This window comes from Aliiroseovarius crassostreae, from assembly GCF_049803815.1.
Lineage (GTDB): Bacteria > Pseudomonadota > Alphaproteobacteria > Rhodobacterales > Rhodobacteraceae > Aliiroseovarius > Aliiroseovarius crassostreae_A.
Map to the genome: position 1 here is coordinate 566,798 of NZ_JBNAGI010000002.1, position 111,424 is coordinate 678,221.

The window sequence follows — 111,424 nt, forward strand, 5'->3', positions numbered from 1 at the left end:
CAACGTCGCCGGTCGGCGGCGCTGGACTTGATTGGCAGGCAGGATCTGGTGAAACTGGTGCCCTCGGGCGGGGCCATGTATCTGATGCTGGATGTGCGGGTGACGGGGCTGACCGGCGAAGGATTCGCGCAGGAGCTTTTGCGCAGGAACCGGATTGCGGTCATGCCCGGCGAAAGCTTTGGTCAGGCGGCAGCCGGACATATCCGGGTGGCGATGACGGTGGAGGATGAGCGGTTTCTGGATGCGCTTGACCAGATCCTGACGCTTGCCTGGACCCTGACCGCAGAACGGTCGTGAGCCGCATTTGAAAGGACAGTTTATGACACGTGATATCGGCGCCCAGTTTCGCGCCCTGCATCAGAAGGGCAACCCGTTCATCCTGGCCAATGCCTGGGATATTGGCAGCGCCAGGATGCTGACCGCCATGGGGGCAGAGGCGATTGCAACCTCCTCCGCCGCGCATGCGTTTACGTTGGGGCGCCCGGATATGGGCCACGTGACGCGGGACGAAGCATTGGCCCATGCGCAGGATCTGGTGGCGGCGGTCAATCTGCCCGTGTCAGGCGATTTTGAGAACGGGTTTGGCGATGATCCCGAGACATGCGCCGAAACCGTGCGGCTGGCGGCAGAGATCGGGCTGGCCGGGATTTCCATCGAAGACACGGCACTGCCCGCCGCCACGCCTTATGCGCGCGATCTGGCCATCGAGCGCATTCGTGCCGCCAGTGCCGCGGCCCGCGCCCTGCCCGGCGACTTTGTGCTGCTGGCACGCGCTGACGGGGTGATGAACGGGCAATATGATCTGGAGGAGGCTTTGGCGCGGATCAAAGGCTATGAGGTCGCCGGGGCCGATGCGCTTTACATCCCCCTGCCCGGCACATTGGAAGATCAGGCACGCATCTGCGCCGCCACCGATCTGCCGGTCAATGCCCTTGCCGCCGGGCCGTTCACCAATGTGACACGGGACGCGTTTGCCAAGGCAGGTGTTGCGCGGATTTCATTGGGATCGGCATTGGCGCGTGTGACCCACCGGGCGATCCATGACGCGGCAAACGCCATGTTCGGCGACGGGGATTTCTCGCCCCTGTCCAACGGGATTTCCGGCGATGTGATTGACGATCTGCTGACCCGATAAAGCGTTTCGGGATCAACCTGAGATACCTGTTTCTTCCGAAACGCCCAGTTCTTCCGAAGCGCCCAAGACATTGATATCTCTTACGGCGTTTCGGTTTTGCCCATTTCGGTTTTCCCCATTTCGGTTTTGCCCAGTGTCAGGATAAAACCGAAACGCTTTAAAGCTTATCGTTCCGGCTGCACCACGTCAGCCGTGACATCAGCATCATAGATCCAGCGAAACCGGTTATACACGGCCGAGGGCGCAACCTTGCCCGCAATCCGCAGGGCCGTGTGGCCGATAAAGCGCGCTGCCGGGTTGCCATAATGATAGTTGCGCGCATTTTTGTTTGCGGCCTCAACAATCTGCCTTGTGCGCGGGCCACGGCGGGCCTGATACAGCGCGCCGCCCCGCTCCATCCCAGCCACTGACAGGCAATGGGCCAGCACCCAGGCATCTTCCAATGCCATCACCGCCCCTTGCGCCATGAAGGGCAAGGTCGGGTGCGCGGCATCGCCCAAAAGCACCATATGGCCGCCCTTGCTGCCCTGATACCAAACCGGGGCGACCTCGTGCCGGTGCAACCCCCAGACCTTCACATCCTCAACCCGTTCCAAAAGGGCAACGGCATCATCACAAAAGCCCGAAAAGGCGGCGCAAAGATTGGAGGGGTCATCGGGCGTGTTCCATCCCTCATCCACCCAGGCCTCGCGTTCTTCAACGGCCACGATATTGACGAGAGAGCCGCCGCGCAGCGGGTAGGTCACCATATGGCGCCCCGGTCCCATGAACACTGTCGCCTCGGCCTGTTCGCGCCCCGAGGCCGGCACAATCGCGCGCCAGGCCACCTGTCCGGTGAAAAACGGCTTTTGTTCGCCGTTTAGCTTGCCACGCACCACGGAATGCAGCCCATCTGCCCCGACCAGGAATTGACAGCCATGGGTGCTGCCATCCGCGAACTGAACCGTGACCCCGTCGGGGCCATCTTCCACATCCGCCACTTTCTGGTTCAGCCGGATCTCAACCCCCGCGGCGCGGGCGGCGTCGGCGAGGAGGCCGATCAGGTCGGCCCGGTGAAACAGCAAAAACGTGTCATCGGGCGCCAGCGCATCGAAATTCAGGTCAAACACCTCGCGCCCGGACAGACCATCGCGCAGCCAGACACCGATAGAGCGCATGGAGTTGTCATAGGCCGCCTGTTCCAGCCCCAGCGCCTGCAACACGCGAAACCCATTGGGGCTGATCTGCAGCCCCGCGCCCACTTCGGCAATTTCGGGCGCCTGTTCCAGCACTGTCACCCTGGCCCCCTTCTGGGCCAACGCAATTGCGGCGGCCAATCCGCCGATCCCACCGCCCAGAACGGTGATTTCCTGATCTGTCATCATGCGCCAACACCTTGCCAAGCCGATCTGCGACCCGGATCACATTGTCTCGTTTCCATTATTCTCGGCAATGCCCGCCCTAGGGGCAAGTCGCTGAAAGGTCACACCCTGAAAAAAGCCCTGCCCTCAAATAACGAAAGCCCGGGATCTGCCCGGGCTGTCGCTTTGTGAATAGTGCCGCCGATCAATCGTCGCGATGCACCTTTTCGCGGCGCTCGTGGCGTTCCTGGGCTTCAAGGCTCAGGGTCGCAATCGGGCGCGCATCAAGGCGTTTCAGAGAGATCGGGTCGCCGGTCTCTTCGCAATAGCCATATTCGCCCTCTTCGATCCGACGAAGCGCCTGTTCGATCTTCGCCACCAGCTTGCGCTGGCGATCACGGGTGCGCAGTTCCAGCGCGCGATCGGTTTCTTCGGATGCCCGGTCTGCAATATCCGGAATGTTGCGCGTATTGTCTTGCAGGCCTTCAATGGTGTGACGGCTTTCATCAAGGAGCTCAGCCTTCCACGCTTCCAATTTGCGACGGAAATACTCGGTCTGACGCTCATTCATGAAAGGTTCATCTTCCGCGGGCCGATAATCATCAGGCAGGAAAACTTCCGCTTTCATCTCTTTGTCCTTTTGCTCCCGAACGTGCATGGGTGATGCTCTCCATTCCCTCGTGCTGCCCGGTTTCCTCCTGGCGTTCGTTTACACCCGCTTGCACGCCTTGTCACTAGCAGAAAGCGTCCTGGCGGCTCTCTTGTCTTCAAATGATTGCGCAATCAGAAATTCCCGCGTGAATTGAGCATGTTATGGAAACAATATGGTGAAAAACGCCAAAAACCTCCCCCTTATACCGTGCACATACACTCCGCAGTCCCAGGTGGCGACAGCGCCCGTCACGTTACGTCAACGCGCGCCAATGCGGTTGACGCCCCCGTTTCCACCCCACCCGCCTTGCAAAATGCCCCGCCCCTCTTTACCTCAGGGCGGCAAGACGCATTGATGACAGGACCCAGACACCACCATGACCACTCGTTTTGAAGGCACTGCCGATTATGTTGCGACCGAAGACCTGAAAGTGGCCGTGAACGCCGCTGTGACGCTGCAACGCCCGCTGCTGGTCAAGGGCGAACCAGGCACCGGCAAAACCGAACTGGCCCGCCAGGTGGCGACGGCGCTTGGCGCGAAGATGATCGAATGGAACATCAAATCCACCACCAAGGCGCAGCAGGGCCTATATGAATATGACGCGGTGTCGCGTCTGCGCGACAGCCAGCTGGGCGATGAGCGCGTGCATGACATTTCCAACTACATCAAGCGCGGCAAGCTGTGGGAGGCGTTCGAAGCCGGCGAACGCATCGTGCTTTTGATTGACGAAATCGACAAGGCGGATATCGAGTTTCCGAACGACCTGTTGCAAGAGCTTGATAAGATGGAGTTTCACGTCTACGAGACCGGCGAGACCATCCGCGCGAAACATCGCCCGATCATCATCATCACCTCGAACAACGAAAAAGAACTGCCCGACGCCTTCCTGCGCCGCTGTTTCTTCCATTACATCCGCTTCCCGGACATGGAAACCATGGCCAAGATCGTCGAGGTGCATCACCCGGGCATCAAGCCGCAGCTTCTGACCACCGCGCTGACGCAGTTTTACGAGATCCGCGAACAGACCGGGCTGAAGAAGAAACCGTCGACCTCGGAAGTGCTGGATTGGCTGAAACTGCTTCTGGCCGAAGATATTTCCCCCGAGGATCTGAAACGGGATGGTGCCAATGCACTGCCCACCTTGCATGGGGCTCTGTTGAAGAACGAACAGGATGTGCATCTATTTGAACGGCTCGCCTTCATGGCCCGCGGCCAGCGCTGACACCCTTAACATGACAGGGGGCGGCATCCTCCGCCCAGAACAAAAAAAACAGGCGGTCTTTGGGCCGCCTGTCCGTTTGTGGTCCCTCTCTCAACATCTGTTGCCAATTGCGCCGTCTGCTGTGGGAGCTCTCGAATCCCTGTGTCCCTGTCCTGCCCCGGCCCGCTCCTGCCCCGGCCCGCCACATTGTTGCCCGATTCGACACAATTTCGCCGCAATTGCCACAATCCCGCCAAAATGCCTTGTGGAAACGCAGTTATCCACAACAAGATATTGATTTTTAACTGGTTCAAATGTGGAAACAAACTATTTAGGCCACATTTCCGCCCGTCTTTTTCTTTCTTTGACGTGGAATATTAACTAACCTGAGCCATGCCTGGGGGGGCATGAATACGGTGTGTTTGTATTGTTATGGGAAGCAATGCCTACATCTCCGTTCGGACGCTGACGCGATCCGCCAAATTCTGTCATGCCGACCCGTGGGAAGGTCTCATGTCAGATTGGTGGGGGACTGTCGGGTATGAGGGTCTTGAAACCGCCCCACCCCGCCAGATGTCTGCGCATTCGAACGATCGCCACCCGCGGAGGCGGGCCGTCACGGGGGAATTTGCGCCCCCGGGGCTTGATCCGCGCCTGTTTTGGCGCAGGGTGGCGGATGTTTGCGACCGGATGATCGATGCTGAAACGGTTGATGCAGGGCTGCCTCCTGCCCGGCCAGATCGGTGTCTGTGTGATCATCATCGCGGATTACGACGTGTCACCGCCCCACCCGGGCGATCATGTCGGGCCGCACAACGGTCATCACCCCATACCGTCAACCATACCGCACGAAAGACCTACATCCGGGTCCGCGCGCCGTTTCCGCGCGCGTCCGGGATCGGAAGGAGCTGACGATGCGGAAAATAGTACTGGGGGCTGCGATGGCCCTGGGGGGGCTGGTTCTGACGGGCTGCATGTCCACCGGACCGGATGGGGGCACACGCGCCTCTGCCCGGATCGGGGAAGTGACAGCGCGACAGGTTGGTGATCTGCCCCATGCCCTGCCCCCGATGAAAGCCTTTGCCGGCACGGCCATCCCCCGCCCCGCGCGGGCCAATGCCGATATCGCCGGTGATTTTCTTGATTTGAGTTTTGAATTGGAAAGCGGGCGACGCTTGCCCTATCTCAGCCGGTTCGAAGGGCCGGTCACGCTGCGGGTGCTCGGGCGCGGCTCTCCGCAGATGCAAGAGGATCTGACGCGGCTGCTGCAACGGCTTCGGATCGAGGCGGGGATCAACATTCGCCAGGTGCCCGCCAATCAGCCCGCGTCAATCACGCTGGAAGTGGTGTCGAAACGGCAGCTGCAGCGCCTGGTTCCACATGCCGCCTGTTTCGTGGCGCCCAACGTCTCGGGCTGGGACGAATACAAGCAGTTCCGCGGCACAGCCGTTACCGACTGGACCAAGCTCAGAACCCGCACCCGCATGTCCGTGTTCCTGCCCGGCGACGTGGCCCCGCAGGAAATGCGCGACTGTCTGCACGAAGAGGTCGCCCAGGCGCTTGGCCCGGTCAACGACCTCTATCGCCTGACCAATTCGGTCTTCAACGATGACAATTTCCACACCGTTCTGACGGGGTTCGACATGTTGGTGCTTCGGGCGTATTACGCGCCGGAACTGCGCTCGGGCATGACCCGGTCCGAGGTGGCCCAACGTCTGCCGGCCCTGCTCGCCCGGCTCAACCCATCGGGAGGCGCCGGTCTGCCACGGCTCGCCTCACCCGCGCCGCGCGCCTGGAAAGACGCGATCGAAACGGCGCTGGGGCAAGGCTCTTCGATGGTCAAACGACGCGCCGCTGCCAATCGGGCCGTGGACATTGCCCGGGCGCAAGGGTGGCGTGATACACGCCTGGCGTTCAGCCTGTTCGCCAAGGGGCGCCTGTCCCTGACTGTGGATGGGAACGGTGCCTTTGCCGCCTTCCACGAAGCGGACCGGATCTATCGCACCACACCGGGGGCCAAACTTCAGGCCGCGCATATGGGGGTCCAGCTGGCCGCCTATGCCCTGTCGGCGGGCCGTGCGGAGGAAGCGATCAACATCATCAACGGCCACATCGTTCCGGTGAAATCCGCCGAAAACGCAGCCCTTCTGTCCACCCTCCTGATGCTCAAGGCCGAAGCGCTGGACGTTGCGGGACGTCACACCGAAGCACAGCTTGTGAGGCTCGACAGTCTGGGCTGGGCGCGCTATGGCTTTGGCTCCACCGCCCAGGTGAGCGCACGGTTGGAAGAAATCGCCGCCATCTCACCCGGGTAACCGGCACGGTCCCATCGGGATCGGGAGTATCCAACGGGTGATGGCCTCGCGCAATGACGCGGGGCCGCCCTTGTTTGAGGGAGAGAGGCATGTTCGTGATGGCAGCCCTGATATGTGGCGCAGCGCTTGGGGCGTGGCGTGCGAAATCGCGCGGCGGAACCGGGTTCGACATCGCGCAATATGCGGCGATTCATGGGCTGTTCTTTGCGGTTGCCGCCATTTTCATCACCGTGATCCTGTCCTGGTAGGCCCCTGATGTTTCTTCCTTTTTTCGAAAACCTCCGCTCTTGCCGCGTGCCAGTGTCGCTGCGCGAATACCTGACCTTTCTGGAGGGTCTGAAATCAGGCCTTGTGACCTATGACATCGAAGGGTTCTACTATCTCGCCCGCACCTCGATGGTGAAGGACGAACGCAACATCGACAAGTTCGACCGCGCCTTCGCGATGAGCTTCGAGGGGCTGGAAGCGATCAGCATGGATGACATGCTGGAAGCCGTGGATATCCCGCAGGAATGGCTGGATAAAATGGCCGAGAAATTCCTGACCCCCGAAGAAAAGGCCGAGATCGAAGCCCTTGGCGGTTTTGACAAGCTGATGGAAACCCTGAAAGAGCGCCTGAAAGAACAGGAAGGGCGCCATCAGGGGGGCAACAAGTGGATCGGCACTGCAGGCACCTCGCCCTTTGGGGCCTATGGGTACAATCCCGAAGGGGTGCGGATCGGTCAGGACCGGTCACGCCACCAACGCGCGGTCAAGGTCTGGGACAAGCGTGAATTCAAGAACCTGGACGGCGATATTGAACTGGGCACGCGCAATATCAAGGTGGCGCTGAAACGTCTGCGCAACTGGGCCCGCGACGGCGCGCATGAAGAGCTGGACCTGGATGGCACCATCCGCGCCACCGCCGAACATGGCTATCTGGATGTGAAGACCCGGCCGGAACGCCATAATGCGGTGAAGGTTCTGCTGTTTTTGGATGTGGGCGGATCGATGGACCCACATATCAAAGTGGTGGAAGAGTTGTTCTCGGCCGCGCGCGCCGAATTCAAGCATCTGGAATATTACTATTTCCACAACTGCCTTTATGAAGGCGTGTGGCGCGACAATGCGCGGCGCTGGAACGATCAGACCCCCACATGGGAGGTTCTGCGCACCTATGGATCTGATTACAAATGCATTTTCGTAGGCGACGCCTCCATGTCCCCCTACGAGGTTGCCTATCGCGGTGGCGCGAACGAGCATTGGAATGACGAGGCCGGACAGGTCTGGCTTCAGCGCGCCCGCGAACAATGGCCGGATCACCTGTGGATCAACCCGACGCCGGAACACCATTGGCGCTATACGCAGTCGATCCAGATGATCAACGAGATTTTCGAAGGCCGCATGGTGCCGATGACCCTGGAAGGGATCGAACGGGGCATGAAGGAGTTGGGGCGCTAAGCGGTCTGCGCCACCCGCGCCGCGTCTTCCGCGCGTTTGAGATAGGGATCATGTACAAACGTCCCAAAGGGCAGAAGGCTGGCGAGGATGGCCCAGTTCACCCGCGTCATCGACAGTCCGCCATAAGACGACGCCGCAAACATCGCGATCATATAGGCCACAAACAACCAGCCATGGATCATGCCGACCAGCGGCACGATCTCGGTCATGCCGGCCCAGTATTTCAGGGGCATGGCGACAAACAGCAGCAAAAGATAGCTCCACCCTTCTACGGATGCGATTTTGCGAAAGATCCAGATGAGGCGGGATTTGGTCATGGTCGCGGTCCTTGCGCTGTGCTGGGATGTGGATAGGCGCGTGGGGGGCCTGGGGGAAATCCGGCGAAATGTCGCGGAGAGCACGACGGAATTGCACAGCCACCGCGTATAAACTGCAACAGGCCAATGGCGCAAAAAGGGCCGCGACAGGAAACGGGGAAAGGGGCTGACATGTCAACCGGGTTCATCAACCGGATCGGAACACAGTTGAAAACCATGTGGCACGCGGCCCCGCTGGCCACGGGGCTGTTGGCGTTGTGCCTGTCGGCTGCCGTGTTTTTTGGCGCCCGCACAGTGGCCGAGACACTGTATTGGAACGATCCAGCGCATCGTAACCAGCCGATTGCCGGCTGGATGACACCGCGCTACGTGGCCCATTCCTGGAACATCCCGCGCCCGGAAATGATCGCTATTCTTCAAAGCGTTGCCCCCGAATTCAACGCCGGCGACAGGCCCGGGTCGATGAAAGACATCGCAGCGCAGCATGCCATGCCGCTGAAACAGTTCATTGCGCAGATCGAAGCAGAGATTTCGACCTATCGCGCAAACCAGACCGCGCCGGAGACCCGCAAATGATCGCTGCGGATACGGTCTTTTCGCTGCTCACCAGCTACGGTCCCGGGGTGGTTTTTGCCTCGGCTGTCCTGTCCTGTCTCGCGCTGCCAATCCCAACCTCATTGATGATGCTGGCCGGTGGAGCCTTTGCGGCGGTGGGGGATCTGAACCTGATTGACGTGGTGGCCGCGGCCTTTTTTGGGGCCGTGATCGGCGATCAGGCCGGATATGCCATTGGGCGTTGGGGCGGCCCCCCCATCCTGGATCGCCTGACACGACATCCCGCGCGCAAGGCCGTTCTGGCGCGCGCGCAGACCCTGATCGATCGCCATGGCGGCATCGGCGTCTTCCTGTCCACCTGGGCCGTCGCGCCACTGGGCCCTTGGGTGAATTTCGCCGCCGGGGCAACGGGGCTTCGCTGGCGTCGCTTTGCGATCTGGGATGGCCTTGGCGAAACGGTCTGGGTCACACTTTACGTGGGCCTCGGGTTTTTCTTCGCCAGTCAAATCGAGCTTCTCGCCGGCGTTTTGGGCAATCTGGCCGGGTTCCTGGCCGCGATGGTCCTGTCCGTCGGTCTTTTCACGTGGATCCGGGCGATGATTCGGGCCAAGGCCCTTGCGCGACACCGTCACAAGAGGACAAAGCCAGGCACACCAACCAACTGACCTCTTCCCCCTGCCGCCAAATCTGCCCATATAGGAGATATGTTGAAGCTCCTGCCCATCCTTTTGCCGGTCCTCTACGGGTTTATTCTGTATCGGTTTTCCGTCTGGCGCACCCATCGCGAGCTGGACGAGAACTCCACCGAACTGGCGGATCCCGCGCTGAAACGGCTGACCGATCAGATGGCAGGCGCGTTGGAGCTGCCGCGCATTCGTGTTCATGTCTATGAAATCGCCCCGGTGAACGGGCTGGCCGCCCCCGATGGTCGCATTTTCATCACCCGTGGGTTCATGGAGGAATACCGGCAAGGTCGGGTGAGCGCCGAAGAACTGGCCTCGGTCATTGCCCATGAACTGGGCCATGTGGCCCTGGGGCATGCCCGGAAGCGAATGATCGATTTTGCAGGGCAAAATGCCCTGCGCACGGTGCTGGCGATGATGCTGTCACGGTTTTTGCCGGGGGCCGGGATATATATCGCCCGGATGTTGACCCGGCTGGTGGCGGCAGGCCTGTCGCGGTCAGATGAATACGAGGCAGACGAATATGCCACCGCGCTTTTGATGAAATCCGGGATCGGGGCTGAGGCGCAGAAATCGCTGTTTGGAAAGCTGGACAGCCTGACCAAGGGGCGTGGCGGTGTTATGCCGGCCTGGTTGATGAGCCACCCGAAAACCGTGGAACGCATTGCTGCGATTGAGAAAAACGAAGCGAAATGGAAGAAGAACTAGGCCTCGACATTTCAGATCTCCGCGCAATCCGTGCTTAGAAAACTAGAAAACTAGAAAACTAGAAAACTAGAAAACTAGAAAACTAGAAAACTAGAAAACTAGAAAACTAGAAAACTAGAAAACTAGAAAACTAGAAAACTAGAAAACTAGAAAACTAGAAAACTAGAATCGAAACCTGTCGGGTGGGCAAGCCCCCGAGGTGAAATTTCGCAAAAAAGATATACCAAAAAGGCAAAGGCCGCGCCGCAAAAGCCCCTTACGGTCCGCCTCGGGTCAAAGCTGCTCCAACGCTTTTCCCAACCGGGGCAGCCGCGCTTTTTTCATCAGTTTGCGCATTGTCCAGCCGTCATCCCCCGACAGCCGGCGCGCTTCGGCCAGGACGGCCTGCCCCAGCGCGGCCATCTCATTGGGGTGCGTGTCGACAACCCCCCGCAAAAACAGATCCGGGCTTTCGCGCCGCACTCCTTCTTCGGCCAGCGTATGGCGCGGAAAATCAGCATTGTTGAGCGTCAGCAGCACGTCCGCCCCCGCGGCCACGGCGGCGGCCAAGACGTGGATGTCATTTTCATCCGGCAGGTACAGGCGGCGCAGATCCCCCTCATGCGGCACAACGCAGGCTTTGGGCCAACGGGCACCCAGGGCGGCAATTTCGCCCCGCGCCACAACCTCTTGCCCGTCGCCCAAACGCGCCGCGGCACGCGCCCATTCTTCCAGAATGCGGGGCGACCAGTAGGGCGTGAACAGACCTTTCGCCGCCGCGCCCAGCACCATTTCCCGCATCACGGTGGGGTAAAGGACACAGGCGTCGATCAGCACTTTCATGGCAGCAACCGATAAAATAGTGCCTTGAGGTACCCGCTTTCCGCGAGCTGCGGATGTTGCGGGTGATCCGCGCCCGCATATCCAGTGTGGATCAGTTGCGCCACCCGCCCGGCCCGGCCAATGCCCCGGTTTGACGCATTGCGGAACTTGTCGATGGTCGCCGCGTGGGAACAGGAGCAGAGCCCCAGATAGCCGCCCGGCGCCACCAGCGGCGCGGCAAGGCGTGCCACCCGTTCATAGGCGCGCAACCCTTGCTCCAGCGCCTTTTTCGACGGGGCAAAAGCGGGTGGATCACAGATCACCACATCAAACTGCGCGCCCTCTTCGCCAAGCGCCGCCAACACGTCAAAGGCGTCGCCCTTGCGGGTCGCGAACCGGTCCGCAGCCCCCATGGCCGTGGCGCCCTGCGCGGCCAGTTCCAAGGCGGCGGCGGATCCGTCAACCGACAGCGCAGAGGTTGCCCCCCCGGCCAAAGATGCCAGCGCAAAGCCGCCCACATGGGAGAACACATCCAGCACGCGCGCCTCTTTGGCCAGCCCTGCGGCAAAGGCGTGGTTCGGGCGTTGGTCATAGAAGAGCCCGGTTTTCTGCCCGCCCATCAGATCCGCCATATAGGTGGCGCCATTCATCGGCACCGGGATCGGCGCGGTGGGCGCCTCGCCCAAAAGCACGGCATTGTCCTCGTCCAGCCCTTCCAGCACCCGCGCCCGACCCGAGGCGTTTTTCAAGATCGTGGTCACGCCGGTCACCTCGGCCAACGCAGTGGCAAGATCCTCGATCAGCAATTCTGCCCAGGCGGCGTTGGGCTGGATCACCGCCACGTCACCAAACCGGTCGATGATCACCCCTGGCAACCCGTCCGCCTCGGCATGGATCAGGCGGTAAAACGGCGCGTCAAACAGCGTTTCGCGGTGGGCCAAGGCGGCGGACAGTTTCGCCACCAGCCAGTTGCGGTCGATCTCGGCCCCGGGGTCACGGTCCAGCACCCGGGCAATAATGCGCGAGTTGGGGTTCACCGCTACCGTCGCCAAGGCCGCGCGGTCGCCATCTTCCAGCGTCGCAATCGCCCCCGCGGCGATCTTTTTCGTGCGCCGGTCGGTCACGGCTTCGTTGTCATAGACCCAGGGCGCGCCATGACGGATGGCGCGGGCATTGGCTTTGGGTTTCAGGCGGAGGATGGGGCGTATGTCAGTCATGGCCGCCTGTTAGCGGGTTTTGCGCGACAGGCCAATGAAAAAGGGCGACCAAGGCCGCCCTGTCATTAAACTCTGTACGTGCCCGGATCACTCACCCGATCCCTCAATGGGCGCGTCGGGGGTGTCCTCAGCAAGCTCAGCCAGCTGAGGGGCCTCGAAATCACCGGGCAGGAAATCGCGTTCACGGGTCATTTCATACAGCATGACCTTGGCCAGATGATCGGTGATGCGCACCTTCTGCGTCTCGCCTCGCGCCTCGGCAGCCAACGCCTCTGCCCCGCCATAGGCGCGGAAATCGGCCAGGATGGTCCGGGTCGGTTCAATCACCGCACCGGTCGCCGCATCCAGAACTGTGAGGTCAAAATTGATCGCGTGGGTGCCGCCAAAGGTATAGCGGGTACGCTGGGTCAGCGCGTGAAACTCGTTCAGCGTCACATCCAGAACCACCTCACGTCCCTCGGTCAGCGTCTCGACCCCACGGTCAAAGGCGGCCTGTAAGATGTGCTCGACCTGGGCGTAACGATCCCCAAGCGGGTCTTCGCGCCACACGATGTCAGCCCGCGGCTTATAGGTATTGGCTTCAGACACCGAAAGCGTCTTGGGCACGTTCACCCGCACGTCGGTTACATTGAACTTGGCCACGGCCCGGCTGGTCAGCTCGCTTGCCGTCGACAATTCCAGGTTGGGCGTTGCCCCCCGGGTCACTTCGCCCGGTTTCATACAGGCCGAAAGGGCCGCTGCCGCCATCATTCCCAAAAGGATCTTACCCAGTTTCATCATTCCCTCCTACGGGCGCTTTGCGCCGCTTCCTTGGGCTGTTCTTGCCTAAGAAAGTGTTAATGAAATGGGGCAAGAATAAGGAGCGCGCGGGGAAAGCTTGTGACAATTCCCGGTTTCCCCTGGAGATCAACAGGCCTGACATCAGGGAAATATCCCAGCATTTCCCGCGGGACCAGGCCTGATGGGGCCGACAAAACCCACTCTTGTTAGCGCTATCATTTCCTGTTACACCACGGCCAAATGATCTAGACTTGATCGAAACGCGAACAGAGGTCCCCATGCTGAACCCAAAGATCGACCGCATCACCGAACGCATTCTCGACCGGTCTCACAAGGCCCGAGCCGCCTATGATGCCAAGATCAACGCGGCCGTTTCCAAAGGTCCCGCGCGGGGGCATCTCAGTTGTTCCGGTCAGGCCCATGCCTATGCGGGGGCCGGGCCTGATCAGGGGCGTCTTGCCGAAGGGCGCGCGCCGAACCTGGGTATCGTCACCGCCTATAATGACATGCTCTCGGCCCATGCGCCCTATGCGGCCTACCCTGATCTGATCAAACGGGTGGCCCGCGAAGAAGGCGCTACTGCACAGGTGGCGGGCGGCGTTCCGGCCATGTGTGACGGGGTGACCCAGGGCGAAACGGGGATGGAGCTGAGCCTCTTTTCGCGTGACGTGATCGCCATGTCCGCCGCCGTGGCCCTGTCGCACAACACCTTTGACGGCGCGCTTTACCTTGGCGTCTGTGACAAGATTGTCCCCGGGTTGGTGATTGCCGCCGCCACGTTCGGCCATATCCCTGCGGTGTTCCTGCCTGCGGGTCCAATGACATCGGGTCTGCCCAATGATGAAAAAGCCGCGGTGCGCAAGAAATTCGCCACGGGGGAAGTGGATCGCAAGGCGCTCATGGCCGCTGAAATGGCCGCCTATCACGGGCCGGGCACCTGCACGTTTTATGGCACGGCCAATTCCAACCAGATGCTGATGGAGTTCATGGGGCTGCACCTGCCGGGATCCAGTTTCGTCAATCCGCACACCCCCCTGCGCGAGGCGCTGACCGAAGAAGGCACCCGCCGCGCGCTGAGCATCGCCCATGGGGCCGAGGGCTTCACCCCCGCCGGTCAGGTGCTCGATGCGCGGGCCTTTGTGAACGGCATTGTCGGGCTGATGGCCACGGGCGGATCCACCAACCTGGTGCTGCACCTGCCCGCCATGGCGCGCGCCGCGGGCGTGATCCTGACACTGGATGATTTTGCCGATCTCTCGGCCATTGTGCCCCTGATGGCGCGGGTCTATCCCAACGGTCTGGCGGATGTGAACCATTTCCACGCCGCCGGCGGGCTGGGCTACATGATTGGCCATCTGGTCGAGGCCGGGTTGATGCACGAAGACGTGACCACCATCGCGGGCTCCATGTCGAATTACGCCGCCGAAGCCAAGCTGGATAAGGGGCGCGTCCAATGGGAACCCGCCCCGCGCGAGAGCCTGAATGACAAGATCCTGCGCCCGCCCTCGGACGCGTTTCAGCCCACCGGCGGGCTTGCAAAACTGGACGGAAATCTGGGTCAGGGCGTGATCAAAGTGTCCGCCGTCGCCCCCGAACGTCATATTATCGAGGCCCCGGCCCGCGTCTTTCACGACCAGGTCAGCGTAAAGAAAGCCTTCCAAGCCGGTGAATTTACAGAAGATACCATTGTCGTGGTCCGTTTCCAGGGGCCGCAGGCCAATGGGATGCCGGAATTGCATGGCTTGACGCCGGTGCTCTCGGTCTTGCAGGATCGGGGCCTTAACGTCGCGCTCATCACCGATGGGCGCATGTCCGGGGCCTCTGGCAAAGTGCCCGCCGCCATTCACATGTCGCCCGAAGCGGCCGCAGGCGGCCCGATTGCACAGGTACAAGACGGGGATCTGATCCGCCTTGATGCCACCACCGGACAGCTTCAAGTGCTTGCAAATGGTTTTTCCGATCGTGATCCCACCCAGGCGGATCTGTCCGCCAATGAAACCGGGATCGGGCGCGAGCTGTTTGCGGCCTTCCGCCGCCATGTGGGGCCCGCCACCCAAGGGGCCTCGCCGCTTTTGACAGGAGATGACGCATGACCCCGGCCGCCGCCGCCTCTGCCGCCGCAGAAGAAATCTGCACCCTCGCCCCCGTTGTGCCCGTTCTTGTGGTCCATGACCCGGCCCATGCCGAACCGCTGGCGCGCGCGCTGGTGGCAGGTGGATTGCCGGCGCTTGAGGTGACCCTGCGCACGCCTGCGGCCATCGAAGTGATTGCCGAGATGTCGAAGGTCGAGGGCGGCGTGGTTGGCGCGGGCACCGTCCTGACCCCAACTGATGCCGCCAACGCCAAAACCGCAGGCGCCAAATTTGCCGTCTCTCCCGGCGCAACCGACCTGCTTCTGGACAGTTGCGAAGCGGTGGAGTTGCCGCTTTTGCCCGGCGCAAGCTCCGCCACCGAGGCAATGCGCCTGTTGGAGCGCGGCTATACGGTACAGAAATTCTTCCCGGCCGAGGCGGCAGGTGGTGCGACATTCCTGAAATCCCTCGCCTCGCCCCTGCCCCAGATCCGGTTCTGCCCGACAGGGGGCGTCAGCCTGACCAATGCGCACGATTACCTGTCGCTGCCCAACACGCTCTGTGTCGGGGGCTCTTGGGTCGCGCCACAGGATCTGGTGGAAAAGGGCGATTGGGACGGGATCACCGCCCTCGCGCGCGAAGCGGCGGCGTTGAGCTAGCCGTCAGATGCTTTGAACGTGTCGGGTGGGGCGGTTTCGCAGACTCCCGTCACCACCGCCCGGTCATCGACAGCCACAACAGCCGACCGCGTCGGGTAAATTCCGACCCGCCCAACGCGCCCTCAAGGGCCAGATGCGGGGAGGATTTTGCGCGGGTCAGAACGCCCTTTGCCCGCCATGCGCTGCGCAACGCGGCGGTGCCTTTGCGGGGCAGTGTTTGGCGCGCGTTCGACAGGCGCTCCAGACCGTCCGAGGCCAGCTCGCGCACCATTTCCTCTGACGGGGCCACATGACCACGCCCGGCACGGGCTAGCTCTGGCAGGGACAACAGCCAATTGGCAATTCCCTGCGCAGTGCCCAGTTGGGTCAGCGCCGCGGCGTCGCCCTGCCCGCTGGCCGCCATCAGCGCACCGGACGTGCCCTTGGCATAGGTGGTCACTGCCGTGGCGGAGGCCCGACCGATCCCATCCACATCCCCTTCGCGCGCATCCAACATCGTTTCCAACAGCGCCGCGTCCAGACGCCCCGACGCGATCAACCCCGCAATCGGCCCGGCCACATCATGGGCGGCGACGGTTTTACCCGCGACCACGTCACGCCAGAATTGCAACCGCACCAGCGCCACCATGGGTTCAGCCGACATAAAGGGCGCGCGGGCGATTTCCAGGTTGAAGGCGTAAAGCGGGAACAGGATCTCACGCTCCTCCACCGTCCCGGTCATCGCGGCCAGAAACCGATCCGGATCGCCCTTTGCCACCATCTCGGCGCACGCGTTCAGCGCGTCGTGATCTGCCGCGCTCATACGGCTTTGGCCCCGTCGCGCAACAGCTTCCAGGTGATCGCGTCCAGAAGCGCCTCGAAGGACGCGTCGACGATGTTCGGGCTGACCCCAACGGTGGACCAGCGATGCCCGGCCCCATCTTCGCTGTCGATGATCACGCGGGTCTGCGCCTCGGTGCCGCCCTGGGTGATACGCACCTTGAAATCCACCAGCCGCATGTCATCAATGATCGACTGATACGGGCCCAAATCCTTGCCAAGCGCCTTGGCCAGCGCGTTCACCGGGCCGCGATCCGTGCCGCGATGATCCATGCTTTCCGACACTGACAGTTTCTTTTCGCCGCCGATTTTCACCACCACAATCGCCTCAGAGAGGCTCACCATCTGGTTGCGCTTGTTCTTGCGGCGCTCCACCGTGACCTTGTAGCGCTTTACCTCGAAAAACTGCGGCAATTGCCCCAGCACGTCGCGCGCCACCAGCTCAAACGACGCCTGCGCGCTGTCATAGGCGTAGCCCTTTTCTTCGCGCTCTTTCACGCGGTTGAGGATCTCGGCCAGACGTGGATCGCCCGTATCCACCGCAATCCCCGCATCGGCCAGACGCGCCCGCAGGTTCGACTGCCCGGCCTGATTGGACATCGGCACAATGCGGGTGTTGCCCACGGTTTCCGGCGGGATGTGTTCGTAGGTGGTTGGGTCTTTTAAGATCGCGCTGGCGTGCAGCCCGGCCTTATGCGCAAAGGCCGACGCGCCCACAAAAGGCGCGGATTTGTTGGGCACGCGGTTCAGGATGTCATCCAACTGCCGCGACAGGCGGGTCAGACCGGTCAGCGCGTCCCGGCTGACCCCAATGTCGTAGTGGCTCGCGTAGGGTTCTTTCAGCAAAAGCGTCGGGATCAGCGTGGTCAGGTTCGCATTGCCACAGCGTTCGCCCAACCCATTCAGCGTGCCTTGAATTTGCCGCGCGCCCGCGTCCACGGCGGCCAGCGTACAGGCCACTGCATTGCCGGTGTCGTCATGGGTGTGGATGCCCAAATGATCGCCCGGAATGCCCGCCGCGATGACGGCTTTGGTGATCGCGTACACCTCATGTGGGAGCGTACCACCATTGGTGTCACACAGCACAATCCAGCGCGCGCCCGCATCATAAGCGGCCTTCAGACAGTCAATCGCATAGGCAGGATTGGCCTTGTAGCCGTCAAAGAAATGTTCGGCATCATAAAGCGCCTCGCGCCCCTGCCGCACCATGTAGTCCATCGTCGCGCGGATGTTTTCGACGTTTTCGTCAAGCGTGATGCCAAGCGCGGTGGTGACGTGGAAATCATGGCTTTTGCCCACCAGACAGACCGCAGAGGTGCCCGCGTTCATCACACCCGCCAGCACATCATCGTTTTCGGCAGAGCGCCCGGCCCGTTTGGTCATGCCAAAGGCGGTGAAGGTTGCGCGGGTTCTGGGCGCCTTGTCGAAGAACTCGCTATCCGTCGGGTTTGCCCCCGGCCAGCCGCCTTCGATGTAATCAATGCCCAACCCGTCCAGCGCCTTGGCAATCTGGGTCTTTTCCGCAAAGGAAAACTGCACACCCTGCGTCTGCTGCCCGTCGCGCAGCGTGGTGTCATAGAGGTAGAGCTTCTCGGTCATCTGGCGCCTCTCGTGTCATCGTCATCGCCCCCGCTTTGCGCCCGGCCCGAGGGTGGGTGCGTTTTCGCGCCCGCCCTGGGGGGCGGGTCGGGCGCGACGCGGGACAAGCCCGCGGGTCAGTGCCTAAATCCCGTCCAGCTTCGTGGCGTCGAAATTGGGGCCGGGTTCCAACTCCACACCTTCTTTCGACATGCGGATCTGAACGCCTGCCCCGGTCAGCGCGGTTTTCATCGCATCTACGGCAGAGAAGTCCTTGGTTTCCATCGCGGTAAGGCGGGTGTCGTGCAGCTTGGTGGCGAGGGCGGACAGGTCGGCGACAGGCGTTTCGGCCCAATCTCCAAGCTCGTCGGTTAGAAGCCCAACCATCTGCGCCGAAGCGAGCAAGGTTGCGGCGTCCCCCGCGCTGGCCAGCTTGTGCAATTCCGCCAACGCTCCCGCCGTGTTCAGATCATCGGCCAAAGCCGCGACGACCGCGGGGGACGGGCTGGCGGCGGGGTCGATCCCCGCAGTCAGACCACGCCACTTGCGCAAGGTCGCTTCCGCCTCGCCGCGCTTCTTCTCGGTCCAATCCATCGGTTTGCGATAATGCGTGCCGAGGAAGACAAAGCGGATCACTTCGCCGGGCACGCCCTGATCCAGCAGGTCGCGCACGGTGAAGAAATTGCCCAGGCTCTTGGACATTTTCTTGCCCTCAACCTGCAGCATTTCATTATGCATCCAATAGCGTGCGAAATCGCCTTCCGGGTGGGCGCATTTCGACTGGGCGATCTCGTTTTCGTGGTGTGGGAATTGCAGGTCATTGCCGCCGCCGTGAATGTCAAATGACGCCCCCAGAAGCTCCAGCGACATGGCCGAGCATTCAATGTGCCAGCCGGGGCGGCCCCGGCCCGGAGGTTTCCCAAATGGGCTGTCCCATCCGGGCAGATCATCAGACGAGGGTTTCCACAGCACAAAATCCATCGGGTCGCGTTTGTTATCCGCAACCTCAACCCGCGCGCCCGCGATCATGTCATCCACCGACCGACCCGACAGCGCGCCGTAATCATCATAGCTTTTCACGGAAAAGAGCACATGCCCCGCCCCATCCTCATAGGCATGGCCCTTGGCGATCAGATCCTCGATCATCGCAATCATCGGCGCGATATACTCGGTCGCGCGCGGCATCTGGTCGGGTTCCTGCGCGCCCAATGCGCCCATGTCCTTCAGATACCAGTCAATGGTTTCGTTCGAGCGTTCATGCACCAGCTCTTCCAGCGTGCCGGGCGCACCCGCCTCTTTGCGGGCCAGCGCGGTTGCGTTGATCTTGTCATCCACGTCGGTGAAATTACGCACATAGGTCACGTGGTCCGCACCGTAAACATGACGCAGCAGACGATAGAGCACATCAAACACCACAACGGGCCGCGCATTGCCCAGATGGGCACGGTCATAGACGGTGGGGCCACAGACATAGAGGCGGACATTGGTGGGATCGAGCGGTTCAAACACCTGTTTGGCCCGCGCCTTGGTGTTGTAGATCTTAATCTCTGTCATTTCAGCCTCTTGTCCCGCCCACACGCGGGGTTGGTATACGTCTGGACACACCACGATTGTGGCGGGTTTAGCGACTTCATAAGAGTTTGGAAATGAAGAAACGACCCGCCTGACAATGTCAGCAGGGAATGCAGCAAATAATGATGGTGCTTGTCCGTTTCATATGGGGTTGGTAGCAAGGTTTCGATATCTAAGCAAGATTGGAGTTGCCCATGTCCCGCGAGAGTGCCAGCGATATGTGCCGTGCCCTGCCCGGTGCGGAATTGACCCATCCGTTTGGCGACACTCCCGAAGATCATGACGTGTGGAAAGTGGGCGGCAAGATCTTTGCGGCCATGTCGGTCGATGCGGACGGGGTGTCGGTGAAATGCGCCGATGTGGCGACCGCCGAAATGCTGCGCGAAGCGGGTGTGGCGCAAAAAGCGCCGTATTTTCACAAATCCTGGGTGCGGGTGCCGTTTGGGGCGGGCGAAGACGAGCTGCGCCACCGGATTGAAACCTCTTACGGAATCATTCGCGGGTCACTGACCAAGAAAGCGCAGGCCGCCCTGCCCGACTGGACACAAGGGTAACGCTCCCGCGCCTTCACGACCTGCGGTCGACAGGCTTGGGCGTGGCTCAAACCAAGGGTTTGAGCCTGAGGGGCGTTGCCCCTCGCCGCGCTGCGGTGCCGGGCTCCGCCCGTTCTTAGGGCGAATTGATCCCCCGGATCAATTGCAGATCAATTCCAGGAAGCCCTCGAACCCCAGAATATTTTTGCCCAGAAAATGAGGGCAAACGGCGCGACGAGCCTGTCACGCCTGTGCGGCGTTGGTTTTGGCGGCCAGAACGCCTTTGGCCCAGAGCTTCAGGATTTTCACCGCAATCGGCGGGACGATCAGCGTGGCCAGAACAAGAGTGACGCCCCCGAGGATGCGGAAGATACTGCCCTCGCCTGCAAGATATGCGATCTGCATCAAGGAGGAAAAGGCCGTCAGCGGGAAGGTGAAAGCGCCCCAAAGCGGGCTGAACCCATCGCGGGTGAGCCAACGGGCCGAGAGCAGCAAGACGGCAAAAATCCCAACCGACACGCAGGTGAGCGCAAAGCCCATCTGAGCGTTGCCCATCAGGTAGGCCACGGTGCCGAGCAGGCTGGTGGGTGCGAGGTGAATGGCCAGAAGTGGACGCAGGGGGGCGGGTACGGTTTTCCGGGCAAAGGCCAGCGCGCTGGCCAGGTAGATCCCTGCGGCCACCGCCAGCGTGATCCAAAAGATCGCAGAGGAATAGGCGTGAAACCCAAGGGGAAGCGCCGCGATGGGTGACACGATAAAGCCCACGAAAGTCAGGTGCCAGACCGGGGTCACGGCGCGACCTTCGGGTTGGGATGCGATCAGGATGCGGATCACGGTCAGGGCCACGGCAAGATGCCATAGACCAGACAGGCACAGAACAACCAACGCCAGCGCGGGTGAATAGATCACCAGGACCACCGCCAGAAGATAGCCGCTCAGCCCCATCGTCGCGAGCCCAGCCCGGCCGGGCAACACCCGCAGGTCTTCGACGAAGACCCCCGGACGACGCAGGAGTTTTGCCAGATAGGCCAGCACAGCAAAGAGGTAGAGCAGGCTGACCGCGCCCAGAATCATTTCGCCAAATTCAGCAGGTACGGAAAAGCTTTCGCCCGCGCGGCGCCAGGCCAGACCAAGCCCCATCAACCCGAAGATCGGGGTGAACATGGCAGGTGGCGTGCGCTGAAACAGGCCCGTTTTGGGCGGGATCGGTTTGGGCGGCGGAAAATAGGGCGCTTTTTTTGGGGAGTTCTTGTGCGGAGCATCTGCCATGGTCGGACCTCGGTACGGGATTTGGCGCAATTGGCCGCAATGGGCCAGAGTATACGTCCGGCATAGTCCCGGACGTGAGGCAAGGAAAGAGGGGTTGGGGCTGGCGTATTGCCGCATCCGGACAGGCTTGCCGCATCAGGACAGGCTTTTTGAAACCGGACAGGCAAATTGCCAAACCGCTTTGCGGTCCGCCTTGCTGACTTCGCTTGCAGGGGGGGTGCCAGGGCGCGCGCGCCGGGGGCGCGTGTTGTCCCGGAGCCGCCCGTTCCACCGCCTGTTCCTATGTATTATGGTCCCCAGCGCCCCGGCCCCGGTCTCGTTTTCCCAGATCCCGGGCCTCTTTTGCCCTGATCCTCGGCTGCATTGCAGGGCCTTCTTCTATGGCCGTATGCCCGGGCCACTGTTCCGGCGCGCCCTGATCCAGCGGTCAGAGATCCTGAACCGCTTGGGCCCGCCCTGCGGCGTGACCCAGGGCGCGCGCCAGTTCCAAGAACATCGGATCAAACCCTTCAAACAACGCCGCATTCAGCGCACGCCCATCGGGCGAAGACGAGATCTCGACCAGCTCTGCCAACCGCTCATCCGACAAGGGCGCATAGGCCAGCGAGAGGTAGCCATAAAGCCATTCGGTTGTGTCGATGCGCAGATGGGGTTCCTCGTTCATGACCTCGGCCAGAAGCAATTGTTCATCCAACAAATCCCCCGGATCCGGGGCGGTCTCAGCATAGGCGCGCAGAAACGCATAGTTGCTGTTGAGCGCGCCGGTCACGTTACGTTCAATCAGATCCCCCGCCGAGACATAACGCCGGATCAGCCCGGCATGCGCCCCATCCTTGCCGCCCCTGTTCCAGGCGTCGCGTGCGGCCTCGTCCACACCGGGGGCAAGATAGGCCCGGCGCGCAGACACCTCTAACGCGACCACGTTTTGTCCGGCGTCACTTTCATAATAGCGCAGGATCGGGGTCAGGTCCTTGTCCGCAAGCGCCCGAGACACCCCCGAGCGCACGATCTGCGCCATGGCCGTCATGTCATAGATTTCATCCACCGCGTCGTGCCATCGGTCATCCGCCGGGCGACCGGTCAGGTCCGGGGCGGCGTCCATCGCGTGCTGCAGCCCCTCTTCGCGCATAATCTCTAGGGTTTCATCCATGTGCAGCGCCGTCCACAGACGGTCGATCTGCGCAGTATCCGCCCGGGCCGTCTGCGTGCCCAGCCCCAACAGGACCAGACCAACCAGGACCAGACTGAACAGGTTCCGACCCATCACAGCCCCCCATGTCCCCCGAAAGATCCCCCCCGACACATGCCGGTGCCAGACACCATTTGCCCCCATTACCCCCATCACAGATCGGTTTGCGGCTGAAGCCCGGCCAGGCGGCTGGCAAGCGTTTCATACCGGTCCGCCATGATTTCATATTGCACGGCGTTCAGGATTTCATAGACCTGCTTCATCTCGGGATCCTGCAGGGCGGCCAGGTAATCGACCAATTCGTCATCGTTCAGATCTCGATAGGCATAGGCATTGGACACCAGACCATGCAATTCGATATTGCGGCGCATTTCGTCGGATTGCGCCATCAACATGCCGCGCAGATCATCTTCTTCCAACTCCAGATCCGACGCACCGGCCGCTGCGGCCGCCATCAGGTAACGCACCTGGATTTCGACAATCGACCGGATCGCCACATCCACACTGCCAATTGCACTGGACATGGCGCGAAACACGTCGACACGGGGGCTGTTGCTTTTCATCAGCTCCGAGACAAGCCGTTCCCCTTCGGCCTGTTTCAACGCGTCATCTTCCATGTGACTTTCGTTTTCGATCGCCACGATATGCTGTCCCAGATCGCTACCGTAAAAGCCGATCCCGTGATCCAACAGCGCTTCGGGCATCACCGCGCTGATCATGTCCACCGCGTCGTCGACCATCGCGTCTGGCTGAAACACCTCTTCGGCCAGGCGCACCCATTCACGACCAAACTGGTCGGGCGCCTCGCCGGTCAAAGCCGGGCCCGCCATCGCCCCCTGCTGGATCGAGGCAATGGCCACGTCAAAACCGGTCACTTCCAGAAAGTCGCGGATCTTCTCGGGCGCGGCCCCTTGCGCCAAAGCGCTGGTTGCCCCCATCCAGACAAGCACCAGCAGCGAAAAAATACGTCGAAAAACCATACGATTAGCTCCAATAACCCCAACGTCATACAGGGGATCGGGGTAAAGCCTAGACCGCATACCCGACCCGAACAAGCCCGCCGGGCTGGAAAAGAAATCAACTTTCCGCTCATCGGGGGCATTTTCTTGGAAAATGGGGGTTGCACATTGCGCACGGTCGATTTAATCACCCCTCACCCCCCGCGGAGAGGTGCCGGAGTGGTCGAACGGGGCGGTCTCGAAAACCGTTGTGGGTGCAAGCCCACCCAGGGTTCGAATCCCTGTCTCTCCGCCACTATACCCCTGAAATTCATAGATAATTCACTTGTTTTAGGGCGTGGTGTGCTTTTTGCCATTGGAGAGATTTTCAGCCAAAGGTGTCATACTATGACCCCTTTTGGGCTTTCCGGCTATGCCGACTATGCCCCCTTGGGCCAGTTTCTATGCCCCTTCCCACCACTGACAGCACTCTCCAACCATGAAAAAGGGACCCCGCAACCACGGGATCACTTCGTCATTTTAATTGGCGTTTCCTATCGAAATCCATTGTCACCATCTGCGGAAACTCGGACCTTCTCTTCTTCAGTAAGATACCTGAGGTAGTAGCGTTCAGTGGTGAGAACGGAGCCATGGCCAATGTATTTTTGAACCCTATAAATAGACCACCCTTCCTGCAGGCGCTCGATCGCGAACTTATGACGGAGATCGTGAAGTCGCGCCCCAAATCCAGTCTCTTGGCCATACTCCCAGAACAAATTCGAAGGGTCTTTATAGAATCCATGATCGGTGGCGTTCCAAAAAACATGCGAAGAGGCGTTCGAGCGCGGGATCCTCAACAGGATGTCGATGGCCTTCTGACGCAATTCGATTGTGCGAACCTTTTTTCCTTTCGTGTGCCGCAACACCGCTTTGACATTTCCTTCGACGGGACTCTCCATGCCTGAAATGTCGGACCATTGCAGCCTCGCGACCTCAGTCACACGTCCACCAGTAGCGTCGAGGAAATCGGGGAAATACCGTAAAGTTCCCGGCGCTCGCGCAGAGAGTTTCTGAATGCTGGCCGCTTTTGGCAAAACAATGTCTGGCAGCACCTCTTTCATACCCTGCTTCTCATAATTCTGAACTGGGTTAGTTTCGATCCAGCCATCATTTTTAATAGCCTTCATCAGATTCGAGAACGCAGTCAGATCTCTGTTGATCGTGGACACACTCACTCCATCTTCACGCCTCCGAGCTACGAACTCGGAGACCCAGACAATGAGCGATCTACAACGGTTGCCAGTGCTTCTCGCGTGCAGTCATCAACAATGCACAGCACACGGAACCGCTGCCCATCTTCGAAGGCGTCGGATACAAAATCCAACGACCACCGCTGATTGGCACGATCCGGCACCAGAATGGGCCTGCGCGTGCCTAAAGCTCGTTTTCTCGAACGTCTGCGACGCACGGCCAAACCCTCTTCACGATACAAGCGGAAGAGCTTCTTGTGGTTCACTTCAAAGCCCTCTCTGGCAAGCAGGATGCCCAAACGACGATATCCAAACCGACGCCGTTCATTCGCCAACTCGCGCAGCCGCTTTCGCAGAGCGCCATCGCCCTGTTCTTGCTTCTGATACTGAAAGACAGACCTATGAAGATCAGCCAATTCACACGCCCGACGCTCAGATAGGCCGTGCTGATCCATCACATCACGCACGGCTCGTCGCTTCACATCAGGCGTCAGTAGTTTTTTGTCGCAAGATCCTTAAGCGCGGCGTTATCCAACATCGCATCTGCAAGCATGCGTTTCAGCTTGTTGTTCTCGTCTTCAAGAGCACGAAGCTTCTTGGCATCCGACACGTTCATGCCGCCAAACTTTGCTTAGTATTTATAGAAGGTCGCATCACTGATGCCGTAGCGGCGACACAACTCCTGCGCCTTCACACCAGCCTCATATTCTTTGATCATTCCAATGATCTGTTCGTCAGAAAATCTACGTTTCATAGTCCATCCTTTGCTTGGACGGATTACTAACACCTCAATGGCCTGATTTCAGGGGGCTGGGTCAACACCCCTGCCCGCTTTCTATGCCGAGATTGCCTAATTTCCTGTAAAAATGCCCTTATTTTATTGGCTTGAACCTTTCGGATACAACCTCAAAAACGGTCTCGAAAACCGTTGTGGGTGCAAGCCCACCCAGGGTTCGAATCCCTGTCTCTCCGCCACTTACCCTCGACCACGAGCCTTCTGACAAGCGATATAAAGCGTCAGTCACCTTCGGGTGTTCTTCCCGTTGAACAACAGATGGGTCTGTTTCCAGATATCCCGAAACAGTTTTATCACTTTTGGCAAAACTGTCTGCTTGGGCCAACACGTCACGTCCTGCAGCACCCTGCGGCTCAAGCTGGAAATTGGCCCCGCGAACGATCGCTGCAGTGCATCCTTGTAGTTGTTGCCTTGACCTCGGGGCTGTAATCAATGCCCCCACCGGCTACTGTAACGATTACCGGGTGAACACACTCCACCACTCGGCTTTATTTCCGTCCAAGGATCCATACGAAGAACAGCCCGCCAATCAGGCCGGTCACGATGCCAATGGGCATGTCTTCGGGGGCCATCACAGTGCGGGCGAAAATGTCAGCCCACAGCAAGAACACTGCGCCAGCCAGCGCCGAGGCGGGCAAGACGCGGCGATAATCGCCCCCCACCAATAGGCGCACCATATGCGGCACCATCAGGCCGACAAAGCCGATGATGCCGGAAAAGGCCACCATCACCCCGGTGATCAGCGCGCCGATCACAAATACCTGCAGGCGGAACTTGCCGACCGCCAGCCCAAGGGTCGCCGCGGTTTCATCACCAATGGTCATCGCGTTCAGATCCGAACTGCGCAGCCACAGCCAAAGCCCGCAGGGAATGAGGATCGCCAGCGGATAGATCAGATGCGCCCATTGCGCGAGGCCCAGACCGCCCAGCATCCAAAACACAACCGTATGGGTGGCGCGCGGGTCGCCCAGAAAGATCAGGATATTGGCCGCCGCCATCACGATGAACGACACCGCCACCCCAACCAGCACCAGCCGATCCGCACTGGCCGCCGCGGTGAACCGCGCCACCGCCAGCACGATCAGCGTGGCGCCAAGCGCGCCCAGAAACGCCATCAGCGGCACCGTTAAAAGCCCGAAAAACAACCCGGTGTGCAGCAGCGCCAGAATGGCCCCGAAGGCGCCACCGGACGAGATCCCCAGCAGGTGCGGATCCGACAGAGGGTTGCGGGTGACCGCCTGCAGCGCCGCGCCGACCATGGCCAGCCCGGCCCCCACCATCATCGCCAGAAACGCGCGCGGAAAGCGGATGTCCCAGACAATCGCGGTGCGGCCCTTGGACCAGGTCGGCTCCACCAGACCCGGCCAAAACTGGTCCATCACAACACCCCAGACCACGGCAGTGGGGACGGACACCGCACCCACCGCAATCGCACAGGTGACGGAGGCAAGCACCGCCGCCACCGCACCGATCCCCCATAGGGGCAGGCCGATGCGCCTGCGCGCACGGGGTTGCGGGGCAGAGGGGTCAAGGCTCGCATCCGTCATTTCATCTGTCCTTTCGTTTCTCGACGTTAGTGGGTGGTGGCCGGATGGAAGGCCGCGGCCAGCGTCTTGATCGCGTCAATGTTGCGCGGACCGGGGGTGGCCTCGACATATTCCAGCGTCACGAAGCGGTTGTTCTTCACCGCGTCGATATTTGCCAGCGCCGGGTTGTCGCGCATGATGTTCATGCGATCCTCGGCGGTCAGTTCACCGTAGTTGATGATCACCACCACCTCGGGGTTTTGTTCGACCACTTCTTCCCAGCTGACGGTGCCCCAGCTTTTGCGGAACCCGTCCATCACATTCACGCCGCCAGCGGCTTCGATCATTGCGGTGGGGATGGCATAATGGCCTGCGGTAAACGGACGATCTGCGCCGCTGTCAAAGACAAAGGCGCGCACCGGTTCGGCGTCCTTGTCCAGCCCTTCGGTGATCTCAGTCAGCTCGGCCTTATACCCCGCAATCAGCGCCTCTGCGCGGTCCTCGACGCCAAAAATCTTGCCCAGGTTGGCCAGGTCGTTGAACATCAGATCCATGGTCACATCCTGTTCCTTGCCCACATGGATGCAGCTTTCGGTCAGCTCATAGACCTTGATGTCAAATTCGCCGAGGGTTTCCGGCGTCACTTCGCCGCCCACTTTCATACCGTAGTTCCAGCCAGCAAAGAAAAAGTCCGCATCGGCGCCGATCAGCACCTCTTTCGACGGGTATCGCTGCGACAGCTCGGGCAGTTCCTTCACCCCTTCGCGCATTTCGGCATCCAGTTTATTCCAGCCGGAAATCCCGGTGTAGCCGACCATGTGATCGGTCAGGCCAAGCGCCAGCATCATTTCGGTCAGGTTCACATCGTTGGAAATTGCCGCCTTGGGCGGGGCGTCAAACGTGACCTCGCGGTCGCAGCTTTGCACGGTGGTTTGCGCCAGAGCGGCGGTGCTGGTGGCCAGCAAGGCAAGCACAGAGATGGTTGTTTTCATGTTCGGGGTCCCTCGTTTTGGTTGGGTAGGTGAAAGGAAAAATGTCGGGTGTTGCTCAGGCTCAGCTGTTCGGCGCGCGCTTCAACCCGAAAGGCAGTTGAAACCAGATCCGAGGTCAGCACGTCGGATGGCGGGCCAAAGCCCAGCGGGCGGCCATGTTGCAAGAGCAGGATGTCGTCGCAGGCGCCGGCGGCCATATTGAGGTCATGCAGCGAAGTGACGATGGTCATGTCGAGACCGCGGATCAGGTCGAGCACTTCCAATTGGTGACGGATATCGAGGTGGTTGGTCGGCTCATCCAGCACCAGAACCTGCGGGTCCTGCGCCAGCGCGCGGGCGACCATCACCCGCTGCCGCTCGCCGCCCGACAAGGTGCCAAAGCTGCGATGCGCCAGCGACAGAAGCCCCATGCGCACAAGGGCTTGTTCAACCGCCCTTGCGCAACCCTCGCCGGGGGAAGCAAAGCCCAGCCGATGAGGAATGCGGCCCAATGCCACCACGTCGCGCACGCTGAGCGCAAAATCCGAGGGCTGTTCCTGCAGCACCGCGGCCACCTTGCGGGCGGCGGCACGCGGCGCGATGGACCAGATCTCCTCGCCGCCCACATGCACCGTGCCTGTGCGCGGTTGGGCGTAGCGATAGATCATGCGCAACAGCGTGGTCTTGCCTGCGCCATTGGCCCCGATCACCCCCATCACCCGCCCGGCAGAAAGGTGAAACGAGGTGGGTTGCAGGGTCAATGGTTGCCGATTGCCGGGTGACCAGCTCAGGTTTTCGACAGTCAGATCTGCGGCTCTCATGCGGATACCTCCGCCGACTGCGGGGCGACAAACAGCGTGGCCGGAATGCGGGCCAAGGTGGATTTGCGCAATCGTCCCGGCCGGTCAACCGAGCTGCACCACCCATCTGCGAGCAATGCGTAGCTCCGGGCAAATTCCACGAGATCGGCAATGTCCCGATCTGCGTCCTCCCGCGCAATGTCGCCAAACAGATAGCTCGCTTTGCCCTGCCCGTGAAAGGCCACGGTGCAAGGACGGTCGCAGCCCGCCATACAGGCGGCTCCTGTGACGGAATAGGCGTCATCGTCGCCCTGATCGGCCAAAGCCGCCCGCAGGGTGGATATCAGCTCAGCACCGGGGCGATGCCCCGTGGTCTTGTCTTTGCAGGATGTGCAAATGGTGATGCGATGCGATGTGTTCCGGTTCATCTCGCCCTCCGCGAATACGCGGGGGCAAAGGGGAACCTGCAATGTGAACAGCTTGCGCCGTGAAATCCATATTTGGTCTCCGTCCAGGCACCCCGCCCGGGTTGAGTTTCATCCAGATGGCAGGTCTCCTGACTTCGCGGGTCAAAGCGTGCTGTCCCTTCCCGGGCAGATGCCCAGTGGTTTTGACAGTTTGCTCGCCGCTTACAGTTGCGGGGGCAGTCACGGATTTGGCGCCGATTGGCTCCTCCTCACCGTGTTCCCTTTTCATCCCGCTTGGCCTTTGGCTCTGCGGGAACCATCTGTGCCAATGGGTGCCTCACGCGGGAAATTCTGTCAATTGGAAATCTGCTTCTCGGTGTCATAATTTCAGATCAGGTCGGCCCATCCATTTGAAATTTAGCACATTTCTTGGTGAAGCCGGACAAGAGACATGGTCGCTTTCATCCTGCGTGACCCTCTCAGACCATTGGCTTTGCGATTTCGATCTCCTGCCCGCCCTCGACCTTGGTGAAGAAACAGCTTCGACGGTAGGTGTGACAGGCCGCACCGATCTGATCCACGATCAACAGCAAGCAATCGCGATCACAATCAAAACGCAGCTCGACAAGGGTTTGGACATGCCCCGATGTATCCCCCTTGCGCCAGAACGCAGAACGTGAGCGTGACCAATAGACCACCCGCCCTGTATCCAGCGTTTCACGGATCGTGGCCGCGTTCATCCAGGCCAGCATCAAAACCTCGCCTGTTTCACCGTCCTGTGCGATGGCCGGGATCAAGCCCTGATCATCGAACTTCAGACTGCGGATGTCAAATTCTGTCATGTCGTCTCTTCTTCTTTATGCCGAGGCAGGCGTTACGGCTGATACGGTAGCGATGAATGATGCAACACGATCCGCAACACGCCCTCTGCGTCTTTCTTGTAGCCAAAACTCTTGTCGACCTGGGTGACATTGCCCTCCTTGTCGGTCAGCCGAACCCATCCCATCCACATCCCAACGTCACCTTCGATGAATTCTGCCGAGGTCACGCTGTCCGTCTCGCGCCAGCCCCTGAGACCAAATCCACGATCCAGTGGATAGTCATCGTCATGGCCGACGAAATAGGACAGCGCGCCCTTGCGGGTTGGCCGAAAGGTCTGATCGCCGCTGGCCAGGGTGGGTTTGAACAGAACCGACCCGAGATCATAGCCATACGCCGCATCCAGAACCGTTTCGGCAACTTGGCGGGCTGCGTCGATGCCGCTCTCTTCATAGGCTTTGGAAATGGCAATCAACCCGTCCCCCCAGGCAAGGCGGGCTGCGGCGAGTTCAACTGTAGTTATCGGCATGTTTTCGTTTTCTTTGAACAGAAGTGGTGGTTGTGGGGAGATGTCCTTTTGGGTGGAAGGCCAGCGGCAATCCTCAGATCTCCTCATCCGGGTCCGATATCGGATCCACGACAAGAACAAGTCTGGTTTCCCCACTGCCCTCAATCGGCGGCGAGCGATGCAGCAGGCCAGAGCACGGGATCTCGGGCCAATCCGTGCCGCGAAGCAGCAGCGGTGAAGAGGCCGGAACGGTAAAGATCCTGTCCGGGTCCTGACCGTAATGCCCGGTGCCATATTGCGTGCCCATGCCGCGATAGGTGCAGACCAGCCGCGCCCTGACCGCGTCCACATGGAATTTGCGGCAGGCATTGGTTGTCACCCGATCCAGCCGCAGTCGCAAAAACCGCGCCTGCATCAGATCGGAAAACACCTCGGCCAGCGCGGAAATGTCCCCGATCAGCCGGTCCCGCTCCGGGCCGTCGGGGGTGCCGCAGGTATCGCAGACATGGCGCACCGCCTCCGAAATCGCGTCCGGGCGCAGGATCAGCCGGGCCTTGGGCAGTTGCTCCGGGTCAAGCCCGTCAATCCAGTCCTGAAACGACGGCAGTGGGCGCCGCTGCCAGATCACCCCGGCACAGCCGGGGCGATGAATGTCGGACAGGGACGCGGCCTCTTCGCAGATCCGAACCCCTGCGGGAATGGCCTGTATCAACTCCCTTGCAACCGCCGAGGTCATCCGCGTTGCCCCCAGCGCGGGAAGGGGTCGGCCATGTCGGCCCAAGTCTCCGGCGTGAACGCCACTGCATCGACCAGCGCGCCGTTCAGACGATCCTGGATGAGGTCACGATCCATATCACTGCCGATAAAGACAATCTCCTGCCGGCGATCGCCCCAGGGTTCCACCCAATTGCGGGCAATCTCAGCCTGGGCTTCGGGGTGGGTCGGCAGGCGACCCTCGGGCACAGACGCCCACCAACGCCCCAGCGGGGTGACCGAAGAGAGCGCACCGGCCATGCTGTATTCCGCCGCCCATGCAGGCCTTGTGGCAATCCAGAAATGCCCCTTGGCGCGGATCACACCGGGCAAATCACCGTTCAGCACCGCATGCAATTTCTGCGGATCAAACGGCGCGCGCGCGTGATAGGCAAAAGACGTGATGCCATATTCCTCGTCCTCGGGCGTGTGATTGGCAAACCCATACAGTTCCTTGGCCCACATCGGGTGTTCATGGGCGGTTTCGAAATCAAACAGGCCTGTATCAAGGATCGCCTCGGCGTCCACCACGGAGTTATCGGTTTCGATGATCTTCGCATCGCCGTTGAGCGCGCGGATGATCTTGCGCGCACTGTCGGTCTGCTGCGGTCCCGCATCCGTGACCTTATTCAGGATCACCACGTCCGCAAATTCGATCTGTTCCGTGAGCAGGCTGACCAGGCTGCGGTTGTCTTCCTCGCCCAGGCTTTCGCCGCGGTCATTCAGGAAATCATGGCTTGAGAAATCCTTGAGCAGGTTCACCGCATCCACCACCGTCACCATCGTGTCGAGCCGCGCCACATCCGACAGGCTTTCGCCATGTTCGTCGCGGAAATCAAAGGTGGCCGCAACCGGCAGCGGTTCGGAAATCCCGGTGCTTTCAATCAGCAGATAGTCAAACCGGCCTTCCTCGGACAGGTGGCGCACCTCTTTCAACAGATCGTCGCGCAGGGTGCAGCAGATGCAGCCATTGGACATTTCCACCAGCTTTTCCTCGGAGCGCGACAGCTCGCTGCCTTCGCGCACCAGATCCGCGTCGATGTTCACCTCGGACATGTCATTGACAATCACCGCCACGCGGCGGCCATCACGATTGTTAAGGACGCGGTTCAGAAGGGTGGTTTTTCCGGCCCCGAGGAAACCGGACAGAACGGTCACCGGCAGGCGGCTGTCATTATGGGGCGTATCTTCCATAGCGTATGGCTTTCTTTTTGGGTGAGGGGGTGGCGCGCAGCATGTCGAAGCTGCGCTGCAATTCGGGACGGGTCATGTCGCGGGCAATGACGACGATGCGTGACTGGCGGTCATCATGCGGCCAGTCCTTGACCGGCAGCGGCGGATCAAAGATCTGCTGCACGCCGTGAAACACAAACGGCGCGTCGATCCCCTCGAGGAACACCACGCCCTTCACGCGCAAAAGGTTTGGTCCGCGCAGCGCCACCAATGTGTTCAGCCAATTGTCGAACACCTCATCGGCCAGCGGTTCGTCAAGAATGATGGATTCGGATGTGATGCGGGTGTCGTGGCGTGACCCAGTCGCTGGCCCCGTGGGGGAAACGGCAAACCCCGAAAGATTGGCAAACGGATCATCGCCCGGCATCACAGGCGCCTTTTTCCCCGAGGTCCAGGACAGGACATCTGACGGCGCGGCGCCATAGCGTAACCCACTCAGCCCCCAGAGTTTTCCGGCCAGACCTTTGCCCCGCACGGAATGAAGGATGCGGGTGGTCGGGTTCAGCCCCCGCAGCCGCTCTTCGAGCATCACAACCCGTTCTGGCGACACGATGTCGGTCTTGCTCAGCACCACAAGATCCGCCATCGCCACCTGCGACACCGCCTCGAATTGCGCATCCAGACTGTCGCGACCATTGGCGGCATCCACCACCGTAACCACCCCATCCATCCGCGTGCGTTCGGCAAGGAACCGTTCAACCAGCAAGGTCTGCAAGATCGGCCCGGGATCGGCGAGGCCGGTGGTTTCGATCACCACCCGGTCAAAGTCGAAATCCCCGGCGTCCCGGCGCTCAAACAACCCCGCGACCGTATCCGCCAATTCGCCGCGCACCGTGCAGCACAGGCAGCCCGATTGCAGCAAAACAACATCGTCGCTTGAGGTCTCGATCAGGTCGTGGTCAAGGCCCGCTTCGCCAAACTCATTGACAATGACAGCGATGCGCCCGGATGAGGCGTCAGACAGAATTGCGTTCAAAAGTGTGGTCTTGCCTGCCCCCAGAAATCCGGTGAGGAGCGTGACGGGGACTCGCGGGTCGATCATAGCCCGCCTTCCTTCTCGTAACAGGCAGCACATCTGCCGTGGACTTCAATAACATGGCGCGAGGCTTGAAATCCCGACTGACCCGCGACGCAGGACAGCTGGTCTAACACGTCAGAAGAGATGCTTTCCTCAACGACACCGCAATCACCACAGACGGACAGGATTGCCGAGTGTTTCTCGCCCTGTTTCTCGCCCAGGCATTGACAGGCCACAAAGGCATTGAGGCTTTCGAGACGATGCACATGACCTTTGCCCATCAAAGAGGAGAGCGCCCTGTAAACAGTGGGTGGCGCAATCTTTGGATGACTGCTGCGCAGCATATCCTGAATGTCATAGGCTGACATCGGGATGGGATGGTGCCGCAGCACGCTTAGGATCTCAGCCTGTATCTTCTCTCCTTGTTGTCTCACCGGAAATCCTGATTCTCTCACGACATAAATATCTGTATGTTATATCATAACATTCGTCTACTGTGGAAAGCGGGTTAAACGGTGACCATGATCGGTTCAAGTGCGACAGCTGGAATCTAATCAATTCGCCTCATCGACATTACACAAATGATCGCCCGGAAAGCCAAGTCAGCTTTGCTTGCTATGACACTTTTCTATGCCCCCCTGCCCGCTTTTTATGCCGGGATTGCCGAATTCACCCATAGAATACCTTTATTTTATTAATGAGGGAGATCTGGCTATGTCCTCAGAAACGGTCTCGAAAACCGTTGTGGGTGCAAGCCCACCCAGGGTTCGAATCCCTGTCTCTCCGCCATTCATCCCCCTGAGATCGCTTGAAAATTCACCCTATCCGGGGAAAGAGCGCCCTTGTCTGCTCTCGATACTTAAAGCGAGCTGCGTTCATTTGCCGTCACGCGCCCCACTCTTACGTCTTGATGTGGCATGTCTGCGGAACGCAAAATCGGTCCCCGCCTTTGCGCGACAGGCGGTAGGTCGAAAACTGCCCTACTGAGACGTCTTTTGACGGGCCCTTCTTGACGGGCCCCTCTTGGCGGACACTCTTTCTTGGCGGACACTCTTTCACGCGCACGCGCTGGCAGAGGGGGCGCAGAGGGAGCGCAAAGGGAACGTAGAGGGTGTCATGACCAAGACCCGTGCCGCACTTTGCACCCGCGCGCGCGGGGCGTTTCACGGCTGCTCTCTTGCCTTTTCGGGGCATCGGCGGAACAGCGCGGAATACTTACGCGCCGCGTTCAACGCCGCGTCGCATCACCCGCGAAAACCGGTGGCCACGACAAATTTCTCGGACGAGTCAGACCGACTGGAGGGCGGCTTCATATAGCGCACCTTGTCGAACTTGATCTTCAAAAGCTTCTGCAGCTCGGCCTCAGCGCCCCCGGCCAGAACCTTGGCCACGAAGGTCCCGCCCACCTCAAGCACATCAAAGGCCAGATAGGCCGCCGCTTCACAGAGCGCCATGATGCGCAAATGGTCGGTCTGTTTGTGACCGGAACTGCTGGCAGCCATATCCGACATCACCACATCCGCCTTGCCGCCCAGCCAATCCTTGATCTGGTCGTCCGCGCCCTCTTCCATGAAGTCGAGCTGATGGAACTCGGCCCCGGCCAGCGGTTCGACCTCTTGCAGGTCAATGCCCAGAAACGTGCCGACGCGCTTGCCGGGTTTTTCGCCCAACGCATTGATGCGCGGCACCGCGACCTGCGCCCAGCCCCCGGGCGCGCAGCCCAGGTCGACCACACGGGCCCCGTTGACCAGAAACCGGAATTTATCGTCCAACTCCATGATCTTATAGGCCGCCCGCCCCCGATAGCCTTCGGCGCGGGCGCGCTGCACATAGGGGTCATTCAGTTGCCGCTGCAACCAACGGGTCGAGGAATTGCGCCGCCCGCGCGCGGTCTTCACCTTAACCGTCAGGTCACGCTGACCACGTCCCGAGGATTTGCGCGTGCGCTTGGAATATTTCTTGCCGCCGCCAGAAGCACCGCCGCCCGTATTCTCACCCGAGTTCCCACCGGAGTTTCCATCATTTCCAGAGTTTTCCGACATCAGAAAGGCCCGTCTTCCAAAACACCGTCCGTAGACATTTGCGAATAAAGAATGCCCTCTCTAAGGCCGCGATCCGCCACTGACAAGCGATCCGTGGGCCAGACCCGCAAAAGCGCCTGCAGGATCGCCGATCCCGACATGATCAGCGATTGCCGATCCCGGCCAATATGCGAATTCATCCGCCGCCCGTTGGGCCCCAGCGCCAGATAGCCCTGAATGACCTTTTCGATCTGCTCTGACGTCATGCGCAGCCCGTCGACCTTGTTGCGATCATAGCGTCTGAGCCCCAGATGGGTTGCCGCCACCGTGGTCACCGTGCCGGAGGTGCCAATGATCTGAAAGCCTTCGCGGGGCGGCTCGTGATAAAACGGGCTGAACCCGGCCAGCTGCTCTTCGAAATGCACCGACATCAAGGCGTACCGCCCGGCGTCGTCCTCCACATCGTCATACATTTCGCGCAATGTCGCCACGCCCAGAGGCACGGAAATCCAGTCCACCACGGCGGCCTGCGGAAAGGGCCCCGCATCCCCAATGAACCCGCGCCCCATGCGCATGATCGATTTGGGCCGTTCCAAAGGCGGCACTTTTGACAGATCCAGCCAGACCAGTTCGGTGGAGCCCCCGCCAATATCGACCACCAACAGCTGTTCGGTGCGGGTCGACACCAGCGGCGCGCAGGAGACCACGGCCAACCGCGCCTCTTCCTCGGGCTTGATGATCTCCATCTTCAAACCCGTTTCGCGGCGGATGTAATTCATGAAACTGCGCGCGTTATTGGCCCGGCGACACGCCTCGGTCGCCACCAGCCGCATGCGTTTCACATCATGTTTGATCAGCTTCTTGCGGCAAATCCGCAGCGCCTGCACGGTGCGCGCCATCGATGACCGGCTGAGCTTGCCCGAGGCCTCAAGCCCCTTGCCCAGCTGCACGGATTTGGAAAAGCTGTCCACGACGTGAAACTGACTGCCCTTGGGTTGGGCAATCAGCATACGACACGAGTTTGTGCCAAGATCCAGGGCGGCATACAGCCCGGATGGATCCGGCGTTTTCGGCGCGGGGGTTGCAACCGCTTTCGGGAACGCGCCCGCACCAGTGGGACGCTTGGGCGCCATGGATCACGCCCTCCTATTCAAGTTAGGTCCAAGATAGGCATCGGCGGGGTTTTGCGCAATCCCCTGCGCGCGCCGATTGATAAAGATGATGAGAAAGTTTCAAGCCATATTGAGCGGTTTTGCCCCTACCCCCTGTGGCGCAACACCCTGTCTTGACGTATTCCTCAGCATGCAATTCCGACACCGACGTCGCATGTGGCTCACCCGGTGTCGAAAATCGTCAGCTTGGAACAGGGTCGGACCCTTAGAACAAATCCATCAGGAAAGGGAGAATCGCAAGATGCCTGACGTCACGATCGTTTACTGGCGGGATATGCCCGCACAAGTCATCGTCGGCAAAGGTCGCCGGGGGGCCAAGGCCGCCCTGCCCGAGCGGTTCGAACAGGCCATTGACCGGGCCGCGATGAAGATCGGCGCGCGCGACAGCGACGCCTATCTGGCGGAATGGCGCAAGGCGGACCCCTATCCGGTGGAAGGAGACCCGCAAGAGATCGCCCAGGCGGAAGCCGCCCGGATCGACGCGGAATATGATCAAGAGCGTCTGAAAGCGCTGATTGCCAACGATGGCCGGGCATAAACACATGTCCTGGCCCAAGCTGAGGGAGGCAGCCATGGCGCTGTTGAATTTCCGCAAGAAGACGTCAGATGACGTGACCACCTCGTCCCCCGAGCTGGAGGCCTTTTTGCAGGGCTATTCGATTGAGGTGATGCCGCGCACCGCCGGCAAGGTCGAGGATTTCCGCGATCTGTTGCCGGAAGGCACCCGCGTCTACATCGCCCATATCGAAGGCACGCCGATCGACGAAATGGTCGAGACCGCCAAGCGCATCAAGGGCGAAGGCTTTGACGTGATGCCGCATTTCCCGGCGCGCATCATCAAGGACGAAGCCACCCTGGCCGACTGGATCAACCGTTATCAGGGTGAGGCCGACGTGAAGCAGGGCCTGATCCTGGCCGGTGGCCCGACCACCCCGCTGGGCGATTTCGACAGCTCGATGCAGCTTCTGGAAACCGGGCTTTTTGACAAGGCGGGCTTCACCCGTCTGCACGTGGCCGGTCACCCGGAGCCGAACCTGGACATCGACCCCAATGGCGGGCGCGCCAACACCTATGCGGCGCTGGATTGGAAACAGGAATATTCCAAACGCACCGATGCCGAAATGGCGCTGGCCACCCAGTTCTGTTTCGAAGCCCAACCGGTGATCGACTGGGCCAACGAACTGGCGGAACGCGGGATGAACCTGCCAATCCATATCGGCATCGCCGGCCCCGCGAAACTTCAGACCATGATCAAATTTGCCATTGCCTGTGGCGTTGGCCCGTCGCTGAAGGTGCTGCAAAAGCGCGCCAAAGACGTGTCCAAGCTCTTGTTGCCGCATGAACCCACCGAGGTGCTGGTGGATCTGGCTGCCCACAAAGCCGCAAACCCCGATTTCAACATCGAAAAGGTGCATTTCTTCCCGCTCGGCGGCATCAAGACCAACGCCACCTGGGCCATCAACAATGGCGGTGACGCCACCGCCCCCGTAAACGCGACCAAAGGATAATAATGAATGACCCGTACCATCGTCGAAAGCGCCACCAAGACCTCGATCATCGGCTTTGACCAGCCGTTTTCGGTGATTGGCGAGCGTATCAACCCCACTGGCCGCAAGATCCTGAACGAAGAGCTGGAGCGGGATGATTTCTCGCGCGTCGAGGCCGATGCGCTCGCGCAGGTCGCGGCGGGTGCCACCATCCTCGACATCAATTCCGGCGCTGTTTTCTCGAACAAAATGGCCGAAGATCCGCGTTACGCCGACAACAACTTTGTTGAGCCGGAGCTGATGCGCAAGCTGGTCGAAACCGTGCAGGCCGTCACCGATTGCCCGCTTTGCATCGACTCGTCCGTGCCCGGCGCGTTGGAGGCGGGCCTTGAGGCCGCCAAAGGCCGCCCGCTGCTCAATTCCGTCACCGGGGAAGAAGAACGCCTTGAGGTGGTTCTGCCGCTGGTGAAGAAATACAATGTTCCGGTTGTGGCGATCTCCAACGATGACACCGGTATTTCCGAAGACCCGGAAGTGCGCTTTGCGGTCGCCAAGAAAATCGTGGAACGCGCGGCTGATTTCGGCATCCCGGCCCATGACATCGTGGTTGACCCGCTGGTGATGCCGATCGGCGCGATGGGCACCGCTGGCCTGCAGGTGTTCGAATTGAACCGTCGCCTGCGCGACGAGCTTGGCGTGAACACCACTTGCGGCGCGTCGAACATCTCGTTTGGCCTGCCGAACCGTCACGGTATCAACAACGCCTTCCTGCCGATGGCGATGGCCACCGGCATGACCTCGGCAATCATGAACCCGATTGCCCTGCCCGTTGGGCCGAAGAAGCTGGCCGAAAAGAAGGCCGAGATCGAAGCCAAAGGCATCATCATCCCGGCCGATATGGATGACGAAACCTTCTGCCAGGTCTTCGGTCTGGGCTCGACCAAACCGCGCGCGGGCAAGGAAATGGAAGCCATCCGCGCGGCGAATTTCCTGACCAACAACGATGATGGCGGGGCGGAGTGGATCAAGTTCAACTCGGCCAATGCCGGTGCCGCCGGGGCCGCTGGAGGTCGTCGCGGCGGGCGGCGTCGCCGCGGGTAACGCGGCGCCTGTAACCTGCCGCGGCTAACGCGGCGCATCGGACGTGTCGCGGCCAGCGCGGCACCACCAACCTGTCGCTTCGGCGATCTGCGTCCTGTCACAGTCTCAAAAGCCCGCCGCTCTGGCGGGCTTTTTTTCGCCTATTGCTAGGTGTTTACGGCGTGTCACCGCCGATTTCGCGCAGGATCTGATCACGTCTTGCGCCCTGACGGCCCCTTTCTATCGTCACGACTACAGGCCCCAGCGCAAAAAAGGGGCAGACCACTCACGACGGACAGAAAACGGAGCCACCCTCATGAAACTCACGGCCACCCTCCTCTTGATTGCCACCGCGACCCTCGCCGCCTGCGCGCAGGAGCCAGAGCCGCAACCCGCCCCGGCACCGATTATGCCAGAGGTGACCTATGACAAGATGGGCAATCCGGTAAGCTGATCCCCGTCCCCGGATCACTTGCCCAAGGAAAGGGTCCGCCGTGTGTTGGCGGGCCCTTTTCATATGTCAGATCAAACAGATATGACAGGTCTTCGCGGCGGATCGCTGTCCTCGGGCCCAACAGGCAACCGAACGGATTGGCGTTCAAACCGGATCAGGATCTACCCCTTTCTGAAAGGCACGGCGTCCCCGCCCTGCCCCCACCGCATGCCAGCCATTCCCTTTCCTCGCGTCACACCGCCTGAAAACTTGATTTCCCTCAATGTGATCCCCCCGCGCGAGCGCTTACTCTGCGCCAAACACGCGAACAGAAAGGGTATTCCCATGACCGCTCCGCTTGACGGCATTACCATTGTCGACCTCACCCATGTGCTGGCCGGGCCCTATTGCTCGATGATCCTGTCGGATCTGGGCGCGAAGGTGATCAAGGTGGAAATGCCGGGGATCGGCGATGACACGCGCCATTTCCCGCCCTTCCGCGATGGCCATTCCGCCTATTTCGCCACCATCAACCGCGACAAACAGTCGATCGCGCTGAACCTGAAACAAGAGGATGACCGCGAGATTTTCGACAAGATCCTGACCCGCGCCGATGTGGTGATGGAAAACTATCGCCCCGGCGTGATGGAACGGCTGGGCTATGGCTGGGACGATCTGCACGCGAAATTCCCGCGCCTGATTTATGGCGCCGTCTCCGGCTTTGGCCACACCGGCCCCGAGGCCCTGAAACCCGCTTATGACATGGTCGTGCAGGCGCGCGGCGGAGTGATGTCGATCACCGGCGAAAAGAATCGCGAACCGGTGCGCGTGGGTGCGTCTGTGGGCGATATCGTCGCGGGCATGTTCCTGGGCCACGGGTTGCTGGCCGCGCTGTATCAGCGGGAAAAAACCGGCGAAGGGCAAAAGGTCGACGTGGCGATGCTCGACAGCCAATTGGCGATCCTCGAACACGCGGTGGCGATTTCCAATGAAACCGGCGTGCCCCCCGGCCCGTCCGGCGCGCGCCACCCGTCGATTGCGCCGTTTGAGGCGTTCCACGCCGAAGACGGGCTTTTCGTGATCGCCTGCGGCAATGACGTGTTGTTCCAGAAACTCTGCAACGAGCTGGGCAAACCGAAACTGGCCGAGCGGGACGCGTTCAAAACCAACCTCGCGCGCTGTGAAAACGTGATGCAGCTTCGCCGCCGGATTGAGCTTTTGACACTGGAAAAACCCATCGCTTACTGGCTGGAAAAACTCACCGCGGCGGGCATTCCCTGTGCGCCCATTCAAAACGTGGCGCAGGTGATGCGCGATCCGCAGATCCTCGCCCGGAACATGGTGCTGGACCTGCCCGCCCCCGATGGCGGCACGTTCAAAGCGGCGGGCAATCCGATCAAGATGAGCGGCATGGCGGATCACAATCATCACGCCGCAGCACCGCTTTTGGATGAACATCGGCATGAGATCCTGACCTGGCTGGAGAGCTGAGGGGCGTTGCCCCTCGAGCTGCGCTCTCACCCCAGGATATTTATGACCAGAAAATGAGCAATGGGCGGATTGAGAAACCCTGGCCAGATATCTGTCGTTGCGCGCCAGAAAAACGACGCAAAATCCGCGCAGTTGCCGTTCTTAGGCGCGGAATGCCGCCTTTCGGCATTGCGGTTATGTGTTGTCCGATTAGATTGGTTCCAAATTACCGATCAACTCAGGACAAGCGCGCGATATGTCTCAGGAAAACACCTCTTCGGAAGCCGGGCCGATCACGGAAACCATCACCGGCACCGACAATGATCCGCTGGTCATCTTCACCCCCTCCGGGCGGCGCGGCCGTTTCCCGGTGGGCACCCCGGTTTTGACCGCTGCGCGCCAGTTGGGGGTGGATCTGGACAGCGTCTGCGGCGGGCGCGGTGTTTGTTCGAAATGCCAGATCACGCCCAGCTATGGCGAGTTTCCCAAACACGGCGTGACGGTCTCGGATGATGCCCTGTCCGAGTGGAACAAGGTGGAGCAGCGGTATGACGACATTCGCGGGCTGACCAAGGGCCGCCGTTTGGGCTGTCAGGCCAAGGTACAGGGTGACATCGTCATTGACGTGCCTGCCGAAAGCCAGGTGCACAAGCAGGTGGTGCGCAAACGGGCCGAGGTGCGCGATATCGTCCTGAACCCGACCATCAGGCTGGCCTATGTCGAGGTGGAAGAACCCGACATGCACAAACCCACCGGCGATCTGGAACGGCTGATCACCGCGTTAAAGGCCAGCACGGGACTTGCCGAGATTGGCATCGACACCCATCTGTTGCGCCCGCTGCAACCCCTTCTGCGCAAAGGCGATTGGAAGGTCACCGCCGCCATTCACACCCCGCATTCCGGGGGCATTCCGCAGATTGTGGCGCTGTGGCCGGGCTATTTCGAAGGGCCGATCTTTGGCCTTGCGGTTGACCTTGGCTCCACCACCATCGCGGGCCACCTGTGCAACCTGTCGACCGGCGAGGTTGTCGCCTCCTCCGGCCTGATGAACCCGCAGATCCGCTTTGGCGAAGACCTGATGAGCCGGGTCAGCTATGCGATGATGAACCCGGGCGGTGATCTGGAAATGACAGCGGCGGTGCGCGCGGGGTTGAACGACCTGGTGGAGGACATCGCCAAGGACGCCGAGATCGACAAGACCCAGATCCTCGATGCGGTCTTCGTGATGAACCCGGTGATGCACCACCTGTTTTTGGGCATCGACCCGTTTGAACTGGGGCAAGCGCCCTTTGCGCTCGCAACCTCGGACGCGCTGGAACTGACCGCTGCGGATCTGGGGCTGACCATTGCGCCGGGCACCCGCGCCTATATCCTGCCCTGCATCGCGGGCCATGTGGGGGCGGATGCGGCGGGGGTGGCCCTGTCAGAAGCGCCGAACAAATCCGACGACCTTGCGCTGATTGTCGACGTGGGCACCAATGCGGAAATCCTGCTGGGCGACAAAAACGGCGTTCTGGCCTGTTCCTCGCCCACCGGGCCGGCCTTTGAAGGGGCGCAAATCTCGTCCGGGCAACGCGCCGCACCCGGGGCCATTGAACGGGTGGAAATCGATCCCGTCACCAAGGAACCGCGCTTTCGCGTGATCGGATCTGATCTGTGGTCGGATGAAGACGGGTTTGACGCGGCCATCGCCACCACTGGCATCACCGGCATCTGCGGGTCGGGCATCATCGAAGTGATCGCCGAGATGCGCATGGCCGGTCTGGTGGACGCAGGCGGGCTGATTGGATCGGCGGAGCAAACCGGCACGTCCCGCTGTTTCCTGGACGGGCGCACCCATTCCTACCGCCTGTGGGATGGCGATGCGGATCACGGCCCGATCACCGTGACCAATGGCGACATCCGCGCCATTCAAATGGCCAAAGCGGCGCTTTACTCCGGCGCGCGTCTGTTGATGGACAAGCGCGGCGTGGAAAACGTGGACCGCGTGGTACTGGCGGGCGCGTTCGGCGCGCATATTTCCGCCAAACACGCAATGGTTCTGGGCATGATCCCCGATGCCCCCCTGGACAAGGTGACCAGCGCGGGCAACGCGGCGGGCACGGGCGCGCGGATTGCGCTGCTCAATCGCGACGCGCGCGGCGAGATCGAGACGCTGGTGCGCCAGATCGAGAAAATCGAAACCGCCGTAGAGCCGCGTTTTCAAGAGCATTTCGTGAATGCCTCGGCCATGCCCAACTCGTCTGACCCCTTCCCCACCCTGCGATCGGTCGTGGATCTGCCAGAGCCGAGTTTCAACACCGGCGGCGGCGGGGATGGCGAAGGCGGCGGGCGGCGCCGACGCCGGCGCGGGTAAACGCGGGGCCACGATCGCGCCTCGGTAAAAAATCACGCGGGCGTCGGGGTTTCCACCTTGACGCCCGCCGCCCCTTGGCATACCTCATCCCACGAGCGCGGGTATGGTGAAATGGTATCATGCGAGCTTCCCAAGCTTAAGGTGCGGGTTCGATTCCCGCTACCCGCTCCAATTCCCCCGCATATTGCCAGCGCATGCCCGCACCCCGGGCGTGACGGTGCGTCTTGATAATATTAAGGAATTTCTGCCGTGACCCAGCCCGACCCTTTCGCCCATATCCCGTTGGTCACTCCCCTGAACGCCAGGCAAATGCAATCGGTTGGCGTGCCGGAAGGCTGGCATTATGGCCTGGCGGATCGGGTGCGGTTTCACGAACTCGACGCGCTTAATCACGTCAACAACGTGGCCTATTTCCGCTGGTTTGAATCGATCCGCATCCCGTTTTTCGGCCACTACCACGTCTCTTCCTATACGGAAGGCGACCCGCAGGTGGTGCTTGCGACCAACTATGCGCGCTATTTCAAGCCGATGCATCTGGGCGACAACTACGTGATCACCGCGCGCTGCAAATCCTTCCGCACCACCTCTTTCGTGATGGAGTATGGCGTCTTTGTCGACGGTGAATTGATGTGCGGATCGGAAAGCGTGATTGTGACACTGGAACAGGATGGGGTGACGAAACGGCCCTTGCGCGAAGACACCATCGCGGCGTTCCTGCGCGATGGCGCCGACCGGGGATAAGCCCGCAAAAACTTTAAAGTTTCGAGTTATGTTTGGGGAAAACTTTAAACTTTCCCGCGCGCGACCTTAAAAACTTTAAAGTTTTGCCCTCATGGCAGGCGCAGCCACTCCGCGACACCACCGGGCAGGTCTGGCCGGAAATAGGCCACCATCCGCCCCTCTTTCGGGGCCTCTGCCCCGTCGTCCCAAGGGGCCACCCCATGCAGCGTGAAGCGATGCAGCAGATAGGCCTCGCCCGGTTCGGCGTGAACGGTAATTTTCGGGCAGCGTTCAAACACTTCCGCCCGCGCCGCACGGTAGATGTCGGTCACATCATGATGCCGCATATCCTCGGGGGGCACCCCTGCAAATGCGGCTTCAAAAGCCCGGCGCAGGATGTGATGTGATCCTTCCCACAGCACCAGGGGACTGGCCCCCTTTGATGTGGAATTCAAAGGAATTCCAATGACATAACCATGTTGTTCATCCACGCAACGCCGCCCCTCCGGCAGCTCTGGCTTCACCCCATCGATATGGGCGGCAGCACGGTTTTTACGAAACCTGTGGGCCGCATCACTTTCGCCCTCGTCCTGTTTTGGATAGCCCGGATAGGTGATCGACACCTGCCCCTGATCCAGCGGATGCCAGCCATATTCCGCCTCGACAAAGTCGCGCAAGGCACCGGTCAGCGGCGCGCCACCGGGCAGTTGCCCGTCGCCATCATTGGGCAAGGCATTCACCCCGACAAACCATGTTTTTCTACAGCGCAACCAATGGCTTAGCTGATGGGGATCTTGCGTTGCGGCCCGCGCATGGGGGATCGCGGAAGCGGCCCAACCCGCCACCGCCTCCTCATAGGGAAAGCGCAGCCAGCCCTTTTCATAGAACCGCGCCCTCATAGGCCAAACGCTTTGCGCAACATGTTCAACGCCACCAGGATCAGGAATGCCGCGAACACGCGTTTTAACGGTTTCGGGTCCATCGCATGGGCGAGCTTCACCCCGTAAGGCGTTGTAATCATTGTCATCGCGATGATCAGAAGAAAGGCCGGTATGTTGACCGCCCCGACCGTCCAGGGCGGGCTGATCGCCACCGGGACGAACAGAAATCCGATCACCGACGGCACGGCGATGATCACGCCAAACCCCGCCGCCGTGGCCACCGCGTTGTGGATCGGGCGGCCATGCAGGGTCATGGTTGGCACGCCGAAACTGCCGCCCCCAATCCCCATCAGCACCGACAAGAAACCAAGGATCGGAGACAGGATCGCACGTTTCAACCCGTTTGGCATCTCATCCGCCACGCGCCAATCCGCGCGACCAAACGCGAGGTAACCCCCTATGATCAAAGCCAAAACTCCGAACACGGCCTGCAACACAACCGACCGCAATTCCGCCGCAACCAGCACGCCGATCCCGGCCCCGACCACGATGCCTGGCAGCCAGGATTTCAAAATATCCCACTCCACCGCGCCCTTCTTGTGGTGCGACAGGACCGAGCGGATCGACGTGACGATGATCGTCGCGAGCGAGGTTGCAAGACAGATTTGCATCAGCTGATCCGACCCGTAACCCAATGAAGAGAAAGCATAAAAGAAGGCTGGCACCAGAACGATCCCGCCGCCGACCCCCAGCAGACCCGCCAACACACCGGCCATCGCGCCAATCACCACCAGCAGGCCGGCCATGGGCAAAAGCGTGGCGATCTCCATCACGCGGGTTCCTGTTCGGGGACATGCGACAGCGCCTTCTGCACCACCTCGATCCCGGCGCCGGGTTTGTGCCCTTCTTCCGACAGCACCCGCCGCCACATGCGCGCGCCGGGGCGACCGGAAAACAGGCCGAGCATATGGCGCGTCATCGCATTCAAACGCACGCCCTCGGCCATGTTGCGCTCCAGGTAGGGCAACATTTCCTCGACCACCTGATGACCAGATTTCGGTTCCGTTTCAAGGCCATAGATGTCGCGATCCGCGGTCAGCAGAATGTCGCCCGGGTTGTGATACGCGGCGCGCCCGATCATCACCCCATCCATAGGGCCAAGATGGCCCTGGGCTTCGTCCAGGCTGGCGATGCCGCCGTTGATCGACAGATGCAGATGCGGAAACGCGGCTTTCATCCGGTGCACCAGCGGATAATCCAGCGGCGGAATATCGCGGTTTTCCTTGGGGCTAAGCCCCTGCAGCCAGGCCTTGCGCGCGTGGATCGTAAAGCGTGTCACTCCGGCGGCGGAGACCGTCTCCAGAAAATCCGGCAGCACAATTTCGGGGTCTTGATCATCAACGCCGATGCGGCATTTCACTGTGACATCAATATCTTGAGCGGCGTCTTTCATTTCCGACACGCAATCCGCCACCAGTGGCGCGTCGCGCATCAACACCGCGCCAAACGTGCCCGACTGTACCCGGTCTGACGGACAGCCCACGTTCAGGTTCACTTCGTCATAGCCCCGCTCGACACAGAGCCGCGTGGCGGCGGCAAGCTCTTTCGGGTCAGAACCGCCCAACTGCACGGCCACCGGATGTTCGCCTTCGTCAAACTCCAACAAATGCACGGCCCCCCCACGCACCAAGGCGGGTGCGGTGACCATCTCGGTATACAGCAACGTCTCGCGGCTCATCAGGCGATGGAAGACCCGACAATGACGGTCTGTCCAGTCCATCATCGGGGCCACGCTCAACCGGGCGGCGTTTTCCAGGTTTGGTTTCAACGTGTTAGCTCCATTCGGCCGTGTTCACCAGTGGGCAGTTCTGTGGCCAGGTCTTTGGGCAACGGCCGGGGTATCGATTCGAACAGGCTACGGTTTAGCATATTCGGCCTTGGCAAACAGCCGGGGCAATTCCGCTGCGGCTGGTCACATGCCAGAACGCAAAACACCCAGTGGCGGGGCCACCGGGTGCGTACTGCTGAGATTGACGGCAGGTCTTAGCGCGGCGCCATGCGCACCGCGCCGTCCAGACGGATCACCTCGCCGTTCAGCATCGAGTTTTCAACGATGTGACGGGCGAGCGCCGCAAATTCATCGGGGTCGCCAAGGCGCGACGGGAACGGCACCTGGGCGCCGAGGCTGTCTTGTACTTCTTGCGGAAGGCCCGCCACCATGGGCGTTTTGAAAATACCGGGTGCGATGGTCATCACCCGGATGCCGTCGCGCATCAGGTCGCGCGCCATGGGCAGGGTCATGCCCACCACACCGCCTTTGGACGCGGCATAGGCCAATTGCCCGATCTGCCCGTCAAAGGCCGCGATGGAGGCGGTGTTGATGATCACGCCGCGTTCGCCATCCTCGGTCAGCGGGTCGGCGGTGGCCATGCCAGCGGCGGCTTGGCTGGCGCAGTTGAAGGTGCCGATCAGGTTCACGCCGATGGTTTTGGCATAAAGGCCCGGATCATGCGGTTCGCCCTTCGATTGGGTTTTCGAGGCGGGTGCGATGCCCGCACAGCTGACCATGATGCGTTCCTGGCCCAAGGCCGCGCGGATGGTTTTAAACCCATCTGCCACGGACGCGGCATCGGACACGTCCACCTTGGCGAAAGCGCCACCGATCTTGGCGGCCATCGCCTGCCCGGTCTCTTCGTTCAGGTCGAAAATGCCAACTTTGGCCCCGGCATTGGCCAGGGTCTGTGCCACGGCGCCGCCCAGGCCCGAGGCCCCGCCCGAAACAATGGCCACGGTGTTTTCGGTGATGTGCATGTGCGCCTCCATTCCTGTGTTGGCCCTGCCGTATCAGGAATTGCACAAGCGTTCAATTCTGCGCGAAAGTGACGCAGCGTCCCCTGTCCGACCCGTCGGCGCCATCACCTGTCCCCGGCCACCGGCCCCAGCGCCTTCATCGCCGCGTATTGGGTCAGGTAGACCTGCCCACTGAGCGCGTTGAGGAAATGGGTGCGCGACAGGCGGTCCATCACCGGGCCTTTCACCTCAGACAGGCTGAGCGTGATGCCCGCGTCCGCCAATTGCCGGTTCAGCTCTTCCAGGGTTTCCAGCGCGGACAGGTCAATTTCATTCACCGCCGAACACATCAGCACCACATGACGCACCTCGCCATGGCGGATCCGTTCGAGCAGGTAATCCTCGATATAGCGCGCATTGGCGAAATAGAGGTTTTCATCCAGCCGCAGGGTGACCAGCGCGGGGTGGGTCCAGACCGCGTGGCGGTCGATATTGCGGAAATGCTGGGTGCCGGGGACCAACCCGACCTCGGCGATATGCGGGCGCGAGGTTTTGTAGAGGTACAAGACAATCGACAGGACGACCCCGGCGCTGACCCCGATTTCCACGCCAAACCCCAGGGTCAGCAGGATGGTCGCCAGAACCGCAGTGAAATCACCGCGATGGTAGGTCCAGGTGGATTTCAGGATGCGAAAATCCACGAGGCTGAGCACCGCCACGATGATTGTGGCCGACAGGGTCGCCTTGGGCAAATAATACAGAAACGGCGTCAAAAAGAGGGCGGCGATGGCAATGCCGATGGCGGTGAAGGCCCCCGCCGCGGGCGTTTCCGCGCCCGCATCGAAATTCACCACCGAGCGCGCAAACCCCCCGGTGACCGGATAGCCGCCGCTGAAGGACGCGGCGATGTTTGACGCGCCCAACCCGATCAGCTCTTGATCGGGGTCGATGCGTTGGCGTTTTTTCGCGGCGAGCGTCTGGGCGACAGACACGCTTTCGACAAAACCAATGATCGAAATCAGGATCGCGGCGGCAAAAAGATCGCGCCACAGCCCCATGTCCATGCTGGGCAGCGTCAGCGGCGGCAGGCCCTGCGGCACGTCGCCGACAATCGCCACCCCCTGCCCCGCAAGGTTAAATTGCCAGCTGATCCAGGTGGTCACGACAACCGCCCCCACCGGCCCGGCCTTGGTCAGAATATCCGCAAGCCGGGGCAGGACGGACAGGGAAAGAAGCAGAGGTTTCAACCCTTTGCGCACCCAGAAGAGGAACGCCAACGCTCCCGCGCCAATTATGAACGTGATCCAATTGGTCTGGTCCAGATGGGTCACGATCGAGGTCAGAAGCGCGATCAGCGAATGCCCGTTGGCCGAGATGCCCAGCAGGTGTTTCACCTGGCTGGTGGCAATCAGAAGACCAGAGGCGGTGATAAACCCGGCAATCACCGGATGGCTGAGAAAATTTGCCAGAAACCCCAACCGGAACACGCCCATGATCAGCAGGAGGACACCGGACAGGAACGCCAAGGTGATCGCGGCCAGAACAATGGCTGTGGGGTCAGACAGCCCCAGATTGCCAATCGCCGCCGCCGTCATCAGGCTGACCACCGCAACCGGCCCCACCGCCAGTGACTTTGACGTGCCAAAGATCGCATAGGCCACCAGCGGCAAGATCGAGGCGTAAAGCCCCATTTCGGCGGGCAACCCCGCCAGCAGCGCGTAGGCCAGAGATTGCGGGATCAGCATCAGGGTGACGATCACGGCGGCCAACGCATCGGCCCCGAACGTGGCCTGATCATAGGCCCGTCCCCACCGCAGCAATGGGACATAGTGAGAGAGCGCGCCGAAGCGCAGGAAACCGGGTATCATGGCTCAGTCCAAATTGGGAGAAGGACGTCAGATGGCACGCCCCGCACCATGGCGGGGCGTGGATAGTCTTTTAAATCAGGCGTTTGCCTGGGCAGCTTGCCACAAGATCTCGCAGCGGGTGCCAGAGCGGCAATAGGCAAAGACCGGCCCCGGCGCGTCGTTCACCACGCGAATGAACTCGGGCAGCACGGCCATCGCGTCTTCGCGGTTGGTCATCGGCAAAAAGCTGGTGTCCAACCCTTCCGCCTCGGCCGCGGCCTTCATCTCGGCCCAGTCTGGTTGCCCCGGATCCTCACCATCCGGGCGGTTGCACATCAGAACGGCAAACCCCGCCTGTTTGATCGCCGGAATATCCGACACCGCAATTTGCGGGGCAACCGTGATCCGGTCGCTCAGTTTTTTGGCCATCATGATCCTGTCCTCATCTGTCGCTTGCGCTGTCTGTTACAGCGTGTTCACCGGCACCTTGAGGAAGGTACGTCCCTCTTCATCGGCCGGTGGCATTTCTCCCGCGCGCATATTGACCTGAAGCGAGGGGATGATCAACTTCGGCATATCAAGCTGGGCGTCCCTTTCGGTGCGAAACGCCACAAATTCCTCTTTCGTCTTGCCGCCGCCGACGTGGATATTGTGGGCTTTTTCCTCGGCCACGCTGGTTTCCCACGCGATGTCGCGCCCGTTGGGGCCGTAATCGTGGCACATGAACAGGCGGGTGTCGTCCGGCAGCGACAGCACTTTCTGGATCGAGTCGTAAAGCTCGCCCGCGTCGCCCCCGGGAAAATCGGCCCGCGCGGAACCGCCATCGGGCATAAAGAGCGTGTCGCCCACGAAGGCCGCATCCCCAACCACATGCACCATACAAGCGGGTGTGTGCCCCGGTGTGTGCATCACGAAGGCAGGCAGGTTGCCAATCATATAGGTGTCGCCATCTTCGAACAATTGGTCAAACTGGCTGCCGTCACGCTGAAATTCAGTGCCTTCGTTGAAGATCTTGCCAAACACGTCCTGAACCACGGTGATTTTCGACCCGATGCCGATTTTGCCGCCCAGCTTGCCCTGGATATAGGGGGCGGCCGACAGGTGATCGGCATGGACATGGGTTTCGATCAGCCATTCCAGGTTCAGGTCGTTGTCCTGAATGTAATCAATGATTTGGTCGGCATTGTCATGGGTGATACGCCCGGCGGCGTAATCGATATCCATCACGCTGTCGATCACCGCGCAGCTGGTGCTGTCGGGGTCTTTGACCACGTAGGAGATCGTGTTGGTGGCGTCGTCGAAAAAGGCCTTCACGTCCGGCGATATGTCCGTGTTGACGGGATAGGTGCTCATATTGCGTCCTTTCCTATGAGGGGTGCCCGGTTTGGGCGGCATCGTGTTTGCGGGCCTGGTGGGCCATCAGCCAACGGGCAAAAAACACTCCGGCGACCATGGCGAGGGTGAAGATGATCACGTCCGGATGTCCGGTCGACAGCACCGGCAATGAGGCCCCCGGGCAGAACCCTGCAAGCCCCCAGCCAAGACCAAAGGTCATGCTGCCCAGAACCAGTTTGCGATCAATCAGACGGGTGCCCGGCAGGCTGAACGTGGGTTCAAACACCGGGCGGCCCCGGCGAAACACCAACCAGTACCCGGGCGCGGTGACCAACAGCGCACCGCCCATGACGAAGGCAAGGCTTGGATCCCAAGTGCCTGCCACATCAAAGAAATTCAGCACCTTGGCCGGGTTGGCCATGCCAGAGATCGAGATGCCCAGACCAAAGATCAGCCCCGCGACGTAAATCAGAACAAGTTGCATGTCACACCCCCACCAGATGACGGGTGATAAAGACCATGACGGCTGTGCCGGCCATGAAACTGACCGTGGCGACCAGGGACCTTGGCGAAAACCGCGCAAGGCCGCACACCCCGTGGCCCGAGGTGCAGCCCGATCCGAACACCACGCCGACCCCGACGATGAACCCGCCGACAATCATCGACAGGCGCGACACCGGCACTTCGATGGTCGGGAAACCACCGGTCAGGAACAGATACAAAAACGGGCCAGACAGCATCCCCGCCAGGATCGCCGCCCGCCACGCCCAATCGGTTGAGGTGCTGGGGGACAGGAACCCGGTCAGGATGCCGGTCGCACCAAACACATTGCCGCGGATCCACATCAGAAACACCGATGCGACCCCGATCAACAGCCCCCCGAAAGCCGACACCAAAGGTGTGAACTCTGTTTCCATTGCGCATTTCTCCTTGTTTCACTCGCTGCTCCATGCCCTCACTGCATGGAGGACAGGGGTTTAGTCGGCCACTGCGTCCTGCACGATGCCATCGAGCAGCGATTGCACCTCTTGCATCGGGCCTTCGGGATAGGTGCGGTATCCCACTTCAACCTTACCGTCGCGGTCGGTGACAAAGATACCGTAGGGGCAGAAGGCGATATTGGTGGGGTCCGCTTCCATCACCTTGCGGCTGACCACGGCCGAGCAAAAGACAAAGATATCGGCATTGTCAAAAAGCGTGACATCAGAGCCCACATCCTTGCCGGTGCGCGCCAGCATTTCACCCACATGGCTGGTGTAATCGATCTTCAACCCCGCGCCGACAATGGCGCTTTCCACCGCAAAAGTGGCGTCATCAAAACTGCCATCAAAGGCATAGGTGACGGACCCGGCATGTTCCATTTTCCCGTGCCCATCCGAAAGGGCGGGATAAGCAAGGTAGAGGCTGGTCGCAGCGGCGGTAAGCAAAAGGCGCATGATATGAACTTTCGTTAGGTGAGGTTGACCGGGCGCGGATCTGGGCCCGCTACATCCTGAACATATTCACTATCAAGCATATTTGCAACATGTTCCCATAGGGGTAGAGCTGCATTTACCAGACGTCAGGTGACAGCCCCTGATCCGCCAACTCCTGGAACCGATCCTGCAGATAGCGTTGAAATACTTGCGTTTTATAGGCGTCGGAGCTGACATATTCGAGCGATTTCAGAAAGTGGAACGGTTTGAAATAGCCGGGCATGCGAAAGACCTCTTTCGGGCCGCCGTCTTCCATCGAAAACATCACGCTGGTGGGGGTGAAATTGATCCCCCAATGGGCCGCCAGATCGCGTTCCTCGCGCGCAACACCGTCAAAATCGGTCACCTCGCGCGCGCCCCACAGGTTCAGCTGAACCACAAGGAAGTTTTCGGTCATGTGACCGGTGATTTCCTCGCGTTCAAAATTCACCAGATGCATTTCCCGGCAATAGGGGCAGCCTTTTTGTTCAAAGATCACCAACAGATCTTTGCCCTCGTCCTGCGCCTCGGCCAGATCATCCGCCAGCTCAAGGAAACTGTCGGTGAAGAAGGGCTGTTGATAGAGCCCGTCATCGCCCATTTCCGCGGCCTGCGCGGGGAACGCCATCAGACATACAGTCAGACATACACTCAGACATACAAGGGGAATTGCGTGGATGATCCGGTTCATATTGGCCCTCCCGTGCCGGTTTTTCGTTGCAACCAGCTTATCACGAAAAGCGATGACCCCAAAATTTCCCGGATCAGTGGCCATGAAAAAACGCCGCAGGAAACCCGCGGCGTTTCGTCATCATGTCAGGATGTTACTGGCTGTTTGCCTTGAGGAACTCAAGAATTGCCGCGACATCCGCGTCTTTTTTCAACCCGGCAAAGCTCATCTTGGTGCCCTTCAGGTATTTGCGCGGATTGGCCAGATAGGCCGACAGGGTTTCTTCGTTCCAGACCGCACCGGTTTCGCCCAGGGCTTTCATGGGTTTAGAGTATTTGAACCCCTCCACCATCGCCGCCTGACGGCCCCAAATACCGTTTAGAATTGGGCCGGTGCCGTTCTTGGCCCCCTCGCCCACCTTGTGGCAGGCCTTGCATTTCTTGAACACCTTTGCGCCCTTCTCGGCCAGATCGGCGTCAAACGTCACCGCAACCTCGACCACTTCTGCAGGCGCATCTTCGGCGGGCGTGTCTTCGGCAGGGGCGGGGTCAACCGCGGCCGTGTCTTCAGACACCGCGCCCGCGTTCGGATCGCCCGGGAACACCACGTTTTTGGTGATGGTCACCGCCTCTGGCTTGCAGCCTTCCATGCAGCGGTTGGTGAAGATGCCATATTCCGTTTCGGCCCTGTCATCGACGATGAAGCCGTCCGCATTGGGCATGTCAACCGACAGGAACGTCTCTTTCGACAGAGTGAAATCATCATCCACCAGATCGTTCGAGTAAAGGATATAGGCCACAATCGCATAGACATCGTCATTTGACATGGTCTGTGCGCTGCCAAAGGGCATGGAACGGCGGACATAGTCAAAGGTGGTCGACAGATAGGGCCAATAGGACCCCACGGTTTTCAGCGGGTCTTCGTCCGCAAGCGTATCCGCGCCCCCGGCCAGTTTCGGCCAGTTGCCCACGCCTTCGGCAAAGTCGCCATGACAGACCGCGCAATTGTCGGCGAACACCTCTTCGCCGGTCCAGACGTCCCCCGACCCTTCGGGCAGGTTCGACCCGTCCGGGAACACGTCCAGATCCCAGGCGGCGATTTCTGCCTCGGTCGCCGGACGACCCAGACCCATTTTCTCGGCCGTCACCGGTGCGGCGGACAGGCCCGCGATTGCGGTGGCCAGCAGGAGTTTAGGAAACTTCGACATTGTTGGCCTCTCCGTTTGCGTTCACATGCCAGGTCTGGATGCAGTTGTTGTGATAGATCGAGTTGAGGCCGCGCACCTCGCGCAGCTGCGCCTTGGTGGGTTGCACGTAACCGGTTTCATCCATTGCGCGCGATTGCAGGAACATCTCTTCGCCCTGCCAGTCGATATCGAGGTAAAAGCGGCTGAGTGCCATCGGCTTGCCGGGCTCCGCCAGACGCGCCTCCTGCCAGGTCACGCCGCCATCCAGCGACACGTCCACGGCGGTGATCGCGCCGCGACCCGACCAGGCCAGACCGGTGATGACCAGCGGGCCTTTGCCGTGTTTGATCGGCATTTGCGGGCTGGGGCTGGTGATCACGGATTTCGCATCCATCACCCAGGTCCATTTGCGCGAGGTGCCATCGGCCAGCGTGTCAGTGTATTTTGAGGTTTCCTCGCGGCTTTCCACCGGCTTGTCCATGATTTCGATCCGGCGCAGCCATTTGACCCACATATTGCCTTCCCAGCCGGGCACCACCAGACGGACCGGGTAACCATGCTCCATCCGCAGGGCTTCGCCATTGGCCTTGAAGGCGACCATACAGTCATCCAGCGCCTTTTCCAGCGGGATGGACCGGCCGTTCGACGACGCATCTGCGCCTTCGACGTAAACCCATTTGTCCTTAATGTCGCCCGCCGCGCCCATGCCCGCCTCTTCCAGAAGCGTGCGCAGGGTGACGCCGGTATATTCCATATTGTGGATCATGCCGTGGGTGTATTGCGAGCCATTGAGTTGCGCACCCGCCCATTCCATGCCGGTGTTGGCGGCGCATTCCAGAAAGAAGGTTTGCGTGACACGCGGGAAGCGTTCCAGATCCTCATAGGTGAAGACCAGCGGCGTATCGACCAGCCCGTTGATCATCAGGCGATAGTCTTCTTTTTTCAGGGCAATCGCGCCCGAATGGTGGCGTTCAAACGCACAGCCCTGCGGGGTGATCGTGCCATCCAGCGCGTGGATCGGCGTGAAGTTGATCGAGGAAATCGTGTCTGCCGTCAGCCATTCGACATTGCGGCGCACCACGTGGTCTTCATACTTGATCGGCATCCCGTACGGGGTGGCATCCACCCCCTCGCCCAGACCCGACGCCCAGTCCTGAACCTCGGTGATCAACGGATCCCCCTCGGCACGGGCGGCCCCTGCGGCCCCCAAGGCGGCCCCGGTGGCCGCGGCCCCCTTCAGGAACGCGCGGCGCGTCGCCCCGGTTTTCGTAGAGCTGTCACTCATTTGGCATCTCTCCTATTACATATCCATATTCGCCTATTTGCATGAATAGGCTTGAAAAAATGGCCCGGCCACCGCCCCGAAACCGGGGGGCATCCGGGCCGAATGTGTTCAGACGCCGACCACTTTGACCGAGTTGTTCGGATCCAGTTTGATCGTGCCTTGTTTCTTGATGTGGCTTTCCACCACGTCCCAGATCTGCGGCCCCTCGGTGCCTTCATTGACCGACGCCCAGCCGGCCACGACATAGGTTTTCGCGGGGTCGATCGGGTCGCCCGTTTTCAGCATCGTCATCTCGGTGATCCGCTCGCCCTGCGGTTTGGTGATGTCGATGCGATAGCCCATGCCACCGATCCGCACCATGTCCCCGCCCTGCTGGTAATAGGGGTCGGGGTTGAACAGGTTGTCGGCCACGTCTTCGAGGATCGTGTGAATGAACTCGCCGGTCATTTCCGTGCGGTACGCTTCGCCATAAGACATCGAGGTCACGTTCCAGATGTCTTCGCGGGTGATCTCCTGGCCCGGCAGAATGCTCGGCCCCCAACGCACGCCGGGCGACATGGCAATGTCGGCTTCGCGTTCGTTGATCAGCGCGTCACAGATCAGGTCATCCCAGGATCCGTTGAAATTGCCACGACGATACAGAAGCGAGTCGGTGGTGCCGATCACCTCGTTCAGCTCGGCCTCATAGGGCGCGCGCTGTTCTTCGATCAGCTTGGTGATGGTGGCATCTGGCGTGATCACGTCGGAAAAGATCGGGATCAACTTGTGGCGGAGGCCCATCATCTTGCCGTCGCGCACGTCCAGATCCACGCGGCTGACGAATTTGCCGTTCGACCCCGAGGCGATGATGAAAGTCTGCTCCACCTGCACCGGTTCGGGCAGCGCGTCATGGGTGTGGCCCGACAAGATCACGTCGATGCCTTTGACCCGGCCCGCCATTTTCTTGTCCACGTCAAACCCGTTATGCGACAGGACCACAACCAGTTCGGCCCCAGCTGCGCGTACCTCGTCGACCATCGCCTGCATGTTCTCATCCCGGATCCCAAACGAGTATTCCGGGAACATCCAGCGCGGGTTGGCGATGGGCATATAGGGGAAAGCCTGACCGATCACGGCCACCTTGACCCCGCCGCGTTCAAAGAACTTGTAGGGTTTAAAGAGCTCAGCCGGTTCGTCCCATTCGGCGTCGAAAATGTTCTGGCCAAGGGCGGCGAAGGGCAGGTTTTCAACGATCTCATTCACGCGGTCCGAGCCCAGGGTGAACTCCCAGTGGAAGGTCATTGCGTCGGGGTTCAGCGCGTTCATCACGTTGACCACATCTTGGCCCTGCGTGTGATGACAGGTGTAAGACCCGTGCCAGGTGTCGCCGCCGTCCAAGAGCAGCGCATCAGGGCGGTCGGCGCGAATGGCGTTCACCACGGTGGCGACACGGTCCATGCCGCCGACCTGGCCATATTCGCGCGCAAGCGCCGAAAAGTCGTTGTATGTCAGGGCATAAGCCGACGGCGAACCATCCTTGATGCCATAAAACTCGCGATACGCCGCGCCGGTGATATGCGGCATCTTCCCCTTGGCGGGCCCCACGCCCAGATTGATCTCCGGCTCGCGGAAATAGATCGGTTTCAGCTGGGCATGAATGTCGGTGATGTGGATCAGCGACACATTGCCGAACGTGTCGAATTTCAGCAGATCGTCCTGGGTGAGCGCCTGTTGGGCAGCCAGTTTGGCCCAATTGCCAAACCCGGATGCGCCATAGAGCGCAGATGCGGCCATGGAGACCTGGAGAAAGTCGCGACGAGAGATCATGTGCGGTTTCCTAGCTGTGGTTGGGGGCGTTATATGCAAAACCCCGAATGTATTTGCGTAAAGAAATCCCGCCCGAGCGCTGGCCCGGACGGGACAAGGTTTAGTTGCGGACAGACGGTCCTTCGACTGACAGGCCATTGCCGCGCGAGGCGACATACATTTCCAGCGCGATGAACTCGTCCGAGCCCGGCTTGAAGGTCTCGGCGCGGGTGTCGCGCACACAGCCCTTAAAGCGCGAATGCACCCCGTTCAGCTTGGCATTTTTCAGACGATAGGTCGGGAAGCCATTGATATGCCCCTGCGACAGGTGGTCGGCGCGGATCATGTTGCCGTAATTCTGCTCGTGGCAGTTGGCGCAGGAAAGATCCAGCTGACCCGTGCGGGTGTAATAGAGGTCTTTGCCCATTTCCCAGGTCGCCTGGCCCGGGCCATCAATGGCCACGTTGACCGGCATGCCACGCGACACCGACGCCATCAGGGCTTCGATATCAATGGCTTCCGACGCGTCGGTTTTCCAGGGCTCTGCCCCCATCGCATTTTCGCGACAGTTGTTCACGGCCATCTGCAGGGTAAAGACCTTTTCGGCCTTGTCGTTCCATTTCGGATAGACCGCTTTTACACCGGCCATCTTTTCAGGCTCACCATGACAGTCGGCGCAGGATTTGCCTTTGCTGCCATCCACGGTGTTCCAGATTTCGATCCCGTTTTCGACGCCCAGCATGCCGGGATTGTCGAAATCGTCCATCTGCATTTCCTGCGTCTGGTCAGACCGGAAGACCCAGCCCGAAATCACCTCGTCCAGATCCTCGGCCAGATGGGCCGGGGCGGCGGTGCGGGTGACCATTTCAATCTCGCCATTGACGATCAGTTCAGCATTTTCATCAGCAAGTGCCACGGATGATGCGACCATCGTTGTGGCGGCCAGTAGGGCTGCGATGCCTTTTTTCATTTGTTTTACCTCCCTAAGACCATGAGCATGTCAGTGGCCCTTATGTGGTGGGTTGGCGCGCAGGGGCGCGCTCTTGTTATGTGGCTCTGCTATCCGCCGCCTCGCGTCCTTGACGCGGCGGATAACCTGTCGCGGCGCCTTAGGCGACCTTGATCGATTTGGTTTCTTCGTAGACAGACCCGTCGTCGTCATACCAGGTGAACTTGAAGTCCCCGGCGGCGTCGACTTTCGCGTCAAATTCGAAGTAAGGGTTGGTGGAAATGGCGCTTTCCATTGCCACGTCGACCACCAGCGCCCCGTTGAATTCACAGGTAAAGCGGTTGATGATCGAGCGCGGGATGACATTGCCATCCTTGTCCTTGCGCTGACCCGATTCCATCTTGTGGCTGATCAGGGTTTTCAGCGTCACAACCTCGCCAGCGGCTGCCGACTTGGGAACTTTCACGCGGGGTTTTACACCTTTTGCCATGATATCTCTCCTTGTCCTGACTTAGCCGCCGCAGCCGCCGATGGTGACCTTGACGGTCGATTGCGCTTTGACAAAGCTGCCATCGGCCATCTTGGCAATGGCGATCACGTCTTGCGTGCCAGCCAGGCGAATGCGGGTCGAGGCCGCTTGCGATCCGGCAGCGGGACCAAAGGTGAACTGGGCCACGCCCGGGGTCGGGTTGCCTGCGGCCAGAATGATGATCGCCTCGGCACCGGGGGCGTCCACCGACACCGGCACGGTATTGCCGTTTTCTGCGATTTCCGGCGCGGTCAGGGTGATGCCCCCCTCGCCCATCTCTGCCCCACCGGTGAAGGCGGCGATCGCCTCGTCGGCGGCCGCACTTGCCCGCATCGGCAACATGGCGACGGCGGTAGCACCGAGACCAAGAGCCAGAGCTTCACGACGTGTGAATTTCATTTCTCTCTCCTGTGAGTATTTCCGTACCCGTGATGCGCTTATTTCAGCGTCATCAGATAGGCGACAACATCTTCGATCTGCTGGGCGCTCAAAAGCGGTTCCACCTCGCCTTCATGGGCTTTGCCGGTATAGGCCTTGCCCAGACGGTTGAAGCCCTCGGTTTTGTAGAAGGCCGGCATGACCGTGTCTTCGAACAGAACCTTGGCATTCACCAGAAGCCCGCGCAGCTCCCCCTCGGACCAGCGGTCGCCCGCCCCATCCAAAAGCGGCCCCACTTCGCCGTGGAACGGCACATCTGCAAGATCGGTGATTTCGTGACAGGCAATGCAATTGCCCTGTGATTTGGTCGAGACGACCTTGGCGCCTTCCATGGCGTCGCCCGGCGTGCCGGTCAGCGACATTTCCACTGCACCATCTTCGTTGAAGGCGACGGCGCCCGGCGCCACCACGTCGGCCTGTGCCGCTCCTGCTAGCGTTGCGCTGGCGAAAAGAACGGCGAGCGTGATCTTTGTCCGCTTCATAATACCTCCCATGACCGTTGTCCGGATAAGTTACGCAGGTGAAGTAATTTTCGCAACATCAAATTCCATTATTTGAATTATTATTAGTCATACGCGAAACATCCTTTCCAACACCCGCATAAATGCAATGCATCCTGTTGTATACGATGAATTTTCATCTGATACGGGTGCCCCGCGAACAAGCGTAACAGAGTGCGATTGGTGGACCCGAACCCCCAGCGAGACTCGGAGCAAACGCCGTCAGAGGGGCCGTGAGTCGCCCCCAGGGACGTTGATTCTGTCCCCGGCACATTCATCCGTCCGCCAACAGACCACGCTCGCCATTGCACACCGATCTGCCTTACCCAAGCCGCGTCAAAGCGGGGAACCAGTCGATCAGCCACTGGCCGATGACGTTCACCTGTCCGGTGCTGATCAGTACCGCAAACAGGATCAACATCACCCCCATCCCCTTTTCCACATAAGGCAGGTATTTGCGATTGCGGCCGGCCCAGCGGATGAACCCCTGCGAAAAGAATGCGGCGATCACGAAGGGCGCGGTCATTCCCAAACCGTAGACCGCCAGCAAAAGCCCACCACGGGTCAGATCCCCCATGCCGGATGCGATCATCAGGATCGAGGCCAGAACCGGCCCCACGCAGGGCGTCCAGCCAAAGCCAAAGGCCAGCCCCATCAGATAGGCACCGATGATGGTGCTGGGCTCTGCCCCGCTGGTCATGCGCGCCTCGCGATACAAAAGGCCGATGCGCAGGATGCCCAGGAAATGCAACCCGAACACCAACAGCAGCGCGGCCCCCGCATAGGCCAGGATGTGTTTATATTGGGCAAACGCGGTGCCAAGCGCCGTGGCCCCCAGCCCAAGAAGGACAAAAATTGTGGTCACGCCAAAGGCAAAGGCCAGGGCGGCAAGGATCAACCGTTTCTGCGCCCCGGGCGCAATGCCGCCTTCTTCCTGCAACTCGCTCATCGACAGGCCGGCCAGGTAGCTGAGGTAAAACGGCACCATGGGCAGGATGCAGGGGCTGGCAAAGGACAAAAGCCCGGCCAACGCCGCGCCCGCAAAACTGATTTCAAACATCCCTGCCCCCTGCTTTTCGCGCTGATCAGGCAAATGATTGATCCGCCAAACGGTCAATCTTCTTGAAACCTGAACATATTCAATTTATGTATTTTATCAAATCAAGGTCAACCACCGACACCACTTGGACAACACCAGGACCCGCGCCATGCGCCACATTCTTCTTCGCTGTCTGCCGATCCTGATCGGTCTGGCCCTGATGGTCAACGCCCCGGCCCGGGCGGCAGAGCTGGTTATGGTCGAAGAACCCGGCTGCGCCTGGTGCGCTGCGTGGGAGCGTGAGTTGGGGGCGATCTATCCCAAGACACCGGAAGGGCAATATGCGCCCCTGATCAAGGTCGGTATCCGCAAAACCCGTGATGATGACCTTGGGTTCGACCTGGCACGCCCGGTCTCTTTCACCCCCACCTTCCTTTTGGTGGATGGCGGTCGCGAACTGGCCCGGATCGAAGGGTATCCAGGAGAGGATTTCTTCTGGGGATTGCTTGAAAAGATGTTGCTTGATCACACGGCTTACGCGCTACCGGAAAGCTGACAGGACAGCCCTGATTACGGGCGGGCCGGACAAGTGTGGGCTTCCCGTCACGTCAAAGTGAGCGCCAACGCGAAGCGTTTGCAAATTGGCAAACCTCTTATATATAGTGTCGGGAAGCGGTTCTTGTTGCCAATCAGGGATCGGTTTGCGTTGAAAACGGGCCAGGATATGAGGGTTCACGACGCCACTTACGAAAAACGCCCCGGCGGGTCCCCGCCGTACGCTCTAAAGGATCAAGTGATGGCCCTACCCGTCATTCGCGAAGACATGACAAACGAGGAACTGGATCAGATGATGACCAGCGCCTGTGATGCGTCAAACCTGCTTAAGGCGATCAGCCATGAAGGGCGGTTGATGATCCTGTGTCACCTGGTGACCGGCGAAAAATCAGTGACCGAACTGGAAAAGCTGCTTTCCGCCCGCCAGGCCGCCGTGTCCCAACAACTGGCCCGCCTGCGGCTGGAAGGTCTGGTGACGCCACGCCGTGACGGCAAGACAATCTACTATTCCTTGACCGATGATCGCCCGCGTCGCATCCTCGAAGTGATTTACGAGATGTTTTGCACGGTCGGCCAGTCCGGGGGCACACCCGAAGAGCGCAAAGCCGCGGAATAAAAGCGATTTCCTGTGCGGCTGCCATCAGGTAGCATCCCCTGACATCTTGGATCTGACCTGCGCCGCTGGTGGGAGGCCGTCTGCGCAATTGCGGTCTGGAACCGCAGCAAATCCGTCACGAGCAGGAGGGGCGCATGTTTGACTGGATTTCCGATGCAAATCTGGCGGCTCTGGTGGGGCTGGTCGGGGGCGTGTTGTTGGGTCTCTCGGCGCGTATTGGCCGTTTTTGCACCCTTGGTGCCATCGAAGACGCGCTTTATGGCGGATCGCGGGTGCGTCTGATGATGTGGGGCGTGGCGATCGGCGTGGCGATGATCGGCACGTTTTCCCTGATCGGCGCGGGCCTGATCCCAGCCGAAGAAACCGTCTATCTGCGTCTGTCCTGGAACCCGCTGGCCTCTATCTTTGGCGGGCTGATCTTTGGCTATGGCATGGCCCTGTCGGGCAATTGCGGCTTTGGCGCCCTGGCACGTCTGGGCGGAGGAGACCTGCGCAGCTTTGTGATTGTGCTGGTGATGGGCCTGTCCGCTTACGTCGCCATCTCCGGCCCACTGGCCCGGCTTCGGGTCTGGCTGTTCCCGGAAACACCTATCGAAAATGGCGCCCTGCCCTCATTTGCCCACGGGATCGGTGGTGCCACGGGCCTGTCCCCTGCGCCGATTGGCGTTGCCCTCGGTGTCCTGATCCTGATTGCGATGCTGGCCAGCCCCGATCTGCGTGCCGCCCGCGACAAGATCTTTTGGGGCGCGGTTGCCGGGATTGCTGTGGTCATCGGCTGGGGCGGCACCGCCTGGGTATCGGCCAACGGGTTCTCTGCGATCCCGGTTGAAAGCCACACCTACTCCGCCCCAATTGGCGACATGATCATTTACCTGATGACCTCGTCCGGCAATGACCTGAATTTCGGCGTCGGCTCGGTTGTGGGCGTGCTTTTGGGCGCGTTTCTGGGCAGCTTGCGGCTGGGCCATTTCCGCTGGGAAGCCTGCGAGGACCCGCGTGAGCTCAAACGTCAGATCCTGGGGGCGGTGATCATGGGGATCGGTGCTGTGATTGCCTTTGGCTGTTCGGTCGGTCAGGGCCTGTCGGCTTTTGCGCTGCTGTATTACGGTGCTCCCGTTACGTTCCTGGCGATCATAGCGGGCGCGGCCCTTGGGTTGCGTCACCTGATTTCGGGCTTTGCCATTGCAGAGTGACGGCCCACAAACACACGGTTTCACCGGCGCTGCCCCCCCAAATGCCGCTTTTGTCCTTTTCTCTCATGTCCCATGAATATAGGGTCGCGCGGCAACGGATCTGAAACGCGCGAGACAGAGCAGATGAAAAGCTTCAATCCCGGCCCCGAACACGCGGCAGAGTTCCGGTCAGCCCTTGGCAGTTTTCCAACCGGCGTGACCATCGTTACCGCCCCGTCGTTGCAGGATGGAAAACCGGTGCCGGTGGGCATGACCGCAAACAGCTTTACCTCCGTCTCGCTGGATCCGCCGCTGGTTTTGTGGTGCCCGGCGCTGGTGTCGGCCCGCCATGATGCCTTTGTTGCCGCCAGCCATTTTGCCATCCACATTCTGTCCGAAGACCAGCGCGAACTGGCGCAACACTTCGCGCGCACGGGCGACCTGTTCGAAGCCGTACCGCATCACACCGACGATCATGGCGTGCCGCTTCTGGACGGATGCGTGACACGGTTTGACTGCACCACGGAACGGGTGATGGAGGGCGGAGACCACTCGATCGTCTTGGGGCGCGTGCAACGGGTAAATGTGGCCGAGAGCGGCTCGCTGGCGTTTTGCACCGGAAAATTCGGCACATTCTCGGAAGGTTCGTAAAAGCAAAAAGCGCCTTCACTTCACATCGCTACACACTGTTATAAATAGATTTTCTTCGTCAGTTGATTTGAATGCTGCCGCGTTCATAGCTGCCCGTGGCCGTGGTCCCATCGTCATAGAACAGCTCCACATCCACCGTATTCACCGCCTTCAGATCCAGCGTCACGAAGGGCAGAATTTCGGTGGACTTGATGGCGTTGGGCTGGGCTTCCTCCATGTAACATGGCTCCAGCTCAAACGCCTGCATCTCACCGCCATTCACCGCATACCGCACCTGTTCAAGTCCGCAGCGCCACGCCAGAAGGTGGGTGAAATACAGCAGGTCCTGCCCGTCATATTCGCGCACCGCAATCCAATTGGCCTGCGTGGCTTCGAGGATCGGACGAATTTCAGCGGCCGTGGTAAACTGCTGCGCCTGGGTGGCATGCCCCCCCAGCGACAGGACGCCCGCGCCAAGCAGCGTCACAACCTTGGATCCCAACTTCATCTCATTCTCCTCGCATGCAATATTGCGACCGGTAAAATTCTGCGCACTCATGGCCATGGCCTGGGGAGGTGAACTCCTTGTTCTCGCCCCCTTCCCGGCTTGCCTCTTCTGACCTATACTGCCCGAAAAGATAAGCATGGGCAAAGAGCAATGGCCAAATCGGCGAAAAAGCGGGCGGGGGCAACCTCTTCCAACAAGGGAAAACCCGCCAAAAAGACTGTGGGGAACACCTCAAAGACGGCAGCGGGTGGAAAAACGGCCAGCACCAAGACATCCCCCAAACCCAGACCCGCCTCCACAAAGGGGAAGACCGCCGCAAAGGCCGCTGCGAAAGCAACGCCCGTTCAAAAGGCCAAGACGCCCAAAGTTTTCAATATCATGGTGGTGGGTCAAGCCGGCCGTGTCTCGTATGAGGCGCTGTTGTTTGTTGCGTCTTTGCGCGCAGCGGATCCCGGTTTCAAAGGTCGCGTCTTTGTGGCCGAACCGCAACCGGGGGAAAACTGGCCCCATGATCCGCGCATCCGCCCCAAGGTGCGCGAGGCGCTGGAGGGGTTGGGAGCCGAGATCCTGCCCTTCCAAAACCATCACTTCGGGGCCAGCTACCCCAACGCCAACAAGATCGAAGCGCTGCTGGAGATGCCCGAAGGGGAACCCTTTGTCTTTTTCGACAGTGACACGGTGGTGACCGGGAAATTATCGGAGATCGCGTTTGATTTCTCACGGCCCTCGGCCTCGATGAAACGCGAAAACACCTGGCCCAAGATCGAGCTTTACGGCCCGGGCTACGGCGCGATTTGGAAATCACTTTATGAAAAGTTCGGGCAGGATTACCAAAGCTCGCTCGATCTGACACAGCCGGACGAGTATTGGGAACGCTACATGTATTTCAATGCGGGCTGGTTTTTTGGGGCCTGCCCGCGCCAGTTTGGCGCGCGGTTCCTGGAATACGCATTGGCGATCCGCGACAGCGCGCCGGAAGAGCTGGTCTGTCAGGAGCTGTTTCCCTGGCTTGACCAGATCGCCCTGCCCCTGGTCATTTCGTCCTTTGGCGGCGGGCGTCCGGGGCCCGAGCTTGCCGGGTTGGATGGGGATGTCACCTGCCATTGGCGTGTGCTGCCGCTGGCCTACGCGCGCGAGGCGGATCGGGTGATTGACGTGCTTGAAACCGTGTCAGCCCCCAACAAGCTCAAGAAAGTGTTCAAGGAATACGAACCGATGCTGCGGATGATCTATCAGGGGCGCGGGCAGAAGGTACGCGCCATGTTTGATCGCGCAAATCTGCCGCGGCGCGAACAGGTGATCCGCAACAAGATCAAGCGCGAAGGGTTCTGGATGCGCTGATGCGACGGCGGGTTGGGCGCGGATCGGTCAGGAGGCAAACACCTGAGAAAGATCCTTGAACCCTTTGACTTCAATCGGATTTCCCGATGGGTCGGTAAAGAACATCGTCCATTGCTCACCCGGCTCACCTTCGAAGCGCACAGTCGGGGCAATCACCCAGCTGGTCCCGGAGGCGGTCAGACGATCCGCCAGGGCGCGCCAGTCGTCATAGGCCAGCACAATCCCGAAATGTGGCATCGCCACCTTTTGCGCGCCAACAGTGCCGGTGGCGGTGGTGTCGAAGGGCTGGCCCAGATGCAGGCTCAGCTGATGGCCGAAAAAGTTGAAATCCACCCAACTGTCGGTCGACCGCCCTTCTTCGCAGCCCAGCACCCCGCCATAAAACCACCGCGCCTCTTTCAGGTCGGTCACATGGATGGCGAGGTGAAACGGGGTCAGCATGGGCAATACTCCGGCAATTGCAAACAGGGCCCGAAAGCGTTTCGGTTTTTAACCTGACACGGGGAACACCGAAACGCTTTATCGGGCGCGGCAGATCTTTTCGCAATCCGCACCAGACATCAAGAAAAACCCGAACGGACGGGGCAGCGTTCAGGGTGAGGCGCCGCCCCACCCGAAACGCTGTTCCACCGGGCGCAATTGACCGGAACGTTGTTCATCCTCTGCGCCCATTTGCAAAACCCACGTTTCCTTTGCCCGCGCGCCGTTGAAGCCCGCGCGGCTTTGCCCTAGCGTAGCGGCAACTGATTTAGGGAGACTATCATGACAGAAGACCGTCAATTGGGGTTTGACACGCTGCAGGTTCATGCAGGCACCGCGCCGGATCCGGCCACCGGGGCGCGTCAGGTGCCGATCTACCAGACCACCGCATATGTGTTTCAGGATGCCGATCACGCCGCGCGGCTCTTCAATCTCGAAGAGGTGGGCTATATCTATTCGCGCCTGACCAACCCCACCGTGGGCGCACTGCAAAACCGGATTGCGGAACTTGAGGGCGGCGCGGGCGCGGTGTGCTGTTCGTCCGGTCACGCAGCACAAATCATGGCGCTCTTCCCTCTAATGGGGCCGGGCCTGAACATCGTGGCCTCAAACAAGCTGTATGGCGGCACGGTCACCCAGTTCACCCAAACCTTCAAACGCTTTGGATGGGAAGCCAAGCTGGTGGATTTCGACGATCCGGCCGCCGTGGAAGCCGCGATTGACGACAACACCCGTGCGTTGTTCTGCGAAACGCTGGCAAACCCGGCCGGGATCCCCACCGACATCGCCGCCATGGCGAAAATCGCCGACAAGGCGGGCATCCCGGTGGTGGTCGACAACACCTCGGCCACGCCCTATCTGGTGCGCCCGATTGAGCTGGGGGCCACGATTGTGGTGCATTCCACCACCAAATACCTGACCGGCAACGGCACCGTGACCGGCGGCGCAATTGTCGACAGCGGCAAATTTGACTGGATGCAAAACGACAAGTTCCCGTCGCTCAGCCAACCGGAACCGGCCTATCACGGGCTGTGCTTTGGGCAGGCGCTTGGGCCGATGGCCTATACGTTCCACGGCATCGCCATCGGTCTGCGTGACCTTGGCATGACCATGAACCCGCAAGCCGCGCATTACACGCTGATGGGGATCGAAACCCTGTCACTGCGGATGGAAAAGCATCTCGCCAATGCCCGCAAAGTGGCGGAATGGCTGGAAGCGGACGACCGCATTGAAGGCGTGACTTGGGCCAGCCTTGACAGCTCGCCCTACAAGGCGTTGGCCGACAAGATCAGCCCGAAAGGCGCTGGGGCCCTCTTCACGGTTGCGGTGAAGGGCGGGTACGAATCCTGCAAAAAGCTGGTCGATAATTTGAAACTGTTCAGCCATGTGGCCAACCTTGGCGACGCACGGTCGCTGATCATCCACTCGGCATCCACCACCCACCGCCAGTTGAGCGAAGAGCAACAGGTGGCCGCAGGGGCCGCACCGAATGTGGTGCGCCTGTCGATCGGCATCGAGAATGTCGAAGACATTATCGCCGATCTGGATCAGGCATTGGACGCCGCAACCTCGTAAGGGTTTGCCCTGACAAACGAAAGGCCGCCGAACTGGCGGCCTTTTTTATTTCCAACGCCTTACCAGGGCCTTACCAAGCGAAGGTAAGGTTATTCGCTCAGTGAAAACTCCATCACCACCTGGGCTGACACATTCACCTCTCCCGTTGCCACGGGCATGGAAGATTGCGCCTCCATTGCCATGCGACCCAACATTGGCTCGGGGCCGCGCATTGGCCCGTCTTCGGACAGCACACGCACAGGTCCAAGCGTCAGTCCGGCCGCGTCTGCCAGCACTTTGGCCTTGCGCATGGCATCGGCAACAGCGGCTTTGCGCGCCTCATCCAACAGCGCCTCACGGTTGGACAGATCAAACTGCAACCCGTTGAAATGATTGGCCCCGGCTTGCATCACCTGGTCCAGCATCGGGCCAAGCCCCGCCAGATCACGGATTGCGACCGTCAACGTCGAAGATGCCTCATAGCCCAGCTGTTTCCGGGCGCCCGACTTGGCGTAATCCAATTGCGGCGCCAAGGACAAATGTGTGGTCTGGATGTCTTTCTCATCCAATCCGGCGGCAGACAGCTTGGCCAGAATACCGCCAAGCGCCTCAGCCACGGCGCGGGTGGCAACTGCGGCTTCCTTGGCCTCTTCGCGCACCCCCAAACGGATCACCGCCATGTCCGGTTGGGCCGACACCACACCTGTTCCCGTAACCCGGAGTGTTGGCGTGTCTCGCCCCTCGGCCAAAGCAGCCTGCCCCATACAAATCACGACACCTAAAATACCAAGTAATGTCTTCATCTTAGCCTCCTGTCTGCGCCAGATAGACCCAATGTCTGCGCCAATTGTCGCCATGTTCAACCCAACAGGGTTGCCCCCCTTCCCATGGGCGAAAACCTGCTGTAGTTTCAAGGCGGTGGCAGGGATGGCCGCTTTGGCGCAGCCGCAATCCGGTTTGCGCCGATTGGGATGAGTGATTGAAACCGCGCGAGATCTGAGTCTCAACCGGTATGTGGACAACTTACACGGGGGCCGTAAGAGCGGTATGAAGCCGAATTTTGCGCTTGATCTGACCCATGATGGCATTGGCCTGATGCATCGCGGCAAAGGCGGCTGGGTGCTTGTGGGTGAAGTGAGCCTGACCGACCCCAGCTTGCCCCACAATCTGTCCATGATGCGCCAGCGCGCCGGGGATCTCGACAAAGGGGGGTTCACCTCGAAACTGATCATCCCCCCCAGCCAGATCCTGTTCACCAGCATGACCGCCCCCGGACCGGATGACATCACGCGCGAGGCGCGCATTCGCGAAGGGTTGGTCGGGCTGACCCCCTACCCGGTCGAAGAGTTGGCGTTTGACTGGTATGCCGATGGCGATATGGCCCACGTGGCAATTGTGGCCCGCGAGACCCTTGCAGAAGCCGAAGGATTCGCGGTCGAGAACCGCATGAACCCGGTCTGTTTCACCGCCCGCCCCCATGGCAGCTTTACCCGCGAAGTCAGCTTTGGCGAAACCAGCTGCGCCGGTCAGCACCTTGGTCAGGGGGGCGAGGTAGAGCGCGAACATCGTGCGCCCCCGGAGCTGATGGGCACCCAGATTGGCCCGCTTGCAGACCAGACGAGTGAACCGCAAGCCCCGGCATCCAAGCCGGCTGACAGTCCCGAACCGCAGCCCGCACCCCAAGCGCAGGCCACCAAACCGCACCCTGCCGCGACCACCACCGACAGCCCGACCGACAGCCCGGCCGACACCTCAGGTGCCAAGCCCCCCTCTGCGCCGCCGGAACTTGCCCCGTTCCCCCCCGATTTCGAACCGGAAGAGGATGCCCCGGCGCGCCCCACCCCGCAAAAAAAGGTTGAGCCTCCCAAGCCACCCAAGGGGGCCTCTCCGGCGCGAGAGGAAACAGGCGTTTCAAAGGCCACGCCGGATGCCAAACCTGCCCCTTCTGACCCAGCGAACGCCGGGCTGGCCACCCTTGACACAGGGTCTTCCACAGGGCCTTCAACGCCGCAGTCAAAGCCCCGTGAGTCAAAGCCCCGTGCAGGGTCAGATTCCCCAAAGGCTCCTTCCAAAGCGGCGCAGGACACCGTGCCCGCCTTTTCAACGCGGCGTGCGGGAACGGGCGCACCCGCGGACCGCACGGGCGCAGGTCCACAGACGGCCGACATTGCGCCGCGGATCAATGTTGTCCCGCCATCCGCCCCCTCAGCGTCTGAGAAAACCGCCGCATCCGCGTCGCCTGACCTTCCCCCCGCGCCTGCGCCGCGCGTACAGACTGAAATCCACGTACCGGTGACCGCACCGACCGTGGATGGTCAGGACAATGCCCCCAAGCCCAAAAAACGCACCGCGACCGCCAAGGCCAAAGCCGGGGCAAACGGGGCGGCAGGCAAGCTGAAAGACGCGGCACGCAAAGGGCTGGCGGGCGCTTCGGGCGCAAGCTCGATCGCTTCATCGCTGGCCAAGGCCACCTCAAAATCGCTGAGCAAGCGCACCTCCAGGGCAAATGGTGCAAATGGCGCAAAGGGGGCGACCGGGGCAGCCAATGGGACAACTGACAGTTCTTTGGCAACGCCCAATTTATCTGCCCCCGCACATGGCGAAGTGCTCAGCACGGCCATTGCCCCTCCGCCCCCCTCTGCCCGTTCCTCTGCCCGAAACAAAACGCCCAAAGCGTCCACCGCGGCCCAGGAACGCGCCCGCAAAGAGGCGGATGCCCTGACCATCTTTGGCGCGCGCAAATCGCAAGAGGTGGGTGGAAAGCCGAAATATCTTGGCCTGTTTCTTGTGCTTGGCCTGCTGTTGATGATGGCGGTTCTGGCGGTGTGGTCGATGTTCTTCCTAAGCGAGCAGAATGTGGACCTGTTCCCGGACGCCGAAGATCAGTTTGAAAGCGCCATCACCAGCGGCCCCGCCCCCTCGCTGGATGAGGCCAATCAACTGGCCCGCAGTCCCGCATTGCAACCTGACGCGGATGTCATCGCGAATGCGGACATCGGCGCGGGTGCAGAAGCGCTGACCAATGAAGCGGGGCTTGATGCGGATGACGCTCCGACCCCTGAACGATTGTCGCCTGAAGCGGCAGAAATACGCTATGCGGCGACCGGGATCTGGGAGCGCGCACCGGATCCGCTGGATGATCCGGAAAGCGGCCGGATTGATGAGCTTTACGTGGCTTCAATTGACCCGGTCACAGCGGTGCATGATGCGGTGGCTTTGCCTTTGGCCAAGTTGGGGGATGCTGTCAGCCTGCCCGCCAATCGGCTTCCTCCGCCCCCGCAAGGCACCCGGTTTGATCTTGATGAGCGTGGGCTTGTGCGCGCCACCCCCGAAGGCAGCCTGACACCGAAAGGGGTTACGGTTTATGCGGGGCGCCCGGCATTGGTCCCCACACCGCGCCCTGACGGTATTGCCCCGCAGGCCGAGGTGGAAACCGCGGATCTGGCACCCGCCGATCCCGCCGATCCCTCGGTCCCGCGCACCCGCCCACGGCTGCGCCCCGAAGGCTTGATCGAAAGCAATGAACGGCGCCTGTTGGGGGGCCGCACCCGCAGTGAACTGGCGGCCCTGCGCCCGGCCCCACGGCCTGCAAACCCACAGGCCCTGGTCCAGCAGGCTGCGGCTATCGCAGAGGCGATTGCCAATGCGGAAGAGGGGGCGGATCAGGCCTCGCTCGCGGTGGCGGCGATTGCCCCGACCGAACTGGCGATTGCACGGTCGCTCGAACCGAAATCACGGCCGCGCAATTTCGACAAGCTGGTGGCGGCGGCGCGTGCGGCGAATGATGCGTCCGATGGGTCGGTGGTTGTCGCGGCCGCGCCGCGCAACCAGACGGTCACCCCCAACATTCCAACCCGCGCGTCGGTTGCCACGCAGGCCACAATCAAAAACGCGATCCCGATGCGCAAGGTGGCTTTGATCGGTATCTCCGGCAGTGCCTCCAACCGCCGCGCCCTGGTTCGCCTCAAATCCGGGCGCTATGTGAAAGTCGGCGTTGGGGATCGTCTGGACGGCGGTCGTGTGCTTTCGATCACGACCAATCAGTTGATCTACAAAAAGGGGTCGCGCAGCACCACGCTGAAAATTCTGCCATTTGGGTAACGTCTTTTCCGGGCGCGCTGCCCTGATGAGGAACAGGCCCCTTTTGCGTCCGTTTGGATAAGATCTCGCAGCGCTGGCGCATTGTTTCTGCCACGCGTCTAACGCCTGCAATGAAAGCGTTTCGGTTTTGACCTGACACGGCGGAATAGCGTAACGCCGTAAGAGATATCAATGCCTTGGGCGTTTCGGGACAAACATGTGTCTCAAGCTTATTCCAAAACGCGTTCGGCAAACAGCCGCCTCTGACAGAAGCGGCTGTTTTAAGCGGTTTCAGATCTGCTGGGTTTCAACAAAACCTGAAACCGAATTTACAGAGCGGTGATGTGGCGTGATCAGGCCACGTCGCCCAGTTCGCCATTTTTGATCTGCTCGCGTTCGATGGATTCAAAGAGCGCCTTGAAGTTGCCTTCGCCAAACCCATCATCCCCTTTGCGCTGGATGAACTCAAAGAAGATCGGGCCAATCACGGTTTTCGAGAAGATCTGCAACAGGATCCGGGTTTCGCCCCCACCCAGCACCCCTTCCCCGTCGATCAGGATGCCATGTTTCATCAGCTGATCCTTGGGCTCGGTGTGGTCCTTCACCCGCTCATATGACAGGTCATAGTAAGTTTCATTTGGACCGGGCATGAACTTCAGCCCGCGACTGGCAATCGCATCCACGCTGGCATAGATATCTTCGGTGCCAACCGCGATATGCTGGATGCCCTCGCCATTGTATTTCTTCAGATAGGCCACGATCTGCCCGGTCTCGCCGCGGTCTTCGTTGATCGGAATACGGATCTTGCCGCAGGGCGACGTCAGCGCGCGGGAAAACAGCCCGGTATGTTTGCCCTGAATGTCGAAAAACCGGATTTCCTTGAACCCAAACAGATCACCGTAAAACTTGAACCAGACATCCATATTACCCTTGAAGACATTATGGGTCAGGTGGTCGAGGTAATAGAAACCAACGCCTTTCGGATAGGCATTGGCGATCCAGTCAAATTCTTCGTTATACGCGCTTTGATCGTGATACTTATCGATGAAATAGATCAGGCTGTCCCCGATGCCGTAGATCGCCGGCACATCAAGCGATTTGCCGGCGCCTTCATAGGGTTTCGCCCCCATTTTCACCGCATGATCAAAGGCGTGCTGCGCATCCACCACGCGCCAGCCCATGGCCGAGGCACAAGGCCCATGTTCTTTGGCAAAATGCGCCGCCTGGCTGCCGGGTTCCAGGTTGATCAGATAGCTGACATCGCCCTGCTGCCACAGCTCCACATTTCGGGTCTTGTGGTTGGCGGTGTGGGAAAACCCCATCTGCGTGAAGAGATCGCGCAATTCCTGCGGGTCGGGATGGGCAAATTCGACAAATTCGAACCCGTCAGTTCCAGCAGGGTTTTCGTTGGAAATGGTGGCTCGGGGGGCATCATGCGGGAACGGTCCCATTGCGATCTCCTTATTCGCGTTTCTTAACCTGTGAACAGACTATCGTGAACCAGACCGGAAGAGTGCGCAAATCACAGCACAAAATCTTTCATATTTGCGCGTTACCAGCATCATTGATAATATTTGCGCATATTTTACGCACGGAGACACCATGGACCACACTGATCACCGCATTCTGGCTGCCCTGCAAAAAAACGCGCATATGACGTCGCAAGAATTGGGAGAGCTTCTGAACCTGTCCCCCAGCCAGGCCGGGCGTCGGCGGCAGCGGCTGGAAGAACTTGGTCATGTGACAGGCTATGTGGCCAAACTCGACCCCATGAAACTTGGGTTGTCGGTGCAAAGCTTTGTGCAGGTTGAAATGGCCAGCCACGCCCCAGAGGCGGGCCGTGCCTTTCAGACACTGGTCGAGACACAACCACAGATCATCTCGGCCTGGACGCTGACCGGGGCATCCGATTATCTGCTGCGCGTGTATTGCAAGGATCTGCCGGCGCTGAACCGTCTGATCCACGAGGTGCTTTTGCCTCACCCATCGGTGTCGCGGGTGCAAAGTCAGATTGTGATGAACCAGTTGAAACCCGATGCCCCGCTGCCGTTGACCACGTAAGCGGAACACCAACTTTTTTCACCGCATTAACCAGCCGGGAAGGTCTGTTTCCTATTAATGGTGCGAACACCAGAAGGATGGAATGCAAAACCGTGTCTATAGCCGAACGTCGTCAGGAATTTCGCCCGGAAAGCGGGGAAGCACCTTTTCACCTTGATGAGGTCTTTTTCTCGCGGACCGATGAGGCGGGAAACATTCAATCCGGGAATTACGTGTTCAAACGCGTCGCCCATTACGAATGGAACGAACTTCTGAACAAACCCCATAATGTCATCCGGCACCCGGACATGCCACGCGGCGTTTTCTGGCTGCTGTGGGACGAGCTGAAAAAGGGGAACGCGGTTGGTGGCTATGTCAAGAACAGGGCGAAAGACGGGCTGCACTATTGGGTCTTTGCGGTGATGATGCCCTTTGGTGACGGGTATCTTTCTGCGCGCATCAAACCGTCATGTGGGACCCTCGCAAGGGTTGAAAAAATCTATGCTGATATGCGGGCTGTCGAGCTGGAAGGGAATATCTCACCGGAAGAAAGTGCCCAAAGCCTTCTGAAGCATCTCAAAGAAGATGGTTTTCAAAGCTACAAACAGTTCTTTTCGCATAGTATGTCGTCGGAGCTCTTGCACCGTGATGACGCCCTGGGTCACCGTCCGGATAAAAAAGTGTCCAACTTCAAGAGGATCGACAATCTGACTGGGGAGCTGACTCATCAGACCGACCAATTGATCCAACAATTTGATGCCATGCGGACGATCCCGCATAACCTGCGTGTTATTGCATCGCGGCTTGAACCGACTGGTGGCCCGGTCTCGACCCTGTCCCAGAATTACGGTACGATGTCGCGGGAAATGTCGCAGTGGTTTGAAACCCATGTCCTGGGTGAAAACAGCAACTTTTTGTCCATCAAAGGGTCGGTGCAAAACGCGATGTGCATGTCCGGCGTGGCGCGGATGCTGAATGAAGTCAATGAACAACTGCGCAAGGAGCGACGCTCACTTGGCGAAGGTGTTTCGCTGGGCGACGAACAGGTGCTCTTGGAAAAAATCGTTCGGTCCCACGATCAAAACTGCGAGAAATGTTTCCAAGAGGTCTGCTATGAGGCCGAACGCATCACCAAGGCCTGCGAGGTGATGAATCGTCATATCCTTGGCCTGTCTACCACCCGGGTCATGTGTAAGATCGAAAGCGCCCGCCGCCCGGATGCAGGGGATGCGTTGAATGACATCATCAAGCAGCTGATGAGTTTCCAAGAGCGGATCAAGGATCAACTGGAGCGTATTGCTCGGCTTGGAGAAGAGATACAACAGTTCTAAGCACGCCCCCGGGGCCGGACACCTCACGCCGCAAACTGCACGGCCCCGATAATGATCGCGCCGGGTTTACCCGTCGGAAACACCGGCCTCGGCAAATGTGGCCATGCCAGAGTGGCAGGCAATGGCTCCTTTCAGAACACCAATGGCCAAAGCCGCGCCTGATCCTTCGCCCAGACGCATCCCCAAAGACAAAAGCGGCGCTTTGCCGATGGCTTCGAGGATTTGCCCATGCGCCCCTTCGGCCGATTGATGACCCGCCACCGCATGATCCAGCGCCGCAGGAACAGCTGCGCCCAGACAGGCCGCCGCCGCCGAACAGATGAACCCGTCAAGGATGACCGGGATCCCCTCGACCCGGGCGCGCGCGATGGCACCTGCCATGGCTGCGATCTCGCGCCCGCCCAGACACCGTAATGCTTCAAGCCCATCGCCTTTTGCGGATGGGTTGGCGGCCAGACCTTCGGCCACCACCTGCGCCTTCAGCGACAAGCCTGCATCATCTACACCGGTCCCGCGCCCCGCCCAATCTGATGCCGCTCCGCCATAAAGCGCATGGGCGATGGCCGCAGCGGCCGTGGTGTTTCCGATGCCCATTTCGCCGGTCACCAGAAGGTCAGCCTCTGCATCCACCGCCGTCCAGCCTGCCAGAAGTGCCGCCACCACTTCCGCTTCGCTCATCGCGGGACCTTGGGTAAAATCCGCAGTGGGCGTGTCCAGTGACAAGGCATGCACGTCCATCTTGGCACCAAACGCCTTGGACAACTGGTTGATCGCCGCCCCGCCATGTTGAAAATTCAGCACCATCTGCTCGGTCACTTCAGCCGGGAAAGCCGACACGCCACGTGCCGTAACGCCGTGATTGCCCGCAAACACGATCACTTGCGGCGCGTCCAGGCTTGGACGGCCATTGCCCCGCCAGCTTGCATACCAGATGGCCAGATCTTCCAGGCGGCCAAGCGCCCCGGGGGGTTTGGTCAACTGACCATTGCGCGCTTCCGCTTCTGCTTTGGCTGCGCTATCCGGCCCGGTCGCGCCTGCCAGGAGTTCCTTGAAGTCCGCCAAAGTCGTAAAAGCTGCACCCGTCATCGTCCATTCCCCGATTGATTCCTCTTGCACACCTCTTTACCGAGGAGAAAGCCAACACGACAGAGCGCAAGAGACTTAAATTGCCCAAACACGACATGCCGCTGGTTCACCTTCAGGATCTGCCCGCAGCGCTGGGTTTGCTGACGCGGCTGCCCATTCCCGTTGACGGAGACCTGGCCACCAGGCGTGGGGCGATGGCCGCCTGGGCCTGGCCCCTCGCGGGGGGGATCATCGGCGGGCTGGTGGCGTGCTTTGCGCTTTTGTTGCTTTGGGTGGGCCTCCCTCTGCCCCTGACCGCATTTCTGGCATTGGCCTGTCAGATCATGCTGACCGGCGCGTTGCATGAAGACGGGCTGGCCGATACGGCGGACGGGCTGTGGGGGGGATATGACAGGGCGCGCCGCCTTGAGATCATGAAAGACAGCCGGATCGGCGCTTATGGGGTCATTGCCATCGTGCTGTCGCTCGCGGCACGTGGCGTGGCTTTGACGCTGGTGCTGGATGGACCGTTCCCCATTCTGGCGCTGATTGCAGTTGGTGTGATCAGCCGCCTGCCAATGGTCCTGTTGATGGCTGCGATGCCCAATGCCCGTGGGTCGGGACTTGCGCAATCAGTGGGACGGCCCGGTGTCGCAACCTCGGGACTTGCGGCTGCCCTGACGCTGCTGATCGGGGCCATCTGTTTGGGGTGGGCTTTGCTGCCGCTGCTGCTTTGGGGCGGGCTGATCACAATCGGTCTGGCCCTGATTGCCCGCGCCAAGATTGGCGGCCAAACCGGAGACATCCTTGGCGCATCACAGCAATTGGCAGAAATCACCGGGTTGTTTGTGCTCGCGAGCCTGATCAGCCCATAAAAAAACCGCCTGACCCAAAGGCCAGGCGGTTCGTGATGCAGGCACGATTTGAATATCTTGACTACAATTCCTTATGCCGCGCGCGATGTCAGCACATCGCTGACCTTTTTCTGCGCGGCCATTTCGTCACCACCACCAACGGCGGCCACTTCGCGGGTCAGGCGTTCCAGGGCCGCTTCGTAAAGCTGACGCTCGGAATAGCTCTGCTCACGCTGGTCATCATTGCGGTGCAGGTCGCGCACCACTTCGGCAATCGAAATCAGGTCGCCCGAGTTGATTTTCTGTTCATATTCCTGGGCACGACGCGACCACATGGCACGTTTCACGCGGGCCTTGCCTTTCAGCGTATCCATCGCTTTGGACACTTCGGCATCCGAGGCCAGACCGCGCATCCCAACTTCGGTGGCCTTATTGGTGGGCACACGCAGGGTCATCTTGTCTTTTTCAAAGGAAATGACGAACAGTTCGAGTTCAAGCCCGGCGACTTCCTGCTCTTCGATCGACACGATCTTTCCCACCCCATGGGCCGGGTAGACAACATAGTCGTTCGGGCGGAAATCAAGCTTTTTCTTGCTCATACAGGTTGTCCTTCACAGATTTAGGCGCTTTGCACAGAACCTTGTTCACAGAATTCCGAGACGACAAAACGAGCGTGGGATGCATTGGCACCCCGCGTCCATGTCGGTTGGTCGGAACACTCTGTTTGCCCGGCGCACCAGCATCCCCCTCTGTCCTTGTGAACGGGTGACGCGCTGACACCGAGCTTTGGTCCTGGCTGTCATTAGAGGAGAGTATACCAGAAAAAAGCACCGGGCAAAAGCGCCACGGTGCTCCAAAAGGTGTAATCCCCTGTAAAACAAACGGTTAACCGTCGTTTTTTGCCTAAGACGTCAAAAAAAACGACACACCGGGCGAATCAGGTGGGTTTACTCGGCGGCCGGCGCTTCTGAGAAATGGGTCTCGAGCTTGTTCTCGACCCCGTCCAGCTCTTCGGCTTCCGGAAGCGGGTCTTTGCGCTCGACAATCACCGGCCACAGCTCGGCATATTTGCGGTTGAACTCTACCCATTTCTCGGTTCCCGGCTCGGTATCGGCGCGGATCGCATCGGCGGGGCATTCCGGTTCACACACACCACAATCGATGCATTCATCTGGATGGATCACCAGCATGTTTTCCCCCTCGTAGAAACAATCCACGGGGCAGACCTCGACGCAGTCGGTATATTTGCAGGCGATGCAGTTGTCTTGAACAACGTAAGTCATGATGTGTCCTCGAACCTTTGGCTGTGCCCCACTTATTTCAGTGTGCCGGATCAATCAAGCGGGGGGCGGTGCGTTTTCATCAAGTTGCGACGATCTTTCTTACTTGGGCGGCCTTTGCCAAGATATTTTGGTGCGGAAGCATCCTCTGGTGGAATGTCTTTCTTCTCCGGCGGAGGAGAAAGGTCTTCATACAGGGTCTGAGCTTCGGGGGCAGGTCCACGCCGGGTCGACAGGGCAAGAATCTTAATCACCCGCACCAACCGACTTTGCGGAAAGGTCAGCACATCTCCGGGGCTGATTTGGTGGGAAGGTTTGGCAACCTTGTCGCCATTGACGCGCAAATGCCCGGCCGCGATCTCTTTGGTGGCCAGGCTGCGGGTCTTGAAGAACCGCGCGTGCCAGAGCCATTTGTCCGCGCGCATCCGGGCAGGCACGCTGCCCGGAGAATTGTTTTCTGCTGCCTTTTCGGCCACTTATCCCTTTTCCTTAAGGGCAAGAAGGGCTGCGAACGGGTTGTCCGGGTCCACTTTCTTATCCTTGTTCGAAGGACCGGTTGTGTAGGTTTTGGGCTTGTTGTCGCGCTGCGGCTTGCCGCCTTTGCGCGGACCACCTTTGCCACGAGGTTTCCCGCCATCGCGCTTTCCATCACGGCCACCGTCGCGACGCTTGCCGCCCTGGGCTTTGCGCTCCCCCTGACGTTCTCCACCATCGCGGCGGCCACCCTCACCGCGCGCGCCCTGACGGCGGTTAAACCCACCCCAGGTGAAGGTAAAGAAGGCTTCCATTTCGGGGGCCTCGGCATCCCTTTCGGCAGCGGCCTCTTCGCCCGGAGTTTCAACCGGGGTTTCAGAGGGGGCATCCGCCGGAATTTCCGCAGGTGCCTCAGCCGGAGCTTCCGAAGGTGTTTCGGCAGGCGTTTCCACCGGCGGTTCAGCCGGGGTTTCCTGCGGATCCTGGGCGTCAACAGGGGCGGCTTCGGCTTTCACCTTCACACGCTCGCCTTTTTCGGCCTTATACCCCAACCCCTGCATCAGATCGGCGAATTGCTCCAGCGTCATGCCGGTGATCGACAACATATCTGCCTTGGCTTCAAATCCACCCCGGCTGTCTTCGACACGCAGCTGATCTGCCAGCCGTTCCAGCATATCAATACGAATCGCGCGGGTCCCTGCGGGGCGATAGCCGGACAGGAGGTAAGCGGACGGATCCACCGCTTCGATCACCGGAATGGTCACCAGGCCGGGGGGCGGCGCTTCGGGAAACTCCTGCAGGTCCTGCCACAGCGAATGCAGCACCAGACGCAGCCGCGTCGGCGCGGGTTTCAGCAGGAGCGGCATGAAAATGGTGAACTGGCCAAAGCGGATGCCATGTTTGCGCAGCGCCCCACGGGCGTCCTGATCAAGGTCCTTGACCTCACCCGCCACTTTGTCACGCGGGATGATGCCCAGCTCTTCAACCATGCGGAAGGCGAACCCACGGGCCAGACCGGACAGGGTTTCATCTTTCTGCATGCCCAAAAGCGGCTCAAACAGAGCGGCCACCTTGCGGTCGATGAAATGCTGCAGGCGGCGCGCGACCTTCTCGGCCACATCCGTCCCGGCTTCTTCATCCACAAACGCCTCAACGCGCGGTTTCAGGATATCATCGCCCTTGACCAGCTTGCCGACGGCGTGTTCCCCCCACATCAATCCACCCTGCTCGGTGAAATCGAGCTCGGTATCGGGGGCGTTATAGAACCGGTCCGCCCTGAGGTGGAATTCCGGTGCCAGCGCCTGAAGGCTGGCCGCACGTAGGGTTTTTGCCTCTTCCGGGCTTTGCGAGGTGTCCTGGCTGAACCGGAACCCTTCCAGACGACCCACAAATTGGTCTTCCACAGTCACTTCGCCCTTGTCATTCACGTCAGCCACGAGGCTCTCCTTCTGCTTCAACCGGCGCAGGAGCACAGAAGTGCGCCGGTCAACAAATCTTTGGGTCAGCGCATTGTGCAATGCGTCCGACAATCGGTCTTCTACAGCACGGGTGGCCCCGCGCCAATGGGCAACATCACGTAACCAGTCGCGGCGTTGCGCCACATAGGTCCAAGTGCGGATAAAGGCCAAGCGTTTCGACAATGTGTCAATGTCGCCATCCGTCCGGTCGATCCGTTTCACCTGCCGCGCGAACCAATCTTCGCGAATCTCTCCGTGTTGATGCAAGTCCTTGAACAGGCTGGTGACCAGACCGGCATGTTCCCCATGCGAGATGCCGCGGAAATCCGGCAGGCGGCACACCTCCCACAAGAGCTGCGTGGACGCGCCATCGGTCGCGCGCGCGACAACCTCGTCATCGCGGGTCACCATCTTCAGCGCAATCAGGTCATCGGCTTCGCGGGCGCGGGTCAGGTGTTCGTTCGGGCTGGTCGCCTCAAGCGAGCGGATCAGCGCCTCTGGGTTGCCAAATTGCAGATCGCCATTGCGCCACATGAGTTTTTTTTGCGGGGTGAAACGGTGATTGGTGATCGCCTCAACCACCTCTTCGGCCAAAGGCGGCGCTTCGCCGGTCACGCCAAACGACCCGTGGTTCATGTGCCGCCCGGCCCGTCCTGCGATCTGGGCCAGTTCATGCGGGAACAGCGGGCGCATCCGGCGGCCGTCAAATTTCTCCAGCGCCGAAAAACCCACATGGTCAATGTCGAGGTTCAGCCCCATGCCAATCGCATCGGTCGCCACCAGATAGTCCACGTCACCGTTCTGATACATCGCCACCTGGGCGTTGCGGGTGCGGGGCGACAGCGCGCCCATGACCACGGCCACGCCCCCCTTCTGGCGGCGCATCAGTTCGGCAATGGCATAAAGGTTATCGACCGAGAACCCGACAATCGCGGAGCGCCCCGGCATTCGGCTGATCTTTTTCGACCCGCCATAGACCAGTTCGGAAAACCGTTCACGGCGCAGAAACTGAACCCTCGGCACCAGCGCGGCAATCACACCACGCATTGTGTCCGACCCCAAGAACAGGGTTTCCTGCGTGCCACGCATATGCAGCAGGCGATCCGTGAACACATGGCCGCGTTCGGGATCACAGGCCAGTTGGATTTCGTCAATCGCAACAAAATCCGCCCCCATGCCAGACGGCATCGCCTCGACCGTACAGACCCAATATTGCGCCCGGTCCGGCACGATGCGTTCTTCACCCGTGACCAGCGCCACCACATTGGGGCCACGCAATCCAACCAGCTTGTCATAAACCTCGCGCGCCAACAGGCGCAGCGGCAGGCCGATCAGGCCGGTGCGATAGCCCAACATACGTTCCAGCGCATAGTGGGTCTTGCCGGTGTTGGTCGGGCCAAGGACGGCGGTGATGCGATTGCCTGTACGGGCCGTGTCGGAAACCATCTGCATGTCACTTTCGCAAGACGGGGTTGCGGGTCAGAGTGTGGTGCCCAGCTCTTGTTCCAGCCGCGCCAGGGCCTCTTTTACGTCCGGGTTTCGCGGATGTATAGCAAGGACTTGGCGATAGATCTCAATGGCGCGTTCTGGATCATCGAGCGTTTCCATCACCACGGCCACCCCCTCGAGCGCATCGAAATGGCGTGGCTCCAATGCCAACACACGGCGCAGATCCTCCAACGCCAGCCCCAACCGCCCGGCCCGGAAAAACGCGGTGGCGCGCATGTGCCAGCCTTCGGCGAACCCGGGGGCGTGATCGGTCAGCGCCCCGAGATGATCAAAGGCGGCCTCCAGATCATCCTCTTCCAGCGCTGCACGCGCGCGCTCCAGCAAAAGATCCATGGCGGGTGAGCCAGATTTCGCCCAACGGGATTGAATGGCCTGCTCCAACGCCTGCCAGTTGCTGTCATCCGCTTCCGCCAATTGGGCATAAAGCGCCTCCAGACTGACCAGGGGTCCATCTTGCGCCAGTGCGGGGCGCCCAGACAGGACCATGGCGATCATCAGGATAGAGGCGAGGGCCGAGTTTCGCATATCTCAGCCTAACGCGCATGGCCTTCTGGCGGCAATGGTTTTCCAATCAACAGAACGTGTATGCCTTCCCAAACGTCACGGGTGCAAAAAGACGTTTACGCCCACGTCAAGCCTGCGTTAGAGTTTTGGTCATACGAACGCGTTTTGGAATAAACTTGAGAAACATGTTTCTTCCGAAACGCCCACGACATTGATATCTCTCACTGCGTTTCGGTTCCCCACCCGTGTGAGGTAAAAACCGAGACGTTTAAATGTGCCCATATCGGGTTAAAACTGGAGGAATGCTGGTGAGCGACGTGATCACTGCGGCTGTGGCCGCTCTGAGCGAAAAAATGAATGGTGGCTTTGATGGCGGGACGGCCAAATTTGTGATCGAAGACGAAGGTGCGATCATGGTGGATGGTGACGGCGTGCGCGCTGGCGATGACGACGCTGATGTGACGCTGACAGCCGGGGCCGACGTGTTCGAAGATATGCTGTCGGGCAACCTGAACCCCACCACCGCTTTCATGACAGGGAAACTGTCCGTTGAAGGCAATATGGGCCTGGCCATGCAACTGGGCAGCGCCCTGGGCTGATTGCGGGTTTTCCCACTGAACGCCCCTAACCGGAAGCACACCATGCAAGATGCGCCGCAAAACGCGCCATTGTATAATGACATTGCGCAAGGACCAGAAGGCGGTCGCGCCTTTTGGCTGTCCGCGTCTGATGGCGTGACCCTGCGGGCCGCACATTGGCCCGCAGCACCGGACACAACCGGCCGCGGGAGCATCTTTTTGTTCCCGGGCCGCACGGAATATATTGAAAAATACGGGCTGATTGCCGCTGAACTGGCGCAGCTGGGCTATGACACGCTGATGATCGACTGGCGCGGGCAAGGCCTGTCAGACCGGCCAGACAAGGAACGTGCCCTGGGCCATGTCGGCCATTTTTCGGAGTATCAGCTGGATGTTCAGGCTTTCTTGGCGCTTGCCAAGGATCTGGACCTGCCAAAACCCTGGTGCCTGTTGGGCCATTCCATGGGCGGCTGTATCGGGCTGCGCGCGTTGCACGAGGGGCTGCCGGTTGACGGCGCGGTGTTTTCGGCCCCCATGTGGGGCATTGCCATGGCCCCTGCCCTGCGCCCCGTGGCCTGGAGCCTGTCCTGGGCGCTGCATATCAGCCCGTTCAGTCAAATGCTGACACCGGGGACCACCCGGGAAACCTATCTGGCGCTTGCGCCGTTTGAGGACAACCTGCTGACCACGGATCCGGCGATGTATGATTACATGCGCAGACAGGCCGAGGCCCATCCCGAACTGACGTTAGGTGGCCCCACCGCCGGTTGGCTTTACGCCGCCCTCAGCGAAACGCGCGCCTTGATGACCATGCCCCCGCCCGCTGTTCCCACCACCACGTTTCTGGGCACATGCGAACGCATCGTCATGCCTGCACCGATCATTTCCTACATGAAAAACTGGGACAATGGCGTTCTGATCACCGTGGACGGTGCCGAACATGAGGTGCTGATGGAGGCTGCCACAACGCGCCAGAAGGTCTATGACGCGCTGGACCGACTGGCACAGACCGAACCAGCCTGACAGAGCCGGCCTGAGGTCCCCCACCCGCGAATTTCCCCCCGTTGTGAGGGAATATTTTCAGGACAGGAAATCCACCAATTGCGCGGTGGATCCATCCAAATCATCGCGCGGGGCATCCCCCGTCAGCACCGGTTCCAGCGCCTTGGCGAGTTCCTTGCCCAGCTCCACCCCCCATTGGTCATAGGAGTTGATGCCAAGGATCACGCCCTCAACAAAAACGCGGTGTTCATAAAGCGCTACGATCTGTCCCAGCGCGCGTGGCGTGAGTTTCGGATAGACCAGCGTGGTCGAGGGCCGGTTGCCGGGAAAGACGCGATGCGCGGCCTGACGGGTCTTTTCGTCGCCCTCAAATCCGGCGGCATCCATAAGCGCTTCGGCCGTTTCCATATCACGCCCCAACATCAGCGCCTGACTTTGCGCTAGGCAATTGGCGACCAACAGGCGATGTTGGTGGACCAAATCAGGTTCATGCCCTTCGCGCGCCACCATGAACTCGCAAGGCACAATCGCGGTGCCCTGATGGATCAGCTGGTAAAACGCGTGTTGCCCATTGGTGCCGGGCTCGCCCCAGACCACGGGGCCAGACACAATTTCAAGCGCCGTGCCGTCCATCGCGACGCGTTTGCCGTTTGATTCCATTTCCAGCTGTTGCAAATAGGCCGGCAGCCGCGCCAGACGTTGATCATACGGCAGCACCGCGCGGGTGGCATAACCACAGATCTGGTGGTGCCAGATCCCGACCAGCGCCAGCATCAGGGGCATGTTGTCCCGCCCCTTGGCAGAGCGGAAATGCGTGTCCATCGCCCGCGCCCCATCCAGCATTTCGCCAAAGCGATCCGGGCCAATGGCAATCATCAGGGACAGGCCAATTGGGCCCCACATGGAATAGCGCCCACCGACCCAATCTTCGAACCCGAACACCCGTTCGCGGGCAATCCCCCATTCCGCGGTCTTTTCCTCGTTTGAGGAGAGCGCCACAAAATGCAGCGCGACGGCCTCGTCCCCCACCTGCCGGGCAATCCACGCCCGTGCGGTTTCGGCATTGGTCATGGTTTCGATGGTGGTGAAGGTTTTCGACGCAACAATCACCAGGGTTTCTGCCGGATCCAGCCCTTTCAGCGTGTCGTGAATATGCGCCCCATCCACGTTTGAGACAAAATGCACCTGCGGCCCGTCGTGATAAGGTGCCAGAGCTTTCACCGCCATGGCCGGTCCAAGGTCCGACCCACCAATCCCGATATTGATCACATGTTTGAACCGACCACCGGATGGGGTGCGAATTTGCCCCGCGCGCAGTCGCGACGAGAAATCGCGCATCCGTTTCAGCGTCTCCTGCACACCGGGCACCACATCCTCGCCATCCACATGGATCTTGCGCGCGGTTGTGGCCCGCAGGGCGGTGTGCAACACGGCGCGGTCTTCGGTTTCATTGATTTTCTCGCCGGAGAACATGGCTTCGCGCCGATCGGCCAACCCGGCCTGATCAGCCAATTCCAGCAACACCCGCACCGCCGTGTCATCCAGCGCGGTCTTGGACCAGTCAAACACCATATCCATCGCACGGGTCGAGAAGTTTTGCGCCCGGTTTTTCTGGGCAAACAAATCTGAAATTCGGCGATCCTGAATATCCCCCCAATGGGCGGCCAGCGTCGTAAAACTCATGTCAAATCTCTCCGAAAGTCTTCGATTGCGCAGCTTTGAAGCGCCTTGTTACGCGGTCCAAGTTATGCGGCCCAATGCACGGTGATGTCGCGCAGCACCGCCTTGACTGGGGCCTCCAGCGCATCATCGGCGTCCATCGCGGCCGCCAGCGCGTCGCGTTTTTTCTGCCCGGTGATGACCAGATGCTTGTTCACAGCCGAGTTCAGAACCCGTGCGGTCAGGGTGATGCGCGGCTCAAGCGCACCCGGTGCCCGCATCGGCAAAAGCGCAGGCGCATGGGCAGAGAGCGCATCACCCAGCCGATCTGCGCCGGGGAAAAGGCTCGCCGTGTGCATGTCTTCGCCCATACCCAGAAGCAGGACAGACAAGGGAAGAGCCGCCTCAACCGCGCCGCCAAGCGCCTCGAGGCTGCCTTCTGGGGTTTCCGTTGCCCCATACAAGGGCACCAGATTGGCCTTGGCGGCCCGGCTGGTCAAAAGGCGCTTTCGCAAGAGCGCCGTATTGGATCGCGGATGATTTTCCGGCACCCAGCGTTCATCGGTCAGCATCACATCCACGCGCGCCCAGTCCAGATCAGCCGCACAAAGCGCATCAAAGATCGGGCCCGGCGTGCTGCCCCCGGGCACCGCCAGCGCCGCCCGTTCGTCATGTTCCAGCGTCATCACCAGCTCTGACGCGATCTTGTCCGCCAGCCTCAGCATCATCATGTCCTGGTCAGGGTAATCTATCAGGTTCATTCGCGAAGCTCCCTCCAACGGCGCCCATCTTTATGCAACAGCATCAAGGCCTCTTCCGGTCCCGATGAAAACGCATCATAGCCATGCGGCACGTCGCGGCGTTCCTGCCAGCCTAGGATGATCGGATCGGTCCAGGCCCAGGCGGCCTCGACCTCGTCCCCGCGCATGAAAAGCGTCTGGTTGCCACGGATCACATCCATGATCAGCCGCTCATAGGCGTCGGGCACATCTGCCACTTCCTCGCCAAGCGCTTCGGCAAAGGTCATGTCGAGCGGCACATCAATCAGGCGCATCCCACCCGGCCCCGGTTCCTTGATGGTCACCTTCAGGTCCATGCCCTCATTCGGTTGCAGGCGGATCGACAGCTCGTTGGCGGACTGGCCGGTGTCTTCTTCGAAAATCGAATGCGGTGGTTCCTTGAACCGGACCACAATTTCCGACATGCGGGCGCGCAGGCGTTTGCCGGTGCGCAGGTAAAAGGGCGTGCCGTTCCAACGCCAGTTCGACACATGCAGCTTCATCGCCACAAAGCTTTCGGTGCGACTGTCCTCGGCTTCGGCATCCTGCACATAAGGGGCCACATCATCATTGCCCAGATACTGACCGCGCACCAGATCGTCCGGCTCTACCGGGTCGAGCGCCCGGATCACCTTGAGCTTTTCATCCCGCACCGCATCGGGATCAAACTTTGACGGCGGCTCCATCGCGGTCAGGCACAAAAGCTGCATCAGGTGGTTTTGCACCATATCGCGCATCGCGCCGGATTTGTCGTAATAAGTCCCGCGCCCTTCCACCCCAACGGTTTCCGCCACGGTGATCTGGATATGGTCGACATATTGCGCGTTCCACAGCGGTTCAAACAGCATATTGCCAAAGCGCAGCGCCATCAGGTTCTGAACGGTTTCCTTGCCCAGGTAATGGTCAATCCGATAGATCTGGCTTTCTTCAAAATGCTGGGCCAGTGTGGCGTTTAGCGCTCGGGCCGTTTCCAAGTCATGGCCGAAGGGTTTTTCCACCACAATGCGTGCTTCCGCCCCGGCGATTCCATTGGATTTCAACCGTTCGGCAATTGGGCCAAACAGGCGCGGCCCCACCGAGAAATAAAAGGCCTGGATCACATCAGACCGCATCTGTGCCTGAAGGTCAGACCAACCCTGATCCCCCATCGCATCGAGAGTTACGTAGGAGAAACACTCAAGAAACGTTGCCAACGTCTTGGGATCACATTTCTTTTTCGACACAAACTCGCGCACCGCGGCACCGACAAAATCGCGATAGTCCGCTGTTTCCATCTCGGATCGGGCTGCGCCGATGATTTTAGCCTCTTTTGGCATTTGACCATCGCGAAACCGACGGTACAGCCCCGGCAGAATTTTCCGGCGGGCCAGATCCCCTGTGCCACCAAAGATTACCAGATCAAAATCATCTACTGGAATGACGCGCGAAACCATCGCTTCCTCCGCATAGTGTTAGCGCTAACGCAGCTCTTTGGTCGCGTATCTACCCCATGTTCCACGCAAAGTCTAGCATGGGGATTTTCATGCACAAGATCTGTTGTCAAAACTGCGATTTCAATCCGGTCCGGCCATCACACACAGCAGTTCAAACATGAGTGACGCCCCCAGATAGGCCGTGCCGCCAGAGGCATCAAAGGGCGGGGAGACTTCCACCAGATCTGCCCCGATGATCTTCAGTCCCGCCAGTTCCCGCACCACCTGCAGCGCCTGATAGGAATTCGGCCCGCCCACTTCAGGCGTGCCTGTGCCGGGGGCAAAAGCGGGGTCAACAAAGTCGATGTCATAACTCACATAGGTCTCGCCCTGACCGACAATATCGCGCGCCTCGGCCATCACGTCCTCCACGCCTCGGGTATGAAATTCCTCGATCGGGATCACCCGGATGCCAACGGCATCGGCGAAATCACGATCTTCATTGTCATAGGCTGTGCCGCGAATGCCAATCATCACCACGCGCTTGGGATCCAGAAGCTCCTCTTCCACCGCGCGGCGAAAGGGCGTGCCATGGGTATACATGGTGCCATCGAAATAGGAATGAAACAGGTCGGTGTGGCTGTCGAAATGCACCATGCCAAGGGGAGTGTCACCACTCATCGCCCGCAATATAGGCAAGGTGCAGAGGTGGTCCCCACCACCTGTCAACGGCCGGATCCCCGCCTTTTTCACCCGCGCATAAAAGGCCTGCATCCGTTCCAGACTGTCAATCACATCTGCCGGATTTGGGGCCACGTCGCCCAGATCAGCGCAGTTCAGACCCTCAAACGGACGCACACCTGTGGCGCCATTTTGCGCCCGGATCATGGTGGACATGTCGCGCAATTGCCGCGGACCATGGCGCGGACCGGGGCGGTTGGTGGTGCCCCCATCCCAGGGCGCACCAATCAGCCCGACATCCACATCCCCAATCCGAGGATGATCCAGATCCACATGCGGCAGGCGCATGAAGGTGGGCACGCCGGCAAAGCGTGGCAAATCAAACCCGGAAACGGGTGTGAAGAAATCGTCATTTGCAGCGTCAGTCATACGTGCCTCCCTTTCGGTCAGGCTAACCGCATGTCCCTCCCACGTCTTGCCAAATCCGACGGCAGAGGTCGGAAATCAAGCGTCGAGCTCGGCGTCCCAATAGAGGAAATCCATCCAGCTGTCGTGCAAATGGCCCGGCGGGAATTTCCGCCCCACATTGCGCAGCTCCTCCGCCGTAGGTTGGCGCGCTGGTTTGCGCAGGGTCAGGCCCGAACGATGCAGCGGTTTGCACCCTTTCTTTAGGTTGCATCTTTGACAGGCGGCCACCACATTTTCCCAGCTTGTCACCCCGCCTGACGCGCGCGGCACCACGTGGTCAAAGGTCAGATCCCCTTTCGCCCCGCAATACTGACAACAAAATTCATCCCTCAAAAACAAATTAAAGCGCGTGAAGGCCACGCGCTTTTGAGGTTTCACATAGTCTTTCAGGACAACCACGGACGGGATCCGCATTTCCAGACTGGGCGAATGGACCAGCTCGTCATATTCCGCGAGGATATTGACCCGGTCCAGAAACACCGCCTTGATCGCCTCCTGCCAGGGCCAAAGCGACAGCGGATAATAGGACAAGGGCCTGAAATCCGCGTTCAGGACCAAGGCCGGGTGCTGCTTTATGCGCCCCGGCTCGCGCGTAAACTCTGTTCTGAAATCGCCATCCATTTGGGACTCCCCCACCGCCCTGTGTTTAACCTCTTTGGCTCACGGGGCGGGAGCTCCCGCCCCTGCGCTTGGTTCAACTATATCTAGGAACGAAAACCAAGCAACCCCCTAGATAGAGGGCTAACAGGGGCGTAACATCGGTGGATGACAGGGATGTGACGTGATGCGCGAATGCGCGCAGGGGTTACTCCGCCCCGGCGCCGCCCATTTGCATCTTCTGAATGCCCAGCTTGTCGAGCATGAACTGAAGCGCCACGGACAGCCCGTCCATGGCAATCCCGTGCCCGGTGCCTTTCATGATGAACCCATAGGTTTCAAACCCGTTGGCCTCCAGAATGGTCCCGCTTTCGCTGAAATGCTGTGGGGGGACCATGTCGTCCTGATCACCATGGACCAGAAGAACGGGGGGTTTCGACACGATGTGGGTGGCAAAATCATCGGGTTCCAGCATCCGGCCCGAAAAAGCGACAATCCCCGCCACGGGTTCCGCGCGTTTCGGCAGCACCCGCAACGCCATCATCGTGCCTTGCGAAAATCCGAAAACAATGAGTTGCGAGGGGGTTATCCCCTCTTCTTCAAGCACTGTGTCAAGAAAGGCGTTGATATCCGCCTCGGCCTGTTCCGCCCCGCGTTGCGCATCTTCTTCCGACGATCCGTCCAGCCAGGGGATCGGGAACCACTGGTATCCCATCGGGTTGCCCACGCATTTTTCCGGCGCATCGGGGGCGATGAACACAGTGTCCGGCAGATGTTCCGCCAGCGGATCCGCCAACCCCAGAAGGTCCGCGCCATCCGCGCCATAGCCATGCAGAAACACCACCACCGATTTGGTGTTGCCCGAGGCCGCGGCGCGGCGTTTTGCATCCAGAATGCGAGTCATCAGCGGATCCCTTCCCTTTGTTTGATCCCCCGGTAATAGGCCCACAAGAGCCGCGCCGCAACGCCCCTCCACGGTGACCAGGCGGCGGCCATCACTTTCAAATCACGATCATTTGGTCGCTCCGGCAAATCAAACAGCTCTTTTGCCGCCTCCTGCAGGGCCAGATCCTTGGCCGGAAAGATATCCGCCCGACCCAATGAGAACAGCGCATAGATCTCGGCGGTCCATTCCCCGATCCCTGTGACGGTGGTGAGCGTTTCGATCACCTGCTCCGACGGGGCCTGGCGCAGCGCGGCATAATCGATGCCCGCGCGGGCCAGCGCATGGGCATATCGGATCTTGGGGCGCGACAGGCCCAGCCCCGCCAATTCCTCGGCGCTGGCCGCCGCCACCTTCTCTGGCGTCACCATCCCAGCCCCCTCGATCCGCGCCCAGATCGCGGCGGCAGAGGCGGTGGACACCTGCTGGCTGATGATCGCGGAAAAAAGCGCTTCGAACCCGTCGGGGCGCAATCGCAGGGGTATGTCATCGATCACCTCGAGCACGCGGGCAAAGCGCGGCTCGCGCGTCATAAGCCAATCGGCCCCGTCGCGCAGACAGGCCTGCCCGGAAATCACGCGTTCTTCCATCACAGCGCCGCCACCCAGCGAAGGGCATCGTCCAGCCTGTGAACCGTGGGCGCATCCTGCCCGGCGGGGCGCGCAATCATCGCAACACTGATCCCCAATGCCCGTGCGGCCTCAAGCTTGGCGCGCGCGGGGCCTCCGGCGTTCTTCGCGACCAGCCAGCCCACCCCCAGCCGCGCAAACAGCTCTTGTTCCCCCCCGACCGTGAAAGGCGGGCGCCCGGTGATCCAACCACCGGACAGCGGGAACGGGTCGGGCCCTTCGTCCACTTTGCGACAATAGAGAACCCGCCCCGGCAGGGCCTCGGCCATGGGGCGACTTTGCACTCCGGTCGCCAGAAAAACGCGGGCCGTGTCGGGAATGACCTGTCCCAATTCGGACACCCCGGACACATCGTGCCAAGCCTCGTCAGGCCTTTTGTCCCATTGAGGGCGCAAATAGCGCAGGTAGGACACGCCCATCTCGGCGCAAATCTGGGCCGTGCGATGTGGGATCGTGGCGGCAAACGGATGGGTTGCATCCACCACACCGTCAAACCCCTGCTCGGCCAGATAGGCCGCTTGCGCCGCTGTACCCCCAAAGCCGCCGTGGCGGGTTGGCACGCCGAGCGGTTTTGGATGTTTTGTGACCCCGGCGAGTGAGGCGGTCACCTGATGCCCGGCGTCTTGCAATGCAGCCGCCAGTGCCCGCGCCTCGGCGGTTCCGGCCAGCAGAAGGATGCGCCGAGCGGTCATGCACCCGCCCGACTGTCAGCCTGTGACCCCGCCCGGGCAATGATGTTGCCCTGCCGATCAATGACCACGATATCCGGGCAGACATCGACCTTTCGCAGGAGATGACGCACCTGATCCAGCGCCCGTTTGGCAATTAGATTGGCCATGCCTTCCCCATGTTTTTCATAGGCTTGAAGGGCAGTATTCATGTCGCGCACCTCGTCATCGCCGAGCCAGTCCGCCAAAAGATCGAAATCCACCTGACTGCGCCGCGAATGCAGATCGCGTGCGCCCTGGGCCAGCTTGGTGATCTTGCCGATCCCGCCCCCCACGGTCACGCGCGGCACCGGGTGTCGGGCGAGGTATTTCAGCATCCCCCCCGCAAAATCGCCCATGTCGATCATGGCCCCCGTTGGCAGGTCATAAAGCGCTTTCACGGTGGCCTCGGAGGTTGCGCCGGTGCAGCCCGCCACATGGGGCAGCCCCGTGGCGCGGGCCACATCGACGCCGCGATGGATCGAGGCAATCCAGGCGGCACAGGAAAACGGACGCACCACGCCGGTGGTGCCAAGGATCGACAGGCCACCGATGATGCCCAGCCGCGGGTTCCAGGTTTTTTCCGCAAGCGCCGCGCCATCGCGCACCGAAATCGTGACATCCAGATCGGCGGCGAGGCTGTGTTTCTGCGCGGCCTCTTCAATCACATCGGTGATCAGACGGCGGGGCACCGGGTTGATTGCGGGCTCGCCCGGGGGGATCGGCAGGCCGGGTTTGGTGACCAAGCCCACGCCTTCACCCGCTTTGAACACAACCCCCTGCCCCGGCGCTCCCTGATCCACCCGCGCCATGATCAGCGCGCCGTGGGTCACGTCGGGGTCATCGCCCGCGTCCTTGATCACGCCGGCCATCGCCCATCCCGGCCCGGCGTCAGTGGTGTCCAACGCGAACTCCGGCATTTCCCCTTTGGGCAGCGTGATCGACACCCGATCCGGAAACGCCCCGCCCCACAGCCGTTCGACCGCCGCACAGGTGGCGGCGGTGGCGCAGGCGCCTGTGGTCCAGCCACGGCGCAATTGAGGGGTGTCTTGTTCTGTCATCCGCGCGACCATAGCAGCGCCGCGCGGGCGCGCCAATCGCCCAAACACGCCTTTGCGGTTCGTTCAGCGACCGTTCCATGTCGCAACCCGACTTCCCCCCGCGCCCAACCCCTCCTATAAGGCGGATATGCAAGACTCGATCCCCTTCCCGTCCTCCGTTGCCGGAGATGATTGGCCTGAACTGAAACCCGGCTGGGTGTGGCTGGTGGGCGCAGGCCCCGGCGACCCCGGGCTGTTGACCCTGCACGCGGTGAATGCGTTGCGACAGGCGGATGTGATTGTCTATGACGCGCTGGTGCAGAAGGTCATTCTGGATTGGGCCCGCCCCGATGCCGAGGTGATTTATGCGGGCAAGCGCGGGGGAAAACCCTCGGCCAATCAGCGCGATATTTCGCTGCAACTGGTGGACCATGCGCGGGCGGGCAAACGCGTGTTGCGCCTGAAGGGCGGCGATCCGTTTGTGTTTGGCCGGGGCGGCGAAGAGGGGCAGACGCTGGTGCAGCACGACATTCCGATCCGCATCATCCCGGGCATTTCGGCAGGGATCGGCGGGTTGGCTTATGCGGGTATCCCGGTGACCCATCGCGATGTGAACCAATCGGTGACCTTCGTGACCGGACATGACCAATCCGGCAACGCCACCAGCTCACTTGATTGGGCAGCGATTTCAAAAGGCTCGCAGGTGATCGTGATCTATATGGGCATGAAACATCTGGACCGGATCCGGTCGGAACTGATCGCGGCGGGCCGCGCCGGAGATGAGCCGGTCGCCATTGTGACCAACGCCACCACACCAGACCAGCGGGTGCTGGAAACCAAGCTTGCCACCTGTGTCGAAGACGCCGCGGCCGGTGAGTTCGGCGCGCCTGCGATCATCTGCGTGGGCCGAGCCACCTTGATGCGTCAGGCGCTGGACTGGCAGGCGATGGCTCAGGGAATTCCTCCGCGCAATCCAGACCCTATGGGCCGTGGCCGCCCGGCCGAGGACCGGTGATGGGGACATCTGATACGCCTCGTGGGTTGATTATTGCCGCCCCTTCTTCCGGGTCCGGAAAGACCACACTGACGCTGGGCATTCTGCGGGCGCTGACCCGGCAGGGGTATTCCGTGACCGGGGCGAAATCCGGCCCGGATTATATCGACCCGCGCTTTCACGCCGCGGCCTGCGGGCGCGAGTGCATGAACCTGGACGCCTGGGCGATGTCACCCGACCGGGTGCGTGCGTTGGCGGCGGATGGCAGCGATCTTTTGGTCATTGAAGGCGCGATGGGCCTGTTTGACGGCGCCCCGCCCGAAGGCAAAGGGGCGACGGCGGATCTGGCACGCATTCTGAACCTGCCCGTTGTTCTGGTGGTGGATTGCGCACGGATGGCGCAATCATTGGCACCCTTGATTTCGGGATTTGCGGCGCATGATTCCCATGTGCGGGTGGCCGGGGTGATCCTCAACCAAATCGGGTCGGCCCGCCACGAGGCGATGTTGCGCGCCGCCATGGCGCGGATTGAACTGCCCGTGCTAGGCGCGGTGTATCGTCAGGATCAAATGACCCATCCATCGCGACATCTGGGGCTTGTTCAGGCGGGCGAACATCCCGACCTTCAGTCCTATCTGGACCGGGTCGGGGATGCGGTGGCCGAGGCGATTGACCTTGAGGCGCTGACCTCGCTTGCGACCAGCTTGCCCCCGCGCCCCAAGGCCCGGCGTTTGACACCGCCCGGATCGCGCATCGCTGTGGCACATGACCGCGCCTTTGCCTTTGCCTATCCGCATATCCTGTCGGATTGGCGTGACGCGGGGGCCGAAGTCTCACCGTTTTCACCGCTGGCAAATGAAGGCCCGGAAAAAGACGCCGACTTCATCTTCCTGCCTGGCGGATATCCCGAACTGCACGCCGGTACACTGGCCGCGGCCGAGACGTTCAAGGCGGCGATGCGCGCCGCCACCTGCCCGATCTATGGCGAATGCGGGGGGTATATGACCCTGGGCCAAGTGATTGTGGACAAAGAGGGAAATGCCCATGAGATGCTGGGTCTTCTGGGGTTGGAGACCAGTTTCGCCACCCGCAAATTGCACCTGGGGTATCGCCATCTGACCGCCAGCGCGGGCCCGTTCCAAGGCCGCTGGAACGCGCATGAGTTCCATTATGCCAGCACCCTGCGCGCCGAGGGGCAACCGCTGTTTGAGGCCACCGATGCCGAGGGGCAGACCCTGGTGCCGATGGGGTTGATCCATCAAAATGTCGCGGGCAGTTTTGCCCATCTCATCGACAAAGCGGATTGATTTCCATCACTGAATTTGATTGGTGCAAAGGGCAACGAGCGGATACCCATGCAGCATGACGAATATCAACACCCTTCCCGCAGATGACAGCCGCGCCCGGCGCAATGTGACCATCCTTGTTTTGGCCCAGGCCATTCTGGGGTCACAAATGCCGATGATTTTCACCATGGCGGGGCTGGCGGGGCAATCGTTGGCGTCCAACCCGTGCTGGGCCACCTTGCCGATTTCGCTGATGGTGGGCGGGTCGATGGTGTTTGCCAATCCGGTCAGCTGGGTGATGCAGACCTATGGGCGGCGTGTTGGGTTCTGGCTTGGCACGTTTGGCGGGTCAGTTGGGGCGGCGATCAGCGCCTATGCCCTGATGCAATATGACTTTACCCTGTTCCTGCTGGGGTCGTTCCTGATGGGGCTTTATCAATCCGCGCAGGGGTTTTACCGCTTTGCCGCCGCCGATACGGCGTCGCCAGAGTTCCGCCCCAAGGCGATTTCTTACGTTATGGCGGGGGGATTGGCCGCGGCGGTGATAGGTCCGCAACTTTTCAACGCCACCAATGACATGCTGGTTGTGCCGTTTCTGGGGGCCTATCTGTCGATCATTGCGATCAACCTTGTTGGGTCTTTGCTGTTTTTGGGCCTCGACATTCCGAAACCTGAAAAGCCGCACGAAGACGCCCCCAAGGGCCGGTCGCGGATGGAGCTGTTGCGCGATCCGGTGATTGCGGTGGCGATCATTTGCGGCATGGTCTCTTACGCGCTGATGAACCTTGTGATGACCTCCACCCCGCTGGCCGTTGTGGGCTGCGGGTTTGAGACCGACATGGCGGGCAATATCGTGACCGCGCATGTGCTGGCGATGTTTGTACCGAGCTTTTTCACCGGGCATCTGATTGCCCGGTTTGGCACCCGCGCGGTGATTGCCACGGGCCTGACCATTTTGGGGTTGGCCGGCGTTGTGGCGTTGCAGGGCGTAGAGCTTGAGAACTTTTTTATCGCGCTTGTGCTTTTGGGGGTGGGTTGGAATTTTGGCTTTATCGGCGCGACCACCATGCTGGCAGGCGCCCACAAGCCCGAGGAACGTGGCCGGGTTCAGGGCATGAACGACATGATCGTCTTTGGCTGCGTGACCGTGGCGTCGCTGGCCTCTGGCGGGTTGATGAACTGTTCGGGCGGGTCCGCTGTGGAAGGCTGGAGCGCGGTGAACCTTGCGATGGTGCCGTTCCTGGCCCTAGCGGGTGCGTCGCTGATCTGGTTGATGCTGCGTCCGAAGGACGCGTTTTAACGCAGGGGCTTTCAAGGTCGGGATAAGGGGCGCTTTCGCATCCGCTCAAGCGCGCTACTGGTGGCTCATTTCATGAGCCTCGGGGGCGCTGCCCCCGTGCCCCCGGGATATTTATAACCAGAAAATAGAGCGCCGAAAGGCCCGTGCGATCGGCCGATTGGATCTGGAGGCGTGGCTCACATGGGCCGTGGTGCACATCAAACTGCCCCTCGGGGCCTGTGACCGCAATGGGCATGGTCACATGACGGTGTGATCCGTTTGATCTCTGATCGTTTTAGCCGCCTTGCACCCGCCCGCTGCGTCCACCGCGGCGTTTGCCGGCGGTCTCGGCGGGTTTCAGCGCGTCTTGCATGACGGCGGTCATCGGGTGGTCCGGCGCGCTGGTGCCATAAGTGTCCAGCAGCAATTTGATCCGATCCGGCTGCGGCATATCGTGATCATCAAACAGCGCCCAATCAAGAAAGATCGACCGGCATTCCTCGGCCCGGATCCCGTCGATCTTATAGCTTTCGCGGATCAGCCCGCGTTTATCGATGTCAGCGATCAAGTCGCTCATGTCCTCTCCCCTATCCATCTGCGCCCGCCAAAACAGGGGGGTGCACCAGCACGTCCTCAATCGCTTCGGCAGCGCGGGCGGCGCGGCTTTCCAGCTCTCCGATCAATTCTGCCTCGTTTTCTACGCCGGTTTCACGCAACAGCAGATCCTTCCCCCCCTGCCCCAAAGCTCTGACATCCAACGGGCCATCACTGAGCAGTTTGGACGCGGCCTGCAACCGCCACATTAGGTCGTGGCTGTCAGCCATAGCTTGCCCTTGCGCGTCAGAGAACCAGCCAATTGCGACCCCTTGGGCAATCTGATCGCGCGGGGTGCGGGCGGGATTTGGCGACAGCAAAGCCGCAGCCTGCGCCACCAATTCCACGTCCTGTAGGTGGCCCACGCCAAGTTTCGCTTCAAACGCTCCGGCGCCTTCCCCCTTGGCCGCAGAGATGCGCGCGCGCATGTCGATCACGTCCTGCACCACTTTTGAGGGCGCGCGATCAAAGCCGAACACCTCTTGGCGGGCGACCTCATAGGCCTCTGTCAGATCGCTGGGGCCTGTCACCACCCGCGCGCGGGTGAGCGCGAGATGTTCCCAGGTCCAGGCTTCATCGCGCTGGTAGGCGCGGAAGCTGTCGATCGACGTGGCCACCGGGCCTTGGCGGCCCGAGGGACGCAGGCGCATATCAATCTCGTATAGCCGGCCTTCTGCCATTGGCGCGGACACGGCGGTGACAAAGGCCTGGGTCAACCGTGCATAGTAAGGTTTGGTGCCCAGCGGGCGTTTGCCATCAGACCCTTCCGCTCCTTCGGCGTCATAAATCACGATCAGATCCAGATCGGACGTGGCCGAAAGCGACCGGGCCCCCAGGCTGCCCATCCCGACAATCACCGCGCCTGTGCCCGGCGGCGGGCCGTGTTTCACCGCGAAATTCGCGACCACCACCGGCCAGAGCGCGCGGATCACCGCGTCCGCCAGATCGGTATATTGCGTGCCCGCCTCGCGTGCATGGATGAGGCCGCGCAGGAAATGCACGCCGATGCGGAAATGCCATTCCTTCATCCAGCGCCGGGTGGTGTCGAGCTTGGTTTCGTAATCGGGCGCTTTCGCAAGCCGGTCTGTCAGCGCCACGGTCAGCGCCTCGCCGCCCGGCCAGTCTTCGAAAAACCCCCCGCCAATCACCGCGTCCAGCACCTGCGCATTATGGCCCAGATAGGCGGCGAGCGCGGGGGCCGTGGCGGCAATATCGACGATCAGATCCACCAGGGTGGGATTGGCCTCAAACAAGGAAAACAGCTGCACCCCGGCGGGCAGGCGCGACAGGAAGCCGTCGAACTGGATCAGCGCCTCGTGCGGACGCGGGGCCGCCGCCAGCCGCGCCAGAAGATCGGGTTTCAACCGGTTGAAAATCTCGACCGCGCGCGAGGAGCGCAGGCAGGGATAGCTTTCCCATTTGGCAACAATTTCGGCGTCGCTTTCATCGAGCTGCGGGGCCGCGTCGCTGGCTTCTTCCGGGGCAAAAAACCCTTCGGTCACCTCATGCACCTCGGTCAGCGCATCCTGCAACTTCGCCTTCACCTGATCGGTATCGCCCTCTCCCATCATCCGCGCGAGACGATCAAACTCTTCTGGGCTTGTGGGCAGTTTGTGGGTCTGCGCATCCCTAAACATCTGCACCCGGTGTTCGACCTCGCGATGGAACCGATAGTGGCGGGTCAGAATGTCGGCGGTCTCGACCGGAAGCCAGCCTGCCCCGGCCAGCGCCGCCAGGCCCGGCACGGTTTGGCGCGAGCGCAGATTTTCGTCGCGCCCACCGGCAATGATCTGGCGGGTCTGGGTGAAGAACTCGATCTCGCGAATGCCACCGCGCCCCAGTTTCATATCATGCCCCGGCAAGGTGATATCGCCATGCAGCCCCTTGTGGGCGCGGATGCGCAGGCGCATGTCGTGGGCGTCCTGGATCGCGGCGAAATCCAGATGTTTTCGCCAGACAAATGGAGAGAGCCGTTTCAGATAGGCCTCGCCCGCCGCGATGTCGCCGGCACAGGGGCGCGCCTTGATGTGGGCGGCGCGTTCCCAGGTGCGCCCGAGGCTTTCGTAATACCGCTCTGCCGCTTCCATCGCCACACAAACGGGCGTAACCGAGGGATCCGGGCGCAGACGCAGATCGGTTCGAAACACGTATCCATCCGCGGTCAGTTCCGACAACATCGCGCTCATCCGGCGGGTGGCGCGGATGTGGCTGGCACGGGCATCGTGAAAGTCCAACCCGTCAAACCGGCTGTCATCAAACAGCATGATCAGGTCGATGTCGGACGAGTAATTGAGCTCATGCCCGCCCATTTTGCCCATCGCAAGCGCCACCATGCCGCCGGATGTGGCAATGTCATCTTCCGTCATGCCCGGCAATTTGCCGCGACGAATTTCCTGCCCGACCTGAAACTGCATCGCCTGATCGGTGGCATATCCCGCAAAATCGGTCAGCGCCCCGGTGACCTCTTCCAACGTCCAGACACCCGCCAGATCGGCCAGCCCGGTCAAAAGTGCAATCCGTTGTTTGGCGACGCGAAGGGCCGTGCGCAGCGCGCTGTCACTGTCGCCCGCGATGTCCCCCATCGCATGGGCGAAGGCCTCTTCCGGTGACCCGGCCAAGGCCATGCGCAGCCAATCGTCCTGTTTTTCCATCAACCCACGCAGATAGGGAGAGCACCCTGCGGTTCCGGCCAGAACCTCACGCAGTTCCGGTGCAAGATCGGCAAAGCGGTCGGTGATGTCCTGGGCGGGATCCACCTCGTAAGCGATGGGGGTCCGGGTGATGCGGGCGGCGAAGGGCGTGTTACTCATGGGCCAAACCTGCCTTTCACCCGCCGCAGGGTCAACTGCTCATCACCACCTGCGACAATCCGGTTGCCGATTGGCTTGCTCCATCCCTAAAGTTCCCCAAATGCAGTCAGGATCGGAGCAAACGGTATGTCGAAATCACTGAAACGTGTGCGCGCGGCGCTTGAGAAACACGGCATTGCGGCCGAGATCCTTGAAATGGGGGACAGCACTCGAACGGCGGCTGAGGCAGCAGCGGCGGCAGGCTGCGACATTGACCAGATCATCAAGTCGATCATCTTTCGCGGCGCAGAAAGTGGCGAGGCGATCCTGTTTCTGACGGCGGGGGGCAATCAGGTGGATGCGCACAAAGCGGCGGCTTTGGCGGGCGAGCCCCTATGGCAAAGCCGACGCCGCGCTGATCCGGGCGCAAACCGGGTTTGCCATAGGGGGTGTATCGCCCGTGGGTCATGTCACACCAATCCGCGCCTTTTATGATGCGCGGCTTTTGGAGTTTCCTCAGGTCTGGGCCGCCGCAGGCACCCCGCGCCATATTTTTGCGGCCACACCACGCAGTCTTATTGATGCGAGCGGCGCACACCCGGGTGATTTCATCGCAAAATGAGCAATTTCGCAGGAAAATCCACGGATATCACATCAGATCAACGGTCTGCGCGCCCAAAATCCCAAAAGATTTCTCCTCAATTTTCTGTTTGTTTTCAGGCTCGTAGGAAAATAATGTAAAAAACATTCACATAAACCCTTGCACAGCCCCTGTCCCCACCCCACATGCTTCAATGTGAAAGGCATTCACATCAACCTAAACCAAGAAATCGGAGATACACCATGTCCACCGCCGCCCATCCGCATATGACCAACACCCCGCAGGGTTGGTTCTCGCGCGCCGAGAGCTGGCTGGACCAACGTGGCAAGGGCGCATGGATCGCCGCCATGGTTTTGTCCTTCATCCTGTTCTGGCCCGTTGGCCTCGCCCTTCTTGCCTATATGATCTGGAGCAAACGCATGTTTTCGAAATCCTGTTCCCACCGTCGCAGCCATATGACCGGCGATCAGCACTTTGCCCGCCGTCACGGGTTCCGCAGCTCGGGCAACACCGCCTTTGACGCCTATAAGGCCGAAACCCTGCGTCGCCTGATGGATGAGCAGGAAGCCTTTGAAAACTTCCTGGAACGTCTGCGCGCCGCCAAGGACAAATCGGAATTTGACCAGTTCATGGACGAACGCGCTGGTGCCACCCGCGACGCGGCAATCAACGCAGCCGACGATATGGAAGATGATGGCGAAACGCTCGACGAGCCGAAAAAAGACGAGAAATAATCCCTTCCGTCCCCTCTCGTCCTCCTGCGCCCCGTTCACCTGACTTGACGGGGCGCATTCTATACACAAAGAAAAAGATCATGACCCATACCCAAGACGCCCTTTGGGGTCTGCCCGACCCCGCCTATCAGCCCGAGTTTTACGACAGTGTCGCCCTGAAACGCCTGCTGGCCTGGGGCGTGGATGTGGTGCTGATTTTTGCCCTGTCGGTCCTGGCCAGCCTGATGAGCTTCGGGATCGGATTTTTCCTGTTCGGTCTGGTGTTCTTTGCCATTGGCTTCACCTATCGCGTGATCACCATTTCCGGCAGCTCTGCAACCATTGGCATGCGTCTGATGGCGATCGAATTGCGCAACCACCGTGGCGAGCGATTTGACCCGATGACCGCGATATTCCACACGCTGGGCTATTATGTGTCGATGGCAACCTTCCTGCTGCAATTGGTGTCGCTGGTGATGATGTTCACCACCCCACGCGGGCAGGGCCTGGTCGACATGGTGCTGGGCACCACCGCGATCAACCGGATTGGCCGTCGCTAACCCATTGCCTTCCAAGAAAACGCCCGCACATCTCGCGGGCGTTTACCCTTTTTGTGCTAGGGGGTTGAAGGATACGCCGTGAAAGCGTTACCTTTTTGGAAACCATAATCACCCCGGTCGGGAACATACCGGCCAGCAGTACAGATCAGTTACCGTTTATCATGCGCCACTCCCTGCCCCTCGCGCCCCAGTTTTACGTGACGGCCCCGCAATCCTGCCCCTATCTTGAGGACCGGCAGGAGCGCAAACTGTTCACCGCGCTGCAGGGGGAACATGCGGCGCAGTTGAATGACACGCTGTCAAAACAGGGGTTCCGGCGGTCGCAAAACGTGCTTTACCGTCCGTCCTGCGCAGAATGCAACGCCTGCCTGTCGGCGCGAATCCGGGTCGCTGATTTCAAACCCACCAAAAGCCAAAAGCGCACCGTGCGCAAAAATGACTTTCTAATCCGCCGCGCCCGCGCGCCCTGGGCCACTGAAGATCAGTTTGATCTGTTCCGCACCTATCTGGACAGTCGGCACGCTGATGGTGGCATGGCGGATATGGATGTGTTCGAATTCGCCGCAATGATCGAAGAAACCCCGATCAAGACCCGCGTGATCGAATATCGACCGAATGATGCCGCCAAAGGGGACCTGACTGCGGTTTGCCTGACAGATGTGCTCGATGACGGGTTGTCGATGGTCTATTCCTTCTACGACCCTGCCCGCCGTGACCTGTCGCTGGGCACATATATGATCCTGGACCATATCGAACTGGCCCGCGAAGTGGGCCTGCCCTATGTCTATCTTGGCTATTGGGTGCCGGGCAGTCCGAAGATGGATTACAAAGCCAAGTTTTCCGCGCTGGAAGTGTATCGCGGCGGGGAATGGGTGGAGTTGGATCAGCCGGAGGCGTTTGACGTGGACAAGCACCCGCTGTCGACCGATCCGATTGCTGAACAGGTGGCCGGGATCCAGCTTCCGGATCTGGGGATCCTGAAGGGGTGATCCGCCCCCATCACGCGCCAATCACCGATCTCTGACCATCAGCACGGCTGCGATTGCCCCATGGGGCTGCCTGTCGCCCTTTGCCCCTGTCTGCACGGGCATCAGGGCTGCGCATGATTTTAGAGCGGGTCGCGTTCATTCGCGTTCCCGCGCCCCATCCTAACGTCTTGATGCCGCATGTCCAAGAAGCACAAAACCGGCATCCGCTTTTGCGCGTCATGCTTTGGCCGGCAAATTGCCGCAGTGCGGCGCAAATTGTCATTTATTACCAAAACACGCAATATTATTTCCATATTGTTCAAAAAATTCGATCTCGCGACACTTTATTCGTCATTTTCGCTGTTGACGCCCCCTTTCCCCGCTCATAATGTCGCGAACGAAGTCAGCCCGTACCGGGCGCTAAAGGAAAGCTGGGAACAGATCTGATGAACATTCTTCTGGTCGTCGTAGGAACATGGCGCATGGGCCGGTAACGGAACCTGACGGATCCCCCATGCGCCCCCGAATGATCGGGGGCTTTTTTTTAGACTTCACTTGATTTGGACGCGTGTAGACGGAGAGTAAGATGACACGTCAAATGACCGGAGCGAAAATGGTGGTTCAAGCCCTGAAGGATCAGGGTGTGGACACGGTATTCGGCTATCCGGGGGGGGCCGTCCTACCGATTTATGACGAGATTTTCCAGCAAAACGACATTCGTCACATTCTGGTGCGCCACGAGCAAGGCGCGGTGCATGCGGCCGAGGGCTATGCCCGCTCGACCGGAAAGCCGGGCGTTGTGCTGGTGACGTCGGGGCCTGGGGCCACCAATGCGGTGACCGGGCTGACCGATGCGCTTTTGGATTCAATTCCTCTGGTGGTGCTGACCGGACAGGTGCCGACCTTCATGATTGGCACTGACGGGTTCCAGGAAGCCGACACCGTGGGCATCACCCGTCCCTGCACCAAGCACAACTGGCTGGTAAAAGAGACCGATAAGCTGGCGGAAACCATCCATCAGGCGTTCCACGTGGCCAAATCCGGCCGCCCGGGACCGACCCTGATCGACATTCCGAAAGACGTGCAGTTTGCCACCGGCACCTATACGGCGCCGGCCAAGACCGAGATCAACCATTACCAACCGCAGATGCGCGGCGACATCGATGCGATCACCGAACTGGTGGCGTTGATGGAAACGGCCAAACGCCCGATTTTCTATACCGGCGGCGGCGTGATCAACTCGGGCAAGGCAGCGTGCCAATTGCTGCGCGAACTGGTGGAGGCCACCGGGTTTCCGATCACCTCAACCCTGATGGGTTTGGGCGCCTATCCGGCATCGGGCGAGAAATGGGTTGGGATGCTGGGCATGCACGGGCTTTATGAAGCCAATATGGCGATGCATGATTGCGACCTGATGATCAATATCGGCGCGCGGTTCGACGACCGGATCACCGGACGGGTGGATGCGTTTTCGCCAAAGTCGAAAAAGGCCCATGTGGACATTGACCCCAGCTCGATCAACAAGGTGATTCATGTGGATCTGCCGATCATTGGCGATGTGGGCCATGTGCTTGAAGACATTCTGAAAGTCTGGAAAGCGCGTGGACGCAAAACCAATACCGAAGGGGTGTCGAACTGGTGGGAGCAGATCAATGAATGGCGTGCCCGCAAATGCCTGAGCTACACCAACACCACGGATATCATCCAGCCGCAATTTGCGCTGGAACGGCTTGAGGCGCTGACCAAGGACAAGGACCGTTATGTGGCCACCGAAGTGGGGCAGCACCAGATGTGGGCCGCACAGTTCCTGGGGTTTGAAGACCCGAACCGCTGGCTGACCTCGGGTGGTCTGGGCACGATGGGCTACGGCCTGCCTGCCACCGTGGGCGCCCAAGTGGCGCATCCGGACAGCCTGGTGATCAACGTGGCGGGCGACGCGTCCTGGTTGATGAACATGCAGGAAATGGGCACCGCGGTGCAGTTCCGCCTGCCGATCAAACAGTTCATCCTGAACAATGAACGTCTGGGCATGGTGCGCCAGTGGCAGGAACTGCTGCATGGCGAGCGTTACAGCCACAGCTGGTCGGAAAGCCTGCCGGATTTTGTCAAGCTGGCGGAGGCTTTTGGCTGCAAGGGCCGTCAGGTGTCTGACCCGGCAGAGCTGGATGACGCCATTCAGGAAATGCTCGATTATGACGGGCCGTTTATTCTGGATGTTCTGGTGGAAAAACACGCAAACTGCTTCCCGATGATCCCGTCGGGGGCCCCCCACAATGACATGTTGATGGGCGAAGCGGAAACGCAGGGTGTGATCGGCGCAGCCGGCGCAACCCTGGTGTAAGGAGGCTGGGATATGTCTGCATTGAAAATCAAAAAAGGGTCATCCCGCAAATCGGCCTATGACCTGCGCGATCCGCATTCGGACCTGATCGAACGCCACACCCTGGCCTGTCTGGTCGACAACGAAGCCGGCGTTCTGGCCCGTGTGATCGGCCTGTTTGCCGGGCGGGGGTACAATATCGAAAGCCTGACCGTGGCTGAGGTGGACCACAAGGGGCATCTGTCGCGCATCACCATCGTCACCACCGGCACCCCGGCCGTGATCGAACAGATCAAAGCGCAACTGGGCCGGATTGTCCCGGTTCACGAGGTGCATGACCTGACGGTCGAAGGTCCGTCGGTGGAACGGGAATTGGCACTTTTGAAAGTGGTCGGGGCTGGCGAAAAGCGGGTCGAAGCCCTGCGACTGGCCGATATTTTCCGCGCCAATGCAGTCGACAGCACGCTGGACAGCTTTGTGTTCGAGATCACCGGCACCACGGAAAAGATCGACGCCTTTGCCGAACTGATGCGCCCGCTGGGATTGACCGAAATTGCCCGCACCGGCGTGGCCGCCCTGTCGCGTGGCGAAAGCTAGAGCATGTCGCGCAAAAGTGGGTGCCGGTTTTGCGCTCCTCGGACATGCGACATCAAGAGGTTAGAGTGGGTCGCGTGACTGCGAATGAACGCGGCTCGCTCTTCGGTCTTTGGCGACCCTGACAACGGGGTCGCCCACCGCGCCCAACATTGCGGGTGCGTGCCTGGTGAATTTCATCGCGAACGAACACCGACCATCCGCGAAAGCGTTTGGCGGAAAGCTTGAGACACATGTTTATTCCGAAACGCCCAGCACACTGATATCTCTGACCGCGTTTCGGTTTCACCTCAGGCCGGACGGTTGGTTTGGCCCCTCGCCTGGCGCCGGGCACATAGGATCACGCGACGACGCGCAGATGCCCGCCATTTTGGGCCACCGGGTCCTTCACATCCTCACAGCCCCTAACCCGCGCCGCTTCCGCGCTGAGCAACGCCTGCACATCAAGAGATCCAGCACTGCGACGCAGGCTGACAAGCCGCTTTACAACGCGCATGCCGTCCAGCTCATCACTTTCGAATACAATCTGATCGCCTGCCTCCAACACGCCCATCCCATCCCCCAGCTCTGAGCTTGAGGTGATACAGGCCAGCGGCCCTTGATCTTCGCACCAGACAAGTCCTGTTTTCTTGTCACACTTGTACCAAAGCACAATACCATTCATGGTCTGCTCCATTCTTGCGAGAAGAATTCTATTCACAGGTGTATCGGCCTGCCAGTGCCGAAATGGCATGACGACACGAGAACTTGGCGTCATCGCCTTACAACTTGACGCCAATCAGCGTCATTTTCCTGCTCGCAGTTTCATCTTATACGGGAAATGGTCGTGTTGCATTGACATATCTCAAGCACGGTAACGTTAGGGCAATCTTGCAACAGGCTCCGGCGCAATCGGGCAATTCGTCTCTCTCTCGCGACCCTCCAAACCCAAAAAGAATGGGCGCCCGAAGGCGCCCAGTTTCGCTTATAAGGCTCGTCGTTCACTGCCCGTCGATTTATTGCCTGCGGCCTTATCCGCGTCCAGGGCGAGCGCACCCGCCCCGTGTGAGGATGGGGGGACAACCGCCCACCCTATCCAATTGCGACCCTCGCCCCTTGGGACAGAAAGCAAGACCCGCAAACCTGATCAGCTACAACCCGAAGTGCCCCCGCAGGTGTTGCATTTCATGCAGGTGCCATTGCGCACCAGCGTGTAGTTTCCGCATTCGCCGCACGGGTCGCCCTCATAGCCCTGCATCTTGGCCTTGGTGCGTTCGTCCATCGTGGTCACTGTGCCCGTGGCGCTGGCCGTTTCCGTCACGGTCACCGTGGCGGTTGCGGTTTCTGGCACCAGGGTTTCAAGCGCTGCCACCGGATCGGTGCCGGTCAGCGCGGTGTCCCCCTGCCCGCCCTGCAGCACCACCAGCTCTTGCGGCAGGCGTTTGCGCAGATACCCGGTTGAGCTGATTTGTTTCAGCACTTCCAACGACTTGGTGGCAGCAGTTTCAGAAGGTTCCTGCACATTCGAGACACCTTCCTCCTGCCCACGCCCCAGATCGTCAAAACTGGCGCCCGACGGTTTCACATGGGCCAGATCGGTGCGATCCAGGTATGACACGGCCAGTTCACGGAATATGTAATCCAGGATCGACGTCGCGTTCTTGATCGAGTCATTGCCCTGCACCATCCCCGCCGGTTCGAACTTGGTAAAAGTGAAGGCGTCGACAAACTCTTCCAGCGGCACGCCATATTGCAGGCCCACCGATACGGCGATGGCGAAATTGTTCATCATCGCGCGGAACCCCGCGCCTTCCTTGTGCATGTCGATGAAAATCTCGCCCAGATTGCCGTCTTCATATTCGCCGGTGCGCAGATAGACTTTGTGCCCGCCGACAATCGCCTTCTGGGTATAGCCCTTGCGGCGCTCCGGCAGTTTTTCACGGCCGCGTGCCACCTCTTTGATCACCACTTTCTCGATGATCTTTTCGGCCAGAACCGCTGCTTTTTCCTGCGGGGTGCCACTGGCGAGCAGCTCTTCCGCGTCTTCGTCATCTTCCACCAACGAGGCCGCCAGCGGTTGGCTGAGTTTCGAGCCGTCGCGATAAAGCGCATTGGCCTTGATGCCCAAGGACCAACTCAGTTCATAAGCCTTCTGACAATCCTCGATCGTGGCGTCATTCGGCATGTTGATCGTTTTGGAGATCGCGCCCGAAATGAACGACTGCGCCGCGGCCATCATGTGGATATGGCTGTCAACACTCAGGAAACGCTTGCCTTTTTTGCCACAAGGGTTGGCGCAATCAAAGATGCCGCAATGCTCTTCTTTCAGGAACGGCGCGCCCTCCAGGGTCATCGTTCCGCAGACATGATCATTGGCCGCGTCAATATCCTGACGCGTGAAGCCCAGATGCGACAGCAGGCTGAATTCGGGATCATTCAGCTTTTCCGCCGGAATGCCCAGCACATTGGTGCAGAACTCCTCGCCCAGGGTCCATTGGTTGAACACAAAGCGGATGTCGAAGGCCGAGGGCAGCGCCTCTTCGATCTTCTGGATCTCGTTCTGGCCAAAGCCGTGACCAATCAGCGTGGTGTGATTGATGCCTGGGCAGTTGCCAATGGTGCCGTGGCCCACCGCATAGCTGACAATCTCTTCGATCTGCGCCGAGCTATAGCCCAGTTTTTCTAGCGCGGCCGGGACCGAGCGGTTGATGATCTTGAAATAGCCGCCGCCCGCCAGTTTCTTGAACTTCACCAGCGCAAAATCGGGTTCGATCCCGGTGGTGTCGCAATCCATCACCAGACCGATGGTGCCGGTGGGCGCAATCACCGAAACCTGCGCGTTGCGATAGCCGTTTTTCTCACCCAGCAGCAACGCCTCGTCCCAGGCGCCCATTGCCAGATCCACCAGCTTGGGATCCGGGCAATTGGCGTGGTCCAAGGCCACCGGTTTCACGTCCAGTTTCTCATAACCCTCTGATGCGCCATAGGCCGCGGTACGGTGGTTGCGGATCACTTTCAGCATATGTTCACGGTTGCGTTTAAAGCCCGCAAAGGCCCCCAGCTCACCCGCCATCTCGGCCGACGTTGCATAGGCCACGCCGGTCATGATCGCGGTCAACGCACCACAGAGCGCCCGCCCCTCATCCGAATCGTAGCTAAAGCCCATGTTCATCAACAGACCGCCGATATTGGCATAGCCCAGACCCAGCGTGCGGAAGTCATACGACAGTTGGGCAATTTCCTTCGACGGGAACTGCGCCATCATCACCGAGATTTCCAGCGTCACGGTCCACAGGCGGGTCGCGTGCATGTAGTCTTCGGCCTGGAACACGCCATCTTTCAGGAAGGTCAGCAGGTTCATCGACGCGAGGTTACAGGCCGTGTCATCAAGGAACATATATTCGGAACACGGGTTCGACCCGCGAATGGCGCCATCTTCCGGGCAGGTGTGCCAGGCATTGACCGTGTCGTGATACTGGATGCCGGGATCGGCACAGGCCCACGCGGCGTGGCCGATCTGGTCCCACAGATCACGGGCGGAAATGGTCTTGGCGACCGACCCGTCGGTGCGGCGGATCAGCTCCCAATCCGCATCATTTTCCACCGCCTTCAGGAAGGCATCCGTCACCCGGACCGAGTTGTTGGAGTTTTGACCGGACACGGTGGCGTAGGCCTCGCTGTCCCAATCAGTGTCATAGGTCGGAAACTCGATCGCAGCAAAACCCTGTTTGGCGTAATCGAGTACGCGCTTCACGTAAGCTTCCGGGATCGCGACCTTTTTCGCAGCCCGCACCGCGCCTTTCAGGCTTTCGTTGACCTTCGGATCATAGGCGTCTTCCTCGGCCCCGTCCCAGGCGCGGATCGCGGCGAAAATGTCGTTCAGATGCGCCTCGTGCATCTTCGAGCCCGCGACCAGCGAGGCCACCTTCTGCTCTTCCTTGACCTTCCAGTTGATGTATTCCTCAATATCCGGGTGGTCGGCGTCGACGATCACCATCTTGGCCGCGCGCCGCGTGGTGCCGCCGGATTTGATCGCACCCGCCGCGCGGTCGCCGATTTTCAGGAACCCCATTAGCCCCGAGGATTTGCCGCCGCCCGACAGGCTTTCGTTTTCGGCCCGCAGCGAGGAAAAGTTGGTGCCGGTGCCGGAACCATATTTAAACAGACGCGCCTCGCGCACCCAAAGATCCATAATGCCGCCATCCCCGACCAGATCGTCACCGACCGACTGGATGAAACAGGCGTGCGGTTGCGGGTGTTCATAGGCGCTGGCCGAGCGGGTCAGTTCACCGGTTTTGTGATCGACATAGTGGTGGCCCTGGCTGGGTCCGTCGATACCATAGGCCCAATGCAGCCCGGTGTTGAACCATTGTGGGCTGTTGGGGGCGGCGCGTTGGCTGGCCAGCATGTGGCGCATTTCGTCGTAATAGGCGCTGGCGTCTTCCTCACTCGTGAAATAGCCGCCCTTCCAGCCCCAATAGGCCCAGGCACCGGCCAGGCGGTCAAACACCTGTTTGGCCGAAGTTTCGCCGCCGAACTGTTCGTCTTCCGGCAGGTCCGCCAGCGCCGCCTCATCAGGCACCGAGCGCCACAGAAACTCGGGCACGCCCTTTTCTTTGACCCTTTTAAGGACAGCTGGGACTCCAGCCTTGCGGAAGTATTTCTGCGCAATCACATCCGAGGCAACCTGGCTCCAGCTGCCGGGCACTTCACATTCGTCGAGTTTGAACACCACGGTGCCGTCAGGATTGCGAATTTCAGACGAGGTGGTGGTGAAATCCAGATCTGCATAAGCTCCGGTCCCGGCGGTCGTGAATTTGCGCTCAATCTTCATTGTGCCCTGTTGTCCTCGTCTAAATGTGCCGAGCGCCTGCCCGGCCTGTCCCAATCCTGCGTCGTCACGATTTTCATGTGGCACAGAGGCGCCTTGCCCGGTTGCCGCAACCAAATGTTGCCCGGGATTGCCCTTGTCAGGCTATGCAAAGTGCGGTTTTGTCCTGCGCCTCAACTGCCACTATATCTTGTGGCCATGTGATCGGCCCCCACAAAGTGGCGTATGCACCCACAATTGGTCAACGAAATTTTAAGACCTATCCACAACTCTTTTCCATTGACCCAAAAGGCTGATTTTGCGGGGGGTGGTTAACCATTTGATTCCCGCACAGCACAACCCTTGCGTGTAGCCTTATTTTCCTAGTGTCTCGGCACCCTTAGCCCAAGGGGTTCATATACAAGATGAATGCCGCTCTGCAGCAACTTGCGCCGCGCGCCCCTGTGGAAAAACCTGTGTATGAAAGAGAGATTGGTGCCGGAACAACACGTCGGGCGCGGCTTGCTTGCAAAATGCACGAGTATCTGGCCCCACCGGCCCCCAATGCGCTGCGCATAGAATCTATATCTTGTGGGTAGGTCGGCGCGCGAAGGCTGATCTATTGATCTGCCACGAGGCCAGAGCTCGGCGCGTCATCTTTTGGAAAGTGGTCGGGACGGCAAGATTCGAACTTGCGACCTACGGTACCCA

Annotated in this window: 107 protein-coding genes, 3 tRNA genes, 2 pseudogenes and 1 riboswitch (2 of these 113 cut by a window edge); of the genes and pseudogenes, 43 read left to right on the forward strand and 69 right to left on the reverse strand. The window is 60.3% G+C overall.

Annotation, left to right across the window (positions count from 1 at the left end):
• On the forward strand, positions 1 to 297 hold the 3' portion of the coding sequence (locus tag ACP15V_RS08460; protein ID WP_424943232.1) for a pyridoxal phosphate-dependent aminotransferase. 885 nt of this gene lie to the left of the window's left edge; the window shows 297 of its 1,182 coding nt (coding positions 886-1,182); the start codon falls outside the window, past its left edge; its stop codon occupies positions 295 to 297.
• Between the two features lie 22 nt (positions 298 to 319).
• Positions 320 to 1,135 (forward strand): isocitrate lyase/PEP mutase family protein, encoded by an 816-nt coding sequence (locus ACP15V_RS08465; RefSeq protein WP_424943233.1) that lies wholly within the window; start codon positions 320 to 322, stop codon positions 1,133 to 1,135.
• 164 nt (positions 1,136 to 1,299) lie between these two features.
• On the opposite strand, the gene ACP15V_RS08470 is transcribed toward ACP15V_RS08465, so the two are convergent.
• Together ACP15V_RS08470 and dksA are read right to left on the reverse strand one after the other, a co-directional pair.
• Positions 1,300 to 2,499, reverse strand: a complete 1,200-nt coding sequence (locus ACP15V_RS08470) for an FAD-dependent monooxygenase (RefSeq protein WP_424943234.1) — start codon at positions 2,497 to 2,499, stop codon at positions 1,300 to 1,302.
• 181 nt (positions 2,500 to 2,680) lie between these two features.
• Positions 2,681 to 3,103, reverse strand: coding sequence for an RNA polymerase-binding protein DksA (gene dksA / locus ACP15V_RS08475; protein ID WP_424943235.1), 423 nt, complete (start codon positions 3,101 to 3,103; stop codon positions 2,681 to 2,683).
• A 400-nt stretch (positions 3,104 to 3,503) separates the two neighbouring features.
• On the opposite strand from dksA, the gene ACP15V_RS08480 reads away from it, so the two are divergent.
• The 4 genes from ACP15V_RS08480 (at position 3,504) to ACP15V_RS08495 (ending at position 8,083) form a co-directional block, all read left to right on the forward strand.
• On the forward strand, positions 3,504 to 4,349 hold the full coding sequence (locus tag ACP15V_RS08480) for an AAA family ATPase (protein WP_424943236.1): 846 nt from the start codon (positions 3,504 to 3,506) through the stop codon (positions 4,347 to 4,349).
• Positions 4,350 to 5,242: 893 nt separating this feature from the next.
• A complete protein-coding gene (locus ACP15V_RS08485) occupies positions 5,243 to 6,643 on the forward strand; it encodes a DUF2927 domain-containing protein (RefSeq protein ID WP_424943237.1) in 1,401 nt (466 codons plus the stop codon).
• Positions 6,644 to 6,732: 89 nt separating this feature from the next.
• Positions 6,733 to 6,891, forward strand: coding sequence for a hypothetical protein (locus tag ACP15V_RS08490; protein ID WP_424943238.1), 159 nt, complete (start codon positions 6,733 to 6,735; stop codon positions 6,889 to 6,891).
• A gap of 7 nt (positions 6,892 to 6,898) precedes the next feature.
• The gene (locus tag ACP15V_RS08495) at positions 6,899 to 8,083 is read left to right on the forward strand and encodes a vWA domain-containing protein (protein ID WP_424943239.1); all 1,185 of its coding nucleotides are present in this window, start codon (positions 6,899 to 6,901) and stop codon (positions 8,081 to 8,083) included.
• On the opposite strand, the gene ACP15V_RS08500 is transcribed toward ACP15V_RS08495, so the two are convergent.
• Positions 8,080 to 8,400 (reverse strand): DUF3817 domain-containing protein, encoded by a 321-nt coding sequence (locus tag ACP15V_RS08500; RefSeq protein ID WP_424943240.1) that lies wholly within the window; start codon positions 8,398 to 8,400, stop codon positions 8,080 to 8,082. The two genes, ACP15V_RS08495 and ACP15V_RS08500, sit on opposite strands and share 4 nt — an antisense overlap.
• A gap of 171 nt (positions 8,401 to 8,571) precedes the next feature.
• On the opposite strand from ACP15V_RS08500, the gene ACP15V_RS08505 reads away from it, so the two are divergent.
• The 3 genes from ACP15V_RS08505 to ACP15V_RS08515 are packed head-to-tail and all read left to right on the forward strand — an operon-like array spanning position 8,572 to position 10,346.
• Positions 8,572 to 8,976: a hypothetical protein gene (locus ACP15V_RS08505; protein WP_424943241.1), complete on the forward strand. Its 405-nt coding sequence runs from the start codon at positions 8,572 to 8,574 to the stop codon at positions 8,974 to 8,976.
• Positions 8,973 to 9,620, forward strand: coding sequence for a DedA family protein (locus ACP15V_RS08510; protein WP_424943242.1), 648 nt, complete (start codon positions 8,973 to 8,975; stop codon positions 9,618 to 9,620). Before ACP15V_RS08505 ends, ACP15V_RS08510 begins: the two co-directional genes overlap by 4 nt.
• A 39-nt stretch (positions 9,621 to 9,659) precedes the next feature.
• A complete protein-coding gene (locus tag ACP15V_RS08515) occupies positions 9,660 to 10,346 on the forward strand; it encodes a M48 family metallopeptidase (protein WP_424943243.1) in 687 nt (228 codons plus the stop codon).
• Positions 10,347 to 10,619: 273 nt separating this feature from the next.
• Here ACP15V_RS08515 and ACP15V_RS08520 read toward each other — a convergent pair whose 3' ends face one another.
• The 3 genes from ACP15V_RS08520 to ACP15V_RS08530 form a co-directional block, all read right to left on the reverse strand.
• The gene (locus ACP15V_RS08520) at positions 10,620 to 11,168 is read right to left on the reverse strand and encodes an RSP_2648 family PIN domain-containing protein (protein WP_424943244.1); all 549 of its coding nucleotides are present in this window, start codon (positions 11,166 to 11,168) and stop codon (positions 10,620 to 10,622) included.
• On the reverse strand, positions 11,165 to 12,364 hold the full coding sequence (locus tag ACP15V_RS08525; RefSeq protein WP_424943245.1) for an RSP_2647 family RNA methyltransferase: 1,200 nt from the start codon (positions 12,362 to 12,364) through the stop codon (positions 11,165 to 11,167). The genes ACP15V_RS08520 and ACP15V_RS08525 overlap by 4 nt, the downstream gene beginning before the upstream one ends.
• Before the next feature lie 87 nt (positions 12,365 to 12,451).
• Entirely contained in the window at positions 12,452 to 13,141 is a 690-nt protein-coding gene (locus tag ACP15V_RS08530) for a DUF6778 family protein (protein ID WP_424943246.1), read from the reverse strand.
• Between the two features lie 281 nt (positions 13,142 to 13,422).
• Between ACP15V_RS08530 and edd the strand changes: the two genes are divergently transcribed.
• Positions 13,423 to 15,237 (forward strand): phosphogluconate dehydratase, encoded by a 1,815-nt coding sequence (edd, locus tag ACP15V_RS08535; protein ID WP_424943247.1) that lies wholly within the window; start codon positions 13,423 to 13,425, stop codon positions 15,235 to 15,237.
• Entirely contained in the window at positions 15,234 to 15,875 is a 642-nt protein-coding gene (gene eda, locus ACP15V_RS08540) for a bifunctional 4-hydroxy-2-oxoglutarate aldolase/2-dehydro-3-deoxy-phosphogluconate aldolase (protein ID WP_424943248.1), read from the forward strand. Before edd ends, eda begins: the two co-directional genes overlap by 4 nt.
• 49 nt (positions 15,876 to 15,924) lie before the next feature.
• Here the strand turns inward: eda and ACP15V_RS08545 are convergent, their stop codons facing one another.
• The 3 genes from ACP15V_RS08545 to cysS all read right to left on the reverse strand — a co-directional run bounded on the left by ACP15V_RS08545 (position 15,925) and on the right by cysS (position 19,826).
• On the reverse strand, positions 15,925 to 16,677 hold the full coding sequence (locus ACP15V_RS08545) for a squalene/phytoene synthase family protein (protein ID WP_424943249.1): 753 nt from the start codon (positions 16,675 to 16,677) through the stop codon (positions 15,925 to 15,927).
• The gene (gene cimA / locus ACP15V_RS08550; protein ID WP_424943250.1) at positions 16,674 to 18,293 is read right to left on the reverse strand and encodes a citramalate synthase; all 1,620 of its coding nucleotides are present in this window, start codon (positions 18,291 to 18,293) and stop codon (positions 16,674 to 16,676) included. Before cimA ends, ACP15V_RS08545 begins: the two co-directional genes overlap by 4 nt.
• Positions 18,294 to 18,416: 123 nt before the next feature.
• Positions 18,417 to 19,826, reverse strand: coding sequence for a cysteine--tRNA ligase (gene cysS / locus ACP15V_RS08555; protein WP_424943251.1), 1,410 nt, complete (start codon positions 19,824 to 19,826; stop codon positions 18,417 to 18,419).
• 212 nt (positions 19,827 to 20,038) lie between these two features.
• Between cysS and ACP15V_RS08560 the strand changes: the two genes are divergently transcribed.
• Positions 20,039 to 20,398, forward strand: coding sequence for an MmcQ/YjbR family DNA-binding protein (locus ACP15V_RS08560; RefSeq protein ID WP_424943252.1), 360 nt, complete (start codon positions 20,039 to 20,041; stop codon positions 20,396 to 20,398).
• Positions 20,399 to 20,620: 222 nt separating this feature from the next.
• On the opposite strand, the gene ACP15V_RS08565 is transcribed toward ACP15V_RS08560, so the two are convergent.
• The 3 genes from ACP15V_RS08565 to ACP15V_RS08575 all read right to left on the reverse strand — a co-directional run bounded on the left by ACP15V_RS08565 (position 20,621) and on the right by ACP15V_RS08575 (position 23,815).
• The gene (locus ACP15V_RS08565; protein ID WP_424943253.1) at positions 20,621 to 21,646 is read right to left on the reverse strand and encodes a tellurium resistance protein; all 1,026 of its coding nucleotides are present in this window, start codon (positions 21,644 to 21,646) and stop codon (positions 20,621 to 20,623) included.
• Positions 21,647 to 22,073: 427 nt separating this feature from the next.
• The gene (locus ACP15V_RS08570; protein WP_424943254.1) at positions 22,074 to 22,910 is read right to left on the reverse strand and encodes a DUF2059 domain-containing protein; all 837 of its coding nucleotides are present in this window, start codon (positions 22,908 to 22,910) and stop codon (positions 22,074 to 22,076) included.
• A gap of 77 nt (positions 22,911 to 22,987) precedes the next feature.
• The gene (locus ACP15V_RS08575; RefSeq protein ID WP_424943255.1) at positions 22,988 to 23,815 is read right to left on the reverse strand and encodes a DUF2059 domain-containing protein; all 828 of its coding nucleotides are present in this window, start codon (positions 23,813 to 23,815) and stop codon (positions 22,988 to 22,990) included.
• Between the two features lie 184 nt (positions 23,816 to 23,999).
• On the opposite strand from ACP15V_RS08575, the gene ACP15V_RS08580 reads away from it, so the two are divergent.
• Positions 24,000 to 24,089 (forward strand) — tRNA-Ser (locus ACP15V_RS08580).
• 238 nt (positions 24,090 to 24,327) lie between these two features.
• On the opposite strand, the gene ACP15V_RS08585 is transcribed toward ACP15V_RS08580, so the two are convergent.
• From ACP15V_RS08585 to ACP15V_RS08650, 14 genes and pseudogenes are all read right to left on the reverse strand, one after another.
• Entirely contained in the window at positions 24,328 to 25,002 is a 675-nt protein-coding gene (locus ACP15V_RS08585; RefSeq protein WP_424943256.1) for a tyrosine-type recombinase/integrase, read from the reverse strand.
• Between the two features lie 41 nt (positions 25,003 to 25,043).
• Positions 25,044 to 25,777, reverse strand: a pseudogene (locus ACP15V_RS08590) (IS3 family transposase); the annotation flags it as partial.
• A 530-nt stretch (positions 25,778 to 26,307) separates the two neighbouring features.
• Positions 26,308 to 27,366 (reverse strand): FecCD family ABC transporter permease, encoded by a 1,059-nt coding sequence (locus ACP15V_RS08595; RefSeq protein WP_424943257.1) that lies wholly within the window; start codon positions 27,364 to 27,366, stop codon positions 26,308 to 26,310.
• 26 nt (positions 27,367 to 27,392) lie between these two features.
• Positions 27,393 to 28,337 carry an ABC transporter substrate-binding protein gene (locus ACP15V_RS08600; protein ID WP_424943258.1) on the reverse strand — a complete coding sequence of 315 codons (945 nt, stop codon included), beginning with the start codon at positions 28,335 to 28,337 and terminating at the stop codon, positions 27,393 to 27,395.
• The gene (locus tag ACP15V_RS08605) at positions 28,334 to 29,137 is read right to left on the reverse strand and encodes an ABC transporter ATP-binding protein (RefSeq protein WP_424943259.1); all 804 of its coding nucleotides are present in this window, start codon (positions 29,135 to 29,137) and stop codon (positions 28,334 to 28,336) included. The genes ACP15V_RS08600 and ACP15V_RS08605 overlap by 4 nt, the downstream gene beginning before the upstream one ends.
• On the reverse strand, positions 29,134 to 29,544 hold the full coding sequence (locus tag ACP15V_RS08610) for a DUF1636 family protein (RefSeq protein WP_424943260.1): 411 nt from the start codon (positions 29,542 to 29,544) through the stop codon (positions 29,134 to 29,136). The genes ACP15V_RS08605 and ACP15V_RS08610 overlap by 4 nt, the downstream gene beginning before the upstream one ends.
• A 101-nt stretch (positions 29,545 to 29,645) precedes the next feature.
• A riboswitch (cobalamin riboswitch) is annotated at positions 29,646 to 29,859 on the reverse strand.
• 143 nt (positions 29,860 to 30,002) lie between these two features.
• Positions 30,003 to 30,365, reverse strand: coding sequence for a phosphoribosyl-AMP cyclohydrolase (hisI, locus tag ACP15V_RS08615; RefSeq protein WP_424943261.1), 363 nt, complete (start codon positions 30,363 to 30,365; stop codon positions 30,003 to 30,005).
• Positions 30,366 to 30,397: 32 nt separating this feature from the next.
• Entirely contained in the window at positions 30,398 to 30,871 is a 474-nt protein-coding gene (locus ACP15V_RS08620) for a phosphoribosyl-AMP cyclohydrolase (RefSeq protein ID WP_424943262.1), read from the reverse strand.
• 73 nt (positions 30,872 to 30,944) lie between these two features.
• Complete coding sequence (locus ACP15V_RS08625) at positions 30,945 to 31,586, reverse strand: DUF1826 domain-containing protein (protein WP_424943263.1); 642 nt, start codon at positions 31,584 to 31,586, stop codon at positions 30,945 to 30,947.
• Positions 31,583 to 32,797 carry a GTP-binding protein gene (locus ACP15V_RS08630; protein WP_424943264.1) on the reverse strand — a complete coding sequence of 405 codons (1,215 nt, stop codon included), beginning with the start codon at positions 32,795 to 32,797 and terminating at the stop codon, positions 31,583 to 31,585. Before ACP15V_RS08630 ends, ACP15V_RS08625 begins: the two co-directional genes overlap by 4 nt.
• Complete coding sequence (locus ACP15V_RS08635) at positions 32,778 to 33,878, reverse strand: CobW family GTP-binding protein (RefSeq protein WP_424943265.1); 1,101 nt, start codon at positions 33,876 to 33,878, stop codon at positions 32,778 to 32,780. The genes ACP15V_RS08630 and ACP15V_RS08635 overlap by 20 nt, the downstream gene beginning before the upstream one ends.
• Positions 33,875 to 34,288, reverse strand: a complete 414-nt coding sequence (locus ACP15V_RS08640; RefSeq protein ID WP_424943266.1) for a transcriptional repressor — start codon at positions 34,286 to 34,288, stop codon at positions 33,875 to 33,877. The genes ACP15V_RS08635 and ACP15V_RS08640 overlap by 4 nt, the downstream gene beginning before the upstream one ends.
• An 810-nt stretch (positions 34,289 to 35,098) precedes the next feature.
• A complete protein-coding gene (locus ACP15V_RS08645; protein WP_424943267.1) occupies positions 35,099 to 35,896 on the reverse strand; it encodes an RlmE family RNA methyltransferase in 798 nt (265 codons plus the stop codon).
• Positions 35,896 to 37,008 (reverse strand): Ppx/GppA phosphatase family protein, encoded by a 1,113-nt coding sequence (locus ACP15V_RS08650; protein WP_424943268.1) that lies wholly within the window; start codon positions 37,006 to 37,008, stop codon positions 35,896 to 35,898. Before ACP15V_RS08650 ends, ACP15V_RS08645 begins: the two co-directional genes overlap by 1 nt.
• Before the next feature lie 280 nt (positions 37,009 to 37,288).
• Here ACP15V_RS08650 and ACP15V_RS08655 point away from each other — a divergent pair, with 280 nt between their 5' ends.
• The 8 genes from ACP15V_RS08655 (at position 37,289) to ACP15V_RS08690 (ending at position 44,614) form a co-directional block, all read left to right on the forward strand.
• Positions 37,289 to 37,585: a virulence factor gene (locus ACP15V_RS08655; protein WP_424943269.1), complete on the forward strand. Its 297-nt coding sequence runs from the start codon at positions 37,289 to 37,291 to the stop codon at positions 37,583 to 37,585.
• A 34-nt stretch (positions 37,586 to 37,619) separates the two neighbouring features.
• Entirely contained in the window at positions 37,620 to 38,555 is a 936-nt protein-coding gene (locus tag ACP15V_RS08660; protein ID WP_424943270.1) for a methylenetetrahydrofolate reductase, read from the forward strand.
• A gap of 6 nt (positions 38,556 to 38,561) precedes the next feature.
• Complete coding sequence (locus tag ACP15V_RS08665; RefSeq protein ID WP_424943271.1) at positions 38,562 to 39,635, forward strand: methyltetrahydrofolate cobalamin methyltransferase; 1,074 nt, start codon at positions 38,562 to 38,564, stop codon at positions 39,633 to 39,635.
• Between the two features lie 295 nt (positions 39,636 to 39,930).
• Positions 39,931 to 40,068, forward strand: coding sequence for a hypothetical protein (locus ACP15V_RS08670; protein ID WP_424943272.1), 138 nt, complete (start codon positions 39,931 to 39,933; stop codon positions 40,066 to 40,068).
• Positions 40,069 to 40,392: 324 nt separating this feature from the next.
• A complete protein-coding gene (locus ACP15V_RS08675) occupies positions 40,393 to 41,538 on the forward strand; it encodes a CaiB/BaiF CoA transferase family protein (protein ID WP_424943273.1) in 1,146 nt (381 codons plus the stop codon).
• Between the two features lie 235 nt (positions 41,539 to 41,773).
• Positions 41,774 to 43,873: an ASKHA domain-containing protein gene (locus tag ACP15V_RS08680; RefSeq protein WP_424943274.1), complete on the forward strand. Its 2,100-nt coding sequence runs from the start codon at positions 41,774 to 41,776 to the stop codon at positions 43,871 to 43,873.
• A 97-nt stretch (positions 43,874 to 43,970) separates the two neighbouring features.
• Positions 43,971 to 44,044: transfer RNA gene (locus ACP15V_RS08685), tRNA-Gly, on the forward strand.
• Between the two features lie 78 nt (positions 44,045 to 44,122).
• Positions 44,123 to 44,614, forward strand: a complete 492-nt coding sequence (locus ACP15V_RS08690) for an acyl-CoA thioesterase (RefSeq protein ID WP_424943275.1) — start codon at positions 44,123 to 44,125, stop codon at positions 44,612 to 44,614.
• 89 nt (positions 44,615 to 44,703) lie between these two features.
• Here the strand turns inward: ACP15V_RS08690 and ACP15V_RS08695 are convergent, their stop codons facing one another.
• From ACP15V_RS08695 to ACP15V_RS08785, 19 genes are all read right to left on the reverse strand, one after another.
• Positions 44,704 to 45,492 (reverse strand): hypothetical protein, encoded by a 789-nt coding sequence (locus ACP15V_RS08695; protein WP_424943276.1) that lies wholly within the window; start codon positions 45,490 to 45,492, stop codon positions 44,704 to 44,706.
• Positions 45,489 to 46,304 (reverse strand): sulfite exporter TauE/SafE family protein, encoded by an 816-nt coding sequence (locus ACP15V_RS08700; protein WP_424943277.1) that lies wholly within the window; start codon positions 46,302 to 46,304, stop codon positions 45,489 to 45,491. Before ACP15V_RS08700 ends, ACP15V_RS08695 begins: the two co-directional genes overlap by 4 nt.
• Positions 46,304 to 47,302 (reverse strand): tRNA dihydrouridine(20/20a) synthase DusA, encoded by a 999-nt coding sequence (dusA, locus tag ACP15V_RS08705; protein WP_424943278.1) that lies wholly within the window; start codon positions 47,300 to 47,302, stop codon positions 46,304 to 46,306. The genes ACP15V_RS08700 and dusA overlap by 1 nt, the downstream gene beginning before the upstream one ends.
• A 215-nt stretch (positions 47,303 to 47,517) precedes the next feature.
• On the reverse strand, positions 47,518 to 48,285 hold the full coding sequence (locus ACP15V_RS08710) for an SDR family NAD(P)-dependent oxidoreductase (protein ID WP_424943279.1): 768 nt from the start codon (positions 48,283 to 48,285) through the stop codon (positions 47,518 to 47,520).
• A gap of 104 nt (positions 48,286 to 48,389) precedes the next feature.
• Positions 48,390 to 50,132 carry a SulP family inorganic anion transporter gene (locus ACP15V_RS08715; protein WP_424943280.1) on the reverse strand — a complete coding sequence of 581 codons (1,743 nt, stop codon included), beginning with the start codon at positions 50,130 to 50,132 and terminating at the stop codon, positions 48,390 to 48,392.
• A 75-nt stretch (positions 50,133 to 50,207) separates the two neighbouring features.
• Entirely contained in the window at positions 50,208 to 50,543 is a 336-nt protein-coding gene (locus ACP15V_RS08720; RefSeq protein WP_424943281.1) for a TIGR01244 family sulfur transferase, read from the reverse strand.
• A gap of 33 nt (positions 50,544 to 50,576) precedes the next feature.
• On the reverse strand, positions 50,577 to 51,464 hold the full coding sequence (locus ACP15V_RS08725; RefSeq protein ID WP_424943282.1) for an MBL fold metallo-hydrolase: 888 nt from the start codon (positions 51,462 to 51,464) through the stop codon (positions 50,577 to 50,579).
• 13 nt (positions 51,465 to 51,477) lie between these two features.
• Positions 51,478 to 51,930, reverse strand: coding sequence for a DUF6691 family protein (locus tag ACP15V_RS08730; protein WP_424943283.1), 453 nt, complete (start codon positions 51,928 to 51,930; stop codon positions 51,478 to 51,480).
• 1 nt (position 51,931) lies between these two features.
• On the reverse strand, positions 51,932 to 52,363 hold the full coding sequence (locus ACP15V_RS08735; protein WP_424943284.1) for a YeeE/YedE family protein: 432 nt from the start codon (positions 52,361 to 52,363) through the stop codon (positions 51,932 to 51,934).
• A 60-nt stretch (positions 52,364 to 52,423) separates the two neighbouring features.
• Entirely contained in the window at positions 52,424 to 52,807 is a 384-nt protein-coding gene (locus ACP15V_RS08740; RefSeq protein ID WP_424943401.1) for a DUF302 domain-containing protein, read from the reverse strand.
• Between the two features lie 190 nt (positions 52,808 to 52,997).
• Positions 52,998 to 53,528, reverse strand: coding sequence for a thioredoxin family protein (locus ACP15V_RS08745; protein ID WP_424943285.1), 531 nt, complete (start codon positions 53,526 to 53,528; stop codon positions 52,998 to 53,000).
• 196 nt (positions 53,529 to 53,724) lie between these two features.
• The gene (locus ACP15V_RS08750; RefSeq protein WP_424943286.1) at positions 53,725 to 54,777 is read right to left on the reverse strand and encodes a c-type cytochrome; all 1,053 of its coding nucleotides are present in this window, start codon (positions 54,775 to 54,777) and stop codon (positions 53,725 to 53,727) included.
• On the reverse strand, positions 54,761 to 56,041 hold the full coding sequence (gene soxC / locus ACP15V_RS08755) for a sulfite dehydrogenase (protein WP_424943287.1): 1,281 nt from the start codon (positions 56,039 to 56,041) through the stop codon (positions 54,761 to 54,763). Before soxC ends, ACP15V_RS08750 begins: the two co-directional genes overlap by 17 nt.
• A gap of 108 nt (positions 56,042 to 56,149) precedes the next feature.
• A complete protein-coding gene (gene soxB, locus ACP15V_RS08760) occupies positions 56,150 to 57,847 on the reverse strand; it encodes a thiosulfohydrolase SoxB (RefSeq protein ID WP_424943288.1) in 1,698 nt (565 codons plus the stop codon).
• 100 nt (positions 57,848 to 57,947) lie between these two features.
• Positions 57,948 to 58,796 carry a sulfur oxidation c-type cytochrome SoxA gene (gene soxA, locus ACP15V_RS08765; protein ID WP_424943289.1) on the reverse strand — a complete coding sequence of 283 codons (849 nt, stop codon included), beginning with the start codon at positions 58,794 to 58,796 and terminating at the stop codon, positions 57,948 to 57,950.
• Between the two features lie 139 nt (positions 58,797 to 58,935).
• Entirely contained in the window at positions 58,936 to 59,265 is a 330-nt protein-coding gene (gene soxZ / locus ACP15V_RS08770) for a thiosulfate oxidation carrier complex protein SoxZ (RefSeq protein WP_424943290.1), read from the reverse strand.
• A 21-nt stretch (positions 59,266 to 59,286) separates the two neighbouring features.
• The gene (soxY, locus tag ACP15V_RS08775) at positions 59,287 to 59,703 is read right to left on the reverse strand and encodes a thiosulfate oxidation carrier protein SoxY (RefSeq protein ID WP_424943291.1); all 417 of its coding nucleotides are present in this window, start codon (positions 59,701 to 59,703) and stop codon (positions 59,287 to 59,289) included.
• Between the two features lie 38 nt (positions 59,704 to 59,741).
• On the reverse strand, positions 59,742 to 60,224 hold the full coding sequence (gene soxX / locus ACP15V_RS08780) for a sulfur oxidation c-type cytochrome SoxX (RefSeq protein ID WP_424943292.1): 483 nt from the start codon (positions 60,222 to 60,224) through the stop codon (positions 59,742 to 59,744).
• Positions 60,225 to 60,564: 340 nt separating this feature from the next.
• On the reverse strand, positions 60,565 to 61,302 hold the full coding sequence (locus ACP15V_RS08785; protein WP_424943293.1) for a cytochrome c biogenesis CcdA family protein: 738 nt from the start codon (positions 61,300 to 61,302) through the stop codon (positions 60,565 to 60,567).
• Positions 61,303 to 61,450: 148 nt separating this feature from the next.
• Between ACP15V_RS08785 and ACP15V_RS08790 the strand changes: the two genes are divergently transcribed.
• From ACP15V_RS08790 to ACP15V_RS08805, 4 genes are all read left to right on the forward strand, one after another.
• Positions 61,451 to 61,837 (forward strand): thioredoxin family protein, encoded by a 387-nt coding sequence (locus tag ACP15V_RS08790; RefSeq protein WP_424943294.1) that lies wholly within the window; start codon positions 61,451 to 61,453, stop codon positions 61,835 to 61,837.
• 240 nt (positions 61,838 to 62,077) lie between these two features.
• Positions 62,078 to 62,452 carry an ArsR/SmtB family transcription factor gene (locus ACP15V_RS08795; protein WP_424943295.1) on the forward strand — a complete coding sequence of 125 codons (375 nt, stop codon included), beginning with the start codon at positions 62,078 to 62,080 and terminating at the stop codon, positions 62,450 to 62,452.
• 134 nt (positions 62,453 to 62,586) lie between these two features.
• Positions 62,587 to 63,645 carry a YeeE/YedE family protein gene (locus ACP15V_RS08800; RefSeq protein ID WP_424943296.1) on the forward strand — a complete coding sequence of 353 codons (1,059 nt, stop codon included), beginning with the start codon at positions 62,587 to 62,589 and terminating at the stop codon, positions 63,643 to 63,645.
• Positions 63,646 to 63,768: 123 nt separating this feature from the next.
• Positions 63,769 to 64,275 (forward strand): flavin reductase family protein, encoded by a 507-nt coding sequence (locus tag ACP15V_RS08805; RefSeq protein ID WP_424943297.1) that lies wholly within the window; start codon positions 63,769 to 63,771, stop codon positions 64,273 to 64,275.
• Positions 64,276 to 64,333: 58 nt separating this feature from the next.
• On the opposite strand, the gene ACP15V_RS08810 is transcribed toward ACP15V_RS08805, so the two are convergent.
• Complete coding sequence (locus ACP15V_RS08810; protein ID WP_424943298.1) at positions 64,334 to 64,762, reverse strand: hypothetical protein; 429 nt, start codon at positions 64,760 to 64,762, stop codon at positions 64,334 to 64,336.
• Between the two features lie 378 nt (positions 64,763 to 65,140).
• Here ACP15V_RS08810 and ACP15V_RS08815 point away from each other — a divergent pair, with 378 nt between their 5' ends.
• Positions 65,141 to 66,103 (forward strand): hypothetical protein, encoded by a 963-nt coding sequence (locus ACP15V_RS08815; RefSeq protein ID WP_424943299.1) that lies wholly within the window; start codon positions 65,141 to 65,143, stop codon positions 66,101 to 66,103.
• 27 nt (positions 66,104 to 66,130) lie between these two features.
• Here the strand turns inward: ACP15V_RS08815 and ACP15V_RS08820 are convergent, their stop codons facing one another.
• Positions 66,131 to 66,544 (reverse strand): VOC family protein, encoded by a 414-nt coding sequence (locus ACP15V_RS08820; RefSeq protein WP_424943300.1) that lies wholly within the window; start codon positions 66,542 to 66,544, stop codon positions 66,131 to 66,133.
• Positions 66,545 to 66,865: 321 nt separating this feature from the next.
• Here ACP15V_RS08820 and ACP15V_RS08825 point away from each other — a divergent pair, with 321 nt between their 5' ends.
• Positions 66,866 to 68,158, forward strand: a complete 1,293-nt coding sequence (locus ACP15V_RS08825) for an O-acetylhomoserine aminocarboxypropyltransferase/cysteine synthase family protein (protein ID WP_424943301.1) — start codon at positions 66,866 to 66,868, stop codon at positions 68,156 to 68,158.
• 89 nt (positions 68,159 to 68,247) lie between these two features.
• Here the strand turns inward: ACP15V_RS08825 and ACP15V_RS08830 are convergent, their stop codons facing one another.
• Entirely contained in the window at positions 68,248 to 68,940 is a 693-nt protein-coding gene (locus ACP15V_RS08830) for an SIMPL domain-containing protein (RefSeq protein ID WP_424943302.1), read from the reverse strand.
• A 244-nt stretch (positions 68,941 to 69,184) separates the two neighbouring features.
• Here ACP15V_RS08830 and ACP15V_RS08835 point away from each other — a divergent pair, with 244 nt between their 5' ends.
• On the forward strand, positions 69,185 to 72,238 hold the full coding sequence (locus tag ACP15V_RS08835) for a hypothetical protein (protein ID WP_424943303.1): 3,054 nt from the start codon (positions 69,185 to 69,187) through the stop codon (positions 72,236 to 72,238).
• A gap of 332 nt (positions 72,239 to 72,570) precedes the next feature.
• Here the strand turns inward: ACP15V_RS08835 and hppD are convergent, their stop codons facing one another.
• On the reverse strand, positions 72,571 to 73,668 hold the full coding sequence (gene hppD / locus ACP15V_RS08840; RefSeq protein ID WP_424943304.1) for a 4-hydroxyphenylpyruvate dioxygenase: 1,098 nt from the start codon (positions 73,666 to 73,668) through the stop codon (positions 72,571 to 72,573).
• Between the two features lie 151 nt (positions 73,669 to 73,819).
• On the opposite strand from hppD, the gene ACP15V_RS08845 reads away from it, so the two are divergent.
• Both ACP15V_RS08845 and ACP15V_RS08850 read left to right on the forward strand, forming a co-directional pair.
• Positions 73,820 to 74,278, forward strand: coding sequence for an Lrp/AsnC family transcriptional regulator (locus ACP15V_RS08845; protein ID WP_424943305.1), 459 nt, complete (start codon positions 73,820 to 73,822; stop codon positions 74,276 to 74,278).
• A gap of 92 nt (positions 74,279 to 74,370) precedes the next feature.
• On the forward strand, positions 74,371 to 75,588 hold the full coding sequence (locus ACP15V_RS08850; protein ID WP_424943306.1) for a PAS domain-containing protein: 1,218 nt from the start codon (positions 74,371 to 74,373) through the stop codon (positions 75,586 to 75,588).
• A 66-nt stretch (positions 75,589 to 75,654) separates the two neighbouring features.
• Here ACP15V_RS08850 and cobT read toward each other — a convergent pair whose 3' ends face one another.
• Positions 75,655 to 76,674, reverse strand: a complete 1,020-nt coding sequence (cobT, locus tag ACP15V_RS08855) for a nicotinate-nucleotide--dimethylbenzimidazole phosphoribosyltransferase (protein WP_424943307.1) — start codon at positions 76,672 to 76,674, stop codon at positions 75,655 to 75,657.
• A 95-nt stretch (positions 76,675 to 76,769) separates the two neighbouring features.
• Between cobT and ACP15V_RS08860 the strand changes: the two genes are divergently transcribed.
• Positions 76,770 to 77,528, forward strand: a complete 759-nt coding sequence (locus ACP15V_RS08860) for an adenosylcobinamide-GDP ribazoletransferase (protein ID WP_424943308.1) — start codon at positions 76,770 to 76,772, stop codon at positions 77,526 to 77,528.
• A 71-nt stretch (positions 77,529 to 77,599) separates the two neighbouring features.
• Here ACP15V_RS08860 and ACP15V_RS08865 read toward each other — a convergent pair whose 3' ends face one another.
• The 5 genes from ACP15V_RS08865 to ACP15V_RS08885 all read right to left on the reverse strand — a co-directional run bounded on the left by ACP15V_RS08865 (position 77,600) and on the right by ACP15V_RS08885 (position 82,752).
• Positions 77,600 to 78,106, reverse strand: a complete 507-nt coding sequence (locus ACP15V_RS08865; protein ID WP_424943309.1) for a CarD family transcriptional regulator — start codon at positions 78,104 to 78,106, stop codon at positions 77,600 to 77,602.
• Positions 78,107 to 78,454: 348 nt separating this feature from the next.
• Positions 78,455 to 78,790 carry a ferredoxin FdxA gene (fdxA, locus tag ACP15V_RS08870; RefSeq protein ID WP_424943310.1) on the reverse strand — a complete coding sequence of 112 codons (336 nt, stop codon included), beginning with the start codon at positions 78,788 to 78,790 and terminating at the stop codon, positions 78,455 to 78,457.
• Between the two features lie 50 nt (positions 78,791 to 78,840).
• Positions 78,841 to 79,212 carry an RNA-binding S4 domain-containing protein gene (locus ACP15V_RS08875; protein WP_424943402.1) on the reverse strand — a complete coding sequence of 124 codons (372 nt, stop codon included), beginning with the start codon at positions 79,210 to 79,212 and terminating at the stop codon, positions 78,841 to 78,843.
• A gap of 51 nt (positions 79,213 to 79,263) precedes the next feature.
• Positions 79,264 to 82,164: a helicase-related protein gene (locus ACP15V_RS08880; RefSeq protein WP_424943403.1), complete on the reverse strand. Its 2,901-nt coding sequence runs from the start codon at positions 82,162 to 82,164 to the stop codon at positions 79,264 to 79,266.
• A gap of 33 nt (positions 82,165 to 82,197) precedes the next feature.
• Positions 82,198 to 82,752, reverse strand: coding sequence for a tetratricopeptide repeat protein (locus ACP15V_RS08885; protein ID WP_424943311.1), 555 nt, complete (start codon positions 82,750 to 82,752; stop codon positions 82,198 to 82,200).
• Positions 82,753 to 83,039: 287 nt separating this feature from the next.
• On the opposite strand from ACP15V_RS08885, the gene ACP15V_RS08890 reads away from it, so the two are divergent.
• Together ACP15V_RS08890 and ACP15V_RS08895 are read left to right on the forward strand one after the other, a co-directional pair.
• Positions 83,040 to 83,330 carry an SCP2 sterol-binding domain-containing protein gene (locus ACP15V_RS08890; RefSeq protein WP_424943312.1) on the forward strand — a complete coding sequence of 97 codons (291 nt, stop codon included), beginning with the start codon at positions 83,040 to 83,042 and terminating at the stop codon, positions 83,328 to 83,330.
• Between the two features lie 42 nt (positions 83,331 to 83,372).
• Positions 83,373 to 84,332 (forward strand): alpha/beta fold hydrolase, encoded by a 960-nt coding sequence (locus ACP15V_RS08895; RefSeq protein WP_424943313.1) that lies wholly within the window; start codon positions 83,373 to 83,375, stop codon positions 84,330 to 84,332.
• Positions 84,333 to 84,389: 57 nt separating this feature from the next.
• Here the strand turns inward: ACP15V_RS08895 and pgi are convergent, their stop codons facing one another.
• The 9 genes from pgi to ACP15V_RS08940 all read right to left on the reverse strand — a co-directional run bounded on the left by pgi (position 84,390) and on the right by ACP15V_RS08940 (position 93,247).
• On the reverse strand, positions 84,390 to 85,994 hold the full coding sequence (gene pgi, locus ACP15V_RS08900) for a glucose-6-phosphate isomerase (RefSeq protein ID WP_424943314.1): 1,605 nt from the start codon (positions 85,992 to 85,994) through the stop codon (positions 84,390 to 84,392).
• Positions 85,995 to 86,056: 62 nt separating this feature from the next.
• A complete protein-coding gene (pgl, locus tag ACP15V_RS08905; protein WP_424943315.1) occupies positions 86,057 to 86,731 on the reverse strand; it encodes a 6-phosphogluconolactonase in 675 nt (224 codons plus the stop codon).
• Positions 86,728 to 88,182 (reverse strand): glucose-6-phosphate dehydrogenase, encoded by a 1,455-nt coding sequence (zwf, locus tag ACP15V_RS08910; protein WP_424943316.1) that lies wholly within the window; start codon positions 88,180 to 88,182, stop codon positions 86,728 to 86,730. Before zwf ends, pgl begins: the two co-directional genes overlap by 4 nt.
• A gap of 120 nt (positions 88,183 to 88,302) precedes the next feature.
• Positions 88,303 to 89,271 (reverse strand): agmatinase, encoded by a 969-nt coding sequence (speB, locus tag ACP15V_RS08915; RefSeq protein ID WP_424943317.1) that lies wholly within the window; start codon positions 89,269 to 89,271, stop codon positions 88,303 to 88,305.
• 75 nt (positions 89,272 to 89,346) lie between these two features.
• A complete protein-coding gene (locus ACP15V_RS08920) occupies positions 89,347 to 89,931 on the reverse strand; it encodes an HNH endonuclease (protein WP_424943318.1) in 585 nt (194 codons plus the stop codon).
• Positions 89,932 to 90,115: 184 nt separating this feature from the next.
• On the reverse strand, positions 90,116 to 90,811 hold the full coding sequence (locus ACP15V_RS08925) for an alpha/beta hydrolase (protein WP_424943319.1): 696 nt from the start codon (positions 90,809 to 90,811) through the stop codon (positions 90,116 to 90,118).
• Positions 90,811 to 91,440 carry a DNA-3-methyladenine glycosylase family protein gene (locus ACP15V_RS08930; RefSeq protein WP_424943320.1) on the reverse strand — a complete coding sequence of 210 codons (630 nt, stop codon included), beginning with the start codon at positions 91,438 to 91,440 and terminating at the stop codon, positions 90,811 to 90,813. Before ACP15V_RS08930 ends, ACP15V_RS08925 begins: the two co-directional genes overlap by 1 nt.
• Positions 91,440 to 92,171 (reverse strand): precorrin-6A/cobalt-precorrin-6A reductase, encoded by a 732-nt coding sequence (locus ACP15V_RS08935; protein ID WP_424943321.1) that lies wholly within the window; start codon positions 92,169 to 92,171, stop codon positions 91,440 to 91,442. Before ACP15V_RS08935 ends, ACP15V_RS08930 begins: the two co-directional genes overlap by 1 nt.
• Positions 92,168 to 93,247, reverse strand: a complete 1,080-nt coding sequence (locus ACP15V_RS08940; RefSeq protein ID WP_424943322.1) for a cobalt-precorrin-5B (C(1))-methyltransferase — start codon at positions 93,245 to 93,247, stop codon at positions 92,168 to 92,170. Before ACP15V_RS08940 ends, ACP15V_RS08935 begins: the two co-directional genes overlap by 4 nt.
• Positions 93,248 to 93,374: 127 nt before the next feature.
• On the opposite strand from ACP15V_RS08940, the gene cobA reads away from it, so the two are divergent.
• The 3 genes from cobA to ACP15V_RS08955 are packed head-to-tail and all read left to right on the forward strand — an operon-like array spanning position 93,375 to position 96,806.
• Complete coding sequence (gene cobA / locus ACP15V_RS08945; RefSeq protein WP_424943323.1) at positions 93,375 to 94,241, forward strand: uroporphyrinogen-III C-methyltransferase; 867 nt, start codon at positions 93,375 to 93,377, stop codon at positions 94,239 to 94,241.
• Positions 94,241 to 95,527: a cobyrinate a,c-diamide synthase gene (locus ACP15V_RS08950; RefSeq protein ID WP_424943324.1), complete on the forward strand. Its 1,287-nt coding sequence runs from the start codon at positions 94,241 to 94,243 to the stop codon at positions 95,525 to 95,527. The genes cobA and ACP15V_RS08950 overlap by 1 nt, the downstream gene beginning before the upstream one ends.
• Positions 95,528 to 95,582: 55 nt before the next feature.
• Positions 95,583 to 96,806, forward strand: coding sequence for an MFS transporter (locus ACP15V_RS08955; protein ID WP_424943325.1), 1,224 nt, complete (start codon positions 95,583 to 95,585; stop codon positions 96,804 to 96,806).
• A 274-nt stretch (positions 96,807 to 97,080) separates the two neighbouring features.
• Here ACP15V_RS08955 and ACP15V_RS08960 read toward each other — a convergent pair whose 3' ends face one another.
• Positions 97,081 to 97,362, reverse strand: a complete 282-nt coding sequence (locus ACP15V_RS08960; RefSeq protein ID WP_424943326.1) for a hypothetical protein — start codon at positions 97,360 to 97,362, stop codon at positions 97,081 to 97,083.
• Between the two features lie 10 nt (positions 97,363 to 97,372).
• The gene (locus ACP15V_RS08965) at positions 97,373 to 100,189 is read right to left on the reverse strand and encodes a glutamine-synthetase adenylyltransferase (RefSeq protein ID WP_424943327.1); all 2,817 of its coding nucleotides are present in this window, start codon (positions 100,187 to 100,189) and stop codon (positions 97,373 to 97,375) included.
• 126 nt (positions 100,190 to 100,315) lie between these two features.
• On the opposite strand from ACP15V_RS08965, the pseudogene ACP15V_RS08970 reads away from it, so the two are divergent.
• The 7 genes and pseudogenes from ACP15V_RS08970 to ilvN all read left to right on the forward strand — a co-directional run bounded on the left by ACP15V_RS08970 (position 100,316) and on the right by ilvN (position 105,927).
• A pseudogene (locus ACP15V_RS08970) lies at positions 100,316 to 100,790 on the forward strand (YbaK/EbsC family protein).
• A gap of 221 nt (positions 100,791 to 101,011) precedes the next feature.
• Positions 101,012 to 101,503 (forward strand): DUF2852 domain-containing protein, encoded by a 492-nt coding sequence (locus ACP15V_RS08975; protein ID WP_424943328.1) that lies wholly within the window; start codon positions 101,012 to 101,014, stop codon positions 101,501 to 101,503.
• 80 nt (positions 101,504 to 101,583) lie between these two features.
• Positions 101,584 to 102,042: an RDD family protein gene (locus ACP15V_RS08980; protein WP_424943329.1), complete on the forward strand. Its 459-nt coding sequence runs from the start codon at positions 101,584 to 101,586 to the stop codon at positions 102,040 to 102,042.
• A gap of 161 nt (positions 102,043 to 102,203) precedes the next feature.
• Positions 102,204 to 103,031: an arginyltransferase gene (locus tag ACP15V_RS08985; RefSeq protein WP_424943330.1), complete on the forward strand. Its 828-nt coding sequence runs from the start codon at positions 102,204 to 102,206 to the stop codon at positions 103,029 to 103,031.
• 177 nt (positions 103,032 to 103,208) lie between these two features.
• On the forward strand, positions 103,209 to 103,457 hold the full coding sequence (locus ACP15V_RS08990) for a hypothetical protein (protein WP_424943331.1): 249 nt from the start codon (positions 103,209 to 103,211) through the stop codon (positions 103,455 to 103,457).
• A gap of 139 nt (positions 103,458 to 103,596) precedes the next feature.
• Positions 103,597 to 105,351, forward strand: a complete 1,755-nt coding sequence (locus tag ACP15V_RS08995) for an acetolactate synthase 3 large subunit (protein ID WP_424943332.1) — start codon at positions 103,597 to 103,599, stop codon at positions 105,349 to 105,351.
• Between the two features lie 12 nt (positions 105,352 to 105,363).
• Positions 105,364 to 105,927: an acetolactate synthase small subunit gene (ilvN, locus tag ACP15V_RS09000; RefSeq protein WP_424943333.1), complete on the forward strand. Its 564-nt coding sequence runs from the start codon at positions 105,364 to 105,366 to the stop codon at positions 105,925 to 105,927.
• Positions 105,928 to 106,264: 337 nt separating this feature from the next.
• On the opposite strand, the gene ACP15V_RS09005 is transcribed toward ilvN, so the two are convergent.
• The 3 genes from ACP15V_RS09005 to ACP15V_RS09015 all read right to left on the reverse strand — a co-directional run.
• On the reverse strand, positions 106,265 to 106,588 hold the full coding sequence (locus tag ACP15V_RS09005) for a hypothetical protein (RefSeq protein WP_424943334.1): 324 nt from the start codon (positions 106,586 to 106,588) through the stop codon (positions 106,265 to 106,267).
• Positions 106,589 to 107,050: 462 nt separating this feature from the next.
• A complete protein-coding gene (locus ACP15V_RS09010; protein WP_424943335.1) occupies positions 107,051 to 110,737 on the reverse strand; it encodes a vitamin B12-dependent ribonucleotide reductase in 3,687 nt (1,228 codons plus the stop codon).
• 644 nt (positions 110,738 to 111,381) lie between these two features.
• Positions 111,382 to 111,424, reverse strand: a tRNA-Pro gene (locus ACP15V_RS09015) (it continues 34 nt past the right edge of the window).

What these genes read in the sequence shown, in the direction of transcription:
- ACP15V_RS08565 (WP_424943253.1), bottom strand. Translation starts at nt 21,646, where the DNA reads ATGGCAGATGCTCCGCACAAGAACTCCCCAAAAAAAGCGCCCTATTTT.
- ACP15V_RS08575 (WP_424943255.1), bottom strand. Translation starts at nt 23,815, where the DNA reads ATGGTTTTTCGACGTATTTTTTCGCTGCTGGTGCTTGTCTGGATGGGG.
- ACP15V_RS08745 (WP_424943285.1), bottom strand. Translation starts at nt 53,528, where the DNA reads ATGGCGTTCCCCGCGCAGGCCGCGGAAATGGGCGATGACGGGCTCTAT.
- hisI (WP_424943261.1), bottom strand. Translation starts at nt 30,365, where the DNA reads ATGACAGAATTTGACATCCGCAGTCTGAAGTTCGATGATCAGGGCTTG.
- ACP15V_RS08630 (WP_424943264.1), bottom strand. Translation starts at nt 32,797, where the DNA reads ATGGAAGATACGCCCCATAATGACAGCCGCCTGCCGGTGACCGTTCTG.
- pgl (WP_424943315.1), bottom strand. Translation starts at nt 86,731, where the DNA reads ATGAACCTGATAGATTACCCTGACCAGGACATGATGATGCTGAGGCTG.
- ACP15V_RS08800 (WP_424943296.1), top strand. Translation starts at nt 62,587, where the DNA reads ATGTTTGACTGGATTTCCGATGCAAATCTGGCGGCTCTGGTGGGGCTG.
- ilvN (WP_424943333.1), top strand. Translation starts at nt 105,364, where the DNA reads ATGTCTGCATTGAAAATCAAAAAAGGGTCATCCCGCAAATCGGCCTAT.
- soxZ (WP_424943290.1), bottom strand. Translation starts at nt 59,265, where the DNA reads ATGGCAAAAGGTGTAAAACCCCGCGTGAAAGTTCCCAAGTCGGCAGCC.
- edd (WP_424943247.1), top strand. Translation starts at nt 13,423, where the DNA reads ATGCTGAACCCAAAGATCGACCGCATCACCGAACGCATTCTCGACCGG.
- ACP15V_RS08995 (WP_424943332.1), top strand. Translation starts at nt 103,597, where the DNA reads ATGACACGTCAAATGACCGGAGCGAAAATGGTGGTTCAAGCCCTGAAG.
- ACP15V_RS08655 (WP_424943269.1), top strand. Translation starts at nt 37,289, where the DNA reads ATGCCTGACGTCACGATCGTTTACTGGCGGGATATGCCCGCACAAGTC.
- ACP15V_RS08925 (WP_424943319.1), bottom strand. Translation starts at nt 90,811, where the DNA reads ATGACTCGCATTCTGGATGCAAAACGCCGCGCCGCGGCCTCGGGCAAC.
- ACP15V_RS08620 (WP_424943262.1), bottom strand. Translation starts at nt 30,871, where the DNA reads ATGCCGATAACTACAGTTGAACTCGCCGCAGCCCGCCTTGCCTGGGGG.
- soxA (WP_424943289.1), bottom strand. Translation starts at nt 58,796, where the DNA reads ATGAAAAAAGGCATCGCAGCCCTACTGGCCGCCACAACGATGGTCGCA.
- ACP15V_RS08650 (WP_424943268.1), bottom strand. Translation starts at nt 37,008, where the DNA reads ATGGCGCCCAAGCGTCCCACTGGTGCGGGCGCGTTCCCGAAAGCGGTT.
- ACP15V_RS08610 (WP_424943260.1), bottom strand. Translation starts at nt 29,544, where the DNA reads ATGAACCGGAACACATCGCATCGCATCACCATTTGCACATCCTGCAAA.
- ACP15V_RS08680 (WP_424943274.1), top strand. Translation starts at nt 41,774, where the DNA reads ATGTCTCAGGAAAACACCTCTTCGGAAGCCGGGCCGATCACGGAAACC.
- ACP15V_RS08930 (WP_424943320.1), bottom strand. Translation starts at nt 91,440, where the DNA reads ATGGAAGAACGCGTGATTTCCGGGCAGGCCTGTCTGCGCGACGGGGCC.
- ACP15V_RS08785 (WP_424943293.1), bottom strand. Translation starts at nt 61,302, where the DNA reads ATGTTTGAAATCAGTTTTGCGGGCGCGGCGTTGGCCGGGCTTTTGTCC.
- ACP15V_RS08725 (WP_424943282.1), bottom strand. Translation starts at nt 51,464, where the DNA reads ATGAGCACCTATCCCGTCAACACGGACATATCGCCGGACGTGAAGGCC.
- zwf (WP_424943316.1), bottom strand. Translation starts at nt 88,182, where the DNA reads ATGGTTTCGCGCGTCATTCCAGTAGATGATTTTGATCTGGTAATCTTT.
- ACP15V_RS08805 (WP_424943297.1), top strand. Translation starts at nt 63,769, where the DNA reads ATGAAAAGCTTCAATCCCGGCCCCGAACACGCGGCAGAGTTCCGGTCA.
- ACP15V_RS08625 (WP_424943263.1), bottom strand. Translation starts at nt 31,586, where the DNA reads ATGACCTCGGCGGTTGCAAGGGAGTTGATACAGGCCATTCCCGCAGGG.
- ACP15V_RS08635 (WP_424943265.1), bottom strand. Translation starts at nt 33,878, where the DNA reads ATGATCGACCCGCGAGTCCCCGTCACGCTCCTCACCGGATTTCTGGGG.
- ACP15V_RS08710 (WP_424943279.1), bottom strand. Translation starts at nt 48,285, where the DNA reads ATGCACATCACCGAAAACACCGTGGCCATTGTTTCGGGCGGGGCCTCG.
- ACP15V_RS08810 (WP_424943298.1), bottom strand. Translation starts at nt 64,762, where the DNA reads ATGAAGTTGGGATCCAAGGTTGTGACGCTGCTTGGCGCGGGCGTCCTG.
- ACP15V_RS08470 (WP_424943234.1), bottom strand. Translation starts at nt 2,499, where the DNA reads ATGATGACAGATCAGGAAATCACCGTTCTGGGCGGTGGGATCGGCGGA.
- cimA (WP_424943250.1), bottom strand. Translation starts at nt 18,293, where the DNA reads ATGACCGAGAAGCTCTACCTCTATGACACCACGCTGCGCGACGGGCAG.
- ACP15V_RS08480 (WP_424943236.1), top strand. Translation starts at nt 3,504, where the DNA reads ATGACCACTCGTTTTGAAGGCACTGCCGATTATGTTGCGACCGAAGAC.
- ACP15V_RS08660 (WP_424943270.1), top strand. Translation starts at nt 37,620, where the DNA reads ATGGCGCTGTTGAATTTCCGCAAGAAGACGTCAGATGACGTGACCACC.
- ACP15V_RS08605 (WP_424943259.1), bottom strand. Translation starts at nt 29,137, where the DNA reads ATGAGAGCCGCAGATCTGACTGTCGAAAACCTGAGCTGGTCACCCGGC.
- ACP15V_RS08510 (WP_424943242.1), top strand. Translation starts at nt 8,973, where the DNA reads ATGATCGCTGCGGATACGGTCTTTTCGCTGCTCACCAGCTACGGTCCC.
- ACP15V_RS08790 (WP_424943294.1), top strand. Translation starts at nt 61,451, where the DNA reads ATGCGCCACATTCTTCTTCGCTGTCTGCCGATCCTGATCGGTCTGGCC.
- ACP15V_RS08845 (WP_424943305.1), top strand. Translation starts at nt 73,820, where the DNA reads ATGGACCACACTGATCACCGCATTCTGGCTGCCCTGCAAAAAAACGCG.
- ACP15V_RS08735 (WP_424943284.1), bottom strand. Translation starts at nt 52,363, where the DNA reads ATGGAAACAGAGTTCACACCTTTGGTGTCGGCTTTCGGGGGGCTGTTG.
- ACP15V_RS08700 (WP_424943277.1), bottom strand. Translation starts at nt 46,304, where the DNA reads ATGGAGATCGCCACGCTTTTGCCCATGGCCGGCCTGCTGGTGGTGATT.
- dksA (WP_424943235.1), bottom strand. Translation starts at nt 3,103, where the DNA reads ATGAAAGCGGAAGTTTTCCTGCCTGATGATTATCGGCCCGCGGAAGAT.
- ACP15V_RS08670 (WP_424943272.1), top strand. Translation starts at nt 39,931, where the DNA reads ATGAAACTCACGGCCACCCTCCTCTTGATTGCCACCGCGACCCTCGCC.
- ACP15V_RS08935 (WP_424943321.1), bottom strand. Translation starts at nt 92,171, where the DNA reads ATGACCGCTCGGCGCATCCTTCTGCTGGCCGGAACCGCCGAGGCGCGG.
- ACP15V_RS08830 (WP_424943302.1), bottom strand. Translation starts at nt 68,940, where the DNA reads ATGAAGACATTACTTGGTATTTTAGGTGTCGTGATTTGTATGGGGCAG.
- ACP15V_RS08740 (WP_424943401.1), bottom strand. Translation starts at nt 52,807, where the DNA reads ATGGAACATGCCGGGTCCGTCACCTATGCCTTTGATGGCAGTTTTGAT.
- ACP15V_RS08825 (WP_424943301.1), top strand. Translation starts at nt 66,866, where the DNA reads ATGACAGAAGACCGTCAATTGGGGTTTGACACGCTGCAGGTTCATGCA.
- speB (WP_424943317.1), bottom strand. Translation starts at nt 89,271, where the DNA reads ATGACTGACGCTGCAAATGACGATTTCTTCACACCCGTTTCCGGGTTT.
- ACP15V_RS08875 (WP_424943402.1), bottom strand. Translation starts at nt 79,212, where the DNA reads ATGCGCGCGGACAAATGGCTCTGGCACGCGCGGTTCTTCAAGACCCGC.
- ACP15V_RS08515 (WP_424943243.1), top strand. Translation starts at nt 9,660, where the DNA reads ATGTTGAAGCTCCTGCCCATCCTTTTGCCGGTCCTCTACGGGTTTATT.
- ACP15V_RS08495 (WP_424943239.1), top strand. Translation starts at nt 6,899, where the DNA reads ATGTTTCTTCCTTTTTTCGAAAACCTCCGCTCTTGCCGCGTGCCAGTG.
- soxY (WP_424943291.1), bottom strand. Translation starts at nt 59,703, where the DNA reads ATGAAATTCACACGTCGTGAAGCTCTGGCTCTTGGTCTCGGTGCTACC.
- ACP15V_RS09005 (WP_424943334.1), bottom strand. Translation starts at nt 106,588, where the DNA reads ATGAATGGTATTGTGCTTTGGTACAAGTGTGACAAGAAAACAGGACTT.
- ACP15V_RS08545 (WP_424943249.1), bottom strand. Translation starts at nt 16,677, where the DNA reads ATGAGCGCGGCAGATCACGACGCGCTGAACGCGTGCGCCGAGATGGTG.
- ACP15V_RS08560 (WP_424943252.1), top strand. Translation starts at nt 20,039, where the DNA reads ATGTCCCGCGAGAGTGCCAGCGATATGTGCCGTGCCCTGCCCGGTGCG.
- ACP15V_RS08835 (WP_424943303.1), top strand. Translation starts at nt 69,185, where the DNA reads ATGAAGCCGAATTTTGCGCTTGATCTGACCCATGATGGCATTGGCCTG.
- ACP15V_RS08940 (WP_424943322.1), bottom strand. Translation starts at nt 93,247, where the DNA reads ATGACAGAACAAGACACCCCTCAATTGCGCCGTGGCTGGACCACAGGC.
- ACP15V_RS08505 (WP_424943241.1), top strand. Translation starts at nt 8,572, where the DNA reads ATGTCAACCGGGTTCATCAACCGGATCGGAACACAGTTGAAAACCATG.
- ACP15V_RS08715 (WP_424943280.1), bottom strand. Translation starts at nt 50,132, where the DNA reads ATGATACCCGGTTTCCTGCGCTTCGGCGCGCTCTCTCACTATGTCCCA.
- ACP15V_RS08795 (WP_424943295.1), top strand. Translation starts at nt 62,078, where the DNA reads ATGGCCCTACCCGTCATTCGCGAAGACATGACAAACGAGGAACTGGAT.
- soxB (WP_424943288.1), bottom strand. Translation starts at nt 57,847, where the DNA reads ATGATCTCTCGTCGCGACTTTCTCCAGGTCTCCATGGCCGCATCTGCG.
- ACP15V_RS08955 (WP_424943325.1), top strand. Translation starts at nt 95,583, where the DNA reads ATGACGAATATCAACACCCTTCCCGCAGATGACAGCCGCGCCCGGCGC.
- fdxA (WP_424943310.1), bottom strand. Translation starts at nt 78,790, where the DNA reads ATGACTTACGTTGTTCAAGACAACTGCATCGCCTGCAAATATACCGAC.
- ACP15V_RS08985 (WP_424943330.1), top strand. Translation starts at nt 102,204, where the DNA reads ATGCGCCACTCCCTGCCCCTCGCGCCCCAGTTTTACGTGACGGCCCCG.
- ACP15V_RS08965 (WP_424943327.1), bottom strand. Translation starts at nt 100,189, where the DNA reads ATGAGTAACACGCCCTTCGCCGCCCGCATCACCCGGACCCCCATCGCT.
- ACP15V_RS08980 (WP_424943329.1), top strand. Translation starts at nt 101,584, where the DNA reads ATGACCCATACCCAAGACGCCCTTTGGGGTCTGCCCGACCCCGCCTAT.
- pgi (WP_424943314.1), bottom strand. Translation starts at nt 85,994, where the DNA reads ATGAGTTTTACGACGCTGGCCGCCCATTGGGGGGATATTCAGGATCGC.
- cobT (WP_424943307.1), bottom strand. Translation starts at nt 76,674, where the DNA reads ATGACGGGTGCAGCTTTTACGACTTTGGCGGACTTCAAGGAACTCCTG.
- ACP15V_RS08570 (WP_424943254.1), bottom strand. Translation starts at nt 22,910, where the DNA reads ATGGGTCGGAACCTGTTCAGTCTGGTCCTGGTTGGTCTGGTCCTGTTG.
- ACP15V_RS08815 (WP_424943299.1), top strand. Translation starts at nt 65,141, where the DNA reads ATGGTGGTGGGTCAAGCCGGCCGTGTCTCGTATGAGGCGCTGTTGTTT.
- soxX (WP_424943292.1), bottom strand. Translation starts at nt 60,224, where the DNA reads ATGAAGCGGACAAAGATCACGCTCGCCGTTCTTTTCGCCAGCGCAACG.
- ACP15V_RS08465 (WP_424943233.1), top strand. Translation starts at nt 320, where the DNA reads ATGACACGTGATATCGGCGCCCAGTTTCGCGCCCTGCATCAGAAGGGC.
- ACP15V_RS08600 (WP_424943258.1), bottom strand. Translation starts at nt 28,337, where the DNA reads ATGAAAACAACCATCTCTGTGCTTGCCTTGCTGGCCACCAGCACCGCC.
- ACP15V_RS08950 (WP_424943324.1), top strand. Translation starts at nt 94,241, where the DNA reads ATGGGGACATCTGATACGCCTCGTGGGTTGATTATTGCCGCCCCTTCT.
- ACP15V_RS08695 (WP_424943276.1), bottom strand. Translation starts at nt 45,492, where the DNA reads ATGAGGGCGCGGTTCTATGAAAAGGGCTGGCTGCGCTTTCCCTATGAG.
- ACP15V_RS08820 (WP_424943300.1), bottom strand. Translation starts at nt 66,544, where the DNA reads ATGCTGACCCCGTTTCACCTCGCCATCCATGTGACCGACCTGAAAGAG.
- ACP15V_RS08895 (WP_424943313.1), top strand. Translation starts at nt 83,373, where the DNA reads ATGCAAGATGCGCCGCAAAACGCGCCATTGTATAATGACATTGCGCAA.
- ACP15V_RS08880 (WP_424943403.1), bottom strand. Translation starts at nt 82,164, where the DNA reads ATGGTTTCCGACACGGCCCGTACAGGCAATCGCATCACCGCCGTCCTT.
- ACP15V_RS08865 (WP_424943309.1), bottom strand. Translation starts at nt 78,106, where the DNA reads ATGAGCAAGAAAAAGCTTGATTTCCGCCCGAACGACTATGTTGTCTAC.
- ACP15V_RS08750 (WP_424943286.1), bottom strand. Translation starts at nt 54,777, where the DNA reads ATGTCGAAGTTTCCTAAACTCCTGCTGGCCACCGCAATCGCGGGCCTG.
- ACP15V_RS08920 (WP_424943318.1), bottom strand. Translation starts at nt 89,931, where the DNA reads ATGGATGGCGATTTCAGAACAGAGTTTACGCGCGAGCCGGGGCGCATA.
- ACP15V_RS08525 (WP_424943245.1), bottom strand. Translation starts at nt 12,364, where the DNA reads ATGACTGACATACGCCCCATCCTCCGCCTGAAACCCAAAGCCAATGCC.
- soxC (WP_424943287.1), bottom strand. Translation starts at nt 56,041, where the DNA reads ATGAGTGACAGCTCTACGAAAACCGGGGCGACGCGCCGCGCGTTCCTG.
- hppD (WP_424943304.1), bottom strand. Translation starts at nt 73,668, where the DNA reads ATGGGACCGTTCCCGCATGATGCCCCCCGAGCCACCATTTCCAACGAA.
- ACP15V_RS08720 (WP_424943281.1), bottom strand. Translation starts at nt 50,543, where the DNA reads ATGATGGCCAAAAAACTGAGCGACCGGATCACGGTTGCCCCGCAAATT.
- ACP15V_RS08490 (WP_424943238.1), top strand. Translation starts at nt 6,733, where the DNA reads ATGTTCGTGATGGCAGCCCTGATATGTGGCGCAGCGCTTGGGGCGTGG.
- eda (WP_424943248.1), top strand. Translation starts at nt 15,234, where the DNA reads ATGACCCCGGCCGCCGCCGCCTCTGCCGCCGCAGAAGAAATCTGCACC.
- ACP15V_RS08645 (WP_424943267.1), bottom strand. Translation starts at nt 35,896, where the DNA reads ATGTCGGAAAACTCTGGAAATGATGGAAACTCCGGTGGGAACTCGGGT.
- ACP15V_RS09010 (WP_424943335.1), bottom strand. Translation starts at nt 110,737, where the DNA reads ATGAAGATTGAGCGCAAATTCACGACCGCCGGGACCGGAGCTTATGCA.
- cysS (WP_424943251.1), bottom strand. Translation starts at nt 19,826, where the DNA reads ATGACAGAGATTAAGATCTACAACACCAAGGCGCGGGCCAAACAGGTG.
- ACP15V_RS08595 (WP_424943257.1), bottom strand. Translation starts at nt 27,366, where the DNA reads ATGACGGATGCGAGCCTTGACCCCTCTGCCCCGCAACCCCGTGCGCGC.
- ACP15V_RS08485 (WP_424943237.1), top strand. Translation starts at nt 5,243, where the DNA reads ATGCGGAAAATAGTACTGGGGGCTGCGATGGCCCTGGGGGGGCTGGTT.
- ACP15V_RS08730 (WP_424943283.1), bottom strand. Translation starts at nt 51,930, where the DNA reads ATGCAACTTGTTCTGATTTACGTCGCGGGGCTGATCTTTGGTCTGGGC.
- cobA (WP_424943323.1), top strand. Translation starts at nt 93,375, where the DNA reads ATGCAAGACTCGATCCCCTTCCCGTCCTCCGTTGCCGGAGATGATTGG.
- ACP15V_RS08520 (WP_424943244.1), bottom strand. Translation starts at nt 11,168, where the DNA reads ATGAAAGTGCTGATCGACGCCTGTGTCCTTTACCCCACCGTGATGCGG.
- ACP15V_RS08860 (WP_424943308.1), top strand. Translation starts at nt 76,770, where the DNA reads ATGCCGCTGGTTCACCTTCAGGATCTGCCCGCAGCGCTGGGTTTGCTG.
- ACP15V_RS08960 (WP_424943326.1), bottom strand. Translation starts at nt 97,362, where the DNA reads ATGAGCGACTTGATCGCTGACATCGATAAACGCGGGCTGATCCGCGAA.
- ACP15V_RS08665 (WP_424943271.1), top strand. Translation starts at nt 38,562, where the DNA reads ATGACCCGTACCATCGTCGAAAGCGCCACCAAGACCTCGATCATCGGC.
- ACP15V_RS08500 (WP_424943240.1), bottom strand. Translation starts at nt 8,400, where the DNA reads ATGACCAAATCCCGCCTCATCTGGATCTTTCGCAAAATCGCATCCGTA.
- ACP15V_RS08675 (WP_424943273.1), top strand. Translation starts at nt 40,393, where the DNA reads ATGACCGCTCCGCTTGACGGCATTACCATTGTCGACCTCACCCATGTG.
- ACP15V_RS08990 (WP_424943331.1), top strand. Translation starts at nt 103,209, where the DNA reads ATGTCCAAGAAGCACAAAACCGGCATCCGCTTTTGCGCGTCATGCTTT.
- ACP15V_RS08975 (WP_424943328.1), top strand. Translation starts at nt 101,012, where the DNA reads ATGTCCACCGCCGCCCATCCGCATATGACCAACACCCCGCAGGGTTGG.
- ACP15V_RS08530 (WP_424943246.1), bottom strand. Translation starts at nt 13,141, where the DNA reads ATGAAACTGGGTAAGATCCTTTTGGGAATGATGGCGGCAGCGGCCCTT.
- ACP15V_RS08885 (WP_424943311.1), bottom strand. Translation starts at nt 82,752, where the DNA reads ATGCGAAACTCGGCCCTCGCCTCTATCCTGATGATCGCCATGGTCCTG.